Source organism: Mesorhizobium sp. B2-4-13, from assembly GCF_006658535.1.
In the GTDB taxonomy this organism is placed as follows: domain Bacteria; phylum Pseudomonadota; class Alphaproteobacteria; order Rhizobiales; family Rhizobiaceae; genus Mesorhizobium; species Mesorhizobium australicum.
This window is the reverse complement of the sequence record NZ_VFVB01000002.1, coordinates 1-110,568: the sequence shown is the minus strand read 5'-3', so window position 1 is coordinate 110,568 and position 110,568 is coordinate 1. Positions and strand designations below refer to the sequence as shown.

General features: G+C 62.3%; 108 protein-coding genes, 1 tRNA gene and 6 pseudogenes (1 of these 115 only partly in view). 59 read left to right on the top strand and 56 right to left on the bottom strand.

From position 1 onward, the window contains the following. The 4 genes from FJ936_RS04615 to FJ936_RS04595 all read right to left on the bottom strand — a co-directional run. Positions 1-1,325, bottom strand: the 5' portion of a protein-coding gene (locus FJ936_RS04615; protein ID WP_141906182.1) for an ATP-binding protein. It extends 427 nt beyond the left edge of the window; the window shows 1,325 of its 1,752 coding nt (coding positions 1-1,325); the start codon lies at positions 1,323-1,325; the stop codon falls past the left edge of the window. A 201-nt stretch (positions 1,326-1,526) separates the two neighbouring features. Next, complete coding sequence (gene carB, locus FJ936_RS04610; protein WP_141906181.1) at positions 1,527-5,018, bottom strand: carbamoyl-phosphate synthase large subunit; 3,492 nt, start codon at positions 5,016-5,018, stop codon at positions 1,527-1,529. Between the two features lie 427 nt (positions 5,019-5,445). Next, positions 5,446-6,312 carry an SH3 domain-containing protein gene (locus FJ936_RS04600; RefSeq protein WP_246680414.1) on the bottom strand — a complete coding sequence of 289 codons (867 nt, stop codon included), beginning with the start codon at positions 6,310-6,312 and terminating at the stop codon, positions 5,446-5,448. 290 nt (positions 6,313-6,602) lie between these two features. Next, positions 6,603-6,959 (bottom strand): helix-turn-helix transcriptional regulator, encoded by a 357-nt coding sequence (locus FJ936_RS04595; protein ID WP_140617775.1) that lies wholly within the window; start codon positions 6,957-6,959, stop codon positions 6,603-6,605. Between the two features lie 195 nt (positions 6,960-7,154). Between FJ936_RS04595 and FJ936_RS04590 the strand changes: the two genes are divergently transcribed. Next, positions 7,155-8,333 (top strand): MFS transporter, encoded by a 1,179-nt coding sequence (locus FJ936_RS04590; protein WP_141906180.1) that lies wholly within the window; start codon positions 7,155-7,157, stop codon positions 8,331-8,333. Positions 8,334-8,378: 45 nt separating this feature from the next. Here FJ936_RS04590 and FJ936_RS04585 read toward each other — a convergent pair whose 3' ends face one another. Beyond that, positions 8,379-8,837, bottom strand: a complete 459-nt coding sequence (locus FJ936_RS04585; protein WP_015316193.1) for a MarR family winged helix-turn-helix transcriptional regulator — start codon at positions 8,835-8,837, stop codon at positions 8,379-8,381. A gap of 274 nt (positions 8,838-9,111) precedes the next feature. Here FJ936_RS04585 and FJ936_RS04580 point away from each other — a divergent pair, with 274 nt between their 5' ends. Next, a complete protein-coding gene (locus tag FJ936_RS04580) occupies positions 9,112-9,906 on the top strand; it encodes an SDR family oxidoreductase (RefSeq protein ID WP_141906179.1) in 795 nt (264 codons plus the stop codon). A 20-nt stretch (positions 9,907-9,926) separates the two neighbouring features. Here the strand turns inward: FJ936_RS04580 and FJ936_RS04575 are convergent, their stop codons facing one another. After that, a complete protein-coding gene (locus FJ936_RS04575; protein ID WP_140789569.1) occupies positions 9,927-10,526 on the bottom strand; it encodes a LysE family translocator in 600 nt (199 codons plus the stop codon). An 87-nt stretch (positions 10,527-10,613) separates the two neighbouring features. Between FJ936_RS04575 and FJ936_RS04570 the strand changes: the two genes are divergently transcribed. Beyond that, positions 10,614-11,492, top strand: a complete 879-nt coding sequence (locus FJ936_RS04570) for a LysR substrate-binding domain-containing protein (protein ID WP_015316196.1) — start codon at positions 10,614-10,616, stop codon at positions 11,490-11,492. Between the two features lie 9 nt (positions 11,493-11,501). Here the strand turns inward: FJ936_RS04570 and FJ936_RS04565 are convergent, their stop codons facing one another. The 3 genes from FJ936_RS04565 to FJ936_RS04555 all read right to left on the bottom strand — a co-directional run bounded on the left by FJ936_RS04565 (position 11,502) and on the right by FJ936_RS04555 (position 14,518). Beyond that, on the bottom strand, positions 11,502-12,152 hold the full coding sequence (locus FJ936_RS04565; protein ID WP_015316197.1) for a dihydrofolate reductase family protein: 651 nt from the start codon (positions 12,150-12,152) through the stop codon (positions 11,502-11,504). A 111-nt stretch (positions 12,153-12,263) separates the two neighbouring features. Next, positions 12,264-13,100, bottom strand: coding sequence for a protein-L-isoaspartate O-methyltransferase (locus FJ936_RS04560; RefSeq protein ID WP_141906178.1), 837 nt, complete (start codon positions 13,098-13,100; stop codon positions 12,264-12,266). 53 nt (positions 13,101-13,153) lie between these two features. Continuing rightward, positions 13,154-14,518: an Nramp family divalent metal transporter gene (locus tag FJ936_RS04555; RefSeq protein ID WP_140789565.1), complete on the bottom strand. Its 1,365-nt coding sequence runs from the start codon at positions 14,516-14,518 to the stop codon at positions 13,154-13,156. Positions 14,519-14,749: 231 nt separating this feature from the next. Here FJ936_RS04555 and mntR point away from each other — a divergent pair, with 231 nt between their 5' ends. The 3 genes from mntR (at position 14,750) to FJ936_RS04540 (ending at position 16,352) form a co-directional block, all read left to right on the top strand. Beyond that, positions 14,750-15,199: a manganese-binding transcriptional regulator MntR gene (gene mntR, locus FJ936_RS04550; RefSeq protein ID WP_140761141.1), complete on the top strand. Its 450-nt coding sequence runs from the start codon at positions 14,750-14,752 to the stop codon at positions 15,197-15,199. Positions 15,200-15,303: 104 nt separating this feature from the next. Beyond that, positions 15,304-15,492, top strand: coding sequence for a hypothetical protein (locus tag FJ936_RS04545; protein WP_015316201.1), 189 nt, complete (start codon positions 15,304-15,306; stop codon positions 15,490-15,492). Between the two features lie 26 nt (positions 15,493-15,518). Then, on the top strand, positions 15,519-16,352 hold the full coding sequence (locus tag FJ936_RS04540; protein ID WP_140789563.1) for an alpha/beta hydrolase: 834 nt from the start codon (positions 15,519-15,521) through the stop codon (positions 16,350-16,352). 115 nt (positions 16,353-16,467) lie between these two features. Here the strand turns inward: FJ936_RS04540 and FJ936_RS04530 are convergent, their stop codons facing one another. Continuing rightward, positions 16,468-16,647 carry a hypothetical protein gene (locus FJ936_RS04530; RefSeq protein ID WP_140665021.1) on the bottom strand — a complete coding sequence of 60 codons (180 nt, stop codon included), beginning with the start codon at positions 16,645-16,647 and terminating at the stop codon, positions 16,468-16,470. Between the two features lie 226 nt (positions 16,648-16,873). On the opposite strand from FJ936_RS04530, the gene FJ936_RS04525 reads away from it, so the two are divergent. Together FJ936_RS04525 and FJ936_RS04520 are read left to right on the top strand one after the other, a co-directional pair. Further along, positions 16,874-17,797 (top strand): neutral zinc metallopeptidase, encoded by a 924-nt coding sequence (locus tag FJ936_RS04525; RefSeq protein WP_140721869.1) that lies wholly within the window; start codon positions 16,874-16,876, stop codon positions 17,795-17,797. Between the two features lie 157 nt (positions 17,798-17,954). Further along, entirely contained in the window at positions 17,955-19,220 is a 1,266-nt protein-coding gene (locus FJ936_RS04520) for a TCR/Tet family MFS transporter (RefSeq protein ID WP_140789560.1), read from the top strand. A 33-nt stretch (positions 19,221-19,253) separates the two neighbouring features. On the opposite strand, the gene carA is transcribed toward FJ936_RS04520, so the two are convergent. Next, positions 19,254-20,459 (bottom strand): glutamine-hydrolyzing carbamoyl-phosphate synthase small subunit, encoded by a 1,206-nt coding sequence (gene carA, locus FJ936_RS04515; RefSeq protein WP_140789558.1) that lies wholly within the window; start codon positions 20,457-20,459, stop codon positions 19,254-19,256. Between the two features lie 275 nt (positions 20,460-20,734). On the opposite strand from carA, the gene FJ936_RS04510 reads away from it, so the two are divergent. Further along, on the top strand, positions 20,735-21,184 hold the full coding sequence (locus FJ936_RS04510; protein ID WP_140789556.1) for a GatB/YqeY domain-containing protein: 450 nt from the start codon (positions 20,735-20,737) through the stop codon (positions 21,182-21,184). 64 nt (positions 21,185-21,248) lie between these two features. Here FJ936_RS04510 and FJ936_RS04505 read toward each other — a convergent pair whose 3' ends face one another. After that, on the bottom strand, positions 21,249-22,166 hold the full coding sequence (locus tag FJ936_RS04505) for a LysR family transcriptional regulator (protein WP_140789555.1): 918 nt from the start codon (positions 22,164-22,166) through the stop codon (positions 21,249-21,251). A 100-nt stretch (positions 22,167-22,266) separates the two neighbouring features. Between FJ936_RS04505 and FJ936_RS04500 the strand changes: the two genes are divergently transcribed. Then, positions 22,267-23,058, top strand: coding sequence for an alpha/beta fold hydrolase (locus tag FJ936_RS04500; RefSeq protein WP_140789551.1), 792 nt, complete (start codon positions 22,267-22,269; stop codon positions 23,056-23,058). 27 nt (positions 23,059-23,085) lie between these two features. Here FJ936_RS04500 and FJ936_RS04495 read toward each other — a convergent pair whose 3' ends face one another. Next, the gene (locus FJ936_RS04495; protein ID WP_140789549.1) at positions 23,086-24,069 is read right to left on the bottom strand and encodes a hypothetical protein; all 984 of its coding nucleotides are present in this window, start codon (positions 24,067-24,069) and stop codon (positions 23,086-23,088) included. A gap of 361 nt (positions 24,070-24,430) precedes the next feature. Here FJ936_RS04495 and FJ936_RS04490 point away from each other — a divergent pair, with 361 nt between their 5' ends. Together FJ936_RS04490 and FJ936_RS04485 are read left to right on the top strand one after the other, a co-directional pair. After that, on the top strand, positions 24,431-25,141 hold the full coding sequence (locus tag FJ936_RS04490; protein ID WP_140789546.1) for a DNA helicase: 711 nt from the start codon (positions 24,431-24,433) through the stop codon (positions 25,139-25,141). 51 nt (positions 25,142-25,192) lie between these two features. Further along, the gene (locus FJ936_RS04485) at positions 25,193-25,750 is read left to right on the top strand and encodes a GNAT family N-acetyltransferase (protein WP_140789544.1); all 558 of its coding nucleotides are present in this window, start codon (positions 25,193-25,195) and stop codon (positions 25,748-25,750) included. A 50-nt stretch (positions 25,751-25,800) separates the two neighbouring features. On the opposite strand, the gene FJ936_RS04480 is transcribed toward FJ936_RS04485, so the two are convergent. From FJ936_RS04480 to FJ936_RS04465, 4 genes are all read right to left on the bottom strand, one after another. Further along, positions 25,801-26,838: a P1 family peptidase gene (locus FJ936_RS04480; protein WP_140789542.1), complete on the bottom strand. Its 1,038-nt coding sequence runs from the start codon at positions 26,836-26,838 to the stop codon at positions 25,801-25,803. Position 26,839: 1 nt separating this feature from the next. Continuing rightward, complete coding sequence (locus tag FJ936_RS04475; RefSeq protein WP_140789540.1) at positions 26,840-28,024, bottom strand: MFS transporter; 1,185 nt, start codon at positions 28,022-28,024, stop codon at positions 26,840-26,842. 112 nt (positions 28,025-28,136) lie between these two features. Then, complete coding sequence (locus FJ936_RS04470; RefSeq protein ID WP_015316213.1) at positions 28,137-28,346, bottom strand: DUF2061 domain-containing protein; 210 nt, start codon at positions 28,344-28,346, stop codon at positions 28,137-28,139. 130 nt (positions 28,347-28,476) lie between these two features. After that, positions 28,477-30,141: a Na/Pi cotransporter family protein gene (locus FJ936_RS04465; protein WP_141906177.1), complete on the bottom strand. Its 1,665-nt coding sequence runs from the start codon at positions 30,139-30,141 to the stop codon at positions 28,477-28,479. Between the two features lie 379 nt (positions 30,142-30,520). On the opposite strand from FJ936_RS04465, the gene FJ936_RS04460 reads away from it, so the two are divergent. The 3 genes from FJ936_RS04460 to rpoD all read left to right on the top strand — a co-directional run bounded on the left by FJ936_RS04460 (position 30,521) and on the right by rpoD (position 35,420). Further along, entirely contained in the window at positions 30,521-30,889 is a 369-nt protein-coding gene (locus tag FJ936_RS04460; protein WP_015316215.1) for an RcnB family protein, read from the top strand. 144 nt (positions 30,890-31,033) lie between these two features. Then, the gene (gene dnaG, locus FJ936_RS04455; protein WP_140789536.1) at positions 31,034-32,968 is read left to right on the top strand and encodes a DNA primase; all 1,935 of its coding nucleotides are present in this window, start codon (positions 31,034-31,036) and stop codon (positions 32,966-32,968) included. Positions 32,969-33,395: 427 nt separating this feature from the next. Continuing rightward, the gene (gene rpoD / locus FJ936_RS04450) at positions 33,396-35,420 is read left to right on the top strand and encodes an RNA polymerase sigma factor RpoD (protein WP_140789534.1); all 2,025 of its coding nucleotides are present in this window, start codon (positions 33,396-33,398) and stop codon (positions 35,418-35,420) included. A 59-nt stretch (positions 35,421-35,479) separates the two neighbouring features. On the opposite strand, the gene FJ936_RS04445 is transcribed toward rpoD, so the two are convergent. Then, positions 35,480-36,538: a TauD/TfdA family dioxygenase gene (locus tag FJ936_RS04445; RefSeq protein WP_140789529.1), complete on the bottom strand. Its 1,059-nt coding sequence runs from the start codon at positions 36,536-36,538 to the stop codon at positions 35,480-35,482. 349 nt (positions 36,539-36,887) lie between these two features. Between FJ936_RS04445 and FJ936_RS04440 the strand changes: the two genes are divergently transcribed. The 6 genes and pseudogenes from FJ936_RS04440 (at position 36,888) to FJ936_RS04420 (ending at position 39,748) form a co-directional block, all read left to right on the top strand. Further along, entirely contained in the window at positions 36,888-37,181 is a 294-nt protein-coding gene (locus tag FJ936_RS04440) for a GYD domain-containing protein (protein WP_140789527.1), read from the top strand. Between the two features lie 61 nt (positions 37,182-37,242). After that, positions 37,243-37,321: pseudogene (locus tag FJ936_RS31245) on the top strand (hypothetical protein); the annotation flags it as partial. After that, positions 37,299-37,460, top strand: coding sequence for a DUF333 domain-containing protein (locus FJ936_RS31240; RefSeq protein WP_224529547.1), 162 nt, complete (start codon positions 37,299-37,301; stop codon positions 37,458-37,460). The pseudogene FJ936_RS31245 and the gene FJ936_RS31240, both read left to right, overlap by 23 nt. A 3-nt stretch (positions 37,461-37,463) precedes the next feature. Further along, positions 37,464-38,522 (top strand): DMT family transporter, encoded by a 1,059-nt coding sequence (locus FJ936_RS04430; protein ID WP_140665057.1) that lies wholly within the window; start codon positions 37,464-37,466, stop codon positions 38,520-38,522. Between the two features lie 3 nt (positions 38,523-38,525). Then, positions 38,526-38,906 (top strand): DCC1-like thiol-disulfide oxidoreductase family protein, encoded by a 381-nt coding sequence (locus tag FJ936_RS04425; RefSeq protein ID WP_181171208.1) that lies wholly within the window; start codon positions 38,526-38,528, stop codon positions 38,904-38,906. A 143-nt stretch (positions 38,907-39,049) separates the two neighbouring features. Next, positions 39,050-39,748, top strand: a complete 699-nt coding sequence (locus FJ936_RS04420) for a PadR family transcriptional regulator (RefSeq protein WP_015316222.1) — start codon at positions 39,050-39,052, stop codon at positions 39,746-39,748. An 89-nt stretch (positions 39,749-39,837) separates the two neighbouring features. Here FJ936_RS04420 and FJ936_RS30430 read toward each other — a convergent pair whose 3' ends face one another. Next, on the bottom strand, positions 39,838-39,978 hold the full coding sequence (locus FJ936_RS30430; RefSeq protein WP_181171500.1) for a hypothetical protein: 141 nt from the start codon (positions 39,976-39,978) through the stop codon (positions 39,838-39,840). A gap of 143 nt (positions 39,979-40,121) precedes the next feature. Between FJ936_RS30430 and FJ936_RS04415 the strand changes: the two genes are divergently transcribed. Continuing rightward, positions 40,122-40,763, top strand: coding sequence for a TetR/AcrR family transcriptional regulator (locus FJ936_RS04415; protein ID WP_140793268.1), 642 nt, complete (start codon positions 40,122-40,124; stop codon positions 40,761-40,763). 44 nt (positions 40,764-40,807) lie between these two features. Continuing rightward, positions 40,808-41,104 carry an HlyU family transcriptional regulator gene (locus FJ936_RS04410; protein WP_015316224.1) on the top strand — a complete coding sequence of 99 codons (297 nt, stop codon included), beginning with the start codon at positions 40,808-40,810 and terminating at the stop codon, positions 41,102-41,104. A 113-nt stretch (positions 41,105-41,217) separates the two neighbouring features. On the opposite strand, the gene FJ936_RS04405 is transcribed toward FJ936_RS04410, so the two are convergent. After that, a complete protein-coding gene (locus tag FJ936_RS04405; protein WP_015316225.1) occupies positions 41,218-42,252 on the bottom strand; it encodes a class I SAM-dependent methyltransferase in 1,035 nt (344 codons plus the stop codon). 285 nt (positions 42,253-42,537) lie between these two features. Here FJ936_RS04405 and FJ936_RS04400 point away from each other — a divergent pair, with 285 nt between their 5' ends. Further along, on the top strand, positions 42,538-44,538 hold the full coding sequence (locus FJ936_RS04400) for an EAL domain-containing protein (protein WP_140793270.1): 2,001 nt from the start codon (positions 42,538-42,540) through the stop codon (positions 44,536-44,538). An 80-nt stretch (positions 44,539-44,618) separates the two neighbouring features. On the opposite strand, the gene FJ936_RS04395 is transcribed toward FJ936_RS04400, so the two are convergent. Both FJ936_RS04395 and FJ936_RS04390 read right to left on the bottom strand, forming a co-directional pair. Beyond that, complete coding sequence (locus tag FJ936_RS04395; protein ID WP_141906176.1) at positions 44,619-45,821, bottom strand: MFS transporter; 1,203 nt, start codon at positions 45,819-45,821, stop codon at positions 44,619-44,621. Between the two features lie 175 nt (positions 45,822-45,996). Beyond that, positions 45,997-46,455, bottom strand: coding sequence for an Lrp/AsnC family transcriptional regulator (locus FJ936_RS04390; RefSeq protein ID WP_140793288.1), 459 nt, complete (start codon positions 46,453-46,455; stop codon positions 45,997-45,999). A gap of 170 nt (positions 46,456-46,625) precedes the next feature. Between FJ936_RS04390 and FJ936_RS04385 the strand changes: the two genes are divergently transcribed. After that, positions 46,626-47,360, top strand: coding sequence for an AzlC family ABC transporter permease (locus FJ936_RS04385; RefSeq protein WP_140713806.1), 735 nt, complete (start codon positions 46,626-46,628; stop codon positions 47,358-47,360). Continuing rightward, a complete protein-coding gene (locus FJ936_RS04380) occupies positions 47,357-47,656 on the top strand; it encodes an AzlD family protein (RefSeq protein ID WP_015316230.1) in 300 nt (99 codons plus the stop codon). Before FJ936_RS04385 ends, FJ936_RS04380 begins: the two co-directional genes overlap by 4 nt. Positions 47,657-47,710: 54 nt before the next feature. On the opposite strand, the gene FJ936_RS04375 is transcribed toward FJ936_RS04380, so the two are convergent. Further along, positions 47,711-48,346, bottom strand: coding sequence for an FMN-dependent NADH-azoreductase (locus FJ936_RS04375; protein WP_141906175.1), 636 nt, complete (start codon positions 48,344-48,346; stop codon positions 47,711-47,713). A gap of 107 nt (positions 48,347-48,453) precedes the next feature. On the opposite strand from FJ936_RS04375, the gene FJ936_RS04370 reads away from it, so the two are divergent. Further along, positions 48,454-49,416, top strand: coding sequence for a LysR family transcriptional regulator (locus FJ936_RS04370; protein ID WP_015316232.1), 963 nt, complete (start codon positions 48,454-48,456; stop codon positions 49,414-49,416). Between the two features lie 383 nt (positions 49,417-49,799). On the opposite strand, the gene FJ936_RS04365 is transcribed toward FJ936_RS04370, so the two are convergent. The 3 genes from FJ936_RS04365 to FJ936_RS04355 all read right to left on the bottom strand — a co-directional run bounded on the left by FJ936_RS04365 (position 49,800) and on the right by FJ936_RS04355 (position 54,777). Further along, positions 49,800-50,414 (bottom strand): TetR/AcrR family transcriptional regulator, encoded by a 615-nt coding sequence (locus FJ936_RS04365; RefSeq protein ID WP_140727057.1) that lies wholly within the window; start codon positions 50,412-50,414, stop codon positions 49,800-49,802. 140 nt (positions 50,415-50,554) lie between these two features. Further along, the gene (locus tag FJ936_RS04360; protein WP_140665892.1) at positions 50,555-53,665 is read right to left on the bottom strand and encodes an efflux RND transporter permease subunit; all 3,111 of its coding nucleotides are present in this window, start codon (positions 53,663-53,665) and stop codon (positions 50,555-50,557) included. After that, positions 53,665-54,777 (bottom strand): efflux RND transporter periplasmic adaptor subunit, encoded by a 1,113-nt coding sequence (locus FJ936_RS04355; RefSeq protein ID WP_140617807.1) that lies wholly within the window; start codon positions 54,775-54,777, stop codon positions 53,665-53,667. The genes FJ936_RS04360 and FJ936_RS04355 overlap by 1 nt, the downstream gene beginning before the upstream one ends. 85 nt (positions 54,778-54,862) lie before the next feature. Here FJ936_RS04355 and FJ936_RS04350 point away from each other — a divergent pair, with 85 nt between their 5' ends. Then, positions 54,863-55,441 carry a TetR/AcrR family transcriptional regulator gene (locus FJ936_RS04350; RefSeq protein ID WP_141906341.1) on the top strand — a complete coding sequence of 193 codons (579 nt, stop codon included), beginning with the start codon at positions 54,863-54,865 and terminating at the stop codon, positions 55,439-55,441. A gap of 35 nt (positions 55,442-55,476) precedes the next feature. After that, on the top strand, positions 55,477-56,745 hold the full coding sequence (fabF, locus tag FJ936_RS04345) for a beta-ketoacyl-ACP synthase II (protein WP_140793278.1): 1,269 nt from the start codon (positions 55,477-55,479) through the stop codon (positions 56,743-56,745). 122 nt (positions 56,746-56,867) lie between these two features. On the opposite strand, the gene FJ936_RS04340 is transcribed toward fabF, so the two are convergent. After that, positions 56,868-57,461: a TetR/AcrR family transcriptional regulator gene (locus tag FJ936_RS04340; protein ID WP_140665898.1), complete on the bottom strand. Its 594-nt coding sequence runs from the start codon at positions 57,459-57,461 to the stop codon at positions 56,868-56,870. Positions 57,462-57,527: 66 nt separating this feature from the next. On the opposite strand from FJ936_RS04340, the gene FJ936_RS04335 reads away from it, so the two are divergent. After that, entirely contained in the window at positions 57,528-58,004 is a 477-nt protein-coding gene (locus FJ936_RS04335) for a VOC family protein (RefSeq protein ID WP_140793280.1), read from the top strand. Here the strand turns inward: FJ936_RS04335 and FJ936_RS04330 are convergent. Next, positions 57,964-58,914: a trypsin-like peptidase domain-containing protein gene (locus tag FJ936_RS04330; protein WP_140617810.1), complete on the bottom strand. Its 951-nt coding sequence runs from the start codon at positions 58,912-58,914 to the stop codon at positions 57,964-57,966. The two genes, FJ936_RS04335 and FJ936_RS04330, sit on opposite strands and share 41 nt — an antisense overlap. A gap of 167 nt (positions 58,915-59,081) precedes the next feature. Here FJ936_RS04330 and FJ936_RS04325 point away from each other — a divergent pair, with 167 nt between their 5' ends. Together FJ936_RS04325 and FJ936_RS04320 are read left to right on the top strand one after the other, a co-directional pair. Further along, positions 59,082-59,954 carry a S1C family serine protease gene (locus tag FJ936_RS04325; RefSeq protein ID WP_140793282.1) on the top strand — a complete coding sequence of 291 codons (873 nt, stop codon included), beginning with the start codon at positions 59,082-59,084 and terminating at the stop codon, positions 59,952-59,954. 8 nt (positions 59,955-59,962) lie between these two features. Continuing rightward, complete coding sequence (locus FJ936_RS04320; RefSeq protein WP_140793284.1) at positions 59,963-60,649, top strand: helix-turn-helix transcriptional regulator; 687 nt, start codon at positions 59,963-59,965, stop codon at positions 60,647-60,649. Positions 60,650-60,893: 244 nt separating this feature from the next. On the opposite strand, the gene FJ936_RS04310 is transcribed toward FJ936_RS04320, so the two are convergent. Then, positions 60,894-61,160 (bottom strand): type II toxin-antitoxin system VapB family antitoxin, encoded by a 267-nt coding sequence (locus FJ936_RS04310; RefSeq protein ID WP_140665914.1) that lies wholly within the window; start codon positions 61,158-61,160, stop codon positions 60,894-60,896. Between the two features lie 179 nt (positions 61,161-61,339). Between FJ936_RS04310 and FJ936_RS04305 the strand changes: the two genes are divergently transcribed. Continuing rightward, entirely contained in the window at positions 61,340-62,206 is an 867-nt protein-coding gene (locus FJ936_RS04305; protein WP_140713831.1) for an NAD(P)-dependent oxidoreductase, read from the top strand. Here the strand turns inward: FJ936_RS04305 and FJ936_RS04300 are convergent. Then, entirely contained in the window at positions 62,200-62,343 is a 144-nt protein-coding gene (locus tag FJ936_RS04300; protein ID WP_140727081.1) for a type II toxin-antitoxin system ParD family antitoxin, read from the bottom strand. The two genes, FJ936_RS04305 and FJ936_RS04300, sit on opposite strands and share 7 nt — an antisense overlap. Positions 62,344-62,660: 317 nt before the next feature. Next, positions 62,661-64,592, bottom strand: a complete 1,932-nt coding sequence (locus FJ936_RS04295; protein WP_141906174.1) for an OmpA family protein — start codon at positions 64,590-64,592, stop codon at positions 62,661-62,663. A gap of 197 nt (positions 64,593-64,789) precedes the next feature. On the opposite strand from FJ936_RS04295, the gene FJ936_RS04290 reads away from it, so the two are divergent. Further along, a complete protein-coding gene (locus tag FJ936_RS04290) occupies positions 64,790-65,236 on the top strand; it encodes a YcgN family cysteine cluster protein (protein WP_041163697.1) in 447 nt (148 codons plus the stop codon). A 262-nt stretch (positions 65,237-65,498) separates the two neighbouring features. Then, entirely contained in the window at positions 65,499-65,855 is a 357-nt protein-coding gene (locus FJ936_RS04285; RefSeq protein WP_015316248.1) for a hypothetical protein, read from the top strand. Between the two features lie 168 nt (positions 65,856-66,023). On the opposite strand, the gene FJ936_RS04280 is transcribed toward FJ936_RS04285, so the two are convergent. Continuing rightward, positions 66,024-66,734 carry an SIMPL domain-containing protein gene (locus FJ936_RS04280; protein ID WP_015316249.1) on the bottom strand — a complete coding sequence of 237 codons (711 nt, stop codon included), beginning with the start codon at positions 66,732-66,734 and terminating at the stop codon, positions 66,024-66,026. A gap of 135 nt (positions 66,735-66,869) precedes the next feature. Between FJ936_RS04280 and FJ936_RS04275 the strand changes: the two genes are divergently transcribed. After that, positions 66,870-66,945: transfer RNA gene (locus FJ936_RS04275), tRNA-Ile, on the top strand. Positions 66,946-67,136: 191 nt separating this feature from the next. On the opposite strand, the pseudogene FJ936_RS30810 reads toward FJ936_RS04275, so the two are convergent. Further along, a pseudogene (locus FJ936_RS30810) lies at positions 67,137-67,577 on the bottom strand (tyrosine-type recombinase/integrase); the annotation flags it as partial. Between the two features lie 579 nt (positions 67,578-68,156). Continuing rightward, positions 68,157-68,402 (bottom strand): hypothetical protein, encoded by a 246-nt coding sequence (locus FJ936_RS30805; RefSeq protein WP_015316530.1) that lies wholly within the window; start codon positions 68,400-68,402, stop codon positions 68,157-68,159. 290 nt (positions 68,403-68,692) lie between these two features. Between FJ936_RS30805 and FJ936_RS04260 the strand changes: the two genes are divergently transcribed. Together FJ936_RS04260 and galE are read left to right on the top strand one after the other, a co-directional pair. Further along, entirely contained in the window at positions 68,693-69,667 is a 975-nt protein-coding gene (locus tag FJ936_RS04260) for a UDP-glucuronic acid decarboxylase family protein (protein ID WP_015316531.1), read from the top strand. Beyond that, positions 69,664-70,635 carry a UDP-glucose 4-epimerase GalE gene (gene galE / locus FJ936_RS04255; protein ID WP_141906173.1) on the top strand — a complete coding sequence of 324 codons (972 nt, stop codon included), beginning with the start codon at positions 69,664-69,666 and terminating at the stop codon, positions 70,633-70,635. Before FJ936_RS04260 ends, galE begins: the two co-directional genes overlap by 4 nt. 20 nt (positions 70,636-70,655) lie before the next feature. On the opposite strand, the gene FJ936_RS04250 is transcribed toward galE, so the two are convergent. The 10 genes from FJ936_RS04250 to pqqB all read right to left on the bottom strand — a co-directional run bounded on the left by FJ936_RS04250 (position 70,656) and on the right by pqqB (position 81,997). After that, positions 70,656-71,876 carry a glycosyltransferase family 4 protein gene (locus tag FJ936_RS04250; protein ID WP_015316533.1) on the bottom strand — a complete coding sequence of 407 codons (1,221 nt, stop codon included), beginning with the start codon at positions 71,874-71,876 and terminating at the stop codon, positions 70,656-70,658. A 15-nt stretch (positions 71,877-71,891) separates the two neighbouring features. Next, the gene (locus FJ936_RS04245) at positions 71,892-72,632 is read right to left on the bottom strand and encodes a class I SAM-dependent methyltransferase (protein ID WP_141906172.1); all 741 of its coding nucleotides are present in this window, start codon (positions 72,630-72,632) and stop codon (positions 71,892-71,894) included. Beyond that, complete coding sequence (locus tag FJ936_RS04240; protein ID WP_141906171.1) at positions 72,550-73,929, bottom strand: glycosyltransferase; 1,380 nt, start codon at positions 73,927-73,929, stop codon at positions 72,550-72,552. The genes FJ936_RS04245 and FJ936_RS04240 overlap by 83 nt, the downstream gene beginning before the upstream one ends. After that, the gene (locus FJ936_RS04235; protein WP_141906170.1) at positions 73,926-75,149 is read right to left on the bottom strand and encodes a glycosyltransferase; all 1,224 of its coding nucleotides are present in this window, start codon (positions 75,147-75,149) and stop codon (positions 73,926-73,928) included. The genes FJ936_RS04240 and FJ936_RS04235 overlap by 4 nt, the downstream gene beginning before the upstream one ends. Positions 75,150-75,153: 4 nt before the next feature. Continuing rightward, the gene (locus FJ936_RS04230) at positions 75,154-76,944 is read right to left on the bottom strand and encodes an ABC transporter ATP-binding protein (protein WP_141906169.1); all 1,791 of its coding nucleotides are present in this window, start codon (positions 76,942-76,944) and stop codon (positions 75,154-75,156) included. Continuing rightward, positions 76,941-77,936 (bottom strand): glycosyltransferase family A protein, encoded by a 996-nt coding sequence (locus FJ936_RS04225; RefSeq protein ID WP_141906168.1) that lies wholly within the window; start codon positions 77,934-77,936, stop codon positions 76,941-76,943. The genes FJ936_RS04230 and FJ936_RS04225 overlap by 4 nt, the downstream gene beginning before the upstream one ends. A 956-nt stretch (positions 77,937-78,892) precedes the next feature. Beyond that, entirely contained in the window at positions 78,893-80,014 is a 1,122-nt protein-coding gene (gene pqqE, locus FJ936_RS04220) for a pyrroloquinoline quinone biosynthesis protein PqqE (protein WP_015316538.1), read from the bottom strand. Continuing rightward, a complete protein-coding gene (gene pqqD, locus FJ936_RS04215; RefSeq protein ID WP_015316539.1) occupies positions 80,011-80,307 on the bottom strand; it encodes a pyrroloquinoline quinone biosynthesis peptide chaperone PqqD in 297 nt (98 codons plus the stop codon). Before pqqD ends, pqqE begins: the two co-directional genes overlap by 4 nt. Beyond that, positions 80,304-81,062, bottom strand: a complete 759-nt coding sequence (gene pqqC, locus FJ936_RS04210) for a pyrroloquinoline-quinone synthase PqqC (protein ID WP_141906167.1) — start codon at positions 81,060-81,062, stop codon at positions 80,304-80,306. The genes pqqD and pqqC overlap by 4 nt, the downstream gene beginning before the upstream one ends. Next, positions 81,059-81,997: a pyrroloquinoline quinone biosynthesis protein PqqB gene (gene pqqB / locus FJ936_RS04205; protein ID WP_141906166.1), complete on the bottom strand. Its 939-nt coding sequence runs from the start codon at positions 81,995-81,997 to the stop codon at positions 81,059-81,061. Before pqqB ends, pqqC begins: the two co-directional genes overlap by 4 nt. Positions 81,998-82,943: 946 nt before the next feature. Between pqqB and FJ936_RS04195 the strand changes: the two genes are divergently transcribed. From FJ936_RS04195 to FJ936_RS04105, 17 genes are all read left to right on the top strand, one after another. After that, positions 82,944-84,164: an ABC transporter substrate-binding protein gene (locus FJ936_RS04195; RefSeq protein WP_141906165.1), complete on the top strand. Its 1,221-nt coding sequence runs from the start codon at positions 82,944-82,946 to the stop codon at positions 84,162-84,164. After that, positions 84,152-85,114, top strand: coding sequence for a PQQ-dependent catabolism-associated beta-propeller protein (locus FJ936_RS04190; protein WP_140787288.1), 963 nt, complete (start codon positions 84,152-84,154; stop codon positions 85,112-85,114). The genes FJ936_RS04195 and FJ936_RS04190 overlap by 13 nt, the downstream gene beginning before the upstream one ends. After that, positions 85,111-85,836 (top strand): ATP-binding cassette domain-containing protein, encoded by a 726-nt coding sequence (locus tag FJ936_RS04185; RefSeq protein ID WP_015316544.1) that lies wholly within the window; start codon positions 85,111-85,113, stop codon positions 85,834-85,836. The genes FJ936_RS04190 and FJ936_RS04185 overlap by 4 nt, the downstream gene beginning before the upstream one ends. Then, positions 85,833-86,636, top strand: coding sequence for an ABC transporter permease (locus tag FJ936_RS04180; RefSeq protein WP_141906164.1), 804 nt, complete (start codon positions 85,833-85,835; stop codon positions 86,634-86,636). The genes FJ936_RS04185 and FJ936_RS04180 overlap by 4 nt, the downstream gene beginning before the upstream one ends. A 375-nt stretch (positions 86,637-87,011) precedes the next feature. After that, positions 87,012-87,887: an amino acid ABC transporter permease gene (locus FJ936_RS04170; RefSeq protein WP_140787292.1), complete on the top strand. Its 876-nt coding sequence runs from the start codon at positions 87,012-87,014 to the stop codon at positions 87,885-87,887. Next, on the top strand, positions 87,887-88,648 hold the full coding sequence (locus tag FJ936_RS04165; RefSeq protein ID WP_140787294.1) for an amino acid ABC transporter ATP-binding protein: 762 nt from the start codon (positions 87,887-87,889) through the stop codon (positions 88,646-88,648). The genes FJ936_RS04170 and FJ936_RS04165 overlap by 1 nt, the downstream gene beginning before the upstream one ends. Next, positions 88,645-89,502 carry an ABC transporter substrate-binding protein gene (locus FJ936_RS04160; protein WP_246680413.1) on the top strand — a complete coding sequence of 286 codons (858 nt, stop codon included), beginning with the start codon at positions 88,645-88,647 and terminating at the stop codon, positions 89,500-89,502. The genes FJ936_RS04165 and FJ936_RS04160 overlap by 4 nt, the downstream gene beginning before the upstream one ends. 233 nt (positions 89,503-89,735) lie before the next feature. Further along, positions 89,736-90,515 carry a polysaccharide deacetylase gene (locus FJ936_RS04155; RefSeq protein WP_246680412.1) on the top strand — a complete coding sequence of 260 codons (780 nt, stop codon included), beginning with the start codon at positions 89,736-89,738 and terminating at the stop codon, positions 90,513-90,515. Then, entirely contained in the window at positions 90,512-91,405 is an 894-nt protein-coding gene (locus FJ936_RS04150) for a polysaccharide deacetylase family protein (protein ID WP_141906162.1), read from the top strand. Before FJ936_RS04155 ends, FJ936_RS04150 begins: the two co-directional genes overlap by 4 nt. After that, the gene (locus FJ936_RS04145) at positions 91,398-92,759 is read left to right on the top strand and encodes an MmgE/PrpD family protein (RefSeq protein ID WP_141906161.1); all 1,362 of its coding nucleotides are present in this window, start codon (positions 91,398-91,400) and stop codon (positions 92,757-92,759) included. The genes FJ936_RS04150 and FJ936_RS04145 overlap by 8 nt, the downstream gene beginning before the upstream one ends. After that, the gene (gene argH, locus FJ936_RS04140) at positions 92,695-94,155 is read left to right on the top strand and encodes an argininosuccinate lyase (RefSeq protein WP_348643152.1); all 1,461 of its coding nucleotides are present in this window, start codon (positions 92,695-92,697) and stop codon (positions 94,153-94,155) included. The genes FJ936_RS04145 and argH overlap by 65 nt, the downstream gene beginning before the upstream one ends. A 59-nt stretch (positions 94,156-94,214) precedes the next feature. Further along, complete coding sequence (locus FJ936_RS04135) at positions 94,215-95,120, top strand: LysR substrate-binding domain-containing protein (protein ID WP_224528573.1); 906 nt, start codon at positions 94,215-94,217, stop codon at positions 95,118-95,120. 727 nt (positions 95,121-95,847) lie between these two features. Next, complete coding sequence (locus FJ936_RS04130) at positions 95,848-95,949, top strand: hypothetical protein (protein ID WP_015316558.1); 102 nt, start codon at positions 95,848-95,850, stop codon at positions 95,947-95,949. Positions 95,950-96,266: 317 nt separating this feature from the next. Then, the gene (locus FJ936_RS30425; protein WP_181763093.1) at positions 96,267-96,509 is read left to right on the top strand and encodes a hypothetical protein; all 243 of its coding nucleotides are present in this window, start codon (positions 96,267-96,269) and stop codon (positions 96,507-96,509) included. 342 nt (positions 96,510-96,851) lie between these two features. Then, positions 96,852-97,037 (top strand): DUF768 domain-containing protein, encoded by a 186-nt coding sequence (locus tag FJ936_RS04115; protein WP_140787307.1) that lies wholly within the window; start codon positions 96,852-96,854, stop codon positions 97,035-97,037. An 80-nt stretch (positions 97,038-97,117) separates the two neighbouring features. Further along, positions 97,118-97,366 carry a hypothetical protein gene (locus FJ936_RS04110; protein ID WP_141906159.1) on the top strand — a complete coding sequence of 83 codons (249 nt, stop codon included), beginning with the start codon at positions 97,118-97,120 and terminating at the stop codon, positions 97,364-97,366. A 775-nt stretch (positions 97,367-98,141) separates the two neighbouring features. Continuing rightward, positions 98,142-98,861 (top strand): SOS response-associated peptidase, encoded by a 720-nt coding sequence (locus FJ936_RS04105; protein WP_141906158.1) that lies wholly within the window; start codon positions 98,142-98,144, stop codon positions 98,859-98,861. A 244-nt stretch (positions 98,862-99,105) separates the two neighbouring features. Here the strand turns inward: FJ936_RS04105 and FJ936_RS04100 are convergent, their stop codons facing one another. From FJ936_RS04100 to FJ936_RS04090, 4 genes are all read right to left on the bottom strand, one after another. Then, positions 99,106-99,312, bottom strand: coding sequence for a hypothetical protein (locus FJ936_RS04100; protein ID WP_141906157.1), 207 nt, complete (start codon positions 99,310-99,312; stop codon positions 99,106-99,108). Next, a complete protein-coding gene (locus FJ936_RS30420; RefSeq protein ID WP_181763092.1) occupies positions 99,306-99,749 on the bottom strand; it encodes a hypothetical protein in 444 nt (147 codons plus the stop codon). The genes FJ936_RS04100 and FJ936_RS30420 overlap by 7 nt, the downstream gene beginning before the upstream one ends. Before the next feature lie 141 nt (positions 99,750-99,890). Continuing rightward, complete coding sequence (locus FJ936_RS04095; RefSeq protein ID WP_141906156.1) at positions 99,891-100,754, bottom strand: plasmid partitioning protein RepB C-terminal domain-containing protein; 864 nt, start codon at positions 100,752-100,754, stop codon at positions 99,891-99,893. After that, a complete protein-coding gene (locus FJ936_RS04090) occupies positions 100,751-102,316 on the bottom strand; it encodes a recombinase family protein (protein ID WP_141906155.1) in 1,566 nt (521 codons plus the stop codon). The genes FJ936_RS04095 and FJ936_RS04090 overlap by 4 nt, the downstream gene beginning before the upstream one ends. A gap of 612 nt (positions 102,317-102,928) precedes the next feature. On the opposite strand from FJ936_RS04090, the gene FJ936_RS04085 reads away from it, so the two are divergent. Continuing rightward, complete coding sequence (locus FJ936_RS04085; protein WP_141906154.1) at positions 102,929-103,273, top strand: hypothetical protein; 345 nt, start codon at positions 102,929-102,931, stop codon at positions 103,271-103,273. Here FJ936_RS04085 and FJ936_RS30800 read toward each other — a convergent pair. Beyond that, positions 103,245-104,127 (bottom strand): annotated as a pseudogene (locus FJ936_RS30800) (integrase); the annotation flags it as partial. The gene FJ936_RS04085 and the pseudogene FJ936_RS30800 sit on opposite strands and share 29 nt — an antisense overlap. A gap of 139 nt (positions 104,128-104,266) precedes the next feature. On the opposite strand from FJ936_RS30800, the gene FJ936_RS04065 reads away from it, so the two are divergent. Both FJ936_RS04065 and FJ936_RS04060 read left to right on the top strand, forming a co-directional pair. Then, entirely contained in the window at positions 104,267-104,668 is a 402-nt protein-coding gene (locus FJ936_RS04065; protein ID WP_224587772.1) for an MbcA/ParS/Xre antitoxin family protein, read from the top strand. Next, positions 104,665-105,183: an RES family NAD+ phosphorylase gene (locus FJ936_RS04060; RefSeq protein WP_141906151.1), complete on the top strand. Its 519-nt coding sequence runs from the start codon at positions 104,665-104,667 to the stop codon at positions 105,181-105,183. The genes FJ936_RS04065 and FJ936_RS04060 overlap by 4 nt, the downstream gene beginning before the upstream one ends. 44 nt (positions 105,184-105,227) lie before the next feature. On the opposite strand, the pseudogene FJ936_RS04055 reads toward FJ936_RS04060, so the two are convergent. The 6 genes and pseudogenes from FJ936_RS04055 to FJ936_RS04040 form a co-directional block, all read right to left on the bottom strand. Beyond that, positions 105,228-105,634, bottom strand: a pseudogene (locus FJ936_RS04055) (tyrosine-type recombinase/integrase); the annotation flags it as partial. Between the two features lie 43 nt (positions 105,635-105,677). After that, positions 105,678-105,839, bottom strand: a pseudogene (locus tag FJ936_RS30795) (leucine zipper domain-containing protein); the annotation flags it as partial. A gap of 32 nt (positions 105,840-105,871) precedes the next feature. Next, entirely contained in the window at positions 105,872-106,642 is a 771-nt protein-coding gene (locus FJ936_RS30790) for a zinc ribbon domain-containing protein (RefSeq protein ID WP_246680411.1), read from the bottom strand. Between the two features lie 133 nt (positions 106,643-106,775). Continuing rightward, positions 106,776-107,009 (bottom strand): annotated as a pseudogene (locus tag FJ936_RS30785) (recombinase family protein); the annotation flags it as partial. Then, positions 107,006-107,611, bottom strand: a complete 606-nt coding sequence (locus FJ936_RS30780) for a recombinase family protein (protein ID WP_246680410.1) — start codon at positions 107,609-107,611, stop codon at positions 107,006-107,008. The pseudogene FJ936_RS30785 and the gene FJ936_RS30780, both read right to left, overlap by 4 nt. 358 nt (positions 107,612-107,969) lie before the next feature. Continuing rightward, positions 107,970-108,425 (bottom strand): hypothetical protein, encoded by a 456-nt coding sequence (locus tag FJ936_RS04040; RefSeq protein WP_141906150.1) that lies wholly within the window; start codon positions 108,423-108,425, stop codon positions 107,970-107,972. Between the two features lie 246 nt (positions 108,426-108,671). Between FJ936_RS04040 and FJ936_RS04035 the strand changes: the two genes are divergently transcribed. After that, positions 108,672-108,884 (top strand): helix-turn-helix transcriptional regulator, encoded by a 213-nt coding sequence (locus tag FJ936_RS04035; protein WP_141906149.1) that lies wholly within the window; start codon positions 108,672-108,674, stop codon positions 108,882-108,884. A gap of 580 nt (positions 108,885-109,464) precedes the next feature. On the opposite strand, the gene FJ936_RS04030 is transcribed toward FJ936_RS04035, so the two are convergent. Then, positions 109,465-109,788, bottom strand: coding sequence for a hypothetical protein (locus tag FJ936_RS04030; protein WP_141906148.1), 324 nt, complete (start codon positions 109,786-109,788; stop codon positions 109,465-109,467). Between the last annotated feature and the right edge of the window lie 780 nt (positions 109,789-110,568).

Here is a 110,568-nt window from a genome sequence, read left to right as displayed (position 1 = left end):
TCGATCTCCTTCCGGCCTAACACATCAATCCATAGTGAGCTGTTTTCTAAATTCGTTTTGAATAATTGTATTTCTTCGTCGCACCGATAATCTCTGTCGAATAAGGCTGCAATCTTCACATTAATATCAAATATGTTATGGAGCGCCCAGTCGACTTCTTTCACGCGCGTCCATTGAGAGAACCCCCCTGCTTGTAGGTATACCGTCTTTGGGTTTTGAAACATTTCTCCCAGCTTAGCCTTAATCGCAAATTTTCGGATTAAGTTTCTTTCTTTGCCCTCAAAAAATATGATTCTTTCAGCTCTCGCCAGTCTGGCAAATTCGGCATTCTCAGACGAGCCCAGGTACGAATAGACCTTCTTGTATCCTTCCTCTGTAGTGATTCTAATAGCTGTTCTATTGTTGTAAACAATTGATACTATATCTCCCGGCTCCGATTCATTCATGATCTCCGTTGAATGCGTCGCAATAAAAATCTGGCCGAATTTCTCCTTGGCCATTCTCAATACTCGCTTCTGAAGTTCTGGATGTAAATATATATCGGGTTCGTCAAGAACTAGTATTGAATCACCATTGCCTCGCAAAAATTGAGCCATCATCTGCATCCATACCTGAAAGCCAAATCCAGACCAATACAGCTCTCTTGGTATCCTTTTCTCTCGGTACATCATTGTGACATATGCAGGATCTCCACGCACTATCTCGGGGTATTCCAGTTCGATGTCCTCCCATCCCTCTTTGCAAAGCTGGACAAACTTGTCGAATTCTCCGCGAGGCTTTTGGTAGAGAATATTTCGGAAATTGCGGCTGGCCAACCTTGTGTTCTCATTTCTAGTCGCGGTTTCTGGTCGGACAAGTGGCTCCCGATCTTCCAGTGCCGACAACGTGGGAACTATCACTAGGTCAATGGGGAAAAGTCGCTTAAAATCCACTGTAGTGCGCGGGATAGCTCGGTCGGCTTCGACGAACGCTGTGACAAGCTGGTCAGGATGAAGCTCTACATGTAGCGTCGAATCGTTCGTCAATTTCACTGAAATTCTGGCGGGCTCATCTCCGTAATCTCGGACAACGTTATCGATCGGTATGCCAATCAAACTTTGAGACATTTCATAGGTGGCGCATACTCCGAAACTTCCATGATCTTTCAGCACAGACTTGGTCCTGCTAGCGTATCTATGAACATCGCGAAAAATGCGGAGAGCGTCCAATGTGGAAGATTTGCCAGCGTTATTCGGACCAACGAGGATATTCGTGTCACGGCAGCTTATTGAGAAACGGCTAAATTTTTTAAAATTCTCGAAATTTATTGCTTGAATTGTCGCCATTGCCGCTTCCCACCATTACCCTGCTACGATGTTGGCTTAATGGCTTAAATTAGCCAAGCAATATCTATTTTGTTGCCTGTGGTAAGAGCGACTTGAATCTAGCGTTAGAACTACGCTCTCACGATGATCAGGATTGCAAGAGTTTCTGGTCATGCGACTGGAATGACCCACAACTTGAGGTCGGGCCGACTCTGCGAGTGTCTAAGCAAAATACTCCTGCAGCGGCCTGACCTCCAGGCTCCCTGCCTTCAGCGCCGCGATTGCCTCCGCCACCGCTGCGGCACCCGACAGCGTCGTGTAATACGGCACCTTCTGCATCAGCGTTGCCCGGCGCAGCGATTTGGAGTCCGACACCGCCTTCTGGCCATCCGTCGTGTTGAAGACGATCTGGACCTGGCGGTTGCGGATGGCGTCTTCGATGTGGGGGCGGCCTTCCAGGACCTTGTTGATCTTCTGGGCGTCGACGCCGTTTTCGGCGAGGAAGCGCTGCGTGCCCGAGGTGGCCAGCACCTTGAAGCCGAGGCCGGCGAGGCGCTTGACCGCCGGCAGGATGCCTTTCTTGTCCTCGTCGCGGACCGAGACGAACAGCGTGCCGGAGCGGGGCAGGTCGACGCCGGCGCCGAGCTGGCTCTTGGCGAAGGCCAGCGCGAAGTCGCGGTCGAGGCCCATGACCTCGCCGGTCGAGCGCATTTCGGGCCCAAGCAGAATGTCGACGCCGGGGAAGCGGGCGAAGGGGAAGACGGCTTCCTTGACCGCGATGTGGCCGGGGTTCCTGGGGTCGGGCATGGCGCCGTAATGGGCGAAGGCGTCTTCCAGCGTCTCGCCGGCCATGATGCGGGCGGCGATTTTGGCGATCGGACGGCCGATGGTCTTGGCGACGAAAGGCACGGTGCGCGACGCGCGCGGGTTGACCTCCAGCACATAGACCGTGCCGTCCTTGATCGCGTATTGCACGTTCATCAACCCGCCGACATTGAGCGCGCGGGCGAGCGCCGCCGTCTGCCGCTCCAGCTCGTCGACGAGGTCCGAGGGCAGCGAGTGAACGGGCAGCGAACAGGCACTGTCGCCCGAATGGATGCCGGCTTCCTCGATGTGTTCGAGAATGCCTGACACGAAGGTCGCCTTGCCGTCGCAGAGGCAGTCGACATCGACCTCGATGGCGCCGGAGAGATAGGTGTCGAACAAAAGCGGGTTCTTGCCCAGCAGCGTGTTGATCTGGCCGGTCTTGTCGTTGGGGTATTTCTGCTTGATGTCCTCCGGCACCAGGCCGGGCACGGTGTCGAGCAAATAGGACTGCAGCATGCCCTCGTCATGGATGATCTGCATGGCGCGGCCGCCCAGCACATAGGAGGGGCGCACCACCAGCGGGAAGCCGAGCTCGCCGGCGACGAGGCGGGCCTGCTCGACCGAATAGGCGATGCCGTTCTTCGGCTGGCTGAGGTTCAGCTTGTGCAGGAGTTTCTGGAAGCGATCGCGGTCTTCGGCGAGATCGATCATGTCGGGCGAGGTGCCGAGGATCGGAATGCCTGCCTTCTCCAGCGCGTCGGCCAGCTTCAGCGGCGTCTGGCCGCCGAACTGGACGATGACGCCGACCAGCTCGCCCGAGGCCTGCTCGGCGCGCAGGATCTCCAGCACGTCCTCCGCCGTCAGCGGCTCGAAATAGAGCCGGTCCGAGGTGTCGTAGTCGGTCGAGACCGTCTCGGGGTTGCAGTTGATCATGATCGCTTCATAGCCGGCATCGCGCAGCGCGAACGCCGCGTGGCAGCAGCAATAGTCGAACTCGATGCCCTGGCCGATGCGGTTCGGCCCGCCGCCAAGGATGACGACCTTCTTGCGCGCCGAGACCTGCGCCTCGTTGGCGAGCGCGCCGGCGAAGGGCACTTCGTAGGTCGAGTACATGTAGGCGGTGGGCGAGGCGAATTCGGCCGCGCAGGTGTCGATGCGCTTATAAACCGGATGAACGTCGAGCTTTTCGCGAGTCTTCTGAACGACTTCGGCGTCGGTCTTCGTCAGCGAGGCGAGGCGGGCGTCGGAGAAGCCCATCGCCTTCAGCATGCGCAGATTGACGGCGTCGCCCGGAATGCCGTGCTCGCGGATGCGGGCTTCCATGGCGACGATGCCGGCGATCTGTTCGAGAAACCAGGGGTCGATCTTGCACATGGCGTGCACGTCTTCGAGCGAGGTGCCCATGCGGATCGCCTGCGCCACCATGCGCAGCCGGTCGGGCGTCGGCGTGCCCAAGGCGGCGCGGATGGCGTTGCGGTCATCGGCACTGTTGGTCGCGCCGAGGCCGGGGATCTCGATCTCGTCCAGGCCGGTGAGGCCGGTTTCGAGACCGCGCAGCGCCTTCTGCAAAGACTCCTGGAAGGTGCGGCCGATGGCCATGACTTCGCCGACCGACTTCATGGCCGTGGTCAGCACCGGCTCGGCGCCGGGGAATTTTTCAAAGGCAAAGCGCGGGATCTTGGTCACGACATAGTCGATGCTCGGCTCGAACGAGGCGGGCGTGGCGCCGCCGGTGATGTCGTTCTCCAGCTCGTCCAGCGTGTAGCCGACGGCAAGCTTGGCGGCGATCTTGGCGATCGGGAAGCCGGTCGCCTTGGAGGCGAGCGCGGACGAGCGCGAGACGCGCGGGTTCATCTCGATGACGACGAGACGGCCATCGGCCGGGTTGACGGCGAACTGCACGTTGGAGCCGCCGGTCTCGACGCCGATCTCGCGCAGCACCGCGATCGAGGCGTTGCGCATCATCTGGTATTCCTTGTCGGTCAAGGTCAGCGCCGGGGCGACGGTGATGCTGTCGCCCGTATGCACGCCCATCGGGTCGATGTTCTCGATCGAGCAGACGATGATGCAATTGTCCGCTCTGTCGCGGACGACCTCCATCTCATACTCCTTCCAGCCCAGCACGCTTTCCTCGATCAGCACTTCGGTGGTCGGCGAGGCGTCGAGGCCGGACTGGACGATGTCGTAAAATTCGGCCCTGTTGTAGGCGATGCCGCCGCCGGTGCCGCCCATGGTGAAGGACGGGCGGATGATGGCCGGCAGTCCGACATGGTCGAGCGCCTGGGCGGCGATCGCCATGCCATGGCTGATATAGCGCTGCTTGCGGTCGCCTTCGCCGAGGTTCCAGCGGGTTTCCAGCGCATCGAGTTCGGCGTCGAGATTTTCCGGCTTCTCGGCCTTCAGCGCGGCGCGCTCGGCCTCATGCGTCTTGCGGTCGGCGTTCTTGACGTCGGTGGCGTTGGCCAGCATCGACTTCGGTGTTTCCAACCCGATCGTCTTCATCGCCTCGCGAAACAGCGCGCGGTCCTCGGCCTTGTCAATAGCATGCGCGTCGGCGCCGATCATCTCGACTTGATAGCGCTCCAGCACGCCCATGCGGCGCAGCGACAAAGCGGTGTTGAGCGCGGTCTGGCCGCCCATGGTCGGCAGCAGCGCGTCGGGCCGCTCCTTGGCGATGATCTTGGCGACGACTTCTGGGGTGATCGGCTCGATATAGGTGGCATCGGCCAGTTCCGGGTCGGTCATGATGGTGGCCGGGTTGGAATTGACCAGGATGACGCGAAAACCCTCTTCCTTCAGCGCCTTGCAGGCCTGGGTGCCGGAATAGTCGAATTCGCAGGCCTGGCCGATGACGATGGGGCCGGCCCCGATGATCAGGATCGACTTGATGTCGGTGCGTCTGGGCATGTCTATGAATTCCGTTCGGCAGCGGGCTTGCACAAAAAACCGGGACGGGAAGACCCGGCCGGTTGTGCTCGCGATTCTGGTATCAGGCTAGGAGGGCCTTATAGGGAAGAGTTTTGCCCGATGTAACCCCGAAAATGCGGGATTGGGCGGGGCTGCACAGGCTGGGCGCGCGCGTTTGGTTTGAATGGGTATCTTGCAGTGCGTTGGCGCTGCCCCTCACCTGCCTGCCGGCATCATCTCCCCGTATGGCGACGGGGAGAGGGGTGCTGCCGTCGCCGGTGTCGCCAATCACCGCTGTTGCAAGAAGAGCGCAAGGTTGCGGCCAGCATCTTTCTCCCCGTCATTATACGGAGAGAAATGCCCGGCAGGGCAATGAGGGCGGCGCAAACCCCAGCAATCAGGCAGCCACGGCAAAAGTCGCCGAACTCTAATCCCCCAGCACCAGCGTGTCCGTGATCTCGAACCGCTCCGACACGCCGATGCGGATCATGTTGAGTTTGCCTTCCCGGGTGAAGCGGAAGTCGCTGCCGGCGTCCGAGCTTGCCGGCAGGCCGGCAGCGAAGGAGATGACGCGGCTGCCGCCATCGGGCCAGGTCACGGTCACGTCGGCCTTGTCCGTGCCCTTGTGCGTCACGCTCGCCGCGCAAGGCGCCATGGGCTGTCCAACGTAGCGGGCGCAGGGAATTCGCAGGGCGCCATCGACGGCCGCCGTGGCCCCGGTTGGCTCTTCGGCCGCGGGTCCGTTTTCAGCCGCAGCCAGCGCCAGGCCATAGGCATCCTGCATGGCGATCTCCGCTGCGGATTTCGGCATGGCTTCGGGGCTGGCCGGTTGGTTCGCGTCACCCAGCCGAGCGGTCAGGTCGGGTGCATCGGGCGTCGCGGCGGCTTCGGTGGCCATGGCGGGCGTATCCGCGGCCTCGTCGGGCACGGTCGCCGGATTGACGGGAATGAGGTAGCGCGCGGGAGCCCAGCCGGTGGCTTTGGGATTGTCAGACTCGACCTTGCACCAGGGATGGCCGTCAATGTCGTTGCAGCCGAGGTTCCGTACGCTCGCACCGGCGGCCAGGCGGGCCTCGGTCTTGCCGATCGCCGACGGCTTGGCGCGCACATTGAGCAGGTCGTCGGGGGCGAGCCCGGTGACGACGGAGATGAAAGGACCTTCTTCCGCATGGGCCGGGACAACAGCCAGCCACGCCACCATCAGCAGCGGAACCGCAACCAGCGCATGCAAACCTGTTCGGAGCGTAACTGTGCGCCTCATCATCTGGCCGTGCGCCGATACTCGAAGTTTCATGCTGCGGCCATCTTGCCGCATGTCCGGCCGGTTTTATAAGGGACGATGCGCCGCCATGTAAGCCGGAAATTCAGTCTAATCATGGCGGCACACCGGCCCGCCGCCTCGTGGTGTACTCGACGGCGATCGCCTCGAGGCGATCCGGCTGGCCGGCGCCGCCCAAGGTGACGATGCCGTCGCGGGCTAAGCGCATTTTCGAGGGGGCTCCACAGGCTGGCGAAGGACTGGTCGAAAGGGCGACCCTGACAGGGACATGATTTCCTCCCGCTTCGCGAGGGAAAGGAAATGTGTCAGGCCGACACTTCGATGTCGTGGCCGCCGACGGCCGGCAGGGCGGCGTCGTCCGCGGCAGCCGCGATGACGCTGTCGAGCAGGCCGGGGAAGCGGGCGTCGAGATCGGCGCGGCGCAGCGTGATCATGCGGTTGGTGCCGACCACTTCGGCGCGGGTGACACCGGCCTCACGCAGTTTGGCGAGGTGGTAGCTCAGATTGGTCTTGGAGCCGAGATCGAGGAAGCGGCTGCAGTTCAGCGGCACGCCTTCCTTGCTGGCGAGATAGCGTACGATCGCAAGCCGCGTCGGGTCGCCGAGCACGCCGAGCACAATGGGCAGGCTGATCTGGTCCGTGTTAGGGTGTGGCAAGGTCATGGCTGGAACCTAAGCACAGTTCGGGCCGATTTCAACGCATCGATCCTGCCCGGTCCATACACACTGTTTCTCCACTTCATGGCCGTCCTGACACAGGGCTGTCAGCATGGTTATGCCATTTTTGCCTGGCTTCATTGACATGATGCCCTTTTATGTCCAATTGTTCAATAACTTTTGAACTAAGGACGCTTTCCCATGGACAAGAGAATTTTCTGGCTCGCGCTCGGATCGTTTGCGATCTCGACCGAAGGCTTCGTCATCTCCAGCCTCCTGCCCGATATCGCCAGGGATGCCGGCATCTCGGTGCCGCTCGCCGGCTCGCTGATCACCGCTTTCGCGCTCGCCTATGCCGTGGGCACACCGATCCTGGCGACGCTGACCGGCGAATGGGACCGGCGCCGCGTGATCCTGTGGACGCTGGTGTTCTTCGTCGTCGGCAATGTCGTCGCCGCCTTGAGCTCATCCTTCGAAGTGCTGCTCGTCGCACGCATCATCATGGCGCTGTCGTCGGGCCTGTTCGCGGCGACCGCGCAAGGCACGGCGGTGGCGCTGGTGGACGATCATCACCGCGCCCGTGCCATCGCCGTTGTCGTCGGCGGCACCACGGTGGCGGTCGCAGTCGGGGCGCCGCTTGGCGCGCTCGTCGCGGCCATCGCCGGCTGGCGCGGCACCTTCTATGCCATTGCCGGCCTTGGCGCGCTGTCCGGCGCCATCCTGTGGTACCGCCTGCCGCGCGGCATCATCGGCACCAGGCTGCCGCTGAAGCGCCGGCTGGCGGCCGCCATGCGTCCCGGCGTGATGCCGATCCTGGTGACGACATTGCTGGCGCTGGTCGGTGCCTTCACCGTCTTTGCCTATGTCGCGCCGCTTGCCATCGAAGGCGGCGGGCTGAGCGAGATCGCGCTGCCCGGCATGCTGCTCGCCTTCGGCCTCGGCGCCGTCATCGGCAACATTGCCGGCGGCCAGGCGGCCGACCGTTTCGGCGCCACGCGCACCGTCGGCTGGTCGCTGGCGTTGAGTGCGGCCATGCTGGTCATGCTGTCGGTCATCCCGACCTTCCTGCCGCAGCACATTGCCGGACCGGCACTGATGGCGATGATGGTGCCGTGGGGCATCGTCGGCTGGGCGTTCCCGCCGGCGCAGGCCAGCCGCATCATCAAGCTGGCGCCGGACGCCGCCCCAATCGTGCTGTCGCTCAACGGCTCGGCGCTCTATCTCGGCGTGGCGGTGGGCGCGGTGGTCGGTGGTGGCGTGCTGCGCTACGGCGCGCCCGCCGATCTCGGCCTGGTCGCGGCGGTGTTTCCGATCGTCGGGCTCGGCATCGTGCTGGCGGGGCGGGTGTTTGCCCGGGCCGTCACCATGCCGGCGGAATAAGGCCGGCTCCGAGGCTTGCATCCTTGTTTTTTCGCGGCCGCTTCTTCAGCTGGAAGGAGTGGCCGCGGGCAATTCCAACTTCAACGCAGCCACTTCATCGAGTGTGGCCCGCAGTTTCGCGGCCTGCTCCGCGCCGATCATGGCCTCGAACTGCCGCTGGGCGACGCTCCATAGCTTGATCGCCTCGTCGAGCTTGGCCTGTCCTGATGACGTCAGCCGTACGCGCTTGACGCGGCGATCGTCCTTGTCGGGGAAGGTTTCGACATAGCCGTCGCGGACCAGGGGCTTCAGCGTGTGGCCGAGCGCCGACAGATCCATGATCAGCGCCTCGGCAATGGCTCCCATCGCCGGCTCGCTGCCGACACTGATCTGGAACAGCAAGCCGAACTGCGTGCCCTTCAGGCCGGAAGGCGCCAGCGCGTCGTCGTAGAACCGGCCGAGCCTGCGTGCGGTGCGCCGCAAGGTGGCATTGTTGCAACGGCTAAATCCGTCAGCTTCACTCATGATCGCTCCTTGTGGAGCATCTCCGGCGAAACGCATCGCCTCCAATGCTCTCTCTTGTCACGCAATTCTGGGCGCAGAACCGCTGGGCACCTGCTGGAATTGTCTGGCAGGTGCGCCAGCCTGCCGCAGAAATAGTTTTCGCCGCCGCCGTTGACAAGATGGTGGCATATACCTACTTCACGAAAAGTGGCATATACCACTAATTCGAATAACAGCCTGGCCGGCGGATATTTATCCACCGGGGCCGAAGACAGCGAACACAAGGAACGTGACAATGAGCAAGAATGACAACAAGGGCACGGCGGTCGTCACCGGCGCTTCGTCGGGGATCGGCGCCGTCTATGCGGACCGTCTGGCGGGGCAGGGCTACGACCTGGTGCTGGTGGCGCGCCGTGCCGACCGGCTGCAGGCGCTGGCCGAGAAGTTGCGCCATGACCACGGCCGCAACGTGAGCGTGATCAGCGCCGATCTGTCCGACGACGGCGATGTGCGCCGTGTCGAGCAGTCGATATCAGCCGACGAAACCGTGACGCTGCTGGTCAACAATGCCGGCCTTGGCGGTCAGGCAGTGGTGGCAACCGCCGATGCCGACGCGGCCGAGCGCATGATCAAGGTCAATGTCGTGGCTCTGACCCGGCTGACGCGTGCCGTGCTGCCTGGGTTCCTGGCGCGCAACCGGGGCGGGATCGTCAACATCGCCTCGGTCCTGGCCTTCGACACCTCGTTCGGCGGCATCTACAGCGGCACCAAGGCCTATGTCGTCAACTTCACCGAAGCCCTGCATCGCGAGGTCGCGGGCACCGGAGTGACGGTGCAGGCGGTGCTGCCGGGCGCGACCCGGACCGATTTCTGGGAGCTTTCCGGCGGTGATATCGACCAGCTGCCGAAGGAGATCATCATGACCGCCGACGATATGGTCGACGCTGCCCTTGTCGGCCTGGCCAGGGGCGAGGCCGTCACCGTGCCGGCGCTTGCCGACACCGGGAAGCTGGACACATTCCTCGGCGCCCGCCAGGCCTTCTATGGCAGCCTGCATGCCGACAAGCCGGCCCCGCGCTACGCGGCTTAGGCTGACGTGGCGGCCGGCCGTCAGGCCGTCCGCCACATCGGGATGATCGAGGCGGCGAGCACCAGCGCCAGCACGATGTTGAGCGCGCGCCATTGCCACTCGGTTTTGAGCAGCCTGGCCAGCACCATGCCGGCGATGCACCAGACGGACAGCGAGATGGCAGCGGTGAGGCCAAAGGTCGAGCCGAGCAGCAGTGCGAGTTGTCCGGGTCCGTCGGCGAGGGCGGCGAACGAAGCCGCCGCGCCCAGGCCCATCGCCCAGCCCTTGGGATTCATCCACTGGATGCCGGCGCCGCCCAGGAAACTGTTGGGTTTGGCCATGGCGACATCGAGATTGGGCGGGCCGGCGCGGCCGATCTTGATTGCCAGCCAGACGAGGTAGAGCGAGCCGGCGATCTTCATGGCAAGCTGCAGCGACGGCATGGCAAGCAGCAGCCCGGCGAGCCCGGCGGCCGCCGCCCCCGTCACGGTCGCGAGACCGGCGGCGCTGCCGATCATCAAGGGAACCGAGCGGCGAAAGCCGAACTGCGCGCCCGAAGCGGTCGACAGTGTCGTGGCGATACCCGGCGTGGCGGTAGCCACGAAGGCAAACAGGATGAGCGGCAGGATCGGCTGGAGCATGGAGCGTCCTTTGTGGGAGGCTTCATGGTAGACTGAGCGTGACATCAGTAAATGCAATGTTTGCGATGATGATCATTAGCATTTATAATGCTGATGATGATCCGCAATCTCGATACCAGTCTCATGCGCACCTTCGTCACCGTCGCCGACAAGGCCAGCATGACGGCGGCGGCCAACGCGCTGCACCTGACTCAGGGCGCGGTCAGCCAGCAGGTCAAGCGGCTGGAAGACACGCTCGGCTGCGGGCTGTTCGAGCGCGACCGGCGCGGTCTGCGGCTGACCCATTCCGGCGAGCGGCTGTTCGACAAGGCAAGGCGCCTGCTCAGCCTCAATGACGAGATATGGACCGAGATGGTGGGGAGCGCTGTCGCCGGACAGGTGCGGCTCGGCGTTCCCTACGACCTTGTCGGCACCTTGCTGGCTCCCGTCCTGAAGGCCTATGCCGAGGCCTATCCGCAGGTCGAGATATCGCTGGTCTGCGCCTCCTCGCCGGAACTGGCGGCGGCACTGGCGGCCGGAACCATCGACCTCGCGGTAATCGAGGAGCGGGTCGGCCCGACCTCTGGCGAATGCCTGGCCATCGATCGGTTGGTCTGGGTCGGCGCAAGGGGTGGGGTGGCTCGCGCCAAGCGGCCATTGCCCGTCTCGATCGTTGCCGACACCTGCGCCTTCCGGCCGGTGGTGCTGGCGGCACTTAACGAGCATGGGCTGGAATGGCGCAGCGTGTTCGAGAACGGCAACATCGACGCGACGACCGCGACGGTGCGTTCCGACCTCGCCGTCACCACATGGCTCGCTGCCACCGTGCCAGCCGATCTCGACATATTGCCGTTCGACACCGGCCTGCCGCCGCTGCCGAATTTTGCCATCAACCTGCACCTGCCGAGGCATGGCGTGAGCACGGCGGCGCAGGAATTCGCACGGCATATACGTGATGGGCTGGCGCGGCGATCGCAGGCTGCTTGATGCCCGAATTTACTTCCAGTTCTTGCGCCGCTCGAGTTCGGCCTGGGATGGCTCGCCCGTGACAAAGGAGCCGACCTTGATTTCGCCCGCGCGCTCATAGGTCGCGATGATGACGCCGGTGGTCGAAGTCTGCGATTTGACAAGCTTGAAAGCGGCCGGCATCGCGGCCTCGCCGAACAGCCGCTTGCCCTTGCCCAGCAACAGCGGGAAGATCATCAGCCGGATCTCGTCGATCAGCCCGTTGGCGAGCAGGGTCTGAATGAGATCGCCAGACCCCTGGATGAGCAGGTCAGGTCCATCTTCCTGCTTGAGGCGACGCAAGGCCGTGATGATATCGGGCCCAAGCGCGTGCGTGTTCTGCCAGGTCAAAGTATCCGGCCGATGGGTCGCCACATACTTGGTCGCAGGGTTGAACGCATCCGCGATCGGATCTTTCTGGTAGGGCCAGTACGCGGCGAAGATGTCGTAGGTTCTGCGGCCGAGCAGCAGGGCGAAGGGTTTGGAGAACAATTCCTCCATTGCCGCGCCTCCCACCTCGTCAAAGTAGTGGAACGTCCAGCCGCCGAATTCGAAGCCGCCGACCGGATCCTCTTCCGGCCCGCCCGGCGCCTGCATGACGCCATCGAGGCTGACGAAGGTCGCGGCGATGATCTTTCTCATTGTGCTCTCCCTTGCTTGCGGCCACGCCATCGCGGCCGGACTTCAACCCAAGGACGGAGCAACCGCGCCCATCCCGACAAAGGCCGCGAGATTTGGTCCGCCCTCGATAGGTCAGCCGCGGACGCTCACGGCTTTCGACGAGAACCAGACATGCTCGAAGATCGCCGTGGCGGTGCGGTCCGGCTGCCTGTCCTCGACCAGCCAGATCGAGCGGCTGCGCGTGGCCTGCTCGCGTGTTGGGATCTTCGCCGCAAGATCCGCGAGCGAGGCGCCGAAGCATGGGATGAACCAGGCACGCATGAACGGATCGCAGGCAAAGCCCTTTTCGGTGCGGGTCACCAGCATCGCCAGCGGGACGCGCTCGGCGGGACGCCAGGGGAAGATCATGCGGCCGCCGGGGCGCAACGCTTTCAGCCATCCGGCGGGAGGGGCGACGACACCGGCATTGACATAGATGATGTCGGACGGCGGCAGCGGCGACGTCACGGCATCGCCATGGACAATGGTCGCATTGCCGTAGGTTTCGAGATTCTTGCGCGCCAACCCGGCCAGGTTTTCGTCGATCTCGAAGGCGGTGACGGTGCCGCATGGCGAAACCAGTCTGGCCAGCAAAGCCGTGTAGTAACCGCTGCCAGCGCCGATATGCGTGATGGCCTCACCAGGCTTTGGTGCGAGTTTTCCGATCCACATGGCGTGCAGAAAGGGCTCGCCATTGTTGATGCCCTTGTCGGTATCGAGCGCCACCAGAACGTTCTGGCAGATGTGGGCCGGATCGGCGCTTGGCGTGGTGACCGTGCCGTTGCCGGTGATGACCGTCCATGGGCCGGGGCCGAGGAAGGCCTCGCGCGGTACGCTGGCGAACACCTCTTCCAGGCGCGGGTCCGATGAGGCGGCGTTGACCGCCATCAGCCGCGCGTAGAATGTCCGGATGTCTTCGAGGTCGCTCATGGCATCGGGAAGATAGCGCGATCCGGCGGTTTGTCCCGTGATTAAACGGAACTTCAGCCAACCCCGAACATGGTGTCGTAGAGCAGCTTGAAATTGAGCACCAGGATGATTGCCGCGACCACCCAGGCCAGTGCGGCGACGCCGCGCGGGATGGCGAGATTGCCCATCTTCTTCTTGTCGGACACGAACTGCACCAGCGGGACGACCGCGAAAGGCAGCTGCATGGACAACACCACCTGGCTGAAGACCAGCAACTGGCCAGTGCCCTTCTCGCCATAGAGCGCGGTGACGACCACCACCGGTATGATGGCGAGGCCGCGGGTCAGCAGGCGCCGCGCCCAGTTGGGGATGCGCAGGCGCAGAAAACCTTCCATGATGATCTGGCCGGCGAGCGTCGCCGTCACCGTCGAATTCAGGCCCGACGCCAGCAGTGCCACGGCAAACAGGATCGAGGCGATGCCGAGGCCAAGCAGCGGCGACAGCAGCTTGAAAGCCTGGTCGATCTCGGCGACATCCTGGTGGCCGGTTTCGTGGAAGGCGACGGCCGCGACGATCAGGATGGCGGCGTTGACGAACAGCGCCAGCATCAGGGCGATGGTGGAGTCCGTCGTCGCCCATTTGATGGCATCGCGTTTTCCGGCCTCCGTGCGCTCATAGGCGCGGGTCTGCACGATCGAGGAATGCAGGTAGAGATTGTGCGGCATGACCGTTGCGCCGATGATGCCGATGGCGATGTAGAGCATCGCCGGATTGGTGACGATTTCGGAGGACGGCACGAACATCGAATGCAGGATCGTGCCGGCCGGCGGAGCGGCAACGAAGATCTGGATGGCAAAGCAGCTGAAGATGATGATCAGCAGCGCGACGACGAAGGCTTCGAGATAGCGGAACCCCTTGTTCATCAGGAGCAGAACCAGGAAAGCGTCGAGCGCGGTGAGCATGGCGCCGCCGATCAGCGGGATGCCGAACAAAAGCTGCAGCGCGATCGCGGTGCCGATCACCTCGGCGAGGTCGCAGGCGATGATGGCGAGTTCGCAGGCGATCCACAGCACGAGATTGACGGGGCGCGGATAGTAGGCGCGGCAGGCCTGGGCGAGGTCGCGGCCGGTGGCGATGCCAAGGCGCGCGGCCAGCGCCTGCAGCAGGATCGCCATCAGGTTGGACAGCATGATGATGAACAAAAGCGTGTAGCCGAACTGCGCGCCGCCGGCGAGGTCGGTCGCCCAGTTGCCCGGGTCCATGTAGCCGACCGAGACCATGTAGCCGGGACCCATGAAGGCGAACAAGCGGCGGAACCAGACGCCTGATGTCGGCACCGCGATGGAGGAGTTGACCTCGCGCAGGCTGGGCTGATCGTCTTCATCCCGTCTGGCGAACCGCCATGCGGACCGGGAGGTTGTGACGTCTGCTTCTGACATGAAAAGGCTTTCCGCGACTTCCGGAGGATGCCCTCAAGGTATGCCATGGCTCAACATTATGCAATAAGCTATATTTCATTGTCGGTGCTTTTTAGCGTGTCGCGCGATACGTGCGAGGGCGGCACCTCGGATACGCCGGTTGCGCCTCTCTTGGAATGCAAATAAACGGCCTGAAGAATCAGAGCCCGTGCTATAAAGCAGGGACGGCAAACTCCCGAGGAGGAGCGCGCATTGGCGCTGAAGAACAGACCGGTCCCGCGTGAGCCGTTGCTCGATGCCGATGTCCATTCGGAAGGGTTCCGGCAGACGCGCGAAGCGCGCCGCAGCGCGCTTGTCGAGGATTATGTCGAGCTGATCGCCGACCTGATCGAGGACGGCAACGAGGCGCGCCAGGTCGACATCGCCGCGCGTCTTGGCGTCGCCCAGCCGACGGTGGCCAAGATGTTGACGCGGCTCTGCGCCGACGGGCTGGTGTCGCGAAAACCCTATCGCGGCGTGTTCCTGACCGAAGCCGGCCGCAAGGTCGCAGAGGAAAGCCGCATCCGCCACCAGACGGTCGAGGCCTTTCTGCGCTCGCTCGGCGTCAGCGCCGAGACGGCGCGCATCGATGCCGAGGGCATCGAACACCATGTCAGCGCCGAGACGCTGGAAGCGTTCCGCAAGGCGATGACGGCGCGCTGAAGCGCTTCATTGCCGCGTTTTCGACCATGTTAGCCGCTGGAACCGCCGGCGCTTATACGCGTTCCCCTCTCATTGCGCGCCTATCGCGCGCCAGGGAGGAAGCAATGGGCATCGAGCAGGCACCGACCGCAAAAGGCAAGCAGGCAGCCACAGGATTGGAACAGGCGGCCGCCAGGGACGAGCGCAAGACCGAGGCCGAAACGGGACATCCGCTGAAGAAAGGCGCCGATCGTTTCGAGGAACGCTCGAAAAGCTCCGACGGCAAGAGCGCCGGCGCCAAGCAGAAAGAGTAAGCGGCAGCAGTTCTGGACCGATGCGGATGACCATCGAGTGGCGCCCGCCTGAACGCTTTGTCTTTCAGGGACATTCGATCGCCTGGGGCGTCATGGGAGAAGGACCGCCCGCCGTCGTTCTCCACGGCACGCCATTCTCCTCGGTCGAGTGGCGCCGCATCGCGCCGTGGCTGGCAAAGCAGCGACGCATCCACTATTTCGACATGCTTGGCTATGGCTGGTCGGACAAGCCGGACGGCGATGTGTCGCGCGGCATGCAGAACGAATTGTTCGCGGCGCTCTATGCCCACTGGAAGCTGGAACGGCCCGACGTGGTCGCGCATGATTTCGGCGGATCGACCGCTCTGCGCGGTCATCTGCTCAACGGTTTGGAGTTCCGCTCGCTGGTGCTGATCGATCCAGTGGCGATCAGCCCGCAAGGTTCGCCGCTGGTCCAGGCAGCCAGGCGGAACGAGAAGGTTTTTGCCGGGCTGCCCGCATATGTCCACGAAGCGATCTTGCGGGCCTACATCGATGGCGCGACGGACAATTCGTTGCGCACAGACGAGATGCAGGCCTATCTGCGTCCATGGCTTGGCGACGAGGGCCAGAAGGCGTTCTGGAGGCAAGTCGCGCAGATGGACGACAGGTACACGGAGGAGGTGGAGTGGCGTTATGGCGAGATTCGCTGTCCGGTCACCATCCTGTGGGGCGAAAATGACGATTGGATCCCGGTAAAGGACGGCAGGGAGCTGGCGCGGCGCATTCCCGGCGCGACGTTTCAGACAGTCCCCGGCGCCAAGCATCTCGTCCAGGAAGACGCGCCGGAGGCGGTCGCCGCCACCGTCCTCCAGTTCTGGCGGAGCCTGGAAGGCGGCTAGGGCGCTGGCAGTGTCTCAGTATGAAATTTGGTGGCGGACCCGCCCGTCTCGACCGGGGCCTCCAGCACATGACTGGCGCTCTTCCCCTGAGCTACGGGCCGCCAACCTGTTTATATCAAGCTACCCGCCTTTTGTAAGGGCCGCGATTGTCGACGTCGCGGGTGACGCCGAGCGCGGGGCCGAGCAAACGGCTGATCGACAGGCCGCCGCGCTCCAGCGCCTGCAACGTGGCCGGATCGGTGACGGCGACGCTGGCATCGAGCGTCACCGCGCCGGCATTCGCAGCCCGAGGCACGGCAACGCCACCAGCAGCGACAGGAAACCCCTGATCGTCCTCAAGCCTGGAACCCCCTCCCAATGCGGCGATGCGACAGGCCTTGCGCGCTCGCGGCCGGTGCGGTGAAGCGGCGCTGCCTGGCCACAAAAATGCTGTGACTTGGAGCAACCATTGCGATACTTGTTTGTTGGATTGAGCCGGCCCTGCCGGGGCAATGGGGAAGTTTGCAGCACGAGGAGTTACCATGCTCTGGAGAGGCCGTCGTCAGAGTGACAATATCGAGGACGACCGCAGCGATGGAGGCGGCGGCGGGATCGGTGGTGGCGGCGGCCAGTTCCGCATTCCGATCGGTGGCCGCGCCGGTGGCGGCGGTAGCATATTCCTCGTCATCCTGGTGGTGCTGGCAGGATGGTATTTCGGCTTTGATCCCTCAACGATCCTGGGCGGTGGCGACGGCGGCCTGCTGCCGGGCGGCGGTGGCCAGATATCGGACAACAGCGGCGGCCAGGACAGCGCCGCAACGCCAGCCAATGACGAGATGAAGCAGTTCGTGGCGACCGTGCTCGCCGAGACGGAAGACACCTGGACCGGCATCTTCAAGTCGCAAGGCCTGACCTACGAGGACCCGAAGCTGGTGCTGTTTTCCGGCCAGGTCCGCTCCGCCTGCGGCTTTGCCTCGGCGGCGGCGGGACCGTTCTATTGTCCGGGCGACCACAAGGTCTATCTCGACATGACCTTCTTCCAGCAGCTCGACCAGCAGTTCGGCGCTTCCGGCGAGTTCGCCCGCGCCTATGTCATCGCGCATGAGGTCGGCCACCACGTGCAGAACCTCACCGGCATCATGGGGAAGTTCAACCAGATGCGGCAAGGCATGAGCGAAGCCGATGCCAACCAGCTGTCGGTGCGCATCGAGTTGCAGGCCGACTGCTTCGCCGGCGTGTGGGCGCATTACACCGGGCAGAAGGGCATATTGGAGCAAGGCGACTTCGAAAGCGCGCTGAACGCGGCCAAGCAGATTGGCGACGATACGCTGCAGAAGAAGATGCAGGGCTATGTCGTGCCGGAAAGCTTCAACCACGGCACCTCGCAGCAGCGGCAGACCTGGCTGACACGCGGATACAAGAGCGGCAAGCTTTCGGACTGCAACACGATGAGCGGCCCGCTCTAAGCAGCCGTTTTCGGACATGGACCTGGCGGCCAACGCGCCGTCAGGGAGTGTCAGGATCAAAGCTTCCTGCCTGTTCCCGCACTGTTCCTTTCCGCGGGCTCGCCTATAAGGTGCGTCCGCCCGCGCCCCCTAGGCGGCCAGAGGAGCTTGACCCATCATGATCGACCCCAAAACCGCCAAGCGGGGCCTTGCGCTGGTTTTCACCACGCTGCTGCTCGATATCATCGGCTTCGGCATGATCATGCCGGTGCTGCCGGCCTTTCTCAGGGAATTGACCGGCGTCGGCATCAGCGAAGCGGCGATCGAGGGCGGCTGGCTGTTCTTCGTCTATGCGGCCATGCAGTTCTTCTTCGCGCCCATCATGGGCGGCCTGAGCGACCGATTCGGGCGGCGGCCGATCCTGCTCGCCTCGGTGTTGACCTTCTCCATCGACAATTTGATCTGTGCCATCGCCTGGTCCTATCCGATGCTTTTCATCGGCCGCGTCCTGGCCGGCATTTCGGGCGCCAGCTATTCGACGACGTCGGCCTTCATCGCCGATATTTCGAACGACGAGAACCGGGCGAAGAATTTCGGCCTGCTCGGCATCGCCTTCGGCGTCGGCTTCGTCATCGGGCCGGTGCTGGGCGGATTGCTCGGTACGTTCGGGCCGCGCGTGCCGTTCTTTTTCGCCGCCGGGCTCGCCTTCGTGAACTTCCTCATCGCAATGTTCTTCCTGCCCGAAACGCTCGATGAAAAGCACCGCCGCCGCTTCGAGTGGAAACGCGCCAACCCGGTCGGCACGCTTCTGCAGATGCGCCAATATCAGGGCATCGGCTGGATTGGGCTGGTCTTCTTCCTGATGACGCTCGGCCACATGATGTATCCGGCGGTGTGGTCGTTCGTCTCCAACTACCGCTACGGCTGGAGCGAGCAGCAGATCGGCTTCTCGCTCGGCGCTTTCGGCCTGTGCGGCGCCATCATCATGGGCACGGTGCTGCCGCGCGTCATCCCCAGGCTCGGCGAGTGGAGGACGGCGGTCATCGGCCTGACGTTCACCGCGGCCAGCGCCTTCGGCTATGCCTTCGCCTCGCAAGGCTGGATGGTCTACGCGGTGATCATCGTCGGCTGCCTGGAAGCGCTGGCCGATCCGCCGCTGAGAAGCCTCGCCGCAGCCAAGGTTCCCCCTTCGGCACAAGGCGAATTGCAAGGCGCGATGACCTCAATCTTCTCGATCACCTCGATCGTCACGCCGCTGCTCTATACCGCGATCTTTTCCTGGTTCACCGGCCCCAGCGCGCCCGTCACCTTCGGCGGCGCGCCCTATCTGGTCGGTGCATGCTTCCTGGTGCTGGCGGTCATCGTCTTCGTCACCAAGGTGGCTAGGCCGGCGACAGTCATGACTGTCACGAACGATGTCGTGGAAGATGGAGCCCAGCTATAAGCCGGAGGCAAGTGAGGGGTGGCGCGACGCGTCTCAGGCCCTTTCCGCCAGCAATTCCTCGCCGCGCTTTTCGCGGATGAGGTTGACGAAGCGGCGGAACAGGTAGTGCGAATCCTGTGGGCCGGGCGAAGCCTCGGGGTGATGCTGGACCGAGAACACCGGGCGGCCGGTCAACGCGATGCCGCAATTCGAGCCGTCGAACAGCGAGACATGGGTTTCCTCGACACCCGCGGGCAGCGAGTCGGCATCGACGGCAAAGCCGTGGTTCATCGAAACGATTTCGACCTTGCCGGTGGTGTGATCCTTGACCGGATGGTTGGCGCCGTGATGGCCCTGGTGCATCTTGGCGGTCTTGCCGCCCAGCGCCAGCGCCAGCATCTGGTGGCCGAGGCAGATGCCGAACACCGGAATGTCGGTCTTGAGCAGGTCCTGGATGACCGGCACGGCATAGTCGCCGGTGGCTTCCGGGTCGCCGGGGCCGTTGGAGAGGAAGATGCCGTCGGGCCGCATGGCGAGGATTTCTTCCGAGCCGGTGCTGGCCGGAACCACCGTTACCTTGGCGCCCAGACCGGCGAGCAGCCGCAATATGTTGCGCTTGACGCCGTAGTCGATGGCGACGACGTGCAGCGAAGGGTCGGCCTGTTCGCCAAAGCCTTCGTTCCACACCCAAGGCGTCTCGCGCCAGACAGAAGACTGGCCCGACGTGACCTCCTTGGCGAGATCGAGCCCGATCAGGCCCGACCAAGCGGCGGCACGCCGCTTCAGCTCGTCGAGGTCGAAGACGCCGTCGGGCGCGTGCGCGATGACGGCATTGGGCATGCCTTTTTCGCGGATCAGCGCGGTAAGCGCGCGGGTGTCGATGCCCGAGAGCGCGACGATGCCCCGCTTCTTCAGCCACTGGTCGAGATGGCCGGCGGCGCGGTAATTGGACGGGTTGGTGACATCGGCCTTGAACACGGCACCGACCGCGCCGGCACGAGCGGCCGGATTGAGGTCTTCGATGTCCTCGCCATTGGTGCCGATATTGCCGACATGCGGGAAGGTAAAGGTGACGATCTGGCCGGCATAGGACGGGTCGGTGAGGATTTCCTGGTAGCCGGTAAGTGCCGTGTTGAAGCAGACCTCGGCAACCGCCGAGCCGGTGGCACCGAGGCCGCGACCCTCGATGACGGTGCCGTCGGCCAGCACCAGAAGGGCGGTCGGCTTTTCAGTGGCCCAGGCGGGCGTCATCTCGGCCATGGCGGCACTCCTATCAAGCCGCGCGCTTCCATAGCCCGGCGGGCGTTGGCGCGGCAAACGGCGCGAAGCGGCGAATTCGCGGCCTCCACGCACCCAAGCTTCAGTTCATGCAAGGCTCAGTACATAGGGGAAGGGGACAGGGCGGTCAATGATCATGCGAAAGAGGGCCGCGATTTATTTCATTGAGGAATATCATAGGCTTGCCCTGGCATATCAGGGTTTGCGTTGGCCTGTCCCCGGCGCTATTGTCCGCGCCGACCGAAGGAGAGAGAGCAATGCGCGCGAAAATCGCCGAATCCCTGAAGACCGCGATGAAGGCGCAGGACAAGCACCGGCTGCCGACATTGCGGCTGATCCAGGCCGCCATCCACGACCGCGACATCGCCAATCGCGGTGCCGGCAAGGAACCCGCCAGCGATGAGGAGATCCTGCAGATCCTAGCCAAGATGGTGAAGCAGCGCGAGGAATCGGCCAAGGCATTCGAGGACGGCAAGCGCCCGGAACTGGCCGCGCAGGAACGCGGCGAGATGGAGATCATCCGCGGCTTCCTGCCGACGCAGCTCGACGAGGCGGCGGTCACGGCGGCGGCGCGCGAGGCGATCGCGGCGACCGGTGCGGCCAGCCAGAAGGACATGGGCAAGGTGATCGCGGCGCTGAAGCAGAAATATGCCGGCCAGATGGATTTCGGCAAGGCCAGCGGCATCGTCAAGGGGTTATTGCAGTAGGGTTTTTTACCCTCGCATCGTCGTCTTCCAACACGGCCACTCGACGCCAAGCCGCGGCTTGCTGTTAGACCCGAGGCTCCAACGCGCGGCGTAATGCGGGTGCTTCCCGCTGGATATGGTCCCACAAGCGATTGGCGATCGGGCCGTGCGGCCGGTCGCGGCGGCGCGCCACCACCAATTCGTCGGTGCGGCCCGGCAGATGACTGCCGGCTATGGATAATAGCTGGGCGTCGCGCAGCTCTTCCGCGATCAGGAAGTGAGGCAGGTGGCCCCAGCCGAGCCCTTGCAGGATGAGTTCCTTCTTCATGGCCTGATCGGGGACCAGGCATTGCGGCGCGCCCTCGGCCACGAAATAGCCCTGTCGTGGCGAATGCAGGGCGGTGTCGCGCATCACGCACTGGGTGAATGCCTGCATTTTCTCCAGTGTGACCGGTTGGTCGACGCGCTCCGGCAGAAAGCCCGGCGCCACGACGGGAATGAACGACACCTTGCCGAGATCGATCCATTCCACCCGTACGTCGCCCTTGTCGATCCAGTGCAGGATGAGATCGGCTTTGTCGTCAAAAAGGCGTTCCCACGGGCCGCCGACGGCTTCGAAATGGAGATGCAGCCGCGTGCCGGGGCACTGGGCGAAGAACCGCCCAAGCATGCCCAGTACGTGCGGGCGCGGGCAGAGGTCGCCGATCACGACGTGGATATCGCTTTCCTCGCCCATCGAGAGCTGGGCGGCGTGGATGCTCAGGCCTTCCAGTTCGCGCAGCAGCGATTGCGCCCGTCGATGGAACGACAGCCCCGCTTCCGTCGCCCGCACGCGATAGCCCCCGCGATCCAGGAGGACGAGGTCGAGCTGTCGTTCGAGCCTGGCGACGGCGGCGAACACCGCCGGATGCGAGCGATGGAGCAGGGCCGCGGCCGCCTGAAAGCCGCCGCAGCGGATCACCGCGTCGAAGCACTGGAGGTCGTGCAAGGTGAATTCGGCCATGTCAGCTTTGATTACAGAGATTGTCCTATCTTTGTAATATCACCAAATCCCGGCCACAGCTACGCTTTGCCTCATTCAACGTTCCAAAAGGATCCTGATCATGAGTGAGCTGAATTTTGTGACTGTCGGCGACGGCACGCGCATCGCCTACCGGCTCGACGGTGACGCTGGGCAACCGGTGCTGGTGCTGTCCAACTCCATCGCCACGACGCTGCACATGTGGGATGGCCAGGTCGGCGAACTGTCCAGGCATTTCCGCGTTCTGCGCTACGATTTTCGCGGCCATGGCGGATCGAGCGTGCCGATCGGCGCCTATTCGCTCGACCGGCTTGGCCGCGACGTGATCGAACTCATCGATGCGCTCGGCCTTGGCCGGGTGCATTTCCTCGGCCTGTCGCTGGGCGGTTTCGTTGGGCAGTGGCTCGGCATCCACGCGCCCGAGCGGATCGACCGGCTGATCCTGAGCAACACTTCATCTCACCTCTCGCCGGCAAGTTATTTCGACGAGCGGATCGCCGTCGTGCGACAGGCGCCGGACATGTCGGAAACCGCCGAAGTGTTCCTCAACAACTGGTTCCCGGCCGGCATGGTGGCGGCCAACGAGCCCGTCATCGAGAAATTCCGCGCCATGTTGCTTGAGATCGACCGTCTGGGCCTGGCGGGTCTGTTCGCCGCGGTTCGCGACGCCGACCTTCGCCGCACGGTGGCCCTGATCAACCGGCCGACATTGGTAATCGCCGGCCAGCATGACACGGTGACGGCGGCCAGCCACAGCGAACTGATCGCGGCAGCCGTGCCCGGGGCCAAGCTTGTCGTGCTGCCCGCGGTTCACCTGTCGAACGTGGAATACCCCACCGAGTTCATGCAGGCCGTGCTCGATTTCCTGCACTGAGCCGGAGCAGGGGGCCGTGGGTCCATCTCACGGCTCCTTGCACATCGGCAGTGGCTGCGGCGGCGCCGCCGGATGGTCCTTCTTGTACTGGGCAATGACCGGCTCAAGGGTTTTTCGCGGCCAGAATTTCGGCGTACCGATCTCCTTCAGGCAGGATGCGTTCCAGTAGGTGCCGGAAGCGGAATGGCCGTTTGCCACGGCGGCGATGTCGCGCGATTCCGGATAGATATAGAGCGTGGTGGGGTTGTCCTTCACCATCGAGATGAGCTGCCTGGCATCGGCCGGCAACCAGCTGGTGCAGCCATTGCTGCGGCCGCCGGCATAGTCCACCAGCTTGCCGAACGGCACGAAGCCGTCATGGTCGGCATAGGAACTGCTCGGGCTCTTGCGCAGGCACATGCCGCGCAGCACCTGCGCCGCGTGGCCGCCGATCACGCGCTGCCTTGCGTTGGCGGCTTCGCCTTCGCCGTCGAACTGGATGAAAGTGCGCTGGAAGGCCACGTCCTGTTTGGCGCCGATGCGATAATAGCCCTTGAACGAGGTTTTCGCCTCGCGGGTCATGTAGGGACCGCCGGCGGTCAGTTCCGAATCCATGGCATTGCCGAAATTCCTGGCGCAGCGCCTGCCATTGGAGAAATCCACCGTGCCTTTCAGGTTGCGGCCGCCGCCGTGACCCGACGAAATCGCGCGAAACGACTGGCTGGCCTCGCATACGACATAGTAGCGGCGCCCGAGCACGCCATTGCCCAAATCGCCGGGACGGGTGGCGTCCATGGCGAAGTAGCAGGGGTTCCGGACGACGCCCTGGGCGACTTTTTTCAGGTAAAGCGCGCGCGCCCGCTCCAGCACCACTTGTGAAATCTGGCCATCGCCATCTCCGACATGGGCCTGCAGCCAGGCCGGAATGGCCGATGGCGCGGCAAAGGACCGGGCCGATGCCATCAAGGCCATGACGACGACGAGGAGACCGAGGAACGTAACGACACCCAACGGGACAGATCTCAACCGCACCGGACCCATTCTCCTGTCGAAGCCGTTTGTGATCCCCGCGGAATCACCCGAGGCGATCATAAAACGCGGCGCGCCGTCAGGCGAAACACATCTTGTTTAGCGCACCGGCAAGTAGGCGCGAAAAGACCAGGCCGACGCGCAACCATCCATAAACGGACATGCTGGGTCAAGGCTTGCGGCTACGAACGCCCGATTTTCGAGCCGGCTCGATTGGGCTATGATCTGATTCTGGCGCGGCCCACGCCTCCTCCCTCCGCCGGGAAAGCATCGTTCATGCGGGCCATCCAATCACCGCACCGACTGTTCGAGCACCAGGCATAAGGAGGGGTTGCAAAAACTGCTCGCACCAGGAGGTTTTGCGATGAGGCTGTTTTGGCCCGTCTATCATCTGAAGCGTCAAGCCAGGCTGTTGTCCCGCGAGGTGAAAATACCGCTCCACCAGGCGCTCGACCGTATTGCGGCACAAGAAGGTTTTGCGAGCTGGAGCCTGCTTGCGGCGAAGGCCGCGGAAACTGGGCCCGCAGGCAGATTGTTTGCACAACTGGCGCCCGGCGACCTCTTGCTGGTCGGCGCGCGGCCGGGCCACGGCAAGACGCTGATGAGCCTGGAACTGGCGGTCGAAGCCATGAGGCGCGGCCGGCGCAGCGTGTTCTTCACGCTGGAATATACGCAGCCGGACATTCTCGACCGCTTCCGCGCGATCGGGGTCGAGCCACGGCAATTCGAGGGTCGGTTCGAATTCGACAGTTCCGATGCCATCTCGGCCGACTACATGGTGGCGCGGCTGGCCTCGGCCGGGGCCGGCACGCTGGTGGTGATCGACTACCTGCAATTGCTCGACCAGAAGCGGGAAAATCCGGATCTGACGATCCAGATACGCAGGCTGCGATCATTCGCGCGCGACAGGGGACTTATCCTGGTCTTCACCGCGCAGATCGACCGTTCGTACGAATTGTCGAAAAAACCGGTCCCCGATATCGGCGATATCAGGCTGCCCAATCCGCTCGACCTTTCGCTGTTCAGCAAGACCTGCTTCCTGAACAAGGGTGAGATCCATTTCCAGGCGGCTTGAGCACACTGCTGTCCAAGGCTATGCCTGCCGCGTTTTCAGGAGGCATCGATCATGGTCGAGATCGTCAAACCGGCGCTTGAACATCTGCCGAGCTACAAGGCGGCGCTCGAACGCGGCTGGTCGCCGGACAATGTGCGGCTCCTGGACGCGACGCGCGAGCAGCTTGCGGCAATAGAGGAAGACCAGGCGGCGTTCCTGGCCAGCCTCGACGATCCCGAGGCAAAGGGGCCGCCCGTCGCCTTGCCCGACGGGACACAGGTGCCACGCCTGCCGGGCTTCCGCCGCTGGATCTGGGACGGCGAGGCGGCGGGCTCGATCGGCTTTCGCTGGCAGAAGGGCACGCCGGAACTGCCTTCGCACGTGCTTGGTCACATCGGCTACGCCGTCGTGCCCTGGAAGCGGGAGCGCGGCTACGCCACCGAAGCGTTGCGGCTGATGCTGGACGAGGCGAGGGCGGTAGGCCTTCCCCATGTCGAGATCACCGCCAAGCCGGGCAATCCGGCCTCGCACAAGGTGATCCTGGCCAATGGCGGCAAACTCGTCGAGCGCTTCTTCGAGGACGCTGCCTATGGCGGGGTGGAGAGCCTGCGGTTCCGGATCGATTTGTAAGAGACCGTTTGGAAACTCCGCGCCTGCGGCCATCTGATGGCGTTCTGCGCCTATCGCCTTTCGGGCTGGTCGCGCAGCCAGTCGGCGAGCGATGCGCGATGCGTGCCGGCCCTGCCGGTGAATGCCTCGGCGGACAGCATGGAGTTCAGCACCGCCTCTTGCGTCGCCTCCGCCGCCGCCCGGAAGAGAATGTCGATGCGTGCTTCGTTGAGCGCGAGCAGCGGCACCAGATCGCGGTTTTCATCGTGGTCGACCGGGTTGCCGGTGCTGAAGGCGATGGCGATGTCCCCGCTGCCATTGCCCCAGAAGGAGCCGAGCCTGGCGATGCCGGCGCCGGCGCGGCGTGCCAGGCGCTCGAGCTGGCGGTGTTCGAGCGGCACATCGGTCGCCAGAACGACGATGATCGAGCCGCGTTCGGCCTCGGCCTCCCGCCTGGGGTCGGGCCGGCGCCCATCGGGCAGGACGAGGTCGCCGGCCCTGCCGAAATTCGACAGGACGAGAACGCCAAGATGATGTCCGCCGGCAAGCGCGATTTTCCTGGAGGCCGAGCCGACGCCGCCCTTGAAGCCGAAGCAGCTCATTCCCGTTCCGGCGCCGACATTGCCCTGTTCGAACGCGCCTTCTCGGGCATCCGCCAGCGCGGCAAGGGCATGCTGCTCTGATATCGCCATGGCCTGGATGTCGTTCAACGGACCGTCATTGCATTCACCGACCACCGGATTGACCGTTCCGGTGGCGCGGCCGATATCGAGGTTCTGGCGGATGGCGTCACGGATCAGCGCCGTGGCGCAGGTGCCGACCGAGAGCGTGTTGGTCAAGAGAATAGGCGTCTCGATGGTGCCGAGTTCCTTGACCTGCATCAGCCCGACGGTCTTGCCGAAGCCGTTGATGACATGGCTTGCCGCCATCACCTTGGTGCGGAACAGGTTTCCGCCATGCGGCAGGATCGCGGTCACGCCGGTGTTGATGTCGCCGTCGCGCAGCGTGCAGTGACCGACGCGCACGCCAGGCACGTCGGTGATCGCGTTTTGCGTGCCCGCCTGCAAGGTGCCGCAGGTCAGGCCGAAATCGGCGACAGTCCTTGCCATCTTATTCGGCGGCCGCCGGTACCGGCGGGCCGATGTCGCTGCGCCGTTCCCAAAGATGGGAGATGACAGCCACAATGACGGCGACGAGCATCGCAAAGGCGCCAACAAGCGACAGGCTGCGATAGCCGTAGCCGGCATTGAGCATGGCGGCACCCAGCGATGCGGCCAGCGCGATGCCGATATTGAAGCCGGACGGGATGAGCGAGGCGGCGAGGTTGGAGGCGTCGGCCGTCCAGGCCAGGATGCGGGTCTGGATCGGCGTGCCGATGGCGAAGTTGAGGCCGCCCCAGACGATGATCGCGACGACCATCGGCACGGGATAGGGGCTGACGGCATAGATGATGGCCAGCGTCACCGCCTGCAGGGCAAGCATGGCTATCAGCGACGGCATCAGTTTCCAGTCGGACAGTTTGCCGCCCAGGAAGACGCCAAGCGTGGCGCCGACGCCGTTGAGCAGCAGCACCCAGGGCACCAGGTTTTCATCGAGTCCGGTGACCTCCAGCAGCGTCGGGGTGATGTAGGTGAACAGGCAGAACTGGCCGAGCATCAGCATCAGCATCAGGATCAGCGAAGTCCAGACCTGCTGGCGCGCCAGGACGCGGACTTCGCTGGCAAGGCTCACCGCCTTGGCCTGATATCCGGTGGTGCGCGGCAGCAAGGCCGCCATGGCGAGCGTTGCCGCCACGCCCAGCGCGCACATCACCCAGAAAGTCGCGCGCCATCCCCAGATGTTGCCGATGGCGGTGCCGGCCGGCACGCCGATGACGTTGGAGACGGTGAGACCCGACAGGATGACGGCGACCGCCATGCCGCGCTGATCCTCGCGCACAAGGCCGACGGCGACCACCATGGCGACGCCGAAATAAGCGCCATGCGCGACAGCCACGGCAATGCGCAGCAACAGCATCGAGGTGAAGTCGGGTGCCAGCGCGCAGGCCGCCTGGCCGAGGGTGAAGACGACGGCGAGGCCAAGCAGCAAGGTCTTGCGCGACAGGCCCTTGGTGGCGAGCGCCAGTAGCGGCCCGCCGATGGCGATGCCGCAGGCATAGCCGGAGACGAGGTAGCCGGCGGAAGGAACCGAAACGCCTAGCCCCTGCGCCACCTGCGGCAGCACGCCGGCGATGACGAATTCGGTGGTGCCGAAAGCGAAGGCGGCGATGAACAGGGCGATGAGCGGCAGCGACATGAAAAGGAACCCCCGAATGCAGGCTCAAACCATGGATGGCCGTAGCAGGCAATCCAGAAATTTTTGTCGCCGGTTTAGGTTTTCTTGACGGGGCCGATCGATCGCAAGCCCATCAGGTCACGGACTTGCGTCCGTAAGGAATCTTCAGCCATGCCCGTTCATGAAAATAGTAGAGCAGCGACTTGGTGAAGACCTCCGTCACCCCGATGGCGGCCGCAAGCTTGATGCTTCCGGTCACCACCAGCGAGATGATCATCGTATCGATGGTGCCGGTCACGCGCCAGGAAAGCGCCTTGGCGAAACTGCGCGAATGGGTATCCATCGATTTCCTCCCGGTGGAAACGGATGCTTAGCCGACGGATGGCTGGATAAGCAAAGGCTAAATTTGGCGTTCTTTCCCGAATGATGGAAGCGTGTTCCAAATCGGTGCGATTGCAGGAAGCTTCCGCCGGTCAGCTCGCCTTCAGCCTTGATCCCGTGAGCAGGCCGCGCTCTTCCAGAACCGGGTAGGCCATCGAGGCCAGCAGCGAGTTGATCTGCTTCAGGTCGCGGATGGTGTCGAGGTGGATCGAGCTGGTTTCGACGCTTTTGGCGGTGCCTTCGCGCAGGCGCATAAAATGGCTGGCGCTGGTTTCCTTCTCGCGGTCGCGCAGCCGGTCCTTTTCCAGCACGAGCTGGCGCGCGGTTTCGGGATCGCGCGAGACCAGGACGTTGAAGGCGAGCCGGGCATTGGCCAACACCGAGCCATGGAAGGCGCACAATTCGCTCCAGCCTTCGTCGGTGAATTCCAGCCCGCGGTCGAATTTCTTCTTCACATGCACCAGCATGTTGCGCACGATGATGTCGCCGACCTGCTCGAGCTTGACGCAGGCGCCGATCAGCTCCTGGCAGCGCAGCGCCTCGTCTTCGGTCATCGGATTCCTGGTGACTTTGGCGAGGTAGAGCTTTATGGCCGCGTGCCTGCGGTCGACACGGTCGTCGAGGGCCGCCAGCGCCTTGATCTTGTCCGAGTCGGCGTCCTCATAGAGTTCGATGATGCGCTTGAGCATGATCTCGACCGTCTCGCAGACACGCACCACCTCGCGTGTGGCGTTGGCCAGGGCCTGGCTCGGCACATCGATCGCGCTTTCGTTGAGCGCCGACAGTTCGACGACGTCGAGCGCAGCGGCCGGCGTCGGCTTGGCGCCGAGCGCCACGATCCTTTCGGAGGCTCGGTAGACCAGACCGGCCAGCGGCAGGCCGGCGAGCAGGATGACCACGTTGAACAGGATATGGGCGTTGACGATCTGATCGGCCGCCGTCGGGCCGAGGAAGGCAACATGCGGCCGGAAGATCATGAACAGGATCAGCATGACCAGCGAACCCAGCCCGCGCATCAAGAGGTTGCCGACCGGCACGACACGCACTTCGGGACTGGCCGAGCGTGTCAGCATCGGCGCGATCAGCGACGAACCGAGATTGACGCCGAGGATGAGGACAAGGCCGAGTTCAGGGCTGATCAAGCCACGGCCGGCCAGCGTCGCCATCAACAGCACCGCCGCGATGCTCGACTGGAACAGCCAGGTGATCATTGCCGCCAGCAGGTACGCGGTGATGGAATCGGTGGAGAAGTAATTGAGGATGACCGGCAGCAGCTGGCTGTTGCGCAGCGGCTCGGACGCCTGGCCGATCATTTCGAGGGACAGGATCAGGAGACCGATGCCGACCAGGATGCGGCCGGTCTGGCGCCAGTCGCGCCGCTCCGTGGCCATGAACATCACCGTGCCGGCAATCAGGCAGAGCGGCACCAGCAGCGTGAGGTCGAAGGTCAGAAGCTTGACCACCAGAGCCGAGCCGATCTCGGCGCCACGCACGGCCAACTGACCGGCGGCGCCCGAGACGATGCCTGAACCGGCGAAGGAGCCGACCAGCAAGGTGACGGCGGTGGAGCTTTGCAGCGCGATCGCAAGGCCGGTGCCGGCCAGCACCGCCATGATCGGATTGCGCATGGTGGCGCGCAGGCGATGACGCAGCACGTCGCCATAGGCCCGTTCGACGCCGGTCTTGACCATGCGGGTGGCAAACAGCATCAGCGCCACCGCGCCGGCCAGATGCAGAAGGACGACCGAGCCGCTCATCGCGGCGCCTGCACGGCGGCATGGCGCGCGCGGCGGGCAGCATGGCGACCGGTGGTCAAAGCGAGGGTACGAATCATGGTCATGGCAGCCTTGGAATATAGTCGGAATATTTTAGCCGGATAATAAAAATTTGTCGATTTCAAGGGCTCGCCGCGAGGCGACGGCCGGTGTCGGAAAATGGACGGGCCCGCAAATGGTTGCACGGGCTTGAGCCGTGGGTCGGCCGGACCTGGGAGGGTGTTGGCGCCGCTCCTTGCGCTTATGTTCAAATATTCGGACTAAACAGCGAGATTCATTACACAATTGTAATGCTGACGTTCAGTTTCGGTTCATTCCCTGGCCGCTATTCCTCTGGCATCGACAACCAAGGAGACTTCCCATGAAACGCATTGTTCTTTCCGCTCTGGCTTTCTCGATGCTGGCCGCCACCTCACTCACCGGCCAGGCAGCGCCGATGAATGCTCCGGTCGCGCCGCAGTCGAACTACACCAAGGTCGACTGGCAGAGGCCCGGCGACCACCGGGATATGAAAAAGCGTGTCTTCAAGAAGAAGGTCGTGGTGAAGCGGAACAACTGGCGCAATGGCCAGAAATATTCCGGCTGGAGGCAGCACCGGCCGATCCGCGACTATGGCCGCTATGGCCTGCACCGTCCCGGCCGCGGCCAGGAATGGATCCGCGTCGGCAACGACTATGTGCTGGTCGGCATCCTCTCCGGCGTCATCTTCGGCGCGCTTGCCGCGCAGTAAGTTCCGACTGGTGCCGGACTGACAAAGAAAGGCGGTCCGCAATGGCCGCCTTTCTATCTGGCCTGTGGAAACCGGGCATCGTCCGCATTAGGGGTCGTCTGAAATCGCGGGCATGATTATATGGTGGGGAAACGAGTTCCCTCAATGCGCTTTCCGCCCGCCTTTCTCGACGAGATCCGCGACCGCGTGCCGATTTCATCGGTTATCGGCCAGCGCGTCGCGTGGGATCGCAAGAAGACCAATGCCTCGCGTGGCGATTATTGGGCGTGCTGCCCGTTTCATGGCGAAAAGAGCCCGTCTTTCCACTGCGAGGACAAGAAGGGGCGTTACCACTGTTTCGGCTGCTCGGTCTCGGGCGACCATTTCAAGTTCCTCACCGAACTCGAGGGATTGAGCTTTCCCGAGGCCGTCGAGAAGATCGCCGACATGGCCGGCGTGCCGATGCCGGTTCGCGATGCGCAGGAAGAGCGGCGCGAGAAGGAACGCGCCAGCCTGACCGACGTCATGGAAATGGCGACCGTCTTCTTCCAGGAGCGCCTGCAAGGGCCTGAAGGCGCCAAAGCCCGCGCCTATCTGCGCGACCGTGGGCTGACGCCGGCGACGCAGCAGTCGTTCCGGCTCGGCTTCGCGCCCGACAGCCGCAATGCGCTGAAGGAACATCTGGCGGCCAAGGGCGTGCCGAAGGCCGATATCGAGGCCTGCGGGCTGGTGCGCCATGGCGACGATATCCCGGTCTCGTATGACTGGTTCCGCGACCGCATCATGTTTCCGATCCCGGATTCGCGCGGCAAGATCATCGCCTTCGGCGGTCGCGCGCTGGCGCCCGACGCGCTCGCCAAATACATGAACTCGCCCGACACCGAGCTCTTCCACAAGGGCAATGTCCTCTACAATTTCGCCCGCGCCCGCAAGGCATTGGCGAAAGGCGGTACGGTCATCGCCGTCGAGGGCTACATGGACGTGATCGCGTTGGCGCAGGCCGGCTTCGAGAATGTCGTGGCGCCGCTCGGCACCGCGCTTACCGAAAACCAGCTCGAATTGTTGTGGCGCATGGCGCCGGAGCCGATGCTGTGCTTCGACGGCGACAAGGCCGGGCTGAAGGCGGCGTGGCGGGCCGCCGACATGGCGCTTCCGTCGGTACAGGCCGGACGCTCGGCGCGCTTCGCGCTGCTGCCGGAAGGCAAGGATCCCGACGACCTGGTCAAGGCCGAGGGGCCGGATGCCTTCCGCGCCGTGCTGGCCGATGCGCGGCCGCTGGTCGACCTCCTGTGGATGCGGGAGACGGCGGGCGGCGTCTTCGACACGCCGGAGCGGCGGGCGGAATTGGGACAGACGCTGCGGGAACTCAGCAGCCGCATCCGCGACGAAAGCACGCGCTACCACTACCAGCAGGAAATGCGCGAGCGGGTGCTGAGCTTCTTCGGCTCCCAGCGCAATGCGCGCCAAGGCCGCCAGGACTGGAAACCGGGGCAGGGCAAGGCAACCGCACCCGGTGGCCAATTCGCCAAGCCGGGTGGCGGCCGCATGGCGATCACCGAAAGCCTCGGCCAGTCGGCGCTGGTCAAGCGCGGCAGCGAAGGGATGTCGGTGCGCGAGGCGACGATCATCGTCGCCTTGATCAACCATCCGGCGCTGATCGACGAGAACTTCGCTCATGTCGAGTTCCTCGATCTGGCCAATTCCGATCTGACTCGGCTGCATGCCGCCATCCTCGATGCTATGGCGCATGACATGGCCAACGACCGCCACGCCGTGGTGGCGACGATCGAGCGGGCCGGCTGCGCCGAGATCTGGGAGCGCGCCGTCGGCCTGATCAAGCGGGCGCGGCAATGGCCGGCGCTGGAGACGGCGGCGCTCGAGGACGCCCGCGACGCCCTGAACCAGGCGTTGCACTTGCAGCGCAGCGCGCGCACCTTACATAAGGAACTGAAACAGGCGGAAGCGGCGCTCGAGGCGGATCCTTCGGACGAAAATTTCCGCCATCTGATCGAAATTCAGGCGCAGTTTCAGGATGTACAAGCGACGGAAGCGCTGATCGAAGGATTTGGCGTTTCGTCGGGCAGGGCTGGGCGAGCCTAAGTGCAGCTGAGTGCAGGAATGAAGGCGCGGCCGCGCTTCCCTTGGGGGCGCGGTGCGCTAAGTCGGGTAATTGATTCGCTTTTTTCATGCGAATCATGCCAGAGGCGCTTGACCTTCGGACAGAATGACGGAATCAGGACGATTCGAAACGTTAACCCGCACCCGCGTCGACGGGAAACAAGCGATGCAAGGTACTTGGTCACTGGACAGGCGGCCCGCCTGCCACAGATATCAGGGTTAATCTGGACTTAATGTATGCCGCCCAAGAGTGAAACCCGGTTTTGGGGCAACGGCATGCACCAAACAAAAGAGTGGATGCAGTTTGTGGGCCGGGTAAGGCGCGTTTAGAAAAACGGGCGTATCCGATTTGACTGGTCCGACAGCTTACGCGGCCCCGATGGCCGGCCGCTAGGAGAAGATAAAGACTATGGCGACAAAGGAAAAGGAAGAGGTCGAGACCGAACGCGAAGGCGCCACCGATGGGCCTCTGCTCGACCTTTCCGATGATGCTGTCAAGAAGATGATCAAGGCCGCCAAGAAGCGCGGCTATGTCACCATGGACGAGCTGAATTCGGTGCTGCCTTCCGAGGAAGTGACCTCCGAGCAGATCGAGGACACGATGGCGATGCTGTCCGACATGGGCATCAACGTCGTCGAGGATGACGAACAGGGCGAAGAGGCCGAGGCCGGCGACACCGCCGCCGATGCCGAGGAAGACGCCAACGAGCTGGCCGAGCAGACCGGCACCGCGGTCGCCGCCACCACCACCAAGAAAGAGCCGACCGACCGCACCGACGATCCGGTGCGCATGTATTTGCGCGAGATGGGCTCGGTCGAGCTTCTGTCGCGCGAAGGCGAAATCGCCATTGCCAAGCGCATCGAGGCCGGCCGTGAGACGATGATTGCGGGCCTGTGCGAAAGCCCGCTGACCTTCCAGGCCATCATCATCTGGCGCGACGAGCTCAACGAATCCAAGATCCTGCTGCGCGAGATCATCGACCTCGAAGCCACCTATGCCGGCCCCGAAGCCAAGCAGGCGCCGGTGGTCGAACGCATCGAGGAAGCACCCAAGGTCGAGGAAAAGTCGCGTCGCGGACGCGACGACGAAGACGACATCACCAATGTCGGCGCCGACACGCGCGGCATCGGCGATGACGACGAGGAAGACGAGGACGAGGCGAGCCTGTCGCTGGCGGCGATGGAAGCGGAACTCCGCCCGCAGGTGATGGAGACGCTCGACGTCATCGCCGACACCTACAAGAAGCTCAGGAAGCTGCAGGACCAGCAGGTCGAGAACCGTCTGGCCGCCGCCGGCACGCTGTCGCCCAGCCAGGACCGCCGGCTGAAGGAGCTGAAGGACCAGCTGATCAAGGCGGTGAAGTCGCTGTCGCTCAACACGGCGCGCATCGAGGCGCTGGTCGAGCAGCTCTACGACATCAACAAGCGGCTGGTGCAGAACGAGGGCAAGCTGTTGCGCCTGGCCGAAAGCTATGGCGTGCGCCGCGAGGAATTCCTGAAGGAATATCAGGGCTCGGAACTCGACCCCAACTGGACGCGTTCGATCGCCAACCTGACCTCGCGCGGCTGGAAGGAATTCACCAAGAACGAGAAGGACGCGATCAAGGATTTGCGCGCCGAGATCCAGAATCTGGCCACGGAAACGGCCATTTCGATCCTGGAATTCCGAAAGATCGTCAACCAGGTGCAGAAGGGCGAGCGCGAAGCCGCGATCGCCAAGAAGGAAATGGTCGAGGCCAATCTGCGCCTCGTCATCTCCATCGCCAAGAAATACACCAATCGTGGCCTGCAGTTCCTCGACCTGATCCAGGAAGGCAATATCGGCCTGATGAAGGCCGTCGACAAATTCGAGTACCGCCGCGGCTACAAGTTCTCGACCTACGCGACATGGTGGATCAGGCAGGCGATCACGCGTTCGATCGCCGACCAGGCGCGCACCATCCGCATTCCGGTGCACATGATCGAGACGATCAACAAGATCGTGCGCACCTCGCGCCAGATGTTGCACGAGATCGGCCGCGAGCCGACGCCGGAGGAACTGGCCGAGAAGCTCGCCATGCCGCTCGAAAAAGTGCGCAAGGTCTTGAAGATCGCCAAGGAGCCGATCTCGCTCGAAACGCCTGTGGGCGACGAGGAGGATTCACATCTGGGCGATTTCATCGAGGACAAGATGGCGATCCTGCCGATCGACGCGGCGATCCAGGCCAATCTGCGCGAGACCACCACGCGCGTTCTGGCTTCGCTCACCCCGCGCGAGGAGCGCGTGTTGCGCATGCGCTTCGGCATCGGCATGAACACCGACCACACGCTGGAAGAGGTCGGCCAGCAGTTCTCGGTCACCCGCGAGCGTATCCGCCAGATCGAAGCCAAGGCGCTGCGCAAGCTCAAGCACCCGAGCCGCTCGCGCAAGCTGCGCAGCTTCCTCGATAGCTGAGTTCATTTTTGTCGCGAACAGTTAAGGGCGCCGATCGGCGCCCTTTTTCGTCTCGGGCGTCAAAGCAACGGCACGTTCAGCCGCGCGCCCTTGACGGTGATGCCGCCCCGGTTGCCGATCTCTATCGAGCCATAGCGCTGCCGGAAGCAGTCCGGCAGCGGACGGTCGCCGGGGACCGACAGCCACAGGCGCAGCATATGGCGCCGCTTGTCGGGATCCGGCCAATCGCGAAAGCCCATGCGGTCGTGAAGCAGCGAATGATTGTAGACGAACTGCATGTCGCCAGGCCGGAGCCGCATCGACAGGTTCAGCCTGACATCATTGGCAAGGCTGTCGAAAAGATCCAGCGCCTCGACATGGGCTGGAGTGAGGCGCATGGCATCGGGGAAGCGCTGCGCGCTGTCGATGTACTGACGCTGATAGATGCCGGTCAGCAGTCCGGCATGCCAGTTGAGCACCGGGATTTCGAAGTAGGGCTTTTCGCCTTCCGGGATCTCGCCACGCCGGTCGGTGGCAATCGGATCGAACAGCAGGCGGACCAGATCGGGCCGTCTCTTGCGCATCTCGTTGTAGATCGTCACCGTGCTCACCAGCAGGGACTCGCCGCCCTGCATGGCATCGCGCAGGCAGAGCAGGCCGACGACATCGGCGGAATCGGTGTGAAATGTCTGGCGTTCCGACGTCTGGTAGATGCGTGTCCTGGGGTCCTTGGCGTCGGCGCCGATGTCGCGGACATGGCCGAGTATATGGCCCTGGGCATTCTGGGACCGAGCGCTTCCCAGATGGGCGCCAACCCCGCGGAAGATCGTTGCCGCCATCTCGGTGGAATATCTCTCGACCGGGAGACCGCGCAGCACCTCGAAGCCAATTCCGGCAATCAGTTTTTCGCGAAGCGCGCCAAGGTGGCCGGCAAGCCGGGGCAAGGGGAAATCAGCCTTGGTCAGACTGCCGATATCGTGCGAGCCGGCGAGAAAGCCGGTTGCGGCAGCTTCCAACTCCGCGACGTCCTCTGGCTCCAGGTCGACCAGCCATTTTTCAGGATGCTTCGCCATGTCCTCGCCGATCCAGGCGGCGGGAATTTCGATCTGTTCCGGCGGCAGCTCTGATGTCTCGCGCATGAAGCTCTCCTGCGGCTGGATTGGCCCCGGATGGGGTATTGCCGGCCTGGGGGCCACGACGGAGATTGCCGCAATCCGGCGGGTTTTTAAACCGGCTTTACCTGAACGCCGCCGGCTGATTTGCGGTTGATGCCTGCCAGCGCCTTTGTTGTGTCGGCTGGCGGGAGGTCGCGCTCACTCGGCATTGGGTTCCCGCGCGGTAGCGCTTGCAGGATGTCGGCAGTGGGAGGATACTCCGGCGTCGGATGCATTTTCGGGCGACAACCCCGGAAGCCAGCCCCGGCCGAGGCCGTGTCGACAAGCCCATGGCCTGAGTGCCGTGCTCCGTGGCCCCGGAGAGAGGCCTACCATGACGACCTACATCATGCTGATGAACTGGACCGAGCACGGCGCCAAGAACGTGCGCGACTCGCCCAAGCGCCTCGACGCCGCCAGGAAGCAACTGGGCGAGATGGGAGGATCGTTCAAGTCGTTCTACCTGACCATGGGCGAATTCGATATGGTGGCGGTGCTCGAGGCGCCCGACGATGCGGTGCTGGCGCGTTTCGCGCTGATGCTGGCCGCGGGCGGCAATATCAGGTCGCAGACGATGAAGGCTTTCCCGGAGCTCGCTTACCGCGAGATCATCTCGTCGCTTGGATGACGGTATCCGCCTAGCGCAAACAGGTCGGCACGGTCAATCCCGCATCGGTCCATTGCGCGGCGATTGGCGGACGCCTGACAATCAAGAAGGACAAGGCCCGGCAACGGGTTTTGCCACCTGCCCAACGGGCGCCTCTGTGAAGAGTGGGCGCTGTTTCGCGACAACAGACGCGTCGGGCCGTCATGCATCGGAACTGAGGCGCGGACTTCCCTTGGGCGATCTCGCAAACCGTGCCTGGCGGTGTGGTCGATGACATGGCGTGCCACCATGATAGGGTGAGCCATGACCCATTCCCATTCGCATCTTTGGCCCGGCGTACCGCTTGCCCTCGGCTCAGCCGTCTTGTTCGGCGCGACGCCGCCCCTGTCCAAGCTGCTGCTCGACAGCGTCAATCCGTTCATGCTTGCGGGCCTGCTATATCTCGGCGCGGGCCTTGGCCTTGCCCTCTATCGCCTGTTGCGCGACCGGCAAGCCAATGCCGGCGAGGCGCGACTGGCCGCCGAGGATATTCCATGGCTTGCACTGGCCATCGGCATGGGCGGCATTGTTGGACCGGTCCTGCTGATGTTCGGCCTCATCCTCAACACGGCATCCAGTTCTGCATTGCTGCTCAACCTCGAAGGGCTGGCAACGATGGCGATCGCCTGGCTCGTCTATCGCGAAAATGTCGACCGGCACCTGCTTTTCGGTGCCTTTGCCATTCTCACTGGCGCTGTTTTGCTTTCGTGGCAAGGTAATGGCGTCACTTTCAACCTTGGCGCGTTGCTGGTCGCGGGGGCGTGCCTGGCATGGGGACTGGACAACAATTTCACGCGCCGGATATCGGCCACAGACCCGGTGGTGATCGCCATGCTGAAGGGGCTCGTGGCCGGTACCGTCAATGTCGGCCTGGCATTGATCGGCGGCGCCTCGCTTCCCGCCGCGCCGATTGTCGCCTCGGCGGCGGCTGTCGGTTTCTTCGGCATCGGCGTCAGCCTGGTGATGTTCATCCTTGCGTTGCGCCATCTCGGAACGGCGCGCACCGGAGCCTATTATTCGCTGGCGCCGTTCATCGGTGCCTTGCTGGCCATCGTCATGCTCGGCGATGCCGTGACGCTGAAGCTGGCGATTGCAGGGTTGCTGATGGGCGTCGGGCTCTGGTTGCATCTGTCGGAACGCCACGATCACGAGCATGAGCACGAGGCGCTGGAGCATGAGCACAGCCATGTGCATGACGAGCACCACCAGCATCATCATGACGGGCCGGTGACGGAGCCGCATTCGCACTTGCACCGGCATGCGCCGCTGCGCCACAAGCATCCGCATTATCCCGATCTGCACCACCGGCACGATCACGGCTGACACATGTCCAGGCCCGTGCTGACCGTCTGGTACAACACGCGCTGCCCCGTCTGCGATGCCGGCATCGGCCGGCAGAAGCGGCGGCTGGTCGAGGCGGTCAAGGCCGGTCGGATCGAATTCCGCGACATCAACCTCGAGCCGGATGCGCTGTCGTCGCATGGCGTCTCGCTGGAGGACATCCGCCGCCGGCTGCATGCGACCGACGCCCAGGGCAGGCTGCTGGTCGGTGCAGACGTGGCCATCGCGGTCTGGCTGATGACGCCTGGCGAGGGATGGCTGGCGCGCCTGTTCGGCAATCGGCTCATGCTGCCGCCGACCCGCATTGCCTACGATCGCTTCGCCGATCTGCTCTACGGCTGGAATCGGCGCAAGGGGCGCTGGTAGCCCACTCACACACCATCCATTCCTGCCGCGCCTGACGCGTGGACGCCACCGCTGGATAAGATACATCGTAAGATATATCTTGACTCATCGATGGGGTGTGCCTAATTAAGATATATCGTGAGATAGAACTCAAGGAGCAATCAATGCACAAGCACAATTTTGGGCACAATCATTCCGACCGTCATCATTTCGGCGAGCGCATGTTCATGCATATGGCCGGCAAGTTCGGTGGCAGGGGGGGCGGCGGCTTCGGCCCGTTCGGGGGCAGGGGCGGCGGCGGTCGCGGCGGCCCGGGGGACTTCTTTCGCGCCGGGCGCATGCTGGCCGACGGCGACCTCAAGCTGATCACGCTGTCGCTGCTGGCCGAGGCGCCGCGTCACGGCTACGACATCATCAAGGCGCTGGAAGAGCGCACCAGCGGCATCTACACCCCGAGCCCGGGCGTGGTCTACCCGACGCTGACCTTCCTGGAAGAGGCCGGCTATGCCGTGTCCTCGAGCGAAGGCAACAAGAAGGTGTTCTCGATCACCGAGGCCGGGCAGGCGCATCTGGCCGACAATCGCGAGATGATCGACGGCGTGCTCGATCATCTCGAGCGGTTCGGCCGCAAGATGGCCAAGGCCCGCGACTGGTTCGGCTGGAACGACGACGGCGAGGACCGTCGCGGCGGCCGCGGTGGCCGTGGCGAGCGCTCCGAAACGCGCGACGAATTCCGCGCCATCCGCCACCGGCTGCGCGCGGCACTCGGCGAGATCGTCGATGCCCCGGCCGAAAAGCAGGCCGAGGCGATCGCCATTCTGGAAGCCGCCGCCGAAGCGCTGGAAGCGCTGACACATCGCTAAACCCATGTTGCGGCGCGTCTCCTGAAGCGCGAAAGCTCAATATAAAAGCCCGGGGAGATCCGGGGTTTTCTCGTCAGGGCAGGTCGGCATCATTCCTTGCCGACATATTCACTGATCAGCTTCTCGTTGCGCGCCTTCTCGATCTTGGCGGTGGTCTCGGCGGAGATGCGCTCGTCGGTGCGGTACTTGACCAGGTTCACGAGGCTGCCGGTGAGCAGCAGGATGCCCATGGCCCAGTAGCCGATAGCAGGAATGAACCTCGTTCAAGACCTTTTTGAACGCTGTTCACGATACCCTGGATGTGGTAAACGAAGCGGCGTCGGGTCGAAAACAGCAGGTCATTCGCAAGGCGCGCTCATTCAGAAGGAAAAGCATGGCACTCGACAAGGAAGAGACGGGCGAGCGGGTGCTGGCCATTGCCGAAGCGCTGCTCAACGAGGGCGGCATGGACAATCTGAAGGCCAGGACCATTGCCGAACAGGCGGGCATCTCGGTCGGCTCGGTCTACAACCTGTTTTCCGATCTGGACGGGGTGCACCGCGCCGTCAACATGCGCCTGCTCGACCGGCTGGGGATCGCGGGCGCCGCGGCGATGGCCGAGCTTGCCAGGCGTGGCATCACCGACGTGCGCCAACGGCTGATGGCACTGGCAGGCGCCTATATTCGCTTCGTCGAGGCGCATCCCGGCAGCTGGCCGGCGCTGCTTGCCTTCAACAGGAGGCGTCCGGCGCTGACCGAGCCCGATGTCTACGAGGCGCGGCTCGACCAGCTGTTCGAGATCATCGCCAGCGTGCTTGCCGATGGCGGCTTCGATCTCGACGAGGACACGCGCCGGATCGCCGCGCGAACCCTCTGGTCAAGCGTACATGGCATCGTCACCAGCGGCTATGCGGCCAGGTCCGACCGCCGCCAGACCGATGAGATCGGCCAGCAGATCGAGCTCCTGGTCTCCGTCTTCATCAGGGGACTGGAACGCGGCGGCACATTCGCGCATGCTGGAGGGACAACGTCGTGAATCGCACGCGAACCGCGATCGCCGGCGACAGGGAGATTTGAGCGATGTCTTTTTTGAAGCGTCTTTTCGGCGGCGGCGGTGGCGGCGAAGCGGCCGAGCCTGGAAATGCCGCGCCCGCCAAGCAGGTCGAGCACAAGGGCTTCACGATCAGCGCCACGCCCTACAAGGCTGATGGCCAGTACCAGACCTGCGGCGTCGTCTCCAAGGAAGTCGACGGCGTGGTGAAGGAGCACAAATTCATCCGCGCCGACCGTTTCGCCGGGCTGGACGACGCCGTCGACATCTCGATCAAGAAAGGCATCCAGCTCGTCGACGAACAGGGCGAGCGGATTTTCGGCTAGGGCATGCCGTTCCCGAAGCGAGCCTGGGGTGCGCGTAAGAGGACCGAAACCCTCGAGCACCGCGGTCGAAGCGCTCGAGGTCTTACGTCAGCCGGGTTGCATCCAGACGGGTATTATCCACGCTTGTGGATGACGCCGTAAAGCACGTTGCGGTTCTCGCCGAAGTAGACCTGCGCGTCGACTGCGTTGCGGTCGACGCTGGCGTTGATGATGTTCCACATGTCGACCTCCGACCGCAGCAGCAGCACCCAGTCCATGAACGTTTCCCGGTAGCCGGCGTCAGGAGTGCCCTCGGCGTAGTTGGCGAACAGGAAGGTCCCGTTCGGCTTCAGCATCTGCAGGCAGGTCTTGGTGAGTTTCACGGCGACGTTGTGCTGGAGGTAGTCGTAAAGGCCGGAGGCATAGATGAGGTCGAACTTGCCGAGCTTGTGGCCTCTGGTGAGCACAGTGCGCACCGAGCCGTCGATGGCCTCGACCGCGGTGCCCTGGAAGTCGCGCGCGATCAGTCCGACGCTCTGGGGATCCTGGTCGAGCGCGACCCAGCGCTTGAGGCCGCCCTCGGCCAATGCGGCCGAACGGTTCGCCTCGCGCAGATGGCCGGCAGCGATCGCCAGGACTTCCGTTTCGGGCCCGTTCCTGGCCGCGGTTTCATCGACATAGCGGGTCAGCAGATCGCGGCGCTCGCGTGCGGCGACGCATGACGGAACGTTCTGGGTGTGGCTGTAAAGCGCCTTGCCGACCTCCGAGGCGCTTGCGACGCTCTCGGCAACATGCGGGTCGCAATAGATGTAGTCGAGCAACTGCGCGTCGCCGGAATAACCCCTGGGCTTGGTGAAGGACCAATGTGTCAGCGGATCCTCCAGAAAGTACTTCTGGATCGGGTGGTTCTGCGCCACCGGTATCAAGGCCTGCCAAACGTCGGGATGGACCTTGGCGCGCAGCGCGTTGAGAAGCGACAGCAGGCGGCGGACGATCTCGGCGGGAAATTTTTGCTGCTCGACCTGTTGCTGTGTGGCGTGGAGGATGAGCGCCAGCTCCGCGCGAGCGGTTTCGAACGCTTCGCCATGATGCTCGGGCTTTCCTCGACGGAGACCACCGGCGATCGCTTCAGCAGTAATCAGACTCTGGCCGTCGAAGACAGTTTGCACACCAAGGCTCCATAGTTAACAGTCAGTTAACTTATTGCGTAGAATACTCGATTTGCCAACGGCGGCTCCGTTGCATTCTATCGATATGATTAATTTCCCGCTAACCATATCAATTCTTTGGGGTTTTTGAGGGCGGGATTCCGGGTTCGAGTTAACGGAAACTTGTCCTGCGTCATTGCATTTGATCGCGCGGCAAGTCGTGTCGCGCCAAGGAGTCGGTCTGCGTTGGGGGCAGAAGCTGGAAAAGAGTTCGGAACGCGAAATGTCCTTCAGTCGGGATTTGTCGTGAACGAACGCGCGTCATCCGCAGTGGCCGATGCGGTGGATGCGGAACCGCCGCGTCAGGAGCTGGGGGCGGCCGAACTTCGAACCCTTTACCGCACGGAAGCCCAGGCGAAGCGAAGGAAGGAAGCCAGGCCAGGCCTCTGGATCGCCGTCGTCATCTACGTCTTGTTTTCGGCATCGGATCTGCTGCTGATACCCGACGTGGCCGCCCTTACGATCACGGCCCGCTTCGCTGTCGGACTGACTGCACTGTTGGTCCTGGAAGCACAGCTTCGCAGGGGAGCCGCCACCGACTGGCTTGACGTAACCTGCGCCGCGGCCATCATCTTTGGCTATATCGGCTGGCTTTGCCCCGCGTCCATGGGCGCGAACAAGGAAAGCGTCGCCTATTATATGGTCTTCGGCACCATTTTCATGATGAGTGCCAATCTCTTCTTCACATTCCGCTTCAAGGTCTCGATCATAACGTCGACGATAATTTTGTGCATCTTGTATGTGGTGAACTACTTTTTACCCGCTACGCTGATATACAAGATGGTCTTCGGCACCTTCTACGTTTCGTGCTTCACATTCACGTCCTATGTGAACTGGAAGCTGAACGAAGAACGCTACAACGTCTTCCTGAACGCGCTGGAAGCCAAGATCCAGCACAAGGAGGCGACCGAGCGCGGCAAGGCCCTGCTCAGGCTGTCGCGGACGGATCCGCTGACCGGGCTGGAGAACCGGCGCGCGATCGACGAAAAACTGCGCGACTATTGGAACGACTGGCAAAAGCTTGGCCACGGTTTCGCGGCGATCCTCATCGATGTCGACTTCTTCAAGAAGTTCAACGATTGCTATGGCCATCAGGAAGGCGACCGTTGCCTGATCCAGGTCGCCGATGCGCTCAGCGACCTGATCAAGCAACATGATGGCTCCATCGGCCGTTATGGCGGCGAGGAATTCATCGTCCTGGCCCGCATGGACAAGAAGGGCGAGGTCGCGGATCTGGCGGAAGCCATTTGCCGCACGATCGAGAACCTGGCGATCGCGCATGAGTTGCGCCGGGATGGCATCTCGATCGTGACGGCGAGCGTGGGCGCGGCGTTCACCAGGAAGCAGACCGCCGCCAAGCTGGAGAAGATCATCCACGAGGCCGATCGAGCGCTCTATCTTGCAAAAGCCAGCGGCCGAAACTGTGCCCGGCTGTTCGATCCGACCGATCCCCAGAGCAGCGACGAGAGCGAGAACCTGGCGGCCTTGCTGAAGATCGCCATTGGCCAGGACCTCGTTTCGCTCGTCTACCAACCCATCCAGGACGTCGCGTCGGGCGGGTTCGAGGCCGTGGAGGCGCTGATGCGCCTCAAGATGCTCGACGGCACCCTGGTTCCGCCGAGCCTGTTCATTCCCGTCGCGGAACGAACCGGCGCCATCCTCGAGCTCGGGCGCTGGGCAATAAGGACGGTGTGCGCCGAACTCCTGGCGCAGGATCACGTGCGCGTCGTCAGCGTCAACGTCTCGCCGATCCAGCTCAAGACGCCTGGCTTCGCGACGTCGGTCGCGACCATTCTGGGCGAGACCGGCGTAACCGGAAACAGGCTGGCCTTCGAGATCACCGAGGGGCTGGAGATGGAGATGCATTCCGACATCCTGCGCTGCATCAGCGACCTGAAGCTGCTCGGGATCAGGATCTGGCTCGATGATTTCGGGACGGGATTCGCCGGCCTTTCATGGCTTCGTCTCATCGACTTCGATACGGTCAAGATCGACCGCTCGTTCCTTCACGACTGCGGCACCCCCAAGGGCATGGCAATGCTGCAGGACATCATCGCGCTGGTCCGAAATCGCGGCCACAAGATCCTGGTCGAAGGGGTGGAGACCGAAGAGCAGATGGTCCTCATGCGCCAGTTCGGCATAGACAAGGTCCAGGGCTTTCACGTCGGCCGTCCCGCTCCGGCCGCGAATTTCCAGACCAAGCGGGCCATTCAAAAGCGGCCGTTCACGGTTCTCAAGTCGGCGTGACCGCGAGGTAGCATGGCTTGACCGGCCATTGGCCCGTCAAGCCCGTCTGCCCTCTGGCGACGATTGCAGTGCGGCGATGCCTATGCCGTCTGCAACGCCCTGCGTGGCAGCGGCGGGAAGGCGATCGCTATGCCCGCGGCACCCAGGCCGATAAGCGCCGAGCCGATGAACAGCCAATGGTAGCTGGCATAGGCGTCGAAGATCATGCCGCCGGCAAGCGGCCCTAGCGCCATGCCGAGGCTGGAGAGCATGGTGGCGGCGCCGAATACGGTGCCGAGGATGCGCTGGCCGAAATATTCGCGCGCCAGCACCGCGTAGAGCGGCATGACGCCGCCATAGGTGGCGCCGAAGATGACGGCCAGCAAATAGAACTGGTCGAGTTGGCTGATCGAGAGATAGGCGGCAATGACGATCGCCTGGATCGCCAGCCCGGCGATCAGCACCGGCTTCACCCCGAGCCGGTCGGCCAGCACGCCGTAGAGCAGCCTGCCGCCGAGGCCTGCCAGACCCTCGACACTGTAGATCGAGACAGCGGCCATCGGGGCGACGCCGCACAGCATGGCGTAGCTGACCATGTGGAAGATCGGGCCGGAATGGGCCGCGCAGCAGGCGAAGAAGGTCAGCCCCAGCACGATGAATTGCGGCGAGCGCAGCGCCTGGCCGACCGTGAGGCCGGCGCCTTCGGCGGCGTGTGATGCGGCGGCACCCGAGGCGACAGGCTTCGGCGGCTGGCGCACCAGAAGCACGGCGGGCAGCAGAAGCACCCAGGCCAGGATGCCGATGTCGAACATGGCGCTACGCCATTCGTAGGCGGAGATCAGCCAGCGGGCGAGCGGCGAGATCGTCATCGGCGCCACGCCCATGCCGGCCGAGACCAGCGATACGGCCAGTCCGCGATTGGTGTCGAACCAGCCTGACGTCAGCGCGATCATCGGCGCGAAGAAGGCGCTGGCCGCGAGCCCGACGAGCACGCCATAGGTGATCTGGAAGGTGAGAAGCGAACCGGCGCGGCTTGCCAGCACCAACGCCAGCCCGAGCAGCACGGCGCCGATCGTGACGACGATACGGGCGCCGAACCGGTCGGACAGGGCACCCCAGGCGAAACCGCCAAGGCCCATCACCAGGAAATTGAGTGTCATGGCGCTCGAAATGCCCGCGCGCGACCAATTGGTATCGAGCGCCATGGGTTCGAGAAAGATCGCCAGCGAAAACATCGTGCCGATGGCGACACAGGACATCAGCGCGCCAGCCGCGACGATGACCCAACGGTAGGAATGGTTCATGGTTTTCTCCCATGCCGGAACGCGGTCTTGTGGTGGGACGGTCCAGCTTCGCCGTGCCCTTGCGTCCGAAGGACGCCGGCACCAGCGCCCATCCTACAATCCGGTTGCATTTTTTATCCAGTCTGGACGTTAGGGCTTTGACGGATACAGACCCTTGGATTTGCGCTGGCTTGTCCTAGATCGGCAGTTCCGATGTGTATTTGATCGTCTGGCTCGGTACGTCGGTCTTGACGTTCTGCACGCCCTTGATGCGGCTGAGATGCTCCGACTGGAAGCGCCGGTAGTCATCGATGCCGGCGGCCACGACGCGCACCATGGCGTCGCAGTCGCCGAGCATGAGATAGCACTCCATCACTTGCGGCAGCTTGGCGACCTCGGTGGCGAAATGTTCGATCGTGTCCTCGTCCTGTGCCTTCAGCCAGATGCGGGTGAAGAAGGTGAGGCCCTTGCCGATGCTGGCCGGATTGATCACGGCGACATAGCGGTCGATGATACCGGCTTCCTCCAGGATCTTGACGCGCCGCAGGCAAGGCGAGGGCGACAGGCCGACCTCGTTGGCCAGATCATTGTTGGGCATGCGGCCGTCTCGCTGCAAAGCCCGCAGGATGCGTTTGTCGATGTCGTCGAGCTTCATGGCGTTGAATTCCATTTTCCTGCGGCTTCGTAACAGTGGATGCCAAAATCTGACGAAAGACAACAATATCCGCAAGCAAATTGCGAAGAGCTGTAGGTATGTTTTGCCCCTGACACCACGGGATTTTCAAACGCAGGGCAGGCGGCTGTGGGGCCGCCCAATGGCAGGGTATGAGCATTTCACAGGCAGTCGAGACGGTCGGCAATGGTTCGGGATCGGAGTTTCGCCGTGGCGTGGCATCCTGCGCGCCGGTGCTGCTCGGCACCATCCCCTATGCGCTGGTGCTTGGCGCCCAGGCCGTGCAGAAAGGGCTGAGCACGGTCGAGTTGTCCATGATGACGGGGCTGAACTTCGCCGGCGGCTCGGAATTCGCGGCGGTCCAGCTGTGGACGTCGCCGCCGCACATCCTGCTCATCGTCGCCATCACCTTCCTGGTCAACAGCCGCCATCTGTTGATGGGAGCGGCGCTCGCGCCGTTCCTGCGCGACCTGCCGCGGCGCAAGGTGTTTCCGGCGCTGTTCTTCCTATGCGACGAAAGCTGGGCGCTGGGCCTGGCCGACGCCAAACAGCGCGCCGCCGCCGGTGTCGCACCGGCCTTCAGCCCGCGCTATTACATGGGTGCCGCGCTGGCGATGTATCTGACCTGGGTAGCCTTCACCACGCTGGGCGCCTTGCTCGGCCCGATGCTGGGCCATGTCGAGACCTACGGTTTCGACATGGCGTTTCCGGCCGTCTTCCTGGTGCTGATGCGCGGCATGTGGAAGGGCGTCGCGGCGGCACGGCCCTGGCTTGTCAGCCTGGCCGTCGCGGCGCTGGTCTATCTCTTCGTTCCCGGCGCCTGGTATGTCGCGGCGGGCGCGGTGTCGGGGCTGGCCGCGGCCTGGCTGATGGCGGGTGATGCATGATCGACGCAGCGACCCTTCTCACCATCGTGCTGATGGCCGGCGTCACCTATCTGACGCGGATCGGCGGCTATGTCGTGCTGCGCAACCGCGTGCTCAGTCCCCGCGCCACGGCAGTGATGGAGGCAGCACCCGGCTGCGTGCTGATCTCTGTCATCGCGCCGGCCTTCGTGTCGCGCAATCCCGCCGATCTCGCGGCATTGGCCATCACCTTGGTCGCCGCGACACGGCTTTCCATGCTGCCAACCGTGCTGATCGGGGTCGCTTCGGCCAGCCTGTTGAGGCATCTGATCGGCTAGAACGAAAAAAGCAGGCGCGAACGCCTGCCTTTGACAAACCATGGACCGAGAGTCTTACGCTGCAGCCGCGACATCACGGCTGGCGGCAACCAATGCATCGACCGTGGCCGTAGCCTTGGCGAGCGCGGCATCCACCGCGTCAGGTCCCTTGGAGACGCCCTCGATGCGGATGACGTCGACATCGGTCATGCCGATAAAACCGAGCACGCTGCGCAGGTAGGGGACGGCGTGATCGAACTGCACGGCCGCACCTTCGGAATAGATGCCGCCGGAGGCCAGCACGATGTAGACCTTCTTGCCGGTGACGAGACCCTTGGGGCCGTTCTCGCCATAGGCAAAGCTCTTGCCGGAGCGGGCGACGTGATCGACCCAGGACTTCAACGTCGAGGAGATGTTGAAGTTGATGAAGCCGGTGGCCAGGATCACCGTGTGGGCGGCGAACAACTCGTCAAGCACGACATCGGAAACGCCGACCACTTCGGCCTGGCGCGGGGTGCGGGCATCGGCCGGCGTGTAGATGCCGGTCGCATAGTCGGCATCGATATGCGGCAGCGGGTTGGCGACGAGGTCGCGCACGACCAGCGTGTTCGACGGGTCAGCGGCGAGAAGCTTCTGGGCGAACTCGGTGGCGATGCGGGTCGAGTGCGAGGCAGCGCCGCGCGGGCTCGAGGTGACGAGAAGAATGGACATAGCGGGTCTCTCCAGTGGGATGAATTGTCCCGCCATATATGGGGCATCGACCAATCAGATAAACTGGGATATTTTCGATACGATCCATCCATAAAGTAGATACAACGATGCAGCCCAACCCGACCCTCGACCAGCTCCAAATCCTTGTCGCCGTTGCCGATACCGGCAGTTTCTCGGCAGCCGGCCGCAAGCTCAACCGCGCGCAATCCGTCATCAGCTACGGTATCGCCAATCTCGAGGCGCAGCTCGGGCTGAAGCTTTTCGAGCGCGAGGGCACGCGCGAGCCGCAACTGACCGAGATCGGCCGGGCGATGCTGGAAGACGCGCGGCGCATGATTGGCGTGCTGCAGCGCATGCGCTCGCGCGTCGACGGGCACCATCACGGGCTGGAGGCCGAGGTGGCGCTGGCGGTGGACGTATCATTGCCTTCCCCCGTGCTGGTGCGGGTGCTCAAGGCATTCGAGGCGCGGTTTCCGACCGTGATGCTGCGCCTGTATATCGGCACGCTCGGTCTCATCCCCGATCTTGTCGTCAGCGGACAGGCCGATCTCGGCATTGGCGGCCTGCTAGGCGATGTCGACGTGCATCTCGTGCGCATCGGCTTCATGTCGCTGGTGCCGGCGGCAGCGCCCAATCATCCGCTGGCCCTGCTGCCGAAGCCGGTGGCGCTCGAGGATGTGCGCGAGCATACGCAGCTTGTCGTGATCGACCAGTCCGAGCGCACCAAGGGACGCGATTACGGCGTCTTCGCCTACCGCACGTGGCGACTGACCGACATGCGCACCAAGCACATACTGATGCGCGAGGGGCTCGGCTGGGGCGGGCTGCCGCGCTGGCTGATCGCCGACGACCTGGCCAGCGGCCGCCTGGTGGAACTCGACCTCGAACCCTACAAGGAAGTGAGTTCGCCCCTGTTTGCCATGCACCGCAACGATCGCAGTCCAAAGCCGGCGGCGGCCTGGCTGATCGACCGGTTCAAGCGCGGGCTCGGCTGCTTCAACGAGTTCGAGCCGGGCGAGGTGCCCGAAGAGGAGCCGGACACCGACGGTGATGCGAACGCCGGCGGCTGAATCCTGGAACTCAGCCGAAAATCATTCGATCTGCGTCACCCCGGAAACCACGAGCTGCGCCGTACGGGCGGTCAATTTTCCGCATTTGCGCAGTGTCGGTTTTTCATAGGTCCTTTTCATGTGTCCATCCCAAATGTGAGCTCGCAAGGTGGGTGAGCCAGCCACAACGGGATTGGACGGTTTCGGTTGCCTCGCCATTGCATTCTCCGCTGCGTACAAGGACACGATCACCTGCCTTTCGGAGACTGTTGGGGAACTCCACGCTTCACAGCCGGTCGCGATAATGTCCTTCCACTTTGCTGGTCGTCGCGAAACCAATGGGTCGACCTCCATCTTCTGGTCGCCTCCCATCGCTAAGCCCTGCCGGACCAACGGCACGCGCCTCAGTCGGACTTTCCCAGACCTTTCAGGATAAAGCGAATCTGCTCGCGCAGGCCAGCTTCGTCATCTTCGCCGTGTCGAAGGCGGTGCTCGATCAGAATCGGGTGGAAAAACGGCGTGAAGGCGGTCTTGACCGCGCGCGCTGCTTCCACTGGATCTTCGACCTTGAATTCCCGTGTTTGGATGCCCTCGCGGATAATCGCTTCGAGGATCGTTACCACCCGCTCGGTATGCGCCTTGATGATCGCGCAGTTGTTTTGCATGGCGGCGACAATCATCTCGTGCATGCGCCTTTCCTTGACCAGTGTGGTCTTGCTGTGATGGTGCATCGCGGTCAGGAGTTGGTCGAGTTTCTCCGGGGCCGGCGCGCTCGTGCATGCGATCGCAGAGGCGATCCCGGCGACCTCGTTGACGACCCGCCCGCAGACGGACTCGATGATCGCACCCTTGGAGGGGAAGAAACGATAGACGTTTGCCGTGCTCATGCCGAGTTCGGAGGCGATATCAGCCACCGATGTCTTATGGGTGCCGAGGCGGCGAAACTGCTCGTCCGCCACAGCCAGGATGCGCGCGCGCATCTCGTCGGGATCAGTTCGTGTTCGAACTGGACGGTTCATGCATGTCTCCAGAATTGATGAAGCGAACCGGCCGGACTCGCGTGGACGATCGTCTGTAAGCGGCAAGTTCGTGCCGTTGGCCTGTGTCCAGGCAGAGCCAACGGGCAAGAATTCGAACCGTCTCCTGCGACAACGGAGCCCTACTCGGCCGCCATTGCTGCCGGCACTTCCGGTTCCTCCGTTGAATTCTCCTGGACCTCATCCGTGGCCGGCTTGATCCGGAACCACGCGACGTAGAGTGCAGGGAGGAACAGCAGGATCAGCACCGTGCCGGCAGCCGTGCCGCCGATCAGCGTGAACGCCATCGATCCCCAGAAGACGGAGTGCGTGAGGGGGATGAAAGCCAGAACGGCGGCAAGTGCGGTCAGGATCACCGGCCTTGTGCGTTGCACCGTGGCCTCGATGACCGCCTGATAGTCGTCAAGACCGGCGGCACGGTTCTCCTTGATCTGTTCGGTCAGGATCAGCGTATTGCGCATCAGGATACCCGCCAGGCCTATCAGGCCCAGGATGGCGTTGAATCCGAAAGGCTGGTTGAAGGCCAGCAACATCGGTACGACGCCAACGAGACCGAGAGGTGCCGTCAGCATGACCATCGCCATCGTCGAGAAGGATCGCACCTGCAGTATGATGACGATCAGCATGGCGGCGAGCATGGCCGGAAAGACCTTGCCCAGCGCTGTGTTGGCCTTGGTTGCCTCCTCGATCGATCCACCCATTTCGATGCGATAGCCGGCAGGCAGGGATTGAATCAGCGGCTGAAGGGCCGTCATGATCTGCTTGGAAACCTCTGGAGGCTGGGTCGCCTCATTGATGTCCGAGCGGATCGTGATGACGGGTGTGCGATCGCGGCGTTTCAGGATCGGTTCTTCCAGACGAACTTCGGAGTGACCGATCTGGTCGAGTGGAATCTGGCGGCCCTCCCGGCTCATCAGCGAGAAATCCGCCAGACGCGATGGATCCAGTCGCTCGCCGCCGGCGCTGCGGGCCACGATGGGGACGTTGCGGATGTCCTCGCGGACCTGCGTGACCGGGATGCCGGTGAGGAGGAACTGGAGCTGCTGGGCCACTTCCGCCGGCGACAGGCCGATAAGGTTCAATCGGTCCTGATCCGGGATGAAGCGCAGTACCGGCGTGCGATTGCCCCAGTCGCGATTGGCCTGCCGCACGTCCGGTACGCCGCGCATGATGTCGAGAGCTTTTTCGGAGATGATGTACAATTGCCGCGGGTCTGGCCCCATGACCCGGAACTCGACCGGGAACGGCGTGTAAGGTCCGAACACGAGTTGCGTAACGCGGATGTTCGCTTCAGGGGCAAGCCCTGTCGCAACCGCTTCACGGAGCCTGTGCTTCAAGGCCTCGCGCGCGTCCGCGTCCGGTGTCAGGACGACGATCTTGGCGAAGGCGGGATCAGGCAATTCGGGCGCCATGGCGAAGAAGAAGCGGGGAGCGCCCTGACCGACATAGCTCGTGACGATCTTGGCCTCGGGCTGGCCGCCAAGCCAGTGTTCCAGTTTCTCGACCGTGGCGGTCGTCGTCTCGATGCTGGTGCCCTCCGGCAGGCGAACCTCGACCAGCACTTCGGGACGGTCGGATGTCGGGAAGAACTGCTGCTTGAGACCGCTCATGCCGACAACCGAAAGCGCGAAGACGATGCCGACGGCAGCGCAGGTCACGAACTTGTGGCGCACGGCAAAGGTGATGAGCCGGCGGAGGCGCCGATAGTTCGGTGTGTCGTATATGGCGTGAACGCCGCCTTCGACCGGTTTGATCGCGGGCAGCATCTTGACGCCCATATAAGGGGTGAAGAAAACCGCGACGACCCAGGAGACGATGAGGGCGAACCCCACGACCCAGAAGATGTTGCCGGCGTATTCGCCGGCCGTCGAGCGCGCGAAGCCCACCGGCAGGAACCCCGCGATCGTCACCAGCGTGCCCGACAGCATCGGCGCCGCGGTGTGGCTCCATGCATAGGCCGCCGCCTTGATGCGATCCATGCCCTCTTCCATTTTCACCACCATCACCTCGATGGCGATGATGGCGTCGTCGACGAGGAGGCCCAGCGCCAGGATGAGGGCACCGAGCGTGATGCGGTCGAAGAACCGGCCGGTTTCCAGCATGATGAGAAACACGACGGCGAGCGTCAGCGGGACGGCGGCCGCCACGACGATGCCGACGCGCCAGCCGAGGCTGAGCAGGCTCACCAGCAGCACCACGCCAAGCGCCATCGCGAATTTGATCATGAACTCGTTGACCGACGAGCCGATGTTGACGGCCTGATCGCTCACTTTGGCCAGCGTCATTCCGAGAGGCAGCGTCTGTGCGATCGCTGCTGACCTCTCCTCCAGTGCCTTGCCGAGTTCAAGACCATTCCAGCCCTCCTGCATCACCGCCGCGAGCATGATGGTCGGCTCACCCTGGTGACGGATGACGTAGGTGGCAGGATCCTCGTAGCCGCGCCGGACCACGGCGATGTCGGAGAGCTTCAACGTCCGTCCCGCGGCGACGATCGGCGTGTCGGCGATCGTCTGGACACTGTCATAGGCGCCGTCGACCCGGATGAAGACCTGCGGCCCCTCTGTGTCGATCGAGCCCGCCGGTGTGACGGTGTTCTGCCGCTGCAGGGCAGCGACGATATCCTGCGCCGACACGCCGAGGGTTGCCAGCTTGGCATAGGAAAACTCGACGAATATCTGTTCGGGACGTTCGCCGAGGATGTTGATCTTCTTGACGCCGGGCACATGCAGAAGGTCCTGGCGAATGGTCTCGGCCTGTCTGGCGAGTTCCCGCATGGGCAAGCCCTTCGCCTTAAGGGCGTAAAGAGCGAAACTCACATCGGAATATTCGTCGTTGACAAAGGGGCCGAGCACGCCGGGCGGCAGGTTGCGGGCTTCATCCCCGAGCTTCTTGCGGGCCTGGTAAAATTCCTCCTGCACGCTGGATGGCGGTGTGCTGTCCTTCAGCGTGACCGTCAAATAGGCATAGCCTGGCCGTGTCGTCGTCTCGACACGGTCGTACCAGGTCAGCTCCTGAAGTCGCTTCTCCAACGGTTCGGCGACGAGGTCCTGCATCTCGCGCGCCGTCGCGCCCGGCCATACCGTCGTGACCGTCAGGGTCTTGATGGTGAAGTTGGGATCCTCCGCACGTCCAAGCATGAGGAAAGCGTAGGCGCCGGCGGCGACCAGCAGAATGATGAAGAAAAGGGTAACGGCTCGCTCGCGAACGGCGATCGCGGAAAAATTGAGGCTCATCAGTTGCTCCTGTTTTCAGAGGCAGTCCTGACGCGAGCGCCTTCCTGCAGGAGATGAGCACCGAGCGAAACGATCGAATCGCCCGAGCTCAGCCCGGAGATCACGGCGGTTTCGCTGGTTACACGAACAAGCTTGACGGGCCGAAAGTGTACGGTCGAGGTTGCGCCGTCCAAACTCCAAACGCCGGTCTTCTGACCATCGTCCAGCACGGCTCCGAGCGGCACCTGGACTTCCGTTTGACTTGCCTGGCTTGCAAGCCGGATGGTTACCGTCGCGCCAAGCGGTGCTGCCGCGGCCTCACCATCGAGCACATAACGGGCCTCATAGGTACGAGTCTGGGGATCGGCAGCGTCCGACAACTGCCGGAGATGCGCCGTAAAATGCCGCCCATCGCCCCCATACAAGCCCGCCTCGGCTACCGAGCCGATCGCCGGCCGGATCGTTTCGGGAAGCGTGACCACCGCCTCACGGGGGCCGGCGTTCGCGATCCGAACCACGGTCTGTCCCGCGGCGACAACCTGTCCTGGCTCGCCAAGCGTTTCGACGACGGTTCCGTCGGCGTTCGCGTCCAGGACGGAATAGGCCGCCTCGTTTTCCGCGACCTTCGCTTCCGCTTCGGTGGCGGCAAGCTGTGCAGTCGCGGTATCGAGTGCTGCCTTCGCCTGCTCGTAACGCTGCGGGGTTGCGGCCAACTCCTTCTTGACCAGAACCGCATAGCGCTTCTCGTCCGCACTGGTCTGAACCAGGACAGCGCGCGCAGCCGCGACAGCGTTGCGCTTGGCGGTGAGGGCAAGGGCAAGATCGGTATCATCGATCCGCAGCAGCGGTTGGCCCGCCTTGACCTGTTCGCCGACATTTACAAGGCGCTCGATGATCTTGCCGGGTACGCGAAACCCAAGATTGCTCTGCACCCTCGCGGCAATTGTACCCGTGAAGCCGCGTTCGGATCCTGTCACCGCCACTGCCGTCACGAGTCTGACGATCGGTGCTTCCTGCCTCGGGTCAGCCACGACGGCGGCTGCCTGTGTGCGAATGGGAAGCGTGACGAATGCAGCCACCCCAAACCCCGCGACCAGAACGCTCCCCAGCCCAATAATGAGTTTCTTTTTCATGCCCATCGCCTTCTGTGAAAATAGATTGCATTCGTACTCTATAACTGATATAGATTATGAACGCAATCAAAAAAGGAGACGAATGATGCGTGTGACTCGCAGCCAAGCTGAGCAGAACCGGCAAACCGTGATCGATGTAGCGAGCCGGCTTTTTCGGGAGCGCGGATTCGATGGCATCGGCGTCAAGGATTTGATGGAGGGCGCCGGGCTGACCCAAGGCGGGTTCTACAAGCAGTTCGCGTCCAAGGACGACTTGGTCGCGCAGGCGTCCAGACGGGCATTGGAAAGCGCTGCGAACCGATGGTCGACGGCGGCCGCGGCGAGCCCTGAGGATCCGCTTGGCGCCGTGATCGACTTCTATCTCAGCACGGGGCATCGCGAGGAAAGGATGGACGGCTGCCCGGTGGTTGCGCTTGGCTCGGATGCTGCCAGGCAAGGCGCCGAGGTGAAGGCATCATTTGAGGCCGGCATCCGAGAATACCTCGAGATGCTGGGCTCATGGGTTGGCGAGGCGGACGGCGATGCGCCCGGCGGTAAGGCCATGGTCGTTCTCTCGACAATGGTCGGCGCGGTCGTCCTCTCGCGCGCCGTCAATGATCCCGACCTCGCGAAGGCTTTTCTGAGTGCCGCCACCGCTCAGGTTCGCGAAGCCGGCGCGGCTTGAAAGCCGCACGCGCTGGCCAAGTGATAGGAGAATAGATGCGACGGATCGTTGTTACGGGCATGGGAGCGGTCACGCCGCTCGCGGCCAACGTCGAAGCGTCATGGTCGCGCCTGCTGGCCGGCCGTTCGGGGCTTCGAAAGCTTCCGGACGACATGGTGGGGGACCTGCCGGCGAAGGTCGGTGGAATGGTTCCTTCCTTGCTGGAAGACCCCGAAGTTGGCTTCGATCCAGACATCGTCCTGGCGCCGAAGGACCAGCGCAAGGCCGACCGCTTCATTGTCTTTGCGCTGGCGGCTGCGGAAGAGGCGGTTGCCCAGGCCAGGTGGAACCCGGTCTCGAACGATGACAGGACCCGCACCGCGACGATCATCGCGTCGGGTGTCGGAGGATTTCCCGCGATAACCGAAGCGGTGCGAACCGTCGACCTGCGCGGTGTTCGGCGTCTCTCACCGTTCACGGTGCCGTCGTTCCTGGTGAACATGGCGGCGGGACAGATTTCGATCCGATATGGGTTCAAGGGTCCGCTCGGCGCGCCGGTGACGGCCTGCGCGGCCGGCATCCAGGCGATCGGCGATGCGGCGCGTCTTATCCGCGCCAACGAGGCCGACATCGCGGTCTGCGGCGGAACGGAAGCCTGCATCAATACGGTCAGCCTCGGCGGCTTTGCCGCGGCACGCTCTCTTTCCACGTCCTTCAATCATCGTCCTGAGGAGGCCTCCCGCCCGTTCGACATGTCGCGCGACGGCTTCGTCATGGGCGAAGGCGCCGGCATCCTGGTCATCGAGGCATTGAGCCACGCGCTTGCGCGCGGCGCCAAACCGCTCGCCGAACTGGTCGGCTACGGCACGACGGCGGACGCTTATCACATCACCTCCGGCCCCGAGGATGGCGACGGTGCGCGCCGGGCCATGGAGATCGCGATTGCCCAAGCCGGTATTTCGGCACGGGAGGTCCGCCACCTCAACGCGCACGCGACCTCCACGCCAGTCGGCGACTTGGGGGAAATCGCCGCGATCAAAAGGGTCTTCGGAGAAGATTTCGGCATAGCCGTCAGCGCAACGAAGTCGGCGACCGGCCACCTGCTTGGCGCCGCCGGCGGGCTTGGGGCGATCTTCACGGTCCTGGCGCTCAGGGACCAGGTCGCACCGCCAACCCTCAATCTGAGCGCCCCCGATCCGGCAAGCGACGGGATCGACTTCGTCGCAAACCACGCCCGGCCGATGGAGATGGATTACGCGATTTCCAATGGCTTCGGCTTTGGCGGCGTGAACGCCAGCGCATTGTTCCGGCGCTGGACGGACTAGCCGCGGCTTGCGGCAATCGTGATGTCCTGGTCGGGCAGTCGCAGCCGGCGACAAGTTTACGCATGGCGACATCGTCGCCCCGCACCCGGGCGATGACTGCACGATACATTCGCGGGGGCACTTCAGGCGCGCGACAGTCCGTCTATCAGCGCCGTCAGCACGGCACGGTAATCTTCGCCCGACGCACCGGCGTCGATGGCGAGCGCCGCGCGGTCGAAGGCGGCGGCAAGCAGGGCGGTCAGCGCTTCGGGCGGCAATCTTTTCATCGACTGCGTCCGCATCGCCGCGACAAGGCCCTCGCGCAGCGAGCGGTTGCCGTGGCGGTTGTCGATGGCGTCCATGGCGGCGCGGCCGAGCACGGCGGGGCCGTCGAGCAGCAAGAGCCTCGTGCGGCCGGGCGCGCGCATGGCCGTGAGGTAGGCATCGGAACCGGCAATCAGCGCATCGCGGGCGCTGAGCGAAGGCGGGGAGGCGCGGTCAATCTCTCGCGCCACCGCCGCGGCTTCCTGTTCGACCACGGCGGCGAAAAGCGCCTGCTTGTCGGCGAAATGGTGGTAGAGCGCGCCGCGCGTCACGCCAGCGGCGGCAACGATCTCCGGCGTGCCGGTCTCGGCATAGGATTTTTCCGTGAACAGTTTGCGCGCCGCCGCGATCAGGTCGGCGCGCGTCGTCTCGGTGCGATCGCGGTTCGAACGACGCGCGGATTTCTGTTGCATACATGCAGCCTGTATGTTAATTCAATTTACATGCAGACTGTATGTCAGTTGACGGGAGAAGGAAAGATGAAGACGACGAGCTACTATCCGGTGCTGATGACCGGCGATGTCGCCGGCACGGAGGCCTTCTATGTCAGGCATTTCGGTTTCCAGCCGCTGTTTGAGAGCGACTGGTACGTGCATCTGCAATCGGTGGACAACAAGCGCGTCAATCTCGGCATCGTCCAGGGCGACCACGAGACGATTCCCGAGGAGGGGCGGGGGCGAACCTCCGGGCTGCTGATCAATTTCGAGGTCCGTGATCCCGATGCGGTCCATGACCGGATCCTTGCTGCCGGCCTGCCTATCCTGCGAACGCTGCGTGACGAGCCTTTCGGCCAGCGCCACTTCATCACCAGGGATCCCAACGGCGTGCTGATCGACGTCATCAAGCCGATCCCGCCCAGCGAGGAATTCCTGGCGCAGTATGCGGAAGGCGCCAACGGGGGCTTGAACGGCAGCCTCAACTCGCCCGCGCCACCGGCGTCACCGCCACCTGGCTGACGCCGGTGCGGCGCACCACGGTGCACAGCGTCTCGCGGCCGATGCGCTCGGCGTCGAGCATGCGCACGAGGTCGTCGACGCCGGTCACCGGGCGGCCGTCGATTGCGGCGATGATGTCGCCTTCCCTGAGACCCGCCCTGGCCGCCGGGCCGTCCTTCTCGACGCTGCGCAGCCGTACCGCCGTGCTGGTCGAGACCTGCGACAAGAGAGCCGCGCGCCGCGGCAGGTTTACCGTGTCGGCGGAGACGCCAATGAAGGCGCGGCGCACGCGGCCGAAGCGGATGATCTCGGAAATGACGAAGTTCGCGGTGTTGGAGGCGACGGCGAAGGCGATGCCTTGCGCGCCATGGATCATGGCGGTGTTGACGCCGATAACCTCGCCGGCCGACGAGACCAGCGGACCACCGGAATTGCCGGGGTTGAGCGCGGCGTCGGTCTGGATGACGTCGTCGATCAGCCTGCCGGTCGAAGCCCGCATCGAGCGGCCGAGCGCCGAGACGACGCCCGAGGTGACGGTCCATTCGAAGCCCAGCGGATTGCCGATGGCAATCGCGATCTGGCCGCGCCGCAGCCGCTTGGAATCGCCCAGCGGCGCCACGTCGGCGAAGCTGCCGTCAGCGCGCACCAGGGCGATGTCGGTGTCGGGGTCGCGGCCGAGCACGCGGCCTTCGCTGGAGGCGCCGTCCGGCATCGAGACGCGTACCGTCCTGGCGTCACCCACGACATGGAAATTGGTGACGACCAGCCCGTCAGGCGCGATGACGAAGCCCGAGCCATGGCCGCCCGGCCCCCCGATGCGCTCGATGCGGCAGACAGCCGGGCCGATGCGGTCGACCGCGTCGGCAACCGTCGTCGAATAGGCGTCGAGCAATGTCTCGTCCGGTTGGAATTTTGGCGCGGCGAGGGCCATGGGGGGCTCCGTGTTTTCAGGCTTGATCGTGACTATATGTGCGGAGCGGCCGGAACCGCCGCGACCTGACCAGATGGCCAGTCGAACCTGCAACTAGCCGTCAGGCGAGTACCTCCTGGCGTACTGCCGAGCGATATCTGGGGCATGAGAAAACCCAGGAGATCATCATGAGCGACTTCAATCTGAATGCATTTTCCGATGCCATCGCCGATATCGCCGCCAAGGCGACGCCGGGAACGGCAAGCTTCGCCACGCATCATCACCGCACGGCGAGCGCCTTCCACTGGGGCGACGGCTATTTCGTCACCGCCGAGGAAGCCGTCGAGGCCGGCGAGGAGATCGAACTGACGCTGGCCTCCGGCGAGACGGCGAAGGCCGAACTGGTCGGCCGCGATCCTTCGACGGGCGTCGCCCTGCTGAAGCCCGCGGATGCGGCCAGCGCGCCTGTCCTCGATAGAGCCAGCCCCGTTCGGCCAGGCAATATCGCCATAGTCATCGGCAGCAGCCAGGGCGCGGTGCTGGCCGTATCGGGCTCGGTCGGCGAAGTCGGCCCGGCCTGGCGCTCGATGCGCGGCGGCACCATCGACCGGCGCATCAACCTGGCTGTCGGTGCCGGCGGCCGCTTCGAGGGTGGCCCGGTGCTGGACGCCAAGGGCGCGCTGATCGGCATGCTTCTGTTCGGCCCGCGTGGCCGCGCGCTGGTCATGCCCTATGAGACGATCGAACGCGCGGTGGCGACGCTTCGCGAAAAGGGGCATGTCGCACGTGGTTACCTCGGCGCCGGCCTGCATCCGGTGCGCGACCGCGACGCGCGTGGCGCAATGGCGATGAGCCTCGACGACAATGGCCCGGCCAAGGCCGCTGGCCTCTCGCTCGGCGACATCATCGTGGCGTGGAACGGCGAGGCCGTGCATGGTCCGCGAGACCTGATCCGTCGGCTCGGGCCCGACAGCGCCGGTGCTTCGGTGAAGCTGGGTGTCGTGCGCGGCGGCGAACAGCGCAACGTCGTGCTGACCATCGGCGAAAAGCCGCTGAGCTGAGAGGACGGATGGAAAGCGACACGCTGACAAGGCCTGACGTGGCGCGCGGCGAACGCCAGCTCGTGGTGCTGATCGCACTGCGCGATGCCGTGCGTGCCGAGCGCTTGTCCGCTTCGCTTGCCATGGCCGACGATCTGCTGCCGGTCGTGGCCGGCGGCGGGGTCGCCGATGTCGCCATCGTCGATGACGCCGTCGCCGACGGCACGGCCTCGGTCGATCGAGCCGGCGTCGGCGGCAGCACGACCCCAAAAGTACTGCTTTCGGACCGCGCGGGCCGGCCGCAAGGCCAGGTGTTTGCGATGCTGCCGTTGGCCGCGGATGCAGCTTTGATCGCCGCTGCCGTCAGGCTGGCCGCCGCCGGCTACCGGGTGTCCGGCGAAGGGCGTTCGATGCCCGATAGGCATGAGGATTTCGACCGCGGTGACGCGGCCAATGGGGATGGAAGCCATAGCGGGTTGTTCGGCGACGAAACGGTCGACGATGGCGCCGCCGCCCGGCCAGCGCTGTCGCCGCGCGAGGCGGAAGTGCTGGCGCTGCTGGCCGAAGGGGCGCCCAACAAAGTGATCGCGCGGCGGCTCAACATCTCCGTCCACACAGCGAAGTTCCATGTCGCCGCGATCCTGATCAAGCTCGGTGCCGCCAATCGTACGGACGCCATCGCGATCGCGATGCGGCAGGGGCTGGTTCTGGTTTAGGAGTGGATGTCGGGCAAGTCTGACGATTATCTTCAGAGATTGGCGCTGCCCCTCATCCGCCTACCGGCACCTTCTCCCCGTATAGTGACAGGGAGAAGGGAGTTGCCGCGACCTCGGCGCTCCCCTTGCAAAGGTGATGATTGGCGAAGGCCGCGATGAGAGCGTCTTTCTCCCCGTCACTATACGGGGAGAAATGCCCGGCAGGGCAATGAGGGGCGGCGCGACGGTGCGGACGAAGCATCCGTCAGCTGCTCGGTATTTCGAGTTCATCGTAACCGAGTACTTCGTCTTCGGTCATTGGGCGGTCCCGATCAGGTATCCGGCCTGCTTGCTCTGAAATTTCCATCAGCCTCGCGATCAGGTCAGACTCGTTTTGCTGAGAAGTCAGGTGTTCGCGAGCAGTTTCGTTTTCGAGGCTCTGCCGGATCGCTTCGGTCACCGGCACACCACGGCTCTTGGCAAGTTCTCGGGCCAACCGCTCCACTTCGACATTCTTGATGAACAAAGCCATTTGGTGATCTGCCATCCGGTATGGAATCATACGCCAAATCGGTTTCGGCGCCACGTCGTTTGCAGCCGACAAGGCACGGTACCCTCCGCTACGTCACCATCGCGTCGCACCACAAGCTCTTGTATCCCGCTCTGGCGCGCGCAAGGATCGCGACACAAGACAATCCAGGCGGAGGAAAAATGTCGCTCAAGGGAAAGACGCTGTTCATCTCCGGCGGGTCACGTGGCATCGGGCTGGCGATCGCGCTGCGCGCCGCGCGCGACGGCGCCAATGTGACGATCGCCGCCAAGACGACGGAGCCGCATCCGAAGCTGCCGGGAACGATCTACAGCGCCGCTGAAGAGATCGAGCAGGCCGGCGGCAAGGCACTGCCGGTGCTATGCGACATCCGCGAGGAAGCGCAGGTGGCCGAGGCGGTCGGCAGAACCGTCGAGAAATTCGGCGGCATCGATATCTGCGTCAACAATGCCAGCGCCATCCAGCTTACCGGCACGCTGGAAACCGACATGAAGCGCTACGATCTGATGCATCAGATCAACACGCGCGGCACCTTCCTCGTGTCCAAAATGTGCATTCCACACCTGAAGTTGGCGAAGAACCCTCACATCCTGAATCTGGCGCCGCCGCTCGACATGAAGGCCAAATGGTTCAAGAACCATGTCGCCTACACCATGGCCAAGTTCGGCATGTCGATGTGCACGCTGGGCATGAGCGCGGAATTCGCCAGGGATGGCATCGCGGTCAATTCGCTGTGGCCGATCTCGACCATCGACACGGCCGCGGTGCGCAACCTTCTGGGCGGAGCGACGGTCGCGGCGATGAGCCGGTCGCCCGACATCATGGCCGATGCCGCGCACGCGATCTTCATGCGGCCGTCGCGCGAGGCATCAGGCAATTTCTATATCGACGAAGAGGTGCTGCGCGCCGAGGGCGTCAGCGATTTCTCGGTCTATGCGCCTGACGCAACCGGACCGCTGGCCGGAGACTTTTTTGTGCCAGATGAGGTGTTTGCCAGGACGGACAGCAAGATCAGGAACATCTACTGAAGGGGATTCTGCCGCCGCCGCTTGCTTTCAAAAAAGGACTCGACATCGAACGGCTCCGGTTCACCTGACTGGCCGCCCTCGTCGATTGCCCGACGAAGCCGCTCAAGCCTCTGATCGCCGGTTTCTTCCGTAGGCATCAATTCGCCTCGTCCCGTTGAGCGCGTATTTCGGCCGGCAGGCCACCGTTTGCTAGGTGGACCTGAAGCAAAAAACCCCGCCGGAGAGGGCCGGCGGGGTTCAATGCGTCCCGCTGGAGTCGGGACGGGGCAGGGAACGCCCAGTCAGGAATCTGGGGTGCGAAGCCCGGTGATTCAATGACCCGGCTCTAGGGGTCTGTACAATTCTTGTTGACCCGGGCCGTGCCGTCCGCGGTCTATCCCATCCCGGTTGACCGGGATGGGACCTTGTTGCCGACCTGATTCCAAAAACCACTGCAAGTGGCTGGAAAAGCAGGTCAGTTGTTGCTCGCCACCGGCGCCACGAGCGAGGTGATGCGGCGGATGGCGACGCGCCGGTTCTCGCGGTTGGGCGCCGAGGTGTCGACCTTCAGGTACTCCTCGCCATAGCCCTGTGTCGTCAGGTTCTCGGGCGGGATGCCGAAGGCGTTGGTCAGCGCTTCGGCGACCGCTTCGGCGCGACGGTCCGACAGAGCAAGATTTGCCTCGGGCGTGCCGACGGCGTCGGTGTGGCCCTCGATCAGGAAGGTCTCGGCCGGGTTCTTTTTCAACAGCTTCTCCATGGCGTCGGCGACACCCTGGAGCTTCTGTACCTCGGTGTCGGAGATCGAGGACGAGCCGAATTCGAAATTCAGGGTGTCGAGATCGATGCGCCGTGCAATGTCACGCACGCGGGCCGAACGCTTGACCTCGTTGATCGAATACAGACGCTGCACTTTCTCCACCGGCGGCTGTTCGAGGAAGGTGTAGTAGTCGTCGGGACTTTCGACATCCTCGGAATCGAGGATGTAGTCCCGGCGCGGGATGGTCAGCCGCATCGGCGGCAGGTCATCGCCGGGATCGCGCCAGTCATCTTCGTCCTGGTAGCTGCGCTCGTCGACATAGCTCAGAACGTATTCGCGACCGTCGGGCGCGATGCGCGACCGCTGCAGGATGTCGCCGTAGCGGTTGCGTATGGTGACGATCCGGAAGCCATTGTCGCGCTCGACTGTCTCGCGCGTGCGGCCTTGCGGCAGGTCCTCGTAGTAGACATCCTTGGCGCCGCGGGTCAGGCGCGGGCGATCGTTGCTCTGGACGAACGTCTGGTCGTTGAACTGGACGATCACCCGGTCGCCGATTTCCTTGAGCACGTCGACGCCCTTGGGCCGGCGGCGGTCACGGATGTCCTCGTCAGGCGCGCGCTCGAGCCGCTTGCCCTTCTCCTGGGTTACCGGGACGATTTTTTCCGTCTTGATCGCCTCCTGGGCGGCTCTGTCGTCGGTTGGAGGCGGACCCTGATCCACCGGCGCCACTACCGGCTTCCGGCCCTGGTCACCGCCCTGCTGGGCATTCTGCCCACCATTCTGCTGCACGCCGTTCTGCTGTTCGCCATTCTGGTTGGCGGGCTGGGTGGCCGGGTTCCCGCCGCCCTGGCCGTTCTCGCCGCGACCCTTGCGCCTGGCATCCTTCTGGCTGTCGAGGATGGGGGCGGCATTCTTGTCGGCGGGGGCTTCGCCCTGAACCGGGTTTTCGCCCTGGACAGGCGCGGCCTTCCCATTGGTAGCGGCCCCACCGGTGGCAGGCTGCTCTCCCGTCGCCGGCTGTTCGCCGGTGGTGGGCTGCCTACCGGTCTGCGGCTGTTCGCCGGTCGCGGGCTGCTCGCCATTCGCCGGCTGTTCGCCAGCCGGTTTCCTGCCGTGCTTCTTCGTCTTATCCTGGGATTGCTCGCCCTGGGCGGGAACCTGCTCGCCGGCGGGAGGGGATTCAACCTTCGGCGTCGCTTCGCCGGCAGGAGCCTGCTTCGGTGTCGGAGCGGTCTCCGGCACGGCGGCCGGCGCCTCTTTCTGCTGGTCCAGCTTGTGTTTCCTGCCAGGCTTGGTCGGCTGGTTGTCGTTGGCAGGGGCGGCCTCGCCGGCGGGCGCCTGCTCGGTCTGCTGCTGCTGGTCGCGCTTCTTCCTGCGCGGCTGCTGCTCGTCGGTTGCGGGCGCGGCCTCGCCGGCGGGCGCCTGCTCGGCCTGCTGCTGCTGGTCGCGCTTCTTCCTGCGCGGCTGTTCCTCGTCGCCCTGTCCCTGGTCGGTGGGGGTGTCCTGCGCCAGGATGATCAGCGGTGTCCCCCCGCGTTGCATGGGGCCGAACGCGGCTGTCCCCTGAAGCGGGGACGCGCCTAACGGCGCGGATGCCATCAACAGGCCAAGGGCTGTGCCTGCCAGAATCCGTGGTTGGCGTTTCATCGAAATTCTCCTTGTGGGGTCCCATCCTTGCCGAAACCGCTTTTAACGAAATTGGTTCCAGCTGCCCATCGTTAGGGGCCGTACAGGGCTATTGGCCGACCTTTTGAAGGCAACTTCATGTCATTCGGCCCCCTTGCAGCCTCATTCCGGCTGTCGCCGCGCTTGACCTTGGCGGCGGCTGGGGCCACATGCCGGAAATGGAAACCCCGTTCTGGAAGACCAAGACGCTGGAAGAGATGAGCCCCACCGAGTGGGAATCGCTCTGCGACGGCTGCGGCAAGTGCTGCCTGTCCAAGCTCGAGGACGAGGACACCGGTGAAATCTACTGGACCAGCGTCGGCTGCCGGCTGTTCGACGCCGAGAGCTGCCGCTGTGCGGACTATGCCAACCGGCTGGCGCGCGTTCCCGACTGTGTCGGCCTGACCCCCCAGAATGTGCGCACCATCAGCTGGCTGCCCAGCACCTGCGCCTACCGGCTGGTGGCGGAGGGCCGCGACCTCTACTGGTGGCATCGGTTGGTTTCCGGCAGTGCCGAGACCGTGCACGAGGCCGGCATTTCCATGCGCGGCCGGGTCAAGGCGAGCGAGACCGACCTGGCCGAGCCGGAAGACTATTTTGACTTTATGCTCGACGACGAGCCCTGACGCACGCGGTAGATCGTCAGGAGTTGCCTGTCGGGAACCGTGCGAGGGCGAGGCGCCTGGCGCGATATTGTTGAATGCCGGCAAGGGATTTGGCCGGCGAGGGATTTGGCCGGCGAGATTTGCAAGGTCGGCGCTTTGCCCGTGTGGCGCCACATGAACCGCGGATGAACGGGCAGTTCGTAAATAGTTCAGACAGGCCGGTGCATTCTCCCGCCATCGGTTTCACGAGGAGGGCGCAAGCCCGCAACAAGGAGAGAGAACCATGTACACCACCATCAAGACGGCAGCGCTTTCGGCTCTGGTCGGCCTCGGCACGCTGGCGGCCATCCCCGCCCATGCCGACAGCCTCTATCTTGGCTTCGGCAACAACCAGGATCCGCGCTTCGGCGTCTATGCCGGCGACGACGGCTATCGCCACCGCCGGGACGAGCGCCGCGACGATTGGCGCCGTGGCTGCTCGCCGGATCGCGCCCTCGACAAGGCGGAGCGCATGGGGCTGCACCGTGCCCGCATCGTCGATGTCAACCGCCGCGTGGTCAAGGTGATGGGCCGTCAGTACGGCGACCGCGTCGTCATCGTGTTCGCCAACGAGCGCGGTTGCCCGGTCATCAACCGCTGAGAATCTCAGGCGTGGACCTTCTGTGAAGGTCTGGAGCCCCTTTCCCTCGGGAAAGAAGTGGCCCGAAATCCCCGCGGAAGCGATTCCGCGGGGTTTTTAATGCCCGCGGCGGTCTGTCTTGAGCAGGTCCGTGGCCAAGCAATGCTCGGCCACGGCGTCCAGCGCCGCCTACTTCAGTTCGAAGGTAACGGTGACCTGGACATTGTAGGCGTTCTCGCCGGCCTGTACCGGCGCCGCGCCGGCCGCGGCGTCGAATGCCTTGGCGTTGATCGGCATCGGCGCCGGCCTGATGTTCTGATCGGTGATCTCGAGCACCCGGCCCAGGCTGACCCCGGCCGCCTCGGCCAGCGTCCTGGCCTTGGCCATGGCGTCGGCGACAGCTTTCTTTCGGGCCTCTGTGACGGTGGCCGCCGGATTGTCATTGGTGAAGGCGATGCCGCCGCCCTGGTTGACGCCGAGCGACACCGCCTTGTCGAGGATCTCGCCTGTCTTGTCGACGTCGCGCACGCGCACCGAGAGCGTGTTGGTCACCTGATAGGCGACGAGTTCGGCCTCCTGGCTGCCGTCCGGCTTGTTGGTATAGTTGTAGCGGGGGGTGATCTGGATGCCCGCGGTCTGCAGGTCGCGATCCTTGATGCCGGCGGCCTTCATCGCGGCGATCACCGCGGCCATGGCATCATTGTTGGCGTCGAGTGCGGCACGCGCCGTCTTGGCTTCGCGCATGACGCTGAGCGTCAGCACCGCCAGATCGGGGGCCACGGTTGCTTCGCCCTCGCCGGACACGATGATGCGGGGCGGGGTCGGCAGATCGGTGGCTCCAGCCATCGCCGGAAAAGCGATTGCAGCGGCGAGCGCGAGGGGCAAAAGATGTCTGGTCATGAAAATCTCCTTGGTCTGCGATCAAGTCGCAGGGGGGCGCGTAGAGCGCGATTATGGGTTGATTTGGGCGATCTGCGAAAGCCCGCCGGGAAAGCCTTGTGCCGCGATGCGAAAAACATTAATCCAGCCCGCGTGGGGCCTGTAGCTCAATGGTTAGAGCCGGCGGCTCATAACCGCTTGGTTGGGGGTTCGAGTCCCTCCGGGCCCACCATTATCTTTGTTTTTCAATGGCTTACGGGTAGGTTCGCCAACGGGTTCGCCAGAAGGTTCGCCAAGCATCGGCCTGCGGGTCACCAGCCGCACGACGCGATCCATGCCCTGAACCGCCAGACGAACCTGCGATGCCTCGCGTGAGTAGAGCTCGGCATGATCGATGTCGTCGTGGCCCAGCACATCCATGAGCTGCCTGGTCGAGGCCTCGGCCTCGGCGAGATAGACGCCGAGCGACTTTCGCAGTCCATGCAGCGTCAGCCCTTTCGCAAGCCCTGCAAGCTTGCACCAGTGCGCCATGCTCCCGGTCAGGGACTTGGAGGAGAAGGGCTGGCCATAAGCGGTCACCAGGACGGTTTCGCCGCGCTTGTCGGCGGCCCCAAGAATCTCGGCCAGCATGGGCGTGATCGGTACGAAAAGCCGCTTGCCACCGGTCCGGTTCTTGTTCTTTGCCTGGACGATGTCGAAGCCGTCGAAATGACGCTCCTGGCCATCGATCATGACCTTGCGCGTCACCCTCTGGTCCCACCGTAGATCGGCGACATCGCCGCGACGATTGCCCAGCCAGAGCGCCAGCCCGTAACAGGTGCGCGCAGCCGTCCCCAACGGCCAGCGCTGCTCAAACTTCTGCATCGCTTCGTGAGGCCAAGCCTTCCAGCCCGTGTAGGCAGGACGCCACTCGACCGCCGCGGTAGGATCGATTGCAATCCAGTCCAGTCGCATCGCGACATAGACGAGCTTGCGTATCGCGACGAGCAGATGCTTGGCCTTGTGTGGTGTCGCGATAAAGTGCCCCAGAAGCTCTTCGACGTGGACCCGCCGCAGGTTTTTAACGGGCACGTCGCGCCATGTCAGCGGATGGTCCGGGACCACCCGCAGACCCAGAAATTCCTCGATCAGGCGGCTGTTCTTGAATTTCGTGCTGTCATCATGGGCGAGCCACTTGACCGACGCCTTCAATCTCTTTTCGGCTGCTCCGAATGTTCCTGGCAAGGCCGCACCCGGCATTGTGACAACCGGGGCTTTTCGAATGTTGCGACCCTCGACAGCAGCCCGATAGGCTTCCTTGAAACCTCTCTCGTTGGGGGCAGGCAGCGGCACCAGGCGGCCATTGGCGCGGTAGCGCCAGCGCGTCTTCCCATGACGATCCTTATAGGAGGACACACCTGGGTGTTTGTCTTTAAGACGCTGTTCCATTGCAGAACCAGACTATTACCCTCGATGATTCCCTTGCAAGAGAAAGTCGACGACATTGTCGTCATCGTCGCCGGGCAGATCCGCGAACGCAGCCTCCAGTTTAAGGCGATCCCAGATCACACGACTGTCGATTTTCTTTGGCTTGGGCATGCGCCTGTCTAAGACCATCTGGTCGAACTTTGTTACTCCAACGCCGACGTAGCGGGCAGCTTCATCCCGCGACAGGCCACGTGGAGGGTAGGAGAGGGTGTCGCTTTTCATCACCTTGATCCGCTAATCAGCTGTCCGAACGCGTGGCACTTTCTGTGAATATCGCGTTCGAAATAGCAGGGGCCCCATAAAGGGGAAGCCCGATGTCCGGCTTTGATTGCGGAAGGGCTACCCTGGCGTGCAAATAGGACGCTCGAGCCGCCTGTGAGCGGTGATCGCAGCCCTGGTCCATCGAGAACAATGTCTTGCCCGTAACGTAAATTGAAAGCAGGCCGGTGGCGTATGGCCCTGCGTCAGTTTAATATATTAGTCCTGCCTAAGATTAGCCGGAGACCCTGAAGATGCAGCAGGCGAAACAAATCTTGGTGACAGGCGGCGCAGGTTTCCTGGGATCATTTTTGTGCGAGCGGCTCCTTGCTGAGGGCCATCAGGTAGTTTGCGCAGATAACTTCTTCACAGGAAGCCGCAGAAACGTCTCTCATCTCCTCGATGACCGATCGTTCGAGATTATTCGTCATGACGTGACGTTTCCACTCTACGTAGAGGTTGACGAAATATACAATCTCGCCTGTCCGGCGAGCCCCGTCCACTATCAGTCCGACCCCGTCCAGACGACCAAAACCAGCGTTCATGGCGCGATCAATATGCTCGGACTGGCCAAGCGGGTTCGCGCACACATTCTGCAGGCGTCCACCTCCGAAGTCTATGGCGACCCGGAGGTTCATCCGCAGTTGGAAGACTATTGGGGCAGAGTGAACCCGATTGGCCCTCGTTCCTGCTATGACGAAGGCAAGCGATGTGCCGAGACCCTGTTTTTCGACTATTGGCGACAGCACAAGCTGAAGATCAAGGTAGCCCGTATTTTCAATACCTACGGTCCAAGGATGCGTCCCGACGACGGTCGTGTCGTTTCCAATTTCATCGTGCAGGCGCTGCAAAACAAACCGATTACGGTCTACGGCACTGGCCAGCAGACGCGTTCATTCTGCTACGTCGAGGACCTCATCGACGGTCTGGTACGTCTTATGCAGACGGCCGACGATATCACCGGTCCTGTCAATCTCGGCAACCCGGCGGAATTCACGATGCTCGAACTCGCAAATCTGGTGATCGAACTTACCGGAAGCCGATCGAAGATCAGATTTTCGCCGCTACCGGTCGACGATCCAAAGCAGCGGCAGCCCGATATCCGATATGCTTCCCGCGAACTCAAATGGAAGCCAAGAACTGCATTGCGTGCTGGCCTTGCCAAGACCATTGCGTATTTCGAGGACGTGGTTTCATCTGGGCACATTCGGCCCGCCGCAGCCGAATGAAGACGGTCCTGGTAACTGGCGGGGCCGGCTACATCGGGTCGCACTGCTGCAAGGCATTCGCGGAATCCGGATGGTCGGTTGTTGCCTTTGACAACCTTTCGCGCGGCTGGCGCGACGCGGTGAAATGGGGACCGTTGATCGAAGGCGATATTTCCGACGCGGCGGCTGAGGCCGCCCTGGACCAGTATCGGCCGGACGCCGTGGCGCATTTCGCTGCCTACGCTTACGTTGGCGAGTCAGTCGAGCGGCCCGAACTTTACTACCGAAACAATAGTTTCGGCACCCTGGTCCTGCTCGAGGAAATGCTGAAAGCCGGTCTGGACAAGCTGATCTTTTCGAGCACCTGTGCAACTTACGGGATCCCGACGCGGTCGCCGATAGACGAGACGCATCGACAGTCGCCCATCAATCCCTATGGCTGGTCCAAATTCATCATAGAAAGGATGATCGAGGATATCTCACTTGCTCATGGTCTCAACGCGGTCGTGCTTCGGTATTTCAATGCAGCCGGATGCGACCCCGACGGCGAAATCGGAGAAAAGCATGAACCGGAAACACATGTCATTCCGCTCGCCATAGAGGCGGCAGTGAGGCCGGGCCGCATTTTTAGAATCAACGGCACCGATTTTGACACCCGCGACGGAACCGCCGTGAGGGACTACATCCACGTTGTCGATCTCGCGCGCGCCCACGTCCTGGCAGGGGAGAAGCTTCTCCGCGACAAGGGCGTCCACGTCTACAACCTCGGAACCGGAGCGGGTACAACGGTGAACGAACTGGTCGATGCCGTCAGCCGGGCTTCGGGAATGCGGGTTCCGCTGGTTTACGGGCCGCGCAGACCAGGGGACCCGCCGGGGCTTGTTGCTGAGGCCGGCAAGGCCAAGCGGGAACTCGGTTGGGCGGCCGAGCAATCCGCCATCGACAGGATCGTCGAGACGGCACTGGCTTGGTATCGCAGTCGATTGTAACAGATATTGCGCAAGTGACGCTACCGCGCGGTCAGCAAGCGATCGAGAGCGCCAGCCACCGCGCCGAGCGAGAAACTTCCCTCTATCCGCTTTCGCGCCGCCTGTCCGAGGCGGTCTCGCATGGTTGGATCGTCCTTAAGTTTCTTCAGCGCGTGTGCAATTTCCGCCGACTCGTCCCTTCGAACAATGAGGCCGCCGGATGCCTCGCCGTCTGCCAAGATGTCGGGTAGGCCCTGTGCGTCGGTAGCAACGATCGGAAGGCCGCAGGCCATCGCCTCCAACGGTGCGACGGGCATACCTTCGGTGCGGGACGCAGTGACATAGGCATCCGCCGCCGAAAGCCAACGCCGTATCAAGGACCGGTCCGTGGTATAGTCGCAAAGCCATCTCACATTCGGCAGTGCGGCCTCTCTCAGCAGCCTGGCAAAAACGTCTCGGTCCTGCCCCGAGCCTATGATGACCAGTTCGGACGAAGCATCACCGGAAAAGAAGGACCATGCTTTCAGGAGCACATCCAGCCCCTTACGGCGAACGTCGATGCGTCCGTGGTTGACGACGACGAAATTCCCGCGCGCCAGACAGAGGTCTTGCCGCGCCTGCTGACGTTCGATCGCTGTCCACTCGCTGGAATCGATGGGGTTGGCAATATTCGCTACCTTGAGGGCTATACGCGGGTAAGCTTTGGCGAGGCGTTCACGCTCCGCAGCCGATGCGACGATTAGGCCGCTGCAGGCACGGAGAGATGCCTGCCTGGCAATTGCCTCTATCCAGGAGAGCGTCCGGTCGCCGCCCTGGAACGTTGCATAGAGCGGAATGCGGTTACGGACTGCCAGCCAGGCAAGCGCATCAAACCGGGTATATTCGTATTCCTGAACGAGAATTGCATCACACTGGGATCGGGCGAGCACCTCCCGGAACGCCGGGAGCGGCGTCGCGGACCAGCGCCGCAGACTGTGACCCGCTGCGGAGTGACCTTGACGCGCGCGGGCGCCGGGAACGACCCAGATCGGCGCGCCGGTGCCGGCATGGTAGTGGCATTCTATCTGCGAGGCATGCTCGGAAGCGCACACAATGACCGGCCTGTGGCCGGCCAGTTGCAGGGCGGAGACGTAACCGAACAGCCAGCCGCCGGTCATCTGTTCGACGAAATCCTTAAGCCGCAATCCTATCGGATCGAGGAATTCCTCCACGACGTCGCCCCATGGAAAGAGGGCGATGACGAGGGAAGCGCGGCGGCCCATCAAATGCCCCAAAATTCATTTACGCCAGGAAAAAGCCGTCTCCGTGCCGCGTGTCGAGCGGTGGTGCAGCACGTAGCCGACAGCCGTGATCGGCGCCGCAAGAGCGTAAAGTATCTTGCGGCGACGGCGTCCCAGACGAGAAAATGCGACGTCGTGAAAGAGTGCCGTCACCGGGTTGATAAATGTGGCGCGGCGTTCCGGCGCACGGTCGAAGAGCGCTGCGAGTTCGGGATCCCAATAGCCGCGACGAACGTGACCCCATTCCTGCATCAGTTCGCTTTCATGCGGGCAATAGGGCTTCATGACGCGAAAATACGGGTAATGCCACTCCGCATGCGGCGTCGAGACAAGAACATACCCGCCTGGGCGCACGACCCTCAAGGCCTCTTGTGCGGCACTACGGTCATCCTCAATGTGTTCAAGCACGTCGAAGAGCGTCGCCACGTCGAAACTGTCGTTCGCGAAGGGGAGGTCACAGGCATCGCCGCAGACGAAGGTCGACTTCGCCCAATCTGGCTGGTGGTTGCCCAACTCGGGATCGAGATCGAGGTTAACGACTTCAGCGTTCGGATAGAGGATACTTGCCATCCCGCTGCGCCCGCCTCCAATTTCGAGTATCCGGCCGGGCCCGTCGATCGCCGCGGGCGCGACGCGATGAATTGCGCGCATCTTCTCACGGTAGAAAAGGCCGTCCGTCAGAGCGTTTGGAAAGGGATTTCGAGACAGGAATTGTCCGAGCGGCGCCTTGCGGATCATCGATTTTCTTCCTCAACCAATTTGATGTTCGCCGTTTTCGCCAGCCGAAACGGACGAGGAATTGAAGACCAGCCAGCCAGCCTTCGACTTCTGCCGCGAGTATACTGGTCCTGCCGGGGGGGCCTTCGAAAAGCCCCTTGACGAATGTTCTCAAGAAATATGCGGGCAGCTGCTTCCAGATGCGATCGATGTTTCCGCGATTGCCAAAATTGTCATATTGCGTGACAAGAGCTGCGACGTGGCCCTTCATGTAGGCTCTTATTTGCCGTCGGAAGCCCGGCCAATCGCGGCGATGATGATGGAAGACAACGGCGCGAGGTTCATACAGGCAAGTCCCTCCTGCGGCCAGCAGCCGGTACCATAGCTCCGAATCTTCGGAACATCCGGCAGCACCGGCGCCGAGGCGCTCGTCGAACGAGCCTACCCGATCGAAGGCCGATCGCCGGAAGGCCATGTTGGCCCCGGCGCCGATTTTCCAGACATGCGCTCCGCTTGGCCGGGTCTCTTCGAAGAAGCGGTGGTCGAAGAGAAGCGGCACGAAGGTGGACCCAAAACCGCCCATGTCGAACTGGAAACGGCGTTGGGCGATCGTATCGAGCCGGGCTGGCAGCACCAAGCCGGTCAGTGCCTCGATGTCCCGTTCTTCGAAGGCGCGCGCGATTTCGGCAGTCCAGCCAGGATGAACCTCGACGTCGTCATCCGTGAACGCGATGATGTCTTGACGGCTTTCCCGGATGCCGGCGGATCGGGCAACACTCAATCCGGGCCGCGGCTCATGAACGAAACGGACCTCAGGAAAGCCGACACATACCGGCCGAGCGTTGCCGTCGCGGGAGTTATCAACGACGATGACTTCGCCCGGGGCGCTGCGTTGCCTTGCAACGCTTTGAAGGCACTCCGCCAGGGCGGGGCCGCGGTCGCGCGTGCAAATTACGACTGAGATGTGCTGGGCCGACGCTGAAGACGCAGTTGCAAGTTCATCAAGGCGGTCGACAAGGTCGTCGGCCCCGAGCGCCGCCGTCAAACAGAGCGCGGACTTTGGCGATCCTTCATAGGTCGCCCGCAAGGGGGCGCCCAGCGGGATGTTGCGGGCAGCCAATTGTGCTGCCGAAAACTCCGCCGCGAACTGCCGCAGACTTGCCTCGCTGTAGGGCAATTCGTCAGGCAAGGACGCTCGCATTCCCAGCGGCAAGTCCTTCCACCAGAAGATCGATAGCGAAGGGGTATCTCCCACATCGGCGTCCGCACAGGCGGAGCCGAGATCGATTTGCCTGACACGGAAGGCCTCGCCATTCACCGGTTTTGCTCCCGGATTCTCTGCACGCGGATACGTGAGCGATCATATTCGCCTGCCAGGCCGCAGATTCCACCCCACAACTCTGCAATGCCGAAACGAAAATCACGACCTTGAAGCTTGCGCGCGGCCCGTGCCAGCGCTTTCAGCCGATCGAAAAACCACCAGCAAACCATGGCACGGTGACGTGCCCTGAGCTCTCCGTCGGTCCGACGGCTTTTGACAAGAAAGGCCATCATACCAAGTCCCCATGTCCAATACTGCCGTCTCAATTGGTCGATCGTCTCGCGATGCTCGTGGTAAACGGCATACTCCGGTTCATAGATCATGGGCCGGCCTGAACGCAGCACGCGATAGAAAATGTCGAGATCGCCACCGCCAGGCAGCGGTGCTCCGGTATCGAGCGCTTCGTCGAAGCCGCCCAGCGATACCAGCAGCGTGCGGTCGAAAGCCATGTTGCAGCCGGCGCCGAGAATACCAGACCCTACCGGGTGCAGCGCACTATCGAATCGGGTGTTGTGGAATTCGTTGCGCCTGAAGCCGCGGCCAAATCCGCCCCTTCGTTCGAAAAAGATCTGCGCCTCGGTGTCCAGGCGAAGCGGCAGCACCAAACCCGTAAAGCCACCGGCACCCGGATTATCCCGGCAGGCTTTGGTAAGCCCGTCAAGCCAGTTGCGGTCGACGACCACGTCATCGTCCAGATAGGCAATCAAGCTGCCCGTGACCGAGCGAAGAGCGGCGTTTCGTGCAAAATCAAGCCCGGGCCTCGGTTCGAACACGTAACGAACGTCCTCGAAGCGCTCGACTGCTTCGCGTGTGGCTGAATCCACAGACGCATTGTCCACCACGACGACTTCGACGCTCGGAAAAGCGGTTGTGCGTCGGATGCTGTCGAGCGAACCCAGCAACCTCGAAAGACGTTCGGCGCGGTCTTTCGTACATATCGCGATGGAGAGGCTCGGCAGGGGCGATTGCCCAACCGGTCTTAGCCGCAGCAATTCCTTATCCATCTTCGCAACCAGGATGCGATCGGCAAAACGTTCATCGGCAACGGATTTCTGTCGCTCCGCCGACAGGATCGCTGCGGAGGCGAGCGCGATCATCTCAAAGCCGACAAGCCGGCCCTGCCAGCGGGCAATGAGACCAACGCCATCGTGCTCTGGCGCAAGCTCAATCGGGGCCAGCGGACTTGACAGTTCGACGTCGACGATCTTGTAGCCCATCGCCTTAGTTCGCACCCATGGCAACACGACCGAGCTGAAACTCGTGAAGTCTTGAAAAATGGCCCGCCCGCTTCAGGAGTTGATCCGGCGGACCAATCTCGATCACCCGTCCTTTCGACATCACGATGATCTGGTCAGCGGTCTGGACGGTGGACAGGCGATGCGCAATGACAACCACGGTGCGATTGTGCGAGTATTGCTCGAGGGCGATCTGGAACGCCTGTTCCGTCTCACCGTCGAGCGCATTCGTGGCTTCGTCCAAAAGGAGAATGTCGGGATTGCGAAGTATGGTCCGGGCCAGCGCGATCCGCTGCCTCTGGCCCCCCGACACGCGCATTCCCTGGTCGCCGATCTGCGTCTCGTAGCCCTCCGGAAGCGAACGGATGAAATCGTCTGCCTTCGCAATGCGGGCCGCTTGGCGCAGTTCGTGCTCACCGGCGTCGAAATCGCCGTAAGCGATGTTGGCCGCGATGGTATCGTTGAACAGGTATACCTCCTGAGACATCAGCGACAGCCGCTTGCGCCAACTGCGCAACTCGAAACCTAAGAGCGGGATACCGTCGGCGAGGACTTCCCCCGACGTCGGGTCCATGAAGCGAAAGAGCAGGGCCATGAGGGTGGATTTGCCGGCACCCGACTCGCCAACGATTGCTGTGGTCTTGCCGGCGGGGATACTGAAGGAGACATCCTGTAGCGCCAAAGGCTGATCGGGCGCATACCGAAAGCAGACATCGCGAAATTCGACGGCCGTCTTGAGGGCGGGCGCCGGCAGATAGCCTTGGCTGAGAAACGGCGTTTGCGTTGTGCGCAGGAACTCGTCCACATCGTCAATCGCGCCCGCAAGCCCGTCCAGCGCAATCTTCGACTGCAGCAATTCCCGTGTGGGAGCCTGGAGACGATAAAGCAGCGACAGGAAAGCGGCGAGAGCCGCGATTCCTATGCTTGCTGATTCCGCAATGAGAACCAGTGCACCGATCAGGATCGTGATCGAGATCTCCGAGACAGGCCCGGGGGTCGCCCAAAGCATGTCGAGCCTCAACAGACGACGCCTTACCCTGTCCGATGTCTGAACGAACCGGTCATGCTCGTAGGATTCCTGTGCGAAGGCACGGATCAATTGCAATGAATTGATGCTTTCCCACATCCTGAGGCCGAACTGCTTGTTTTCCTCGACGACGGCCTTGCCGGTCTCGTCAGCGCGTCGCGTTGCCAGACGAATGGCCATTGCTCCGAAAAGCAGGAAAATCATCGAAAAAAAGGTCAATCGGACTGAGATCAATAGCATCAAGAGAACGAAGACGACGAAGGTACAAAGGCAGATCATCAACCGGTAGGCCAGGCTCAGCCCTTGGCTGACCTTCCAGGTATTGTTGGCAATTGTCGTGATGATGTCCGTTCGCCTGTTCTCGACACGGTAGTCGATGCACGAACTTATCGTCTGATCGAAAACCCTGGATCGCAACCGGTGCGCGACGAGGCCGTCAATGTATCTGGTTACCCAGGTGTTGATGAGATGGACCGCGTTTTTGAGGACGATGCTGACGCAAAGCGCTCCGACCAGGAAGGCGGTCAGGTGTTGATGCGGGATGGGTGACAAGATCCTGTCAAACACCGGCTGCCATCTGCCGGGCTGAGGCGGCGAGGCTCCGAGGCTCTGCAGCAGGGGAATGAACAGGACGAGACCCGTACCTTCCAGAACCGCTGCGATCAGTCCAAGTCCCACCACGGTCGGCCCAGCCCAGGCTGGCGCCGCCCCCAGGCGAAAGAGCCGCCGCAATCGCGCGACCAGAGTCACCAGATGCCCTCTGCGTAGGGGGGGTGGAACTCGGCGTTCTTGTTTCGGCTCCTTTTCACTCGGATTTTGACCCACCGAGGCACCAGTCGGGCTCGGCAGTAGATGTCCACCATTCTTGGCAGGCGAGAAATCGCCGTCCCTGGCTCCATCAGGAAGAGTTTCTTCATCAGGCCATACGCTGCCGAAAGCCGCCCGCAGATCAAGGCCCTTACGGCGAGCCAATGCAGCATGTCGATCAGATGATCGTCGAGATCGTCCCCGAACTGCGGGTACTTCTGGCGAAACTCGGCAAGGACAATTTCACAAGAACGAAGCATCTGCATGACATCGCTCGACATGTTGGCGTTCGTCATCCGGTAACCCACGAGGTACTGAGGGACGACGCGAAACTCGTAACTTTCGGCTATTCTGAGGCACATCAGCAGGTCCTCGCAGCCTTGTGCGTTCCTGGCCCTCAAGGAAGGGTCGAAGCCTCCCGCTCGCTCGAACGCGGCGCGTCGGACCAGCATTGAACTTCCGTTGCCAACAAAGTTCGTCCTGCACATGCGTTGGAGCACGCGACCCTCGGCATCGGGCCGGTTATGCAATGAGAATACCCGGCCGTCGCCGTCTATATCGGCGAACCAGCAATATGCCAGGCCTGCGGAAGAGCCGCCTTGCTGTAAGGTGCACATCTGAAGCGCGATTTTGGATGGGGCCCAAAGATCGTCGGCGTCCACAAACGCCAGGAACTCCGCATCGGTGGAAGCAACTCCACGATTGCGCGCATTCGCAACGCCGCCGTTCGACTGCCTTATCAGGCGGATACGGCTATCCTGTTCAGCATAGGAGGCCACAATCGAGGCAGAAGGGTCCGTCGACCCGTCGTCGACGACGACAATGTCCAGCGCCTGGTAGTGTTGCCCGCAGATGCTGTTCAGGGTCGCGCGAATCGTTCGTTCCGCATTGAACATCGGCACCACGACGCCCACCGTGGCATTGTCTTTGATCATGGGCCTCTGTTGTCTCCGCAAAAAGTTGGCTAGACAGGCAACCGGCGCCCGGCGAGCCTCTCCGCGACACGCACCCCCCGGCCTCGATGGCTCTGCCGACTACGCCGTCGTGCGGGAACCTGGAAGTGTGAGTCACGGCGGCATGCTGCACTGCAACACAAAATTACACCGCAATGCGCAATATTGCTAATTTAATCATCTCTAAAGTCCGGTTTGCAGGATCAGATTTTCTTACGGCCCGAAACAGCGCTTGAACCGCCAGCGCGCGCCGTTATCGTGAACGCCGCCGTCCCGCGCGGCGTCCCGCCCACCGCTAAGCTGAGATTGGCTGTTCAAGAGGCGGGCGTCTTACTACGCAGCCTTTAATCTGACCGGGATCCTGATGAGGTACTGGCGCGTCTTCACGAACCAACCTCAGCGACCGACATAAAGCTCCGACCTGCCTTGCGACGCCAATGCGCGACGGGGAAGAGATCGGCACGGCTGCAATGAGAGACAGGACTCACCCGCAGCCGCACTCAAGCCGCGACGGTTAGCCGAGAGAGGAGGAGAGGGCGCTACTGGTTATGTGCCTATCCTGCGGGCGAAGGCGATCGCCATAGCATTGTGGCTGTGTGGACTGGCGTCATTCGAATAGACCAGTAGGGTTCGCCATGGCACCGCATCAAGCAAACCCGCCGCGTGGCCATCGTTTCTGCGCGAGAAACGCGTGCGCCAGGGGGCAGCGAGGTGCGGGGCCTGCACCTAGAGAGAGAAGGCTCGAGCCGGCCAAGCTGTCCGCGTGGCTAGAAGCGCGGAGACATCTGAGAGCGCTGCATTCGCCCGAACGAGCCGAACCATCGGATGGCGACCATCCACCCCCGGATGACGGTGATCCTGGCGTCGCCCTGCGTGACCCTATGAAGGACCGGCGTTGGTTCACATCGAAATTCCTGAGATCGTTCCGCGGACCTATGTCACGCAATGTCATTCACGATTCCTATCCGGCGATAGATGAAACCTTCGTCCCCTGCGGCATTGGCGACGTTGCGCCGGGTTTCATCGACCAGCGCAGCCATGCGCGCGTGTGCCTCCGACTTGATGCAGACCGGATCTGTCGCAGCGGCATCGCCGACAATCGCCAACGCCTGACATCTGCAGCCGCCCCAATCGATCTCACGCCGCTCGCAGCTTCGGCATGGCTCCTGCATCCATTCGGTGCCGCGAAAGGCATTGAATGCGGGTGAAGCGGCCCAGATGTCGGCCAGCGGTTTCGCTCCAAAACGTTCGAAGCGAAGCGAAGGAATCGTCTGCGCGGCGTGGCACGGCAATACAGTACCGTCCGGGGTAACCACTAACGCGTCGCGCGCCCAACCGCCCATGCATGGCTTGGGATATGTGGCGAAATAATCCGGCGTGACAAAATCGATGTTCATAATGCCGGCGAGCCTTTCGCGCGCGGCTGCGACGATGTCCGCCTGCCGGTCTATCGCGCCACATTCGGGCATCAGCATATCGCGATTGGCCAGCGCCCAGCCGGCATACTGCACGTTGGCGATCTCGAGCCGGTCGGCGCCCAAGGAAAGAGCCAGATCGATGAATTCGGGTACCTCCTCGATGTTGTGACGATGGATCGGTGCGTTGATGGTGAGTGGCAGCCCGGCCGCGCGGGCGCGGTGTGCCGTCTTCAGCTTCTTTTCGTGGCTGCCGCTGTGGTTGGCGACACGGTCGGTGGTCGGCTGACGGGCACCCTGAAAGCTCAGTTGCAGGTGGTCGAGACCGGCTTCGGCAAAGGCTTCGATACGGCCTTCGGCAATGCCAACACCAGCGGTGATGAGGTTGGTGTAGATACCGCGCGACGAAAGCGCGGCGATCAGTTGCTCAAGGTCGCGGCGAAGCGTCGGCTCGCCGCCAGACAGGTGCACCTGGAGAACGCCCAGATCGGCGGCCTGCGAGAACAGATCGAGCCAGGTCCGCGTGTCGAGCTCCCGATTGGCCTTCAGCAATTCGAGCGGATTGGAGCAGTAAGGGCATTGCAGCGGACAGCGATGCGTCAGTTCCGCCAACATGCCGATCGGAGGCAGGAGAGGCTCGGTCATAGTTTCACCAGAAGGTTGTCCGACCATTCCTGCAGGAAGGCGATGACGTCGGCCGCTACCGCATCCTGACCGGCGTCATAGTCGGCCGCAAGGTCGGCGATGATGTGGCCGACCGTGGATCTCCCGTCGCAGCGGCGCAAGATGTCGAGGCTGACCTCGTCCGGCCAGAAGACTTTCTCCGGCGAAAGCACGGCGAAGGCGCGCCGCACAGGGTCGTACTGGATTCGGACATGCTTCGGCAGTGACGGCGCCGATCGCAACGACACGATGGCTCTTTCGCGCAGTCCCGTCATGAGGCCGCCTTCGGGCGGAAGGCGCCGGGCGGTATGTTTCCAGGCGCGCCATAGGCATGTTGAAGTGCGTCGAGCATCGCCCACAATATGTCGCATTTGAACACCAGCGCATCGATCACCTGCTGCTGACGTTCGGCCGTGTCGGCATGTTCTAGCACGTAGGCGAGCGCGAAGTCCGCGTCGCGTGATGCCTGTTCGGGCCGCCAGCTGAAATAGGCCAGCGTGTCTTGCGTAATGTAGTCGTATCTGGCCAGCATCGCCGGCACTCGTTCGCCGATGATGCGGGGTGAGAACATCTCCGTGAGTGACGATGCGACCGCCTCGAGCAGCGTACGGTTGGTGCAGAAGGAAAGGTAGGCGCCCACCGCGAAACGGGTCGCCGGCAGCGCCAGACGCTCGCTCCTGACCGCTTCGGCGTCGAGCCCTAGTGCGGTGGCCAGATGCAGCCAGCGCGCGATGCCGCCGCTCCAGCCGTCGTCGCCGTCATGATCCTCGATGCGTTTGCGCCACGCGGCGCGAAACGCCGGATCTTCGGCACGCGCCAGGATCATGGCGTCCTTGCGCGGAATGACGGCCTGGTAGCAATAACGGTTGAGCGCCCAGGCCTGCATTTCGGCTTTCGACAGAGCGCCACTGGTCATACTGTGATGGAAAGGATGTCGGTTGTGATAACGTTCTTCACCGACCTGCCGCAGCACGGCTTCGAACTCGCTCCTGGACAGGCCATCTTTCGCAGCCTCGTGGAAATCGCTCAAAATTCCATCTCCATCCCATCGCTGGCGACTTCCCAACCAGCCACTCTGACCGCCGCGTGTTCGGCGGAATTCTCGTCGAGAATAGGATTGGTGTTGTTGATATGGACGAAGATACGACGGCCGATTTTTACATCGGCTAAGCCAGCAATCGAGCCCTCCTCTCCAGAGATTGCGATGTGCCCCATGCGCGCGCCGGTTTTCTGGCCGACGCGGGCAATAATCATCTCGTCGTCCGTGTAGATGGTGCCGTCGAACAGCAGGCAGGCGGCATCAGCAACACGAGTGCGCAGGGCGGCATCGATGCGCGCGCAGCCCGGAATGTAGAAGATGGCGCCGCACCTGCCGGTCGCAGTGATGCGGACTCCGATTGTGTCACCCCTGTCGGAACTGAAATCGGCGCTGGGATCGGCCTTTTGCTCGAGGTAGAGCGCGATCTTCCCAGGTACGGGAAAGCTGTCGACCACCACGCCAGTTTCGCGGCCATACGCGTCGCGGATCGCCAGTTCGCCCGTTGGCCCCAGCAGGCGCCGAGATACGATCGACGGATCGAGAACGTTGAAAATCGAATTCGCCTCCAGCGTCTCCAGCACCTGTGCTGTTCCATAGATTGCGAACGGCTGTCGTTCACGCAGGCTGAGCAGGCCGGCGACATGGTCCACGTCGGCGTTGGTCAGCACCACGGCGCGGATTGGCGTCGAGCGCGGCGGCGCATCGGCTGGCGGCTGCAGTTCAGGCGTTTGCGCAATCTGCTGGCGAATGTCGGGCGACGCATTGAAGAGAACCCAGCCTGCCCCGTCACCCGACACGGCAATGGATGATTGTGTTCGTGGACGAACGCCGGGCATCCCGCTGCGAGCCGCGCGGCTCAAACGATAATTGCAATTCCACTGCGGAAAGCCACCTCCCGCCGCCGATCCGATGATCTTCACGAGCATACCATCGCTCCGAAGCCCTATGGAACTAGCAGGACGTTCTCAAAAGCAACCGCGTCCAATTTTCCTACGGACAAGAATTGCATGCCGCCGTTGAAGGGCACATGCAATTGCAGCCTACTTCTTGGGCGGATTTTCTGCGGGCAGGTATCGCGAAATCTCTAAACCGGCGGCGACCTGACACATGATCGGTTTCTTCCAGATCTTCTTCATCGCGTTCTCCTCTTGCGCCAGCCGAACGGGCCGGTCACGCTATCGATGCCATTACCTGAAAATGGGCACTCTTGGAGGATACAACGTGTTGCAGCTTCAGTTGTTCCTTCATCACCAGCCCGGTTTTCCAAATGAACCAGCCTTAACTTTCCTCGAACAGGCGTGAAATGTCGAGCCGCAACCGGTAATCCGATCGTCAAATATGAATGCGGTCACGCCTCGTGCGTTCATAGTGATGCATGCCAAAGGCCCGAGCTAGTCGGGCGGCTGGCGCATCGGTCCCCGCCAAAGAATCGCGCAATGCGCGTGTCGAAGCTTCAGGCCGGGTTGCCAGAGTTCAAGCGCGCCGTAATCGCGCGTTGCCACCGTGTCGTAGCGACCGGTCAAAAGCACCGTCGACCGACCGGTGCCGAGAAGGAGCATCGCTTCATGATCGTTCCTGATAGAGTTGAAACGCTTGCAAAGCTAGACCAGCTGGGCGCTGGCCCGCCGGTAGCCGCAAGCGAGAAGCGGTGAGAGCAGGCGTGCCGCTCAGGGGGCCGGCTGCGACTTGGGAAAGAGCGCGGCCAAGAAACGATCGGAATTTCCAGCAGTTGGGGTCGGGGTCGGTCCTCCCTCTACCGGTCCAAGGCATGGAGCCCGCCCCAAATGCGGAAATGGGGCGGGCTCACTTTGTTGGAATCCAGGAACATTCCTTTGTCCAAAATATTAGGGTCGCTTCCATCCTGGAGCGCACATGCCGATTTTTGACGTCCCACTTGGCTTGCCCGCCTTGGGCCGAATGAGGCTGGCGCTGACGTTTCTCGTGCTGCTCGCTTTGGTCGCGCCCGGGCTTGGCGAGCCCCAGACGATGGTGATCGGCTATCTCGGCGAACAGCGCAAACCGCCTCTACCGCTCGGGCCACTGGACGAGGTCGTCACCGACGACGGCCTGCAAGGTGCCCGGCTCGGCATCGCCGACAATGCCAGCACCGGCCGCTTTCTCGGTCAGCAATTCCGGTTGCAGGAAATCACCCTCAAGCCCGGCGAGATGCCAGCCGAAGCGGTCAAGGAATTCGCGGCCGCCGGCATCAGCTTCCTCATCGCCGATCTCGATGCCGCCCGTTTGCTGCAGGCGAGCGACGCTCCAGGCGCCGAGAGGATGACGCTGTTCAACAGTCGCGCTCCTGACGAGCGGCTCCGCCAGGAGGATTGCCGCAAGAACGTGCTACACACCATTCCGAGCCGCGCGATGCTCGCTGACGGGCTGGCGCAATATCTCGTCTGGAAGCGCTGGCAGCACTGGTTCCTGCTGGTCGGGGCGCATCCCGAGGACCGGGCGATGGCGGTCGCCTTTCGACGCGCGGCGACGCGTTTCGGAGCAAAGATCACCATCGACCAGCCCTGGACGTTCAGGCCGGCCAACGGGCGCGCCGACACAGGACATGTCACGCTGCAGACCGAGATTCCCGCTGCCACGCAGGTCAGCGACTATGATGTGCTCGTCGTTGCCGACGAGGCGGACGAGTTTGGCGCCTATCTCGAAGGCCGAACCGCATTTCCGCGGCCGGTCGCCGGGACGCAGGGTCTCGTCGCGACCGGCTGGAGCGCGGTGAACGAAGAGTGGGGTGCCACGCAACTCCAGGATCGCTTCCACAAGCAGGCCGGGCGCTGGATGCTGCCCAGCGACTACGCCGCCTGGCTCGCCGTGCGAAGCATCGGCGAGGCGGCAACGCGCCTGCACAGCCTCGATCCGATTGCGATCGGAAAGTATCTCCGCAGCAACGATTTCCTGCTCGCCGGATTCAAAGGACAGGGGCTGAGTTTCCGTCCGTGGAACGGCCAGATGCGCCAGCCTGTCCTGATCGCGGGCCCTCGGCTGCTCGTCTCCAACTCGCCACAGCCGGGTTTCCTGCACCAGCGAACGCCACTCGATACTCTGGGGATCGATCTGGAGGAGAGCACATGCAAGTTCTGATTGATCTTATCCTTGCAATGTTGATTCTCGTTCCTCCCGCCTCGGCTGAGACGATCTACGTCTCCAATGAACAGGACAACACCGTCGCGGTCGTCGACGGGGCGGCCATGACCCTGCAGACAACCATCGATGTCGGACGGCGTCCGCGCGGGATGGCGCTTTCGATCGACAAGAAGACGCTATTCGTTGCCGAAGGCGACGACAACCGCATCGATGTGATCGATCTCGCCAAACGGCAGGTGGTTGGTCGGTTGCCTTCGGGCGCCGATCCGGAATTCTTCGTTGTCCATCCGGACGGCAAGCGGCTCTTCGTGGCCAATGAAAATGACAATCTGGTTTCGGTCGTCGATATCGCGGCAGGTAAGGTCACAGGCACCATCGACGTCGGCGTGGAACCAGAAGGCATGGCAGTCAGCGCCGATGGCCGCACGGTCGCCTGCACTTCGGAGACGACGAGCATGGTTCATCTCATCGATGCCGGCACACTCGAGCTCATCGACAATCTGCTGGTCGACACACGGCCGCGCGCGGCGGCGTTTTCGCCGGACGACAAGCAATTGTGGGTGTCGTCCGAAATCCGGGGCACCGTCGCCGTCTTCGATACCGCTACACGCGCTGAAACTGGCAAGATCGAATTCGAGGTGCCGGGTATCCGGCGCGAGGGGGTGCAAGCGGTTGGCATTGAGATGTCGCGCGACGGCACGACCGCCTATGTGGCGCTCGGCCCGGCCAACAGGGTTGCAGAGGTCGACACCAAGACGCTGGCGGTGCGGCGCCTCTATCTCGTCGGCCAGCGTCCGTGGCATGTAGCGCTATCGGACGACCAGAAGCGTCTGATCAGCGCCAACGGCAACTCGGGCGACATCTCCTTCATCAACCTTCACGATCAGGAGGTGGTGAGATCACTGCCGGTGGGGCGCGGTCCGTGGGGCGTCGTGATTGGCCCATGAACGCCCTGTCAGTCGAGGATCTAGGTCACAGTTTCGGAAGCCGGCGGGTTCTCCAGGGCGTCTCGTTCGCGGTGGCTGAAGGCAGGATGTGTATCCTGCTTGGACGCAACGGCGCCGGCAAGACGACCTTGTTCTCGCTGATCACCGGTCTCTACCACGCGCGCGTAGGATCAGTGCAGGTCTTCGGCCAAGCCATGAATGCCAATCCTTCCGCCGCGCTCGCGCAAATGGGCGTCGTCTTTCAATTGCCGACTCTCGACCTCGATCTGACGGCCGGCGAGAACCTGCGATACCATGCGGCCCTGCATGGGCTTCCCACGGAGCTGAGCAAGGAGCGCTCCAGGGAGGAACTCAGCCGCCTGGAGGTGCTGGACAGGATCGACGATCCCGCCCGCGCGCTGTCCGGCGGCCAGCGCCGGCGCGTGGAGATCGCACGGGCGCTGATGCATGGTCCACGCCTGCTGCTGCTCGACGAGCCTACCACCGGGCTCGACGTGCCAGGACGGCGCGCGCTTGAACAGCATATGAGAAAGCTTTGCCGAGAGCGTCGCATTGCCGTTCTGTGGGCAACGCATTTCCTCGAAGAGGTGGCGGCCGACGATGATGTCGTGGTGCTGGATCAGGGCAGGGTATGCTGGGCCGGCGGCGCGGATCGCATCGCGCCCGAGCTTAATGTCGAAACCATCGCGGGGGCATTCGCCGTGCTGACGGGCTCGCCATGAAAGTCCACCACGCATTGCGCGCGCTCGACGGCATCTTGCGGCGGGAGATGTTGCGAACGCTTCGGCAGCGCGGCCGGCTGCTCTCGGCGATCATACGGCCTTTGGTCTGGCTCGCCATCTTCGCCGCCGGCTTCCGCTCGGTGCTTGGCCTGTCAATCACGCCGCCCTATCAGACCTACGTGCTCTACGAGGTCTATGTCGTCCCCGGGCTGGCGGCCATGATGCTGCTCTTCCATGCCATGGCAAGCTCGCTGGCGATGGTCTACGACCGTGAGATGGGCAGCATGCGCCTGTTGCTGACGGCGCCGCTTCCACGCTGGTATCTGCTTGCCGCGCGGCTGCTGGCGAGCGTCATCGTCGGTCTGCCGCTGGTCTATCTGTTCTTGCTGATCGCGCGTTATTGGGACGTGCGCCCGCCGTTTCTAGGCTACCTCGCCGTGTTTCCGGCGCTGGTCCTGTCAGGCCTGATGCTGGGCGCGTTCGGGTTGCTGGTATCGTCCGTTTCGACGCAGATGGAGAACTTCGCAGGCGTGATGAACTTCGTCATCTTCCCGACGTTCTTCGCCTCGACGGCGCTTTATCCGATATGGCGGCTCGCCGAGGCGGGGCCGGTGCTGGCTACGATCGCCGCATGGAACCCGTTCAGTTCGGCGGTCGAACTGATACGCTTCACGCTCTATCTGCGCTTCGATCCCGTTTCCGTCCTTGTCGTTCTCGCCTGCCTCGTCGTGTTTTTCCTGGCGGCAGTGGTCGGCTACGACCCCGGCCGCGGCCTGTGGTCCCGGCGCGGCGAGGGCTGATCATTTCAGGGCGTAGAGGTAGGCAGCGATATCACGCGCCTGCTGCTCTGTGATCCCCGTCGATGGCATTGCCGTGTGCGGATTGATCTCCCTGGCCGCTCGTATCCAGCGGATCAGGTTCTCCGGCTCGCCAGCACGCCGGCGATAAAGACCCGGTCGGCAAGGCTGGAATCGAGGCGCGGACCAACCTGGCCTTGTGCCCCCGGCACGCCGGCGATCGTATGGCATCCGGAGCATCCGTACGAGCCGCAACGGATTTATGCAAATCCATCATAAATCGCATGCTCATATCTCGTTTGCGGCGATCGTGGTCGCATGGTTACGCTTGGGCATCAAAACAAAAACGAGGCGATTGAGCCTCGGGGAACCTTCATCATGCGCGAAATTGGGAGCGCTGAACCGGCACATTTCGTGATCGTGCCGCGACGCAAGACTGGGACGAAAATCCTGGGTCTCCTTGTCATTGTTCTGCTTGCGATGCTCGTCAGGGCTTTCTGGGTCGGCGACATTGCCTGGAGTTATGTCGGCACCAACCTGTTTTCGCCGAGCGTGCTCAAGGGCGTAATCAACTCCATCATTATGACATTCTGCGCCATGGCGCTGGGCATCGTGCTAGGCGTGGTCACCGCCGTTATGCGCATGTCGGACAATCCGGTACTGCGGAATGTCTCGATCGGCTACGTCTGGCTCTTCCGCGGCACGCCGGCGCTTCTGCAACTGCTGCTGTGGTTCAACCTCGCGCTGATTTTTCCCACGATCGGAATTCCAGGACTGTTCTCGTTTCGAACCGTCGACATCATGACGCCCTTCGTCGCCGCGTTCCTTGGGTTGGGCATCCAGCAAGGCGCCTATACCGCCGAGGTGGTCCGCGCCGGCATTCTGGCCGTGGACAAGGGTCAGACCGAGGCCGGCCTTTCAATTGGCATGACGCCTTTACGCGCTATGCTGAGGATCGTCCTGCCACAGGCCATGCGCGTTATCGTTCCGCCTATCGGCAACGAAACCATCGGCATGGTCAAGCTCACGTCGCTCGCCAGCGTCATCCAATATTCCGAGTTGCTGAGAAGCGTCGAGGACGTCTACTACGTCAACTCTCGCGTCATCGAACTGCTGATTGTCGCCGCCATCTGGTACATGATCGTCGTCACTGTACTGTCCATTGGCCAGATCTTCGTCGAGCGCTATTTTTCGAAAGGCTGGGGCGGCCACGGTCAGCCCGCCGGCCGAGCCCTCACCGAGGAGGCGGCGTGATGGACGCGCTGATCACGGCTGTCGGTCTGCAGAAATATTTCGGTTCTTTCCATGTCCTGCAAGACATCAACTTTGCAATTGCCAAGGGCGAGGTCGTCTGCATCATCGGCCCATCCGGCTCTGGCAAGAGCACCTTCCTGCGCTGCATCAACCAGCTTGAAAAGCTCGATGCTGGATATGTCGCCATCGAGGGCGAAATCGTGGGCTACCGCCGTGATGGGAACAAACTCCATCCGTTGAGCCAAAGCGAGATCGCCCGCCAGCGGCAGTCCGTGGGCATGGTGTTCCAGCGTTTCCATCTTTTCCCGCACAAGACGGTGCTGCAAAACATCGTCGAAGGGCCGGTGGGAGTGCAGAAACGCCCCAAGAGGGATTGCATCGATGAAGCCAAGACCCTGCTCAACCGCGTCGGGCTTTCCCTCAAGGCCGATGCTTACCCGGGCGAATTGTCGGGAGGCCAGCAGCAGCGTGTGGCGATCGCTCGCTCACTCGCGATGAAGCCGAAAGCGATGCTGTTCGACGAGCCCACCTCGGCGCTCGATCCGGAGCTGGTCGGCGAGGTGCTGAGCGTGATGAAGGAGCTTGCGGCGTCCGGCACCACTATGATCGTCGTCACGCATGAACTGGGCTTCTGCCGCGAGGTGGCCGACCGTGTGCTGTTCATGGACGCCGGTCGCATCGTCGACTGCGGGACACCCGCCGAGATTCTCGAAAATCCCCGAAATCCCAGAGTGAAGAATTTCATCTCTGCGGTGCTTTGAAAAACAACCTTCAGGAGGAAAAACCCATGAAATTCATACGCATTGCCGTTTCGGCGATGGCCTTGGTCGCGGCCGGTGCTGCGCACGCCGACACCAAGCTTAACCTTGTCAACCTGGGTGAACTGCGCGTCCTGACGAACCCGATCTACCCGCCCATGGAATTCGTCAATCCCGATCAGGGCACGCTGGATGGCTTCGACGTAGACCTGATCAACGCCATTGGCAAAAAGCTCAACCTTAACGTGCTTTTCGTCACCTCCGCATTCCAGGAGCTGCAGAGCGGGCTCCAGACCGGGCGCGGCGATATGATCATCTCCGGCATGAGCGACAACGTGAAGCGCCAAGCCAGCATGGACTTCGTCGACTACATAACGAGTGGCCCAATCCTCTTCACGATGAAGGCCAACGCCGCCCAATATAAGGAAACGACGGATTTCTGCGGCAAGACCGTCGCCGGCAGCCGTTCGACCTCCTTCGGCGAAAACGTCACCGGCTGGAGCGACGCCAACTGCGTGGCCAAGGGTAAGCCTGCGATCAAGTTCGAGGGAACGGCCGATTCCAACGCCGCCCGTCTCGGCATGAAGCAGGGCCGCTACGACGCCGTGGTGCAGGGCATCGAAACGATTGCCTACCAGATCCGCCTCGAGCCGGACACCTATCAACTCGTCGGCGAACCCCTGCTCAGCAACGATACCTTCGGCATGGGCTTCAAAAAGGACAATACCAGCCTTCGCGATGCCGTGGCCGGCGCATTAGACGAACTGATCAAGGACGGCTCTTACGACGCCATGCTCAAGAAGTGGGGCTTGGTGCACAACGCGGTGCCGAAGGCCGTCATCAACGGCGTGAAGTAAGCACCAAGGCGCACCTAAATCTCCTCACTTCGCGATTTGACCGGCCATCCGGCCGGAGCGGAGAGCTTTTGTCTTTCACAATCCGCGCCCGGCTTGCCGGGCGCGGATGAATCCCCAAACAGAATGACCACGCCATGCCGCAGTCGCCTCTTATCATCGGTTCGCTTTGGCCAGCCGGAAGACAATCCGCAGTCGGTCTCGCTTTCGACGTCGATGGGCCGACGGGAGACGCGATGCTCGACGGATCGCTGCTTTGCAACCCGCGCTATTTCACGCAGGGCGCCTATGGCCCATGGCGCGCGCTGCCGAGATTACTCGACCTGCTCGCGGCCTATGGCCTCAGGGCCACCTTCTTTATCCCAACCTGGGTTGTGGAGCACTGGACCGACCGGTGCGAGCGCATCGTGGCCGGCGGGCACGAGGTTGGCTATCACGGTCACCGCCACGAGGTATTCATTGACCTCACGGCGGAGCAGCAACTGGACGTGATGGCGCGGTCGCGCCGGATTTTTCGCGACCGGCTCGGCGTGACCCCTATCGGGTTCAGAACACCATCGGGCGATTGGAGCCACGAAACGGTGGCGCTTCTCCAGGATTTCGGCGTCATCTACTCGAGTTCCATGCGCGGCGACGACCGCCCCTACTTCCATCCTTCCGATGAGGGTCCCGGGCTCGTTGAAGTCCCGGCGCGCTGGGACATCGACGACTACACCGCGCTTGCCTACACGGAGACGCCGGATTTCCCCATCGGGCTTGACCGGATTGCAGACTACCGCGTCGTGGAGCGCAACTGGTGCGCGGAGTTCGAAGGCTATCACCGCGAAGGGCTGTGCTGGACGACGATCCTGCATCCGAAGGTATGCGCCAAGCCAGGGCGTCTTTCCATTCTCGAAGGCCTGTTCAAGGTGATCGCCAGCAAAGGCGACAGCGTCTGGACGGCCCGTCTAGGCGACATCGCCCATTGGTGGATCGAACGCTGGTCCGAGGCCGACAATCGAAAGCCGACGCCATGACCACGCCACAGCCTACAATCTGGCCCAAGGGCAAAAACTGCGCCGTGATGATCGCGGTGCCGTTCGACGACGGAGCCGACGCGATAGCCGCCGCTCCCGATCTTGCCAACAGATCGAAGAGCCTGTCGGTCTGGCAATTCGGCGCGACCCGTGGCGTCGAACGGCTTTGCCGGACATTCGCCACATCGAGCGTCAAGGCAAGCTGGTTCCTGGACGCCCAAACGGCGGATCGCCATGGCGACCTGGTGCGTCGGATCGCCTATGCGGGGCACGAGATCGCAAGCAGCGGTCTTGCCTTCGATCGCTACGATGCGCTCACGCCTGCCCGGTTGCTCGACAGCCTCAAGCGCTCGAAAGACGCACTGGAAACGCTGGCGGGGAGGCACACAACCGGGTTTCGCCTGCCGCAGGGCAATTGGCCCCCAGGGTTCGACAGACTTCTGATGGAGGCGGGCTACAGTTGGTCGGCCAGCCTCAATGGCGACGACGTGCCCTACACTCATCCGTCCGGCCTTGTGGCAATTCCGGTTCACATCGAGCTGGAAGACCGGCCCTATTTCCAGTTCAATTTCGCGCCCGCCTTTCCGAAGGGGCAGGGCCGGATACCCGACTACGAAGGCGTCCTTCACAACTGGGTCGCCGAGTTCGACGCATATCGCCGCTTCGGCCTCTGCTACGTTATCCAGCTTCGACCGGAATGGAGCGGAACACCTGGGCGCATCTCGCTTGTCGAGGACCTGCTGCGTCACATCCTCAGCTTCGACGATGTGTGGCTGGCGACTGGCGCCGAGATAGCGGAGCGCCAGAAGGCGCTTGGCTCGACCGTTGCGAATGATCATCCGATCCAGGTCTTCGACGCCTACCGCAAGGAGCAGGGCGTCAATGACTGAAACCATTCTGACTGCACTTGCCGACAAACTCGCTGCCACGGACTTTTCGGACTTTCCTGAAAACACGGTGCGAAAAGCCAAGCTCCATATTCTGGATACGGTGGGCGTGTCGATCGCGGGCGCGACATCCCTCGAGACGAAGCTCGCGGTCGACGCACTTGAGTTGAAGGGCGACAAAGGCGAGGCGAGCGCCTGGGGACTGCCGCTCAAGACCGACGCCCGCACCGCCGCCTTCATCAACGGCGTGTCCGCGCATGCCTTCGAACTGGACGACTCCGGCGGCTGCGACCACTCCGGCGCCGTCGTCCTGCCGGCCGTCATCGCAGCACTCGAGACGACCGGACGGGCGGTGGACGGTCGCCTGTTCCTCAAATCGGTGCTGCTTGGGTATGAGGTGGGACGCCGCGTCCTGGAGGCCTGCGGCGGCTATGAAACCCACAACGGCAAAGGCTGGCATTCTACTGGCACCTGCGGGACCTTCGGCGCTGCGGCGGCCGTGGCGACACTGTTGGGGCTGGATCGAGACGGCATAGCCTCGGCGCTAGGCTGCGCGCTCTCCTATTCGGGCGGGACCTGGGCCTTCATCCATGATGGCGGCCCTGCCAAGAAGCTTCACGCCGGCCGTGCCGCGGAGGGCGGCTACGTTTCGGCCCGGCTCGCTCGGTCCGGTTTTCGCGGGCCAATTTCGGCTTTCGACGATGTTTGGGGCGGATTTTTCCGAACCTTCGGTGACGGGCGGGCGGCGCCGGAAGAGCTCAGTCGCGATTTCGGCCAGAACTGGCGGCTCAACCGCTGCTCAATCAAGCCGCACGCGACGTGCCGCGGCACGCATTCAGCCATCGACGCCATCGATTTGATGCTCGGGGACAACGGGCTGGCGAGTTCGGATGTCGCTTCGGTCTCCGTCGAGATGAGCGGCTTCCAGTTCGGCATGTGCGGCCACAAGACTGTAACCTCGCGAGCGCAGGCGCAGATGAGCCTGCCTTATGCGGTCGCGGCGCGGCTGCATTACGGCAAGGTCTCGTTGGCCGAGCTCGAGGAGAAAGCCTGGCGTGATCCAGCGATCGGCAAATGGCTGGACCGTGTGACGGTTCGCGTCGACCAGGCGATGCGCGATGAGGAAGAGCCGTCCGTGCATATCCGTACCCCTGATGGGAGCGCGTTCTCGGCCAAGGTGGAAGATCCGCTCGGCGGACCGCTCAATCCGCTGAGCGATGAACGCATCATTGCCAAATACACCGACCTTGCCGGCGCAGTGCTGCCGGAAACTCGCATTGCCGCGCTCCGCGATGAGATCCTCGGCATCGATGCCGTCGCCGATGTCCGCCCTTTCACCAACCTGCTCCAACCGTGAGATGACAATGTCCGCACTTTCGAACGCAACATGGTCGCCCCTCTTCAAGGAGGCAGTCTCGACCGACTTTCGCGACTTTCACGAATGCCTCGACCAGGACAAGCGCATCGCCATCTATGACGTCGCCGCCTCCAAGGTTCATGCCCGGATGCTAATGCGCGCAGGCGTCCTGACGCCCACGGACCACGATGCCATCCAGGTCGGTCTCGACACGATCGCTGGGGAAATCGGATCCGGTGCTTTTGCGTGGAGGAAGGAGCTCGAGGACGTCCACATGAACGTCGAAAGCCGCCTGACGGCGCTGGTCGGCGACGCCGGCAAGAAGCTTCACACCGCCCGCTCGCGCAATGACCAGGTCGCGACGGATATTCGCCTTTATGCACGAGCCGAACTCGCAGCGCTCGGCCTTGAGTTGCAGGCGCTTATCCTCGCCTTCGTCGATCTCGCGGAACCCCATGCGGCTACGATCATGCCGGGCTTCACCCACCTTCAGATCGCGCAACCGGTTACGTTCGGCCATCACTTGATGGCTTATGCGGAGATGTTCAGCCGCGATCTCGAGCGCATTGGCCAGGCGCGCGAGCGCCTCAATGTGTCACCGCTGGGCGCCGCGGCGCTCGCGGGAACAAGCTATCCCATTGATCCTGATTTCAGCGCGCAGGAACTCGGTTTTTCGCGCGCCTTCCGCAATTCGCTCGACGCGGTGTCCGATCGCGATTACGTGGTCGATATCTGCTCGGCCGGGGCAGTCATCATGGGCCACCTGTCGCGCTTTGCCGAGGAGGTCATCCTGTGGTGTACGCCAATGGTCGATTTCATTGAGCTCGGCGATCAGTTCTGCACCGGCTCGTCGATCATGCCGCAGAAGCGCAATCCTGATCTTGCCGAGCTTGTCCGTGGCAAGGCCGCGCGTGTTATCGGCAACCTGACGACGTCGGTGGCCCTGATGAAATCTCAGCCTCTCGCCTTCAACAAGGACCAGCAGGAATCCAAGCCGCCGCTGACCGATACGTTGGAGAATGTGCGTGGCGCGGTTACCGTCACGACGCAGATGCTGCCGACGATTAAGGTCAAGGCCGCCAACATGCGCGCGGCTGCGGAAAAAGGCTATTCGACGGCGACAGACCTCGCAGATTATCTCGTGCGCGCCGGCATGTCCTTCCGGGATGCCCACCATGCGGTGGCCGCGATCGTGGGCGCGGCACGAGACCAGGGTTACGCTACACTTTCCGCGATGCCGCTTGCTGCCATGCAGGCTTTTGCTCCCATTATCTCGGAGGACGTGGTGGATGCCCTGACGACGGAAGGCTCCGTTGCCAGCCGCAACCATCGCGGCGGCACCGCACCCGTGCAGGTTCGCCGCGCCGCGGCCGAACTGCGGGTCATGCTCGGGTAATTAGGCGAGCTATTTACCTCCGCGAGAACGCCTGTTTAATGACGGGTCCATCGCGGAGAATGGTTTTGAAACTGGCGTTCCAACAGAATCGGTTGCCGCCGCTGCAGACATTGCAGACCTTTTCCGTCGTCGCGGAAACCGGAAGCTTCACGCTGGCTGCCTCCGAGCTCAATCTCAGCCAGAGCGCCATCAGCCGCCAAATACAGCAGCTCGAGCATTACTTCGGCTGCAGCCTGTTCCAGCGCCACACGCGCAAAGTGGTGCTGACGGAGCAAGGAGAGGCGATCGTTCCCATCGTCAACGGATTGCTTATCTCGCTGCGCAACTCCTTTGAAGCAACACGGACCAGGGGGCGGTCGCTCACGGTGCGCATGCCGCCGACCTTCGCCCGGCGCTGGCTTCTGCCTCGACTGACGGACCTTCATGGTCGCCATCCGGATCTGAACATCACGATCGACACTGCCTGGTTCGCCCGCCCGACCTTCGGGACCGGCGACATCGACCTGCTGGTCCTCTATGGCAACGGCCATTGGCCGGGCATGCATGTCGAATTGCTTTTGCCCGAAAAACTGACCCCGATGTGCTCGCCCTCGTTTGCCACCTCGCTTGGCAACCCAGCGCGGATCGAAAGCCTGGCCGACTGCGTGCTGCTGCACTCCAATGCGCGACAGAGCGACTGGACGCTGTGGCTGCAGGCCGAGGGCGCCTATGAGCTGACGGCGGTGCGCAACCAGATATTCGACACCCAGGATTTCGCGATGACGGCAGCGGCAAGCGGTTATGGCGTCACGATGGGCGACATGCATCTTGCACGACAGGATCTGGAAAGTGGCACGCTTGTCACCCCCTTTCGGCGCATCATCGAAAGCGGCTATGGCTACTACGCGATCTGCCCGGCGCGAGAGGACGCCAAAGCACGCGTGTCCGACCTGCTAAACTGGTTGGTAAGGGAGCGGCCAACGTAAAATCCCTGCAGCATCGGTGCGGCACTGCCGGCCCCGCTCTTGTCCGCGGCGTTGATGAGATCGTCGACCGCGCGCGTCGAGGCGCCCCCGGTACCGAACATGGGACGGGAGCGACCCACCGGCGTCACCTATGTCTATGCGCCGGACCGAACGGCGGAGCGACCGGTCGCTCATCTGGGCCGGAACCCTGCAGGTCGACGGAGATGGTGGCTGTGTCGCCATCTATGACGGACGCGACCCCAGCGATCCGAATCCGGCTTTAGGCCGATCAAGTTCGATAGATTGACATCGGGCATATCACCGCCGCGCTGCATGACGAACTGCGCGGTCAGTGCGGCGACTGCGGCAACCGTCCAGAGGACCAGCCGTTTCGGCGCGCCTGCCAGCAGACGCGCCCGCCGCCGCTGTGCGCCTTGCCGCTTGCGCCATTGTTTGGATTGATTGTCGTAGCGAGATCGATCCATAGCAGTCCCCTACGCCGACCACCCTGGCCAAGTGCTGTCGATCATGGGCTCCCATTGCAATAGAAGTCGTCGACGAACCGGCCGGTGGCCTTGTCCCGGCACCGCCACATTAGCGCATAGTTCTGTTCATAGAATTGATCCCAGGCCACGCCGTAGGCCGTGTGCGAGGTGGGCGGTAATATCCCCCGCCGTAGCCGTTGTTGGCCGCAACAGCAACGGCCGCGCTATTTCGCCGCCGAGGGTAAAGCGAGGGGAACACCCACATGAAGAAAACCTATTATAAGCCTGTTCTCACCAAGCGTGAACGTCTCTCGGCAGTCACGGCGATCGGCCCCGGCCCTTCCGTGCCGGTGCTAAAAGAATAGATCAGCTTGCCCCGAACAGGGCATGCTTGCTGTTGACAGACAGCACGGACGCAAGGCACTTTCCCTCCCGAGGGTAAAGCGAGGAGCACCACTGTGAAGAAGACATACGAAAAGCCAGAACTGAAAAAACGCGAGCGCCTGGGCAGCATCGCAGCCCAGGTGGTCATCGTATCTGGCCTGAGCAAGACGTGATCTGCGCGATGAAAACTTACGAGAAGCCCGTTCTGACCAAGCGCGAACGACTTTCGTTTGTAACGGCTGGCCCCGGTCCATCGATACCGCCGCCACCGCCACCGGTCCCCTGAGATCAGCCGAATGTGTTCAAGACCCGCTGGCTCACGCCGGCGGGTTTTTCTCATTCCGCTTTGGAAATTCGATCGCCTTCGCCTCAGGCTCCGGCTCCAGCGGTTCATGACCAGGCCGTTCATGCCGAAGACTTGCCGCAGATCGCGTTGATCGACCCGCTGACCGCAGTGCGGGCAGTTGTAGAAGTGAAGATGCTCTTCAATATGCTGCCCTCCATGCAGTTTGCCGGGAACCGGAGGGCCAAGGTCAGATAGCTTTGTCATGCGGGTGGCAACATCCGGCCTTGTCAAACGTTCCGGAACTATTTTAGCGCAAGCTGATTGAATCGCGGTTGCGGAACAATCGCGGCGAGATCGGGTGCCGCAGTATCGGGTTGAGGTCATGGCCGCCGGATCGGCTATGTCATCGAGCATAGTCACAGCACAGTTGCCTTTCAAAGCGGCGGAGGCACAGGTTGGGATGCCTGTCACGTTCCGGCGCCAGGAAGAAAACTGGCTACGTGTCACGGAGTTGAAGGGCGAGAAGCGGACCTTCGCTTACATTGTTCGGATGAGGGCCACATGAGCACACGCGGCACCAATTTCCTCGACCGGTGAATGGCAGAGCATCTGCCGAATGCGATCACGGACGATCCGATCGCGGCGAGCGACCTCGCCAATGAGGCGATGCGAGCGGCCGAGCGCGACGGCATCGACCCGGCGGAGATCACCGACGAAGTCGGCAGCGCCTTCGAAGTCATTCTGGAGGCGATGCAGCACCGCGATGCCAGCTTGGCCGATTGACGATAGGGCTTGCCAACTATTCAAAGAAGGGGAATATAATCCTCCCTGTTGCGGCGAACCCCCTAAAACGGAGTTTGCCAATGGCTAGGTCCAAACCATCAAAACAGCTTTCCCAGGCTGAAATCGAGCGCTTTCTCATGGCGGCGGAAGCGCTGCACAAAAGCATCATAAAGCCGTTTATATCGCCACACTGCGAGCACTACCGTGCCACGCGCACCCTGCATGATGCGCTGTTGAAGTCCGTGCGGGAAGTGACGGGGAAGGAAGTCGAGTTCATCCAGTGGAATACCACCGGGCCTGTGCGGCCTGCGCCTTCCTCAAGCGATTGATGTGGACGGCCCAGTTGCCGGGGGTGTGCTTGGCCTGGGGCCGGCAACCGAGGAGATCACCCCTAAGCCGATGAAGCGCTAACGGGCTCGGCGCAGTCGGCGACACAGCCTGTGATAGATTGGCGAGCTATGAAGGTCTCGGGCTGCGTGCGTGAATAGCAGGACGACAAAAAGAACCACCACTGCGGATGCGAACCCGGTAACGAGAGCCATCCGCGCAAACGTCGCTGACGTCGGGATGTTCCTTACGAATCAGTAAGTCGTTGATCCGTGCAAAGGCGGCTAACCATCGGGGCCGGCTGCGAACGGCACATTTTGCAGCCCGGTGGGCCTCCACTACCGAAACTAAAGGCCCGCTGCCCGCTCACCAGTAGGCAGAGGGTTTTACTAGCCGCCACTGTATGTCCCGCCGCCACCTCGCTTTCAGCCTCACACCAGCGCCGCGCGCGACCATCTCGCCTTTGTCAAGCAATTGATGTGGGCGGCCCGGCTGCCGGGGGTATACTTAGGGCTTTGGGGGCCGTCAGCCGGGCCATGCCGGCGATCCCCCACCGGCAGAAAGGGATCATGGCTTAGTATTAGCATGAGTGCAAATACGAGCGGATCAACCTGCTACGGCGTGACCTATAGCGATTCCTAGGCCGATTGCGAAGCGAACCGATCGGCCGACGCGTCTTTGCCGTCATGGCGGAGGCTGTCAGCAATCGGGAGGGTGGCGCGATCGAACGGCCGTCCCGAAGTAGACTCTTGCTTTTCGGATACTTATCTCTGGTGCATGTGCGGACGCGTTTTCGTAAAGACCACAATCCCCGACATGGTTCGTCGGTTCGAATTCGCCCACCCTGGCGAGGTCGAACGGCTGGGCAACAGCTTCCCGCTGTGGAACGGTGCGCCAAGCCTGACCTATCCGATCATCATTCGTGAAGAGCTCTCGACCAGCATGGCCGGATTCGTCTCGGCGCGCTGGGGACTGGTCCCCGGTTGGGCTCGGGATGGTGGCGGGCGGCCGCCACCTGTCAACGCCCGCTGCGAGACCGTCGCCAGCAATGGCTTGTTCCGCAAGGCTTACAATGCGCGCCGCTGCCTGGTGCCCGTCGACGGCTATTTCGAATGGCAGAAGCTGGACGCGTCGGGGAAGAAAAAGCAGCCCTACGCCATCGCGATGAAGTCTGATGAGCCCTTCGCCATGGCGGGCATCTGGGAAGAGTATGCCGACAAGGTCACCGGCGAGCTGGTGCGGACCTTTGCCATTGCCACCTGCGAACCGAATTCGCTTATGGCGACCATCCACGACCGCATGCCGGTGATCCTGGCGCCGGCCGACTACATGCGCTGGCTTGGGCCGGAGCAAGACCCTCGCGACCTGATGAAGCCTTTTCCGTCCGATCTGATGAAGATGTGGCCGATCGACAGCAAGGTGGGTTCGCCGCGCAACAACACCCCCGATATCATCGACGAGATCGGTCGCGGGCCTACTGATCTGTTCGACGTATAGTTTCCGGACTTTGTAGGCCGCTGCCACGACACATAGGGCATCTGATCGTAGACCCTTTGCACCCGGCTCGGTGCACTCCGCGCGGGCAACAAGTGCCGTTTGAGCTCAGCCACTTCGCGCATTGAAAAACCTTGCCGGCGCCGAGACATTGCCGACACCCGAACTTCCTGAATCCTGCCAAGCACCACCTGCCCGCCTACCCTGAGACGGCAAGAACGTCAGCGGCATAGAATAGTTTCACCGGCTAATCGAGGTTCAAGATTTTCCCCTTCGTCAGGTGCGTCTCGATCTTGCTGAGCGCCTGCCGAATGACTTCGACCGCCTGTTGGTTGATGGCGAAATCGAAATTGCCTTCCGCCGTCTCGAAAATCAGGACGCCGATCTTCGTTTCGTCATCACCCAGCATGCCAATGCCAATTCCTGTGGGCATATACGGTGGTCTATCTACCATGGGTTTCCTCCTTCAGAGATAGCGTTCGCCATCATCCCGGTGCTCGAAGCAGAACCAATGCGGCTCTTGCGATGCCGAGCAAAGCCGAACCCTCCGTGCTTCGCGCAACCCGTGTGCTCGCACAGGTGCCCTAGCACTCTGGCGCGCTCGCGCGACACGGGCGTTATGGCGTCGGGAAGCCTGATTGGTTCGTCGCTCATCTGCGCAAAGATTCCATAAGGCCGCTGGACGGGCAAGGAATTTGTTCCTTTTCTGTTCTCGTGGCGCACGACCCGATCGACACGCTGGGGAAGGCGACCCGGCACAATATGCTTGTGAAGGTGGAATGCAGTTGCGGCAACGTCCGCTACTGCAGATCGGCCGATCTCATGATGGTCTATGGCGGCGGCGTTGATCCTTTGAAGCTGAAATTCGACTGCAACCGGTGAATCGATCAAGATCACGCTCCACAAGCTCGCTGCCATCGGAGTAGCTGCCCAGATCGAATGGGCGAAGGGTGTCTCGAAACCGCCTTCCCAATTTGTGTCAATTGTGAACGTCAATACGTAGCGGGCTGCATCTTGCCCGAAGGCGCCAGCTCAAAAGACGAAATGCGTGCGCCTTGGTCCGGTTTTTACCGGTTGGCTCGTTAAAGCTTCCCCACCCGCTGGAGTGTCCAGTATCGATTGGAACCTCCCGAGCTGCTCCGGGAAATCCCGCGCAAGGTGTCTGACCACCCGCGCGTTTTCCATCAGCCGGTCGAGATAGAGCCTTGCCACCATCAACTCCAGCGCCCAGGTGCCACGAAGGCTTGCGCAGTACAGAAATTCTTCGTTCAGCAAATCAAACTCAGCTTCCATGACGGCCAGCTGGTCGGCTGTCACCCCGACAAACTTCTTTCTCGGCACGGAGGGATCCGCCAACTGCGACGCCGGAGTGAGCGTTGAGAGGAGTTGCGCATAGTGGAAGCCCACTCTCTTCAGGGCGATCATGAGCCTTGCCGCTTTGCGCTGCCTTTCCGGAACCATCTTGCGCAAGGACGCGAAGACCTGTGGAGGCACATTCCAATCCTGCAAAAGATCAAGAGCCTCGGGAGAAACTCCATTGACCAACGGCCTTGGCGCTGAACTCTCCGCGAGCAGGTTCAACGTAGGCCCTTCGGTCAGGGCCTTCGGCACAGAGGCCAGGCTTTCGACCGAGAGCAGGCGACGGAACGAGTCCTGCTTAATCGGATATCGAAACACCTCTGTGATCGTTTCCACCAGATGCCGAGAGATACTCGCTTCGGCGATCATGTCCCGCGTTCTTTGGCATTCAGCATGATAGGTTTTGCACAGCCATGGACCGGTGAACCATCTGTTGGGCTCGTGCATCTTTTCCAAAAGCGCTGCGTGTCTTGTGCGGTTATTTTGCAAAATGAGGTCGGCGGCTTCCAAGCCTAAAACTACGCGGCGCACCTTCATGCGGCGTTCCCTACGAATGCTCGCTCAGCCAGCGCAACGAGCGGATCTAGTGATCGGAAAAGAAACGCATCCAGCTTCATTCCATTGTTGACATGGAAATCTCCTTTGAACCCCACGATTTCATGCATCGGAGCGATCAGGTAATCGCGAATGATCAGATTGCCCGGCTGCATGCGGATCAAGACGAAAATATCCGCCATGGCCTCTCGCACCGCCCTCGAAGACCAGCGGGGATATGCACAATGCGAAACGCGACACCTGGCGATTGCGAGCGCTACGGTCACCTCGCCATTGATGCGGATGAGCTCCGTTTCAGGAGCCTGGGAAGCGCGGCCGCCTGCCTTGTCGACCGCGACGAGCAGGTCTTCCATAACGCGATGGCGGATAGCCGTGAGGCGCCTGTCAATCTCGATGAAATGAAACTTTCTGGGCGGCAGGCAACCGATCAGCTTGTATGCACCGAGCAGGCCCCCGAAATGCGCGCTGTAGCGATAGGCCGAAGGGCATCCGGGCGCTGCGTTAATGATGTCGGACGACAGTTTCCCATGCCGTTTGTAGAGTTTTCGTAGGGCTGACAGCATCTCGTCATCGCTCATGTGAAGGTAGAGCGCTTTTAACATCTGCTGTGCTTTGTCGAATAGTTCGCGACTGATGATAGGTTCAAAGGCGTTGTCCGCCCTGACCCATTGATCCGGAGGATTGTACACAGCCTTGGTTTTGAGCTTGGTGCAGCGTCTATTCCAAACGTTGTTGCCGATATATTTCTCATTGGTCAGGACACGGCGCACGCCATAGGCCTTCCAAGGCCTGCCGAAGTCGTTCAGGATCCCCCGGGCATTCAGGTATTTCGCGATTTGAGGTTCGTTCTTGCGTGACCTGACGAAAAGGCGAAAGATCAATCGAACAGTAGCTATCTCTTCCGGTGGCCCCGGTACGATGATCACCCGGTCTGTCTGGAAGTTCTTGTGTTCGTAGCGGGCGAGGATGAGTTTGGGCTGTCCGAACTGGTCAACCATCAGACGCCTTAGTCCGAGCCCCTGCATGCCGCCTACGTGGAAGCCCATGCGGGCCATCCTCACCTGGCCCAAAAAGACCCTCTGTGACAACATCCGGCTGTACTCTGCAGCCATGCTGCGCTTTATGGCCTTGAGTACATCGGATCCGACGGTGCCATCATTCGCGAATTGCTCGGCGCAAAACTCGATCCGTACACCCGCCATCTGACATCGATATTCGTAGGAAGCGCTTTCATCGACGCTTTGGAACCGGCCCCATCTGCTCACGTCGTAGACGACGACCGTCTCGTAGTCGGCGAGTCCGTGTTCAATGTCGAATAGCAGCTTCTTGAGGCCGGGTCGGCCTTGTATGTGCAACCCGCTACGGCCGGGATCTTCATAGGTGGCGACGATGTCGTACGCCATGACCTCGGCATAACTGCGGATTGCATCCTTCTGATTCTCAAGGGAATAAGTCTGGTGCTCGGTGGACATTCGTACATATTGAGCCGCGCGAACCCTTCTCCTCTCCTTAGGAGGTTCGCGGGCCGCAGCAACCTTGTCCATCGCCTTGCACCATTGGGACGATTGTCAATCCTAGCGCTCAGCGCATAGCAATTCCACTCCAGTTTAATCGAATCGTCCGTCCGGCTGGCTTCGCGCTTTGAAAACCATGGCTTTCAACTCATGGGAAACCCTGACTCACTTCGTGAGAGCCCGTCCCCCGTTCGGCCGCAACTACACTTGACCGCCGTATCGGGGAAGTAGCCAGACAGCGTGCGCTGATAGCGTTCCAGAACGAAACTGACACCGGAATACGTGCCTCAAACGCGACTAGCCCTTGGACGGACAGGCGGTTGTCCGCGGACAACTGAAGTGTGGCAGACAAGGCCCGACGCGGGTTAGGGAGGCGGACGCGTTTGCTTGGTCATGCAAGATCTCAACAGGGAGGGGCGAAGAACGCGTGCTGGTCGGCCTGACTCGACGTCTCATCGCTGACGGGTAGACGGAGGACGAGTCCACTGATTTCGCCTGCAAGCAGCTACTGCCATCTGATTATCTGGGAACTGGCTTCGGTTTCAGAAGTTCGCCCTTGAGGCGAGATTGACTTCATCGTTGCCGGAGCGCTGACAACGATGCCCGTTCGAACCCGTGTGGTGGAAGGCAGGACGGTGCGTCTTGAAGGTCTATTACCGCGGATCGCAAGCCAACCCGCGCGACATCTTCGATATGGCCGCTGCAGGCCAGTCGCAATTGGGCGAGAACCTCAACGCCCCACGCGCGCTTCCCGAACAGGTCGCTCGCACCAAAGAGCCAATGGAAAAGCCCAACCCGGAATTCGTCAGTCGCGCCATTGCGCAACTGATGATAATGCCTGGCTACGAAGCGTCGGCCGCCGACAGTCTGGTCGCAGCGATTGCTTTGCTCGACGACGTGTTGTCATCACCTCAAGCACTTGACCGCCTCACGGCAGCGAACAATCGAGAGCGGTCTTTCAGAGCCCGGATGCCTTGGTGCGGTTAATCCGAACGATCGCGACGCCGCTGGTACTTGCGGGTCATCTCGGCGCTGGCGTGGCTAGCTGCGTTTGCACATGGCGTTCATCAATCTCGGCCGAGGACGCGAGGCCTGCGCGCAGCCGATGGCCAGAAAACGCTTTTGGCCGCGCTCGGAAAGATCCCGCGCGCACCGGCGGCAAGGCCGCGCGTTTGACCGGCCGCCCCACCTGCTGAGCGTTCAGCTGCTCGGCGCCATTGTTTTGCCATGACCGGTGACGCGCCGGAAGAGGGGGCCATGCGCAATACGGGCCAGCTTCAGCCAAGCCTACAGGGCGACAACAGGGCAGGCGGCGTCGGACGAGCCACGACCAATTTCGACCTCGCGCCAGCCGGTCTTGCCTCGCAACGTAACCAGCACGCCCTTGCACGGGCAAACGTCGATCTAGCCGCGCCCATCCTCGCGCAACATCAAGGCCGACGATTCCGGAGCGGCGCAGCCACCAGCGGAGCCCAAACACAGCATGGCGCGGTCGCGCAGAGCGCGCAGCATGCTGCCGTCGAGCGTTTCCAGAGCGAGAAGATCCTCGCGCAGGATGGCTTGCCTTGACGGGCGGGGAGGCGTGTTTGTTACGGATGCCGACGAGCACGGTGGCGCTGCCCCGTCGTTCCGGTCGAGCAGTTGACCGCGTTGTGTATAGTCCAGGTCAGCGACGACACAGCCGGGGTTGATGGTCGGCACCGACTTTTTGTCCCTGGCCGATCCCGAGGCTTGGCCGTGATGTCGAGGCCGACGATCTGTGGGTCTGGCGGCAGCGGATCAAACGACTGACGCCGACAGCAGGCACGAAACTCCTTCCAGTCGGCGGCTTCGGCGCGACGTCGAACTTGCTGCCTCGACCGCGCACGTCGGCTTGATCCGCGCGCGCTAGGCGTTGCAACAGCTTGAATTGGTTCAGTCCTTGAAAGTTGTCGAGAACTGCCATATCTTTTGCACAGGAAATATGACTCTCGATATGGTATGGTGAATATCGTGGCCCATGCACTCAAGATACCCGAGCAGAACGGACCTCTCATCTTGTCCTATATGGACCGGAACGGGAAGATTGCGATCGAGCAGGTCGCGGACGGTTTTGGCATGTCCAAAGGCCAGTTAGCCCAGACCGCCGGTCTTGCGCGCGAGACCCTTTATCGATCAGAGCGTAGCGCCACGGTAAAGACCCAGGGGCGTCTACGGGAAATGCTCGAGATCATCAGCCGCGTGACGGATTGGGCGGGCGGCAAGGAGCAGGCGATGGCTTGGTACCGGGCTCAGCCGCTTCCAGCGTTTGGGGGACGCACCGCTGAGGCGCTGGTGAAGGACGGCAAGGCAGCAGCGGTCCGTGATTATCTCGATCACATGGCCGTTGGCGGGTTTGCGTGAAGTTCGTCAGAACCTGCTACCGCGCACACGATCCACGTTGGGCATTCAAGCCGACTTCCGGCGAAGGAGCGGCGAGCCGAGGCGCCCGATTCAATCCAAAAGGCGTGCCGGCACTCTATCTGGCACTGACCATCATGACTGCGATCAAGGAAGCCAACCAGGGCTTCGCACAGCGTATCGATCCGTGCGTGCTTTGCTCCTATGAGATCGATTGTGACGACATTGCGGATCTGACAACGCAAGAGGGGAGGGAAGAGTTTTCTGTGACGCTCGAAGAGATGGCCTGCGCCTGGGCAACGGCTCTCAGCGACGGAGCGCGCCCGGCGTCCTGGTCCATTTACGACCGGTTGCGCCCTCGAAATATTGCCGGCATTGTGGTCCCAAGTTTCGCGCCGGGCGCAGAGATTGAGGATCGCAACCTCGTCCTTTGGAACTGGGGTCCGGATCTGCCGCACAAGGTAACCGTATTCGACCCGAGCGGCCGGCTGCCGAAGGACCAGCTGTCCTGGCGATAACGCAGTCTAGGCATCCGAAGGGCAGGGGCGGAGCTTTTCGCCGCCTACAGCCCTGATGCCGTGGTGAGATTGACGCGGAAACGATCGCGTTTGCGCTGATAGCGGCGCGTCATTTCTGCGGAGGCGTGTCCTAGTTGCTTTTGCACATAGCGCTCATCAACCTCGGCCGAGGAAGCAAGGCCAGCGCGCAACGAGTGGCCCGAGAATTTTGTCGCGCGATCACCTTCGGATAGGTCGCCGCGGACACCAGCGGCCAGAGCGGTGCGCTTGACCAGTCGCGCCACTCCCTGGTCGTTGAGCCGCTCGGCGCCGACCGTCTTGCCTTGGCCGGTGACGCGCCGGAGGAGGGGACCATGGGCGATCCGCGCCAGCTTCAGCAGGTCTGCCGGGCGACAACCGGGCAAGTGGCATCGGACGAGCCGCGGCCGATTTCGACCTCGCGCCAGCCGCTCGCGTATCTTCGGCGCACCCCAAGTCGGCTTGTCTTGCTTCAGACGCACAATCAGCTTCTCGATTTGAAACGGAAGCTGATTGGCATGGCGGTAGGGCCGGCGCGATCGATCCGTCAGCCCCTCCAAGCCGCTATCATTGTAGCGCGTGAGGATCTTGTAGCCGGTCTTGCGCGAGATATCGAACTCACGGCAAAGCACGGCCATCTTCTCGCCGTCCAGCAGCCGCGCGACGAACTTCAGCCGCTCGTCCATGACGTTACACTCCTTCCAAGGCACCTTGCTCTCCTTGCAAAGGGCCGAAAGTGTAACCCATCTATCCGGAATGAACTGTCACCCATCTCCCGGGAAGGGCATACAGAACTGCGAACTCCCGTCACCGCCGTTTCTTCGCCTGATGCCGCGACCAGGGTTTGGAGCAATTCGGACTTTGATCCGATGATTCTGACTTCCTTCTCGGCCACTTCGATCCGCTGCGCCAACGCTCGCAGGTGATCGCGACGGTAGCCGCCACGCGGATCGCGCATGCGTTCGCGAGCGGTACGGGCGAATGTGTTGACCATTTCGGGCGTGATTTGCTGGTTGCCGGTGCTGTCGAGCGATGCCTTGATGCGCTCGGCATCTGTCGTGGCTTGTTCCTTGATGGCTTTAAGACCCGCCATGCGGTCCTTGAGAGCAGGATCATTGATGTCTGTGACGCCAGCCTCAATGGCGTCATAGAGCCGACTGAGGCGCTGGTCGGTCTCGGTGATCTTCCGCTTCAGTTCGCCCAAGTGCTCGCGGCGGCGCTCAGTGCGTTCCTGCCTCCGGCCCAGGACAGCCTCGAGAATGGTGGTGAGCCGTTCTGGCTTGAGAAGCCGCTTCTCCAGATGATTGGCAACCAGGTCGTCCAGAAAGGCCATGGGGATTGATTTGCCCTGGCAACCGGCCTTGCCCTGGCGGGCGCGTGTCGAGCAGGTGTAGTAACGATATATAGTGCCAGTGCAGCCTTTGCCGGTCCTGAGCGTCATGGCTCTCCTCCGCACTTTGCGCAATAAGGAGAACGGGACTGGTGGTGACCCTGAGTGGCGTCGCCATTGGATGGCGAGATTTGAGACGCGCCTGCACGGCATCGAAGGTCTTGCGCTCGATGATTGCCGGCACCGCCATGACGACAACCTCGTCGTCCGGCTTCTTTGCCCTGCCCTTAAAGCTGCGCGTATTGAAGCGGTGTTCGCCAGTGTAGGTGGTTCGGGTTAGTACGGCGTGGATTTGCGCCAGTCCCCAGAGACCGCCGTCTCGTGTGAACAACCGGTTCTCATTCAGATGGCAGGCGATCGATTTGACGCCCATTGGTCCTGAGATTCCATTGCCCTGAAGAAAGAGGCGGTAGATCAATCGGACGGTGTTGGCGTGCAGCGGATCGACCTCCAGCTTCTTCTTGGTCTTCGATCCGCGCTGCTCTGCCGCAACGATCCGGTAGCCGATCGGAGGCAACGCCCATTCCAGAAGCCCTGCCTGGCATTCTCGTTCATGGCGCGGAGCACATGCTTGGCGTTCTCTTTCGACTGGTACTCATCGAAGAGAGCCATGATCTGGCGCATCATGACATGCATTGGATCGTCACCCATCTCCTGGGTAATCGACACAAGTCTTACGCCGTTCTTCGCAAGCCGCCTGACATGGAACTCAAGCGCAAAGTGATCGCGGAAGAATCGGCTGAAGGAATGAACGACGACGACATTGAAGGGGGAAGGCTTTGAGGTGCCTTCCTCGATCATGCGCTGAAACTCTGGACGCTTGTCATTGGTGGCTGATGCGCCTGCCTCGACAAAGGTATTGACCAGCTCATAGCCACGAGAGGCGCAATAAGCCTCACCTTGGCGCCTCTGGTCGGGAATGGAGACGTCGTGCTCGGCCTGGCGAGCCGTCGATAGGCGAAGGTAGAGGACTGCCCGCGATTCCTTTGCAGACTGCTGCTGTTGTGAAGCCGTCTTCATAAGCACTGTCTCCCTGTGGGCGATCTCCGAAAAGGTGATCGAAGATGTCGCCAAACCACGCCTCGAACGCGTCGATTTCCGGGGAAGTGACAGGGACGGGCTTTGGCAGATTGTCGGTAACGCGCCACTCGCGTGGATCGTGTTGAACCGGTCGGCCAACGCGTGGACGCGGCTCGGCGTGTAGGTAGTCATACACGTCCATCGGCAATGTACCGAGGCGGACCCGTGACAGTTCCGCAGAGGTCGCTTTGCGAGCCGGGTGGGACATGGCCCAAACATGCCCCAGCAACCCATCAAAGCGGAACGACCTATGTATTCGCCAGAACCACCATTCGCACGCTGACGGATCAGCTTTCGTTCAGCCGGTTTGGCCGCACCGCTCCAAGGCATCTTCCTCCTCCAGGGCTGCGACCAGCTTGGCTGCCGCCTCCCAATGCCTGGCGACGTCAGTCCGGACCGTCGCCCTCTCCGGCCGATTCATACCTATGTCTCCAACGATCGCCTTCATGTCCCGAAGCACTGACGCGATTTGCGGCCAGGGGAAGTCATTTGGGCTGTCAATCTCCCTGTCTGCTCCAACGATCATCTCCAGCTTGGCGACCACGCCAGCAAGCGAAGTCGCCGTGACATCGGGGATTGCGTCGAGATGCTTCAACTCCTCCGTCACGGCGAGCACTTCCGCTTCACGTGCAACCGCAAACGCTGGGCTCCCATCGACCGTCTGCCAGGCCGCGATCTGCGCCGCTCGGATGCTATTTCCGGAGCCCGATGCCACCAAATCCGTCAATACCGGAATTCCGGTATTGACCAACAATCGGCTCTCCAGCCGTTGCTGTATTCGGCACAGTAGGAGCGCGACGTGATGGGCTCGCTGCTGGTGAGACCAAAGGTATAGTGCTCGGTCATCGAACCGGCTTTCGAATGCGGGTTGTCTATCGAATCTGTCCATGAGGGTGAGCCTTTTCGTTTGCTGGAAGGCATCTCCTCCATATCATAGTGAATGCCGAATAGGAACTATCGTTCCTGGAATGATCGTTCCATTCCTGAGTTATCTCTGGGAATGGACCTCAAGGAAGTTTTTGCAACCAACTTGCGTCAGATCAGAAGCAGCAATGGGTTGACGCAGGAAGAGTTGGCAGAGCGCGCAGGGCTTAGCGCTAGATACATCGGCTCAATCGAGCGGGCAGACGTTTCGGCAAGTGTCACCGTGCTCGGGCGCATCGCAGACGCGCTGGGTGTCGAGCCGCACATGCTGGTGCGGCTGAACAGATAGCCACCCGCCACCGTTGCGCCGCCCGCGAGCGCGCCCTCAACAGCGCTGTAGCGAGCGGGCGGCGAACCAACCTCACTTCTAGATTGCCGCTTCGCGCATTACCTCTAGCTTTATCTCCTGCCGGAGAATGTATCCGGCAAACTCCATAAGCGGCTGGCCCGCGACGTGCGGCATTGCACAACCTTGAATACCATTTGGTCGAGTTGTGGAATGAGGTTACCGGTAGATGGTTGTCGGTAACGAACGCTGCCCGTGTGCAGATATTTCGAGCGCCGGCTGTAATAGTCTTTGAAAAACCGTGCGACACCGGGTCCCAAGTGACGGACGGCTGCGTCAATCACCCTTTGGGAGATTCTGTAAGTCAGTTGGCCGCAAGAAGCGCAAACCGATGGGTCCGAGGCAGGCAATGTAATCGCCTCAAGCGCAGAGACGAATAGGGCATTTGTGACGTCGTAGGTATCTGGCTCGTGCCGATGGTAGAGCTTCAAAGCAGTGTGAAAAAGGCTAGCAGCGCGTGTGATGGACTCGCTCGCTACGACCCCTTCGACGAATTTGTCACAAAAGGCAACGTGGGTGGCAGTTAGACACAGTCGGCCGTCGCGGTAGGGAAGATCTTCGAGCCAATCCGCGTCTTCGCAAAATCGATTGGCCTCCATAGATTGCGATCGCGAAGCACCGCCGCTCGCGCCAGTTGGTTGAAAGTGGCGTTAGTCATGCAAGCGAGAATATCAAGCAAACTTGCCAGCTGAGCTGAAGCCTCGTGCTGCGCGTCAACCTCATCGAAGGCGTGGACCTGGATCGCGATTTCGCTATGGCCGGTGTCCAGCGGCCTGCAGAACCAACGCTCTCCTTTGAAGTAGCCTATTTGTTTAGCTGGGAACGTTGCTACCTGCGTAGAAAGCATACTTGTTTGATGTGAGCGGAACTGAGCGAGCGCTTCCGCAACGCATTGTCGAAGTCCCCTATCCAACCCGGAGAATGCCGCACCCAAATCACTCAGAGGGGCGAACTGGATGCGATGTATGACACCAGCGCGGACATAGCGGATGGAGACCTCAATTGTGCTTGTTGATCGAGAGAAATCCCTCCGAGGACGATGGTCCGTGTGGCGCCGTCCCGACGAGGCATCAATTGCCAGCCCAACTTGCCGAAATGAGATCGCAACCTCGCCCATAGCACCGAAGAAAGAGATTAGATTCGTGGAGGGATGCAAGCTGCAGACCTTCAATTGTCACGGCATCGCTGGAGCTCATCACGTTCTTCCCTGAAGCGCATGGTGTCGGTATTCGCGCTGAAATGTTTATGAATAAGCCTCGGGGCACGCGGGGCCGAACAGTACGGCGGAACACCAGGCAGTTTGATGGCTTTGGGGTTCAAACGGCGAGCCGCGTTTATATTGCCTCCTACGGACGCGACACCTGGACGCGCTCTCCATTTAGGATCAAAACGTGCAAATTTCCTAGTGAATCCAATATCATCGAACAAAATCACACGTTGCGGTAAAGCATCGCAACGTGCGAAGAACGCCGGAAAAGCAAATAGAAACAGCCGATCGACGGAGCCGCAATGTGCGGCCTTTTATCTTGCCGTCCTAATCGGTTGTGCTCTGCGAGACTTGGCATCCATCGTCGTTTCTCCTCAATGCCATGATAATATAGGAATCTGTTCTCTACGCTACGATCTC

What these genes read in the sequence shown, in the direction of transcription:
- carB (WP_141906181.1), bottom strand. Translation starts at nt 5,018, where the DNA reads ATGCCCAGACGCACCGACATCAAGTCGATCCTGATCATCGGGGCCGGC.
- FJ936_RS04600 (WP_246680414.1), bottom strand. Translation starts at nt 6,312, where the DNA reads ATGAAACTTCGAGTATCGGCGCACGGCCAGATGATGAGGCGCACAGTT.
- FJ936_RS04595 (WP_140617775.1), bottom strand. Translation starts at nt 6,959, where the DNA reads ATGACCTTGCCACACCCTAACACGGACCAGATCAGCCTGCCCATTGTG.
- FJ936_RS04590 (WP_141906180.1), top strand. Translation starts at nt 7,155, where the DNA reads ATGGACAAGAGAATTTTCTGGCTCGCGCTCGGATCGTTTGCGATCTCG.
- FJ936_RS04585 (WP_015316193.1), bottom strand. Translation starts at nt 8,837, where the DNA reads ATGAGTGAAGCTGACGGATTTAGCCGTTGCAACAATGCCACCTTGCGG.
- FJ936_RS04580 (WP_141906179.1), top strand. Translation starts at nt 9,112, where the DNA reads ATGAGCAAGAATGACAACAAGGGCACGGCGGTCGTCACCGGCGCTTCG.
- FJ936_RS04575 (WP_140789569.1), bottom strand. Translation starts at nt 10,526, where the DNA reads ATGCTCCAGCCGATCCTGCCGCTCATCCTGTTTGCCTTCGTGGCTACC.
- FJ936_RS04570 (WP_015316196.1), top strand. Translation starts at nt 10,614, where the DNA reads ATGCTGATGATGATCCGCAATCTCGATACCAGTCTCATGCGCACCTTC.
- FJ936_RS04565 (WP_015316197.1), bottom strand. Translation starts at nt 12,152, where the DNA reads ATGAGAAAGATCATCGCCGCGACCTTCGTCAGCCTCGATGGCGTCATG.
- FJ936_RS04560 (WP_141906178.1), bottom strand. Translation starts at nt 13,100, where the DNA reads ATGAGCGACCTCGAAGACATCCGGACATTCTACGCGCGGCTGATGGCG.
- FJ936_RS04555 (WP_140789565.1), bottom strand. Translation starts at nt 14,518, where the DNA reads ATGTCAGAAGCAGACGTCACAACCTCCCGGTCCGCATGGCGGTTCGCC.
- FJ936_RS04545 (WP_015316201.1), top strand. Translation starts at nt 15,304, where the DNA reads ATGGGCATCGAGCAGGCACCGACCGCAAAAGGCAAGCAGGCAGCCACA.
- FJ936_RS04540 (WP_140789563.1), top strand. Translation starts at nt 15,519, where the DNA reads ATGACCATCGAGTGGCGCCCGCCTGAACGCTTTGTCTTTCAGGGACAT.
- FJ936_RS04525 (WP_140721869.1), top strand. Translation starts at nt 16,874, where the DNA reads ATGCTCTGGAGAGGCCGTCGTCAGAGTGACAATATCGAGGACGACCGC.
- FJ936_RS04520 (WP_140789560.1), top strand. Translation starts at nt 17,955, where the DNA reads ATGATCGACCCCAAAACCGCCAAGCGGGGCCTTGCGCTGGTTTTCACC.
- carA (WP_140789558.1), bottom strand. Translation starts at nt 20,459, where the DNA reads ATGGCCGAGATGACGCCCGCCTGGGCCACTGAAAAGCCGACCGCCCTT.
- FJ936_RS04510 (WP_140789556.1), top strand. Translation starts at nt 20,735, where the DNA reads ATGCGCGCGAAAATCGCCGAATCCCTGAAGACCGCGATGAAGGCGCAG.
- FJ936_RS04505 (WP_140789555.1), bottom strand. Translation starts at nt 22,166, where the DNA reads ATGGCCGAATTCACCTTGCACGACCTCCAGTGCTTCGACGCGGTGATC.
- FJ936_RS04500 (WP_140789551.1), top strand. Translation starts at nt 22,267, where the DNA reads ATGAGTGAGCTGAATTTTGTGACTGTCGGCGACGGCACGCGCATCGCC.
- FJ936_RS04490 (WP_140789546.1), top strand. Translation starts at nt 24,431, where the DNA reads ATGAGGCTGTTTTGGCCCGTCTATCATCTGAAGCGTCAAGCCAGGCTG.
- FJ936_RS04485 (WP_140789544.1), top strand. Translation starts at nt 25,193, where the DNA reads ATGGTCGAGATCGTCAAACCGGCGCTTGAACATCTGCCGAGCTACAAG.
- FJ936_RS04480 (WP_140789542.1), bottom strand. Translation starts at nt 26,838, where the DNA reads ATGGCAAGGACTGTCGCCGATTTCGGCCTGACCTGCGGCACCTTGCAG.
- FJ936_RS04475 (WP_140789540.1), bottom strand. Translation starts at nt 28,024, where the DNA reads ATGTCGCTGCCGCTCATCGCCCTGTTCATCGCCGCCTTCGCTTTCGGC.
- FJ936_RS04470 (WP_015316213.1), bottom strand. Translation starts at nt 28,346, where the DNA reads ATGGATACCCATTCGCGCAGTTTCGCCAAGGCGCTTTCCTGGCGCGTG.
- FJ936_RS04465 (WP_141906177.1), bottom strand. Translation starts at nt 30,141, where the DNA reads ATGAGCGGCTCGGTCGTCCTTCTGCATCTGGCCGGCGCGGTGGCGCTG.
- FJ936_RS04460 (WP_015316215.1), top strand. Translation starts at nt 30,521, where the DNA reads ATGAAACGCATTGTTCTTTCCGCTCTGGCTTTCTCGATGCTGGCCGCC.
- dnaG (WP_140789536.1), top strand. Translation starts at nt 31,034, where the DNA reads ATGCGCTTTCCGCCCGCCTTTCTCGACGAGATCCGCGACCGCGTGCCG.
- rpoD (WP_140789534.1), top strand. Translation starts at nt 33,396, where the DNA reads ATGGCGACAAAGGAAAAGGAAGAGGTCGAGACCGAACGCGAAGGCGCC.
- FJ936_RS04445 (WP_140789529.1), bottom strand. Translation starts at nt 36,538, where the DNA reads ATGCGCGAGACATCAGAGCTGCCGCCGGAACAGATCGAAATTCCCGCC.
- FJ936_RS04440 (WP_140789527.1), top strand. Translation starts at nt 36,888, where the DNA reads ATGACGACCTACATCATGCTGATGAACTGGACCGAGCACGGCGCCAAG.
- FJ936_RS04430 (WP_140665057.1), top strand. Translation starts at nt 37,464, where the DNA reads ATGACCCATTCCCATTCGCATCTTTGGCCCGGCGTACCGCTTGCCCTC.
- FJ936_RS04425 (WP_181171208.1), top strand. Translation starts at nt 38,526, where the DNA reads ATGTCCAGGCCCGTGCTGACCGTCTGGTACAACACGCGCTGCCCCGTC.
- FJ936_RS04420 (WP_015316222.1), top strand. Translation starts at nt 39,050, where the DNA reads ATGCACAAGCACAATTTTGGGCACAATCATTCCGACCGTCATCATTTC.
- FJ936_RS30430 (WP_181171500.1), bottom strand. Translation starts at nt 39,978, where the DNA reads ATGGGCATCCTGCTGCTCACCGGCAGCCTCGTGAACCTGGTCAAGTAC.
- FJ936_RS04415 (WP_140793268.1), top strand. Translation starts at nt 40,122, where the DNA reads ATGGCACTCGACAAGGAAGAGACGGGCGAGCGGGTGCTGGCCATTGCC.
- FJ936_RS04410 (WP_015316224.1), top strand. Translation starts at nt 40,808, where the DNA reads ATGTCTTTTTTGAAGCGTCTTTTCGGCGGCGGCGGTGGCGGCGAAGCG.
- FJ936_RS04395 (WP_141906176.1), bottom strand. Translation starts at nt 45,821, where the DNA reads ATGAACCATTCCTACCGTTGGGTCATCGTCGCGGCTGGCGCGCTGATG.
- FJ936_RS04390 (WP_140793288.1), bottom strand. Translation starts at nt 46,455, where the DNA reads ATGAAGCTCGACGACATCGACAAACGCATCCTGCGGGCTTTGCAGCGA.
- FJ936_RS04385 (WP_140713806.1), top strand. Translation starts at nt 46,626, where the DNA reads ATGAGCATTTCACAGGCAGTCGAGACGGTCGGCAATGGTTCGGGATCG.
- FJ936_RS04380 (WP_015316230.1), top strand. Translation starts at nt 47,357, where the DNA reads ATGATCGACGCAGCGACCCTTCTCACCATCGTGCTGATGGCCGGCGTC.
- FJ936_RS04375 (WP_141906175.1), bottom strand. Translation starts at nt 48,346, where the DNA reads ATGTCCATTCTTCTCGTCACCTCGAGCCCGCGCGGCGCTGCCTCGCAC.
- FJ936_RS04370 (WP_015316232.1), top strand. Translation starts at nt 48,454, where the DNA reads ATGCAGCCCAACCCGACCCTCGACCAGCTCCAAATCCTTGTCGCCGTT.
- FJ936_RS04365 (WP_140727057.1), bottom strand. Translation starts at nt 50,414, where the DNA reads ATGAACCGTCCAGTTCGAACACGAACTGATCCCGACGAGATGCGCGCG.
- FJ936_RS04360 (WP_140665892.1), bottom strand. Translation starts at nt 53,665, where the DNA reads ATGAGCCTCAATTTTTCCGCGATCGCCGTTCGCGAGCGAGCCGTTACC.
- FJ936_RS04355 (WP_140617807.1), bottom strand. Translation starts at nt 54,777, where the DNA reads ATGAAAAAGAAACTCATTATTGGGCTGGGGAGCGTTCTGGTCGCGGGG.
- FJ936_RS04350 (WP_141906341.1), top strand. Translation starts at nt 54,863, where the DNA reads ATGCGTGTGACTCGCAGCCAAGCTGAGCAGAACCGGCAAACCGTGATC.
- fabF (WP_140793278.1), top strand. Translation starts at nt 55,477, where the DNA reads ATGCGACGGATCGTTGTTACGGGCATGGGAGCGGTCACGCCGCTCGCG.
- FJ936_RS04340 (WP_140665898.1), bottom strand. Translation starts at nt 57,461, where the DNA reads ATGCAACAGAAATCCGCGCGTCGTTCGAACCGCGATCGCACCGAGACG.
- FJ936_RS04335 (WP_140793280.1), top strand. Translation starts at nt 57,528, where the DNA reads ATGAAGACGACGAGCTACTATCCGGTGCTGATGACCGGCGATGTCGCC.
- FJ936_RS04330 (WP_140617810.1), bottom strand. Translation starts at nt 58,914, where the DNA reads ATGGCCCTCGCCGCGCCAAAATTCCAACCGGACGAGACATTGCTCGAC.
- FJ936_RS04325 (WP_140793282.1), top strand. Translation starts at nt 59,082, where the DNA reads ATGAGCGACTTCAATCTGAATGCATTTTCCGATGCCATCGCCGATATC.
- FJ936_RS04320 (WP_140793284.1), top strand. Translation starts at nt 59,963, where the DNA reads ATGGAAAGCGACACGCTGACAAGGCCTGACGTGGCGCGCGGCGAACGC.
- FJ936_RS04310 (WP_140665914.1), bottom strand. Translation starts at nt 61,160, where the DNA reads ATGGCTTTGTTCATCAAGAATGTCGAAGTGGAGCGGTTGGCCCGAGAA.
- FJ936_RS04305 (WP_140713831.1), top strand. Translation starts at nt 61,340, where the DNA reads ATGTCGCTCAAGGGAAAGACGCTGTTCATCTCCGGCGGGTCACGTGGC.
- FJ936_RS04300 (WP_140727081.1), bottom strand. Translation starts at nt 62,343, where the DNA reads ATGCCTACGGAAGAAACCGGCGATCAGAGGCTTGAGCGGCTTCGTCGG.
- FJ936_RS04295 (WP_141906174.1), bottom strand. Translation starts at nt 64,592, where the DNA reads ATGAAACGCCAACCACGGATTCTGGCAGGCACAGCCCTTGGCCTGTTG.
- FJ936_RS04290 (WP_041163697.1), top strand. Translation starts at nt 64,790, where the DNA reads ATGGAAACCCCGTTCTGGAAGACCAAGACGCTGGAAGAGATGAGCCCC.
- FJ936_RS04285 (WP_015316248.1), top strand. Translation starts at nt 65,499, where the DNA reads ATGTACACCACCATCAAGACGGCAGCGCTTTCGGCTCTGGTCGGCCTC.
- FJ936_RS04280 (WP_015316249.1), bottom strand. Translation starts at nt 66,734, where the DNA reads ATGACCAGACATCTTTTGCCCCTCGCGCTCGCCGCTGCAATCGCTTTT.
- FJ936_RS30805 (WP_015316530.1), bottom strand. Translation starts at nt 68,402, where the DNA reads ATGAAAAGCGACACCCTCTCCTACCCTCCACGTGGCCTGTCGCGGGAT.
- FJ936_RS04260 (WP_015316531.1), top strand. Translation starts at nt 68,693, where the DNA reads ATGCAGCAGGCGAAACAAATCTTGGTGACAGGCGGCGCAGGTTTCCTG.
- galE (WP_141906173.1), top strand. Translation starts at nt 69,664, where the DNA reads ATGAAGACGGTCCTGGTAACTGGCGGGGCCGGCTACATCGGGTCGCAC.
- FJ936_RS04250 (WP_015316533.1), bottom strand. Translation starts at nt 71,876, where the DNA reads ATGGGCCGCCGCGCTTCCCTCGTCATCGCCCTCTTTCCATGGGGCGAC.
- FJ936_RS04245 (WP_141906172.1), bottom strand. Translation starts at nt 72,632, where the DNA reads ATGATCCGCAAGGCGCCGCTCGGACAATTCCTGTCTCGAAATCCCTTT.
- FJ936_RS04235 (WP_141906170.1), bottom strand. Translation starts at nt 75,149, where the DNA reads ATGGGCTACAAGATCGTCGACGTCGAACTGTCAAGTCCGCTGGCCCCG.
- FJ936_RS04225 (WP_141906168.1), bottom strand. Translation starts at nt 77,936, where the DNA reads ATGATCAAAGACAATGCCACGGTGGGCGTCGTGGTGCCGATGTTCAAT.
- pqqE (WP_015316538.1), bottom strand. Translation starts at nt 80,014, where the DNA reads ATGACCGAGCCTCTCCTGCCTCCGATCGGCATGTTGGCGGAACTGACG.
- pqqD (WP_015316539.1), bottom strand. Translation starts at nt 80,307, where the DNA reads ATGACGGGACTGCGCGAAAGAGCCATCGTGTCGTTGCGATCGGCGCCG.
- pqqB (WP_141906166.1), bottom strand. Translation starts at nt 81,997, where the DNA reads ATGCTCGTGAAGATCATCGGATCGGCGGCGGGAGGTGGCTTTCCGCAG.
- FJ936_RS04195 (WP_141906165.1), top strand. Translation starts at nt 82,944, where the DNA reads ATGCCGATTTTTGACGTCCCACTTGGCTTGCCCGCCTTGGGCCGAATG.
- FJ936_RS04190 (WP_140787288.1), top strand. Translation starts at nt 84,152, where the DNA reads ATGCAAGTTCTGATTGATCTTATCCTTGCAATGTTGATTCTCGTTCCT.
- FJ936_RS04185 (WP_015316544.1), top strand. Translation starts at nt 85,111, where the DNA reads ATGAACGCCCTGTCAGTCGAGGATCTAGGTCACAGTTTCGGAAGCCGG.
- FJ936_RS04180 (WP_141906164.1), top strand. Translation starts at nt 85,833, where the DNA reads ATGAAAGTCCACCACGCATTGCGCGCGCTCGACGGCATCTTGCGGCGG.
- FJ936_RS04170 (WP_140787292.1), top strand. Translation starts at nt 87,012, where the DNA reads ATGCGCGAAATTGGGAGCGCTGAACCGGCACATTTCGTGATCGTGCCG.
- FJ936_RS04165 (WP_140787294.1), top strand. Translation starts at nt 87,887, where the DNA reads ATGGACGCGCTGATCACGGCTGTCGGTCTGCAGAAATATTTCGGTTCT.
- FJ936_RS04155 (WP_246680412.1), top strand. Translation starts at nt 89,736, where the DNA reads ATGCTCGACGGATCGCTGCTTTGCAACCCGCGCTATTTCACGCAGGGC.
- FJ936_RS04150 (WP_141906162.1), top strand. Translation starts at nt 90,512, where the DNA reads ATGACCACGCCACAGCCTACAATCTGGCCCAAGGGCAAAAACTGCGCC.
- FJ936_RS04145 (WP_141906161.1), top strand. Translation starts at nt 91,398, where the DNA reads ATGACTGAAACCATTCTGACTGCACTTGCCGACAAACTCGCTGCCACG.
- argH (WP_348643152.1), top strand. Translation starts at nt 92,695, where the DNA reads ATGAGATCCTCGGCATCGATGCCGTCGCCGATGTCCGCCCTTTCACCA.
- FJ936_RS04135 (WP_224528573.1), top strand. Translation starts at nt 94,215, where the DNA reads ATGGTTTTGAAACTGGCGTTCCAACAGAATCGGTTGCCGCCGCTGCAG.
- FJ936_RS04130 (WP_015316558.1), top strand. Translation starts at nt 95,848, where the DNA reads ATGAAGAAAACCTATTATAAGCCTGTTCTCACCAAGCGTGAACGTCTC.
- FJ936_RS04115 (WP_140787307.1), top strand. Translation starts at nt 96,852, where the DNA reads ATGGCAGAGCATCTGCCGAATGCGATCACGGACGATCCGATCGCGGCG.
- FJ936_RS04110 (WP_141906159.1), top strand. Translation starts at nt 97,118, where the DNA reads ATGGCTAGGTCCAAACCATCAAAACAGCTTTCCCAGGCTGAAATCGAG.
- FJ936_RS04105 (WP_141906158.1), top strand. Translation starts at nt 98,142, where the DNA reads ATGTGCGGACGCGTTTTCGTAAAGACCACAATCCCCGACATGGTTCGT.
- FJ936_RS04100 (WP_141906157.1), bottom strand. Translation starts at nt 99,312, where the DNA reads ATGGTAGATAGACCACCGTATATGCCCACAGGAATTGGCATTGGCATG.
- FJ936_RS04095 (WP_141906156.1), bottom strand. Translation starts at nt 100,754, where the DNA reads ATGAAGGTGCGCCGCGTAGTTTTAGGCTTGGAAGCCGCCGACCTCATT.
- FJ936_RS04090 (WP_141906155.1), bottom strand. Translation starts at nt 102,316, where the DNA reads ATGGACAAGGTTGCTGCGGCCCGCGAACCTCCTAAGGAGAGGAGAAGG.
- FJ936_RS04065 (WP_224587772.1), top strand. Translation starts at nt 104,267, where the DNA reads ATGGTGAATATCGTGGCCCATGCACTCAAGATACCCGAGCAGAACGGA.
- FJ936_RS30790 (WP_246680411.1), bottom strand. Translation starts at nt 106,642, where the DNA reads ATGACGCTCAGGACCGGCAAAGGCTGCACTGGCACTATATATCGTTAC.
- FJ936_RS30780 (WP_246680410.1), bottom strand. Translation starts at nt 107,611, where the DNA reads ATGAAGACGGCTTCACAACAGCAGCAGTCTGCAAAGGAATCGCGGGCA.
- FJ936_RS04035 (WP_141906149.1), top strand. Translation starts at nt 108,672, where the DNA reads ATGGACCTCAAGGAAGTTTTTGCAACCAACTTGCGTCAGATCAGAAGC.
- FJ936_RS04030 (WP_141906148.1), bottom strand. Translation starts at nt 109,788, where the DNA reads ATGCTTTCTACGCAGGTAGCAACGTTCCCAGCTAAACAAATAGGCTAC.